This is a genomic window from Flavobacterium phragmitis (genome assembly GCF_900112575.1).
GTDB lineage: Bacteria > Bacteroidota > Bacteroidia > Flavobacteriales > Flavobacteriaceae > Flavobacterium > Flavobacterium phragmitis.
Genome location: NZ_FOMH01000001.1, coordinates 377,886 through 493,228 on the forward strand (window position 1 = coordinate 377,886; position 115,343 = coordinate 493,228).

The 115,343-nt window shown below is 33.8% G+C and carries 102 protein-coding genes and 3 tRNA genes (2 of these 105 cut by a window edge); 53 read left to right on the forward strand and 52 right to left on the reverse strand.

Annotated elements, in window-relative coordinates:
* The 3 genes from araA to BM289_RS01750 all read left to right on the forward strand — a co-directional run.
* Nucleotides 1–361: the 3' end of an L-arabinose isomerase gene (gene araA, locus BM289_RS01740; RefSeq protein WP_091490381.1), read on the forward strand. It extends 1,148 nt beyond the left edge of the window; the window shows 361 of its 1,509 coding nt (coding positions 1,149–1,509); its start codon lies off the left edge, out of view; it ends in the stop codon at nt 359–361.
* Nucleotides 362–469: 108 nt separating this feature from the next.
* The gene (locus tag BM289_RS01745) at nt 470–1,654 is read left to right on the forward strand and encodes an aldose epimerase family protein (protein ID WP_091490383.1); all 1,185 of its coding nucleotides are present in this window, start codon (nt 470–472) and stop codon (nt 1,652–1,654) included.
* Between the two features lie 306 nt (nt 1,655–1,960).
* Nucleotides 1,961–2,431, forward strand: coding sequence for an OsmC family protein (locus BM289_RS01750; protein ID WP_091490384.1), 471 nt, complete (start codon nt 1,961–1,963; stop codon nt 2,429–2,431).
* Nucleotides 2,432–2,495: 64 nt separating this feature from the next.
* Here the strand turns inward: BM289_RS01750 and BM289_RS01755 are convergent, their stop codons facing one another.
* Nucleotides 2,496–4,280, reverse strand: coding sequence for a hypothetical protein (locus tag BM289_RS01755; RefSeq protein ID WP_091490386.1), 1,785 nt, complete (start codon nt 4,278–4,280; stop codon nt 2,496–2,498).
* Nucleotides 4,281–4,390: 110 nt separating this feature from the next.
* Nucleotides 4,391–4,470: transfer RNA gene (locus tag BM289_RS01760), tRNA-Leu, on the reverse strand.
* A 287-nt stretch (nt 4,471–4,757) separates the two neighbouring features.
* On the opposite strand from BM289_RS01760, the gene BM289_RS01765 reads away from it, so the two are divergent.
* From BM289_RS01765 to BM289_RS01780, 4 genes are all read left to right on the forward strand, one after another.
* On the forward strand, nt 4,758–5,699 hold the full coding sequence (locus BM289_RS01765; RefSeq protein WP_091490388.1) for a ribose-phosphate pyrophosphokinase: 942 nt from the start codon (nt 4,758–4,760) through the stop codon (nt 5,697–5,699).
* A 97-nt stretch (nt 5,700–5,796) separates the two neighbouring features.
* Entirely contained in the window at nt 5,797–6,408 is a 612-nt protein-coding gene (locus BM289_RS01770; RefSeq protein ID WP_091490390.1) for a 50S ribosomal protein L25/general stress protein Ctc, read from the forward strand.
* A gap of 563 nt (nt 6,409–6,971) precedes the next feature.
* Nucleotides 6,972–7,601 carry an aminoacyl-tRNA hydrolase gene (gene pth, locus BM289_RS01775; RefSeq protein WP_091490392.1) on the forward strand — a complete coding sequence of 210 codons (630 nt, stop codon included), beginning with the start codon at nt 6,972–6,974 and terminating at the stop codon, nt 7,599–7,601.
* A gap of 139 nt (nt 7,602–7,740) precedes the next feature.
* On the forward strand, nt 7,741–8,352 hold the full coding sequence (locus BM289_RS01780) for a superoxide dismutase (RefSeq protein WP_091490394.1): 612 nt from the start codon (nt 7,741–7,743) through the stop codon (nt 8,350–8,352).
* Nucleotides 8,353–9,501: 1,149 nt separating this feature from the next.
* Here the strand turns inward: BM289_RS01780 and BM289_RS01785 are convergent.
* From BM289_RS01785 to BM289_RS01800, 4 genes are all read right to left on the reverse strand, one after another.
* The gene (locus BM289_RS01785; RefSeq protein WP_091490396.1) at nt 9,502–11,400 is read right to left on the reverse strand and encodes an amidophosphoribosyltransferase; all 1,899 of its coding nucleotides are present in this window, start codon (nt 11,398–11,400) and stop codon (nt 9,502–9,504) included.
* A gap of 81 nt (nt 11,401–11,481) precedes the next feature.
* A complete protein-coding gene (locus BM289_RS01790; RefSeq protein ID WP_091490398.1) occupies nt 11,482–12,405 on the reverse strand; it encodes a PfkB family carbohydrate kinase in 924 nt (307 codons plus the stop codon).
* Between the two features lie 207 nt (nt 12,406–12,612).
* Complete coding sequence (locus BM289_RS01795) at nt 12,613–13,017, reverse strand: hypothetical protein (RefSeq protein WP_091490399.1); 405 nt, start codon at nt 13,015–13,017, stop codon at nt 12,613–12,615.
* Nucleotides 13,018–13,074: 57 nt separating this feature from the next.
* A complete protein-coding gene (locus BM289_RS01800) occupies nt 13,075–13,671 on the reverse strand; it encodes an RNA polymerase sigma factor (RefSeq protein WP_091490401.1) in 597 nt (198 codons plus the stop codon).
* 289 nt (nt 13,672–13,960) lie between these two features.
* Here BM289_RS01800 and BM289_RS01805 point away from each other — a divergent pair, with 289 nt between their 5' ends.
* A complete protein-coding gene (locus tag BM289_RS01805; protein WP_091490403.1) occupies nt 13,961–14,308 on the forward strand; it encodes a DUF6249 domain-containing protein in 348 nt (115 codons plus the stop codon).
* 60 nt (nt 14,309–14,368) lie between these two features.
* Here the strand turns inward: BM289_RS01805 and rnhA are convergent, their stop codons facing one another.
* Nucleotides 14,369–14,842: a ribonuclease HI gene (gene rnhA / locus BM289_RS01810; RefSeq protein WP_091490405.1), complete on the reverse strand. Its 474-nt coding sequence runs from the start codon at nt 14,840–14,842 to the stop codon at nt 14,369–14,371.
* Between the two features lie 103 nt (nt 14,843–14,945).
* Nucleotides 14,946–15,509, reverse strand: a complete 564-nt coding sequence (gene purN / locus BM289_RS01815) for a phosphoribosylglycinamide formyltransferase (RefSeq protein WP_091490406.1) — start codon at nt 15,507–15,509, stop codon at nt 14,946–14,948.
* Nucleotides 15,510–15,684: 175 nt separating this feature from the next.
* On the opposite strand from purN, the gene BM289_RS01820 reads away from it, so the two are divergent.
* The 15 genes from BM289_RS01820 (at nt 15,685) to BM289_RS01885 (ending at nt 30,703) form a co-directional block, all read left to right on the forward strand.
* Nucleotides 15,685–15,921 carry an acyl carrier protein gene (locus tag BM289_RS01820; protein WP_007137004.1) on the forward strand — a complete coding sequence of 79 codons (237 nt, stop codon included), beginning with the start codon at nt 15,685–15,687 and terminating at the stop codon, nt 15,919–15,921.
* 235 nt (nt 15,922–16,156) lie between these two features.
* Nucleotides 16,157–17,410 carry a beta-ketoacyl-ACP synthase II gene (gene fabF / locus BM289_RS01825; protein WP_091490408.1) on the forward strand — a complete coding sequence of 418 codons (1,254 nt, stop codon included), beginning with the start codon at nt 16,157–16,159 and terminating at the stop codon, nt 17,408–17,410.
* Between the two features lie 9 nt (nt 17,411–17,419).
* Nucleotides 17,420–18,160: a ribonuclease III gene (gene rnc / locus BM289_RS01830; protein WP_091490410.1), complete on the forward strand. Its 741-nt coding sequence runs from the start codon at nt 17,420–17,422 to the stop codon at nt 18,158–18,160.
* Between the two features lie 125 nt (nt 18,161–18,285).
* A complete protein-coding gene (locus tag BM289_RS01835) occupies nt 18,286–18,774 on the forward strand; it encodes an IPExxxVDY family protein (RefSeq protein WP_091490411.1) in 489 nt (162 codons plus the stop codon).
* A 5-nt stretch (nt 18,775–18,779) separates the two neighbouring features.
* Nucleotides 18,780–20,213 (forward strand): pyruvate kinase, encoded by a 1,434-nt coding sequence (gene pyk, locus BM289_RS01840; RefSeq protein ID WP_091490413.1) that lies wholly within the window; start codon nt 18,780–18,782, stop codon nt 20,211–20,213.
* A 536-nt stretch (nt 20,214–20,749) separates the two neighbouring features.
* On the forward strand, nt 20,750–22,432 hold the full coding sequence (locus tag BM289_RS01845; RefSeq protein ID WP_091490415.1) for an arylsulfatase: 1,683 nt from the start codon (nt 20,750–20,752) through the stop codon (nt 22,430–22,432).
* Nucleotides 22,433–22,495: 63 nt separating this feature from the next.
* Entirely contained in the window at nt 22,496–23,512 is a 1,017-nt protein-coding gene (locus BM289_RS01850) for an HAD family hydrolase (protein ID WP_091490417.1), read from the forward strand.
* Nucleotides 23,513–23,574: 62 nt separating this feature from the next.
* Complete coding sequence (locus BM289_RS01855) at nt 23,575–24,378, forward strand: hypothetical protein (RefSeq protein WP_091490418.1); 804 nt, start codon at nt 23,575–23,577, stop codon at nt 24,376–24,378.
* 33 nt (nt 24,379–24,411) lie between these two features.
* The gene (locus tag BM289_RS01860; protein WP_091490420.1) at nt 24,412–25,812 is read left to right on the forward strand and encodes a DUF2252 domain-containing protein; all 1,401 of its coding nucleotides are present in this window, start codon (nt 24,412–24,414) and stop codon (nt 25,810–25,812) included.
* Nucleotides 25,813–25,836: 24 nt separating this feature from the next.
* Nucleotides 25,837–26,151: a DUF2092 domain-containing protein gene (locus BM289_RS01865; protein ID WP_091490421.1), complete on the forward strand. Its 315-nt coding sequence runs from the start codon at nt 25,837–25,839 to the stop codon at nt 26,149–26,151.
* A complete protein-coding gene (locus tag BM289_RS25590; protein WP_244165309.1) occupies nt 26,148–26,330 on the forward strand; it encodes a DUF6515 family protein in 183 nt (60 codons plus the stop codon). The genes BM289_RS01865 and BM289_RS25590 overlap by 4 nt, the downstream gene beginning before the upstream one ends.
* A 240-nt stretch (nt 26,331–26,570) precedes the next feature.
* Nucleotides 26,571–27,149 carry a DUF4136 domain-containing protein gene (locus BM289_RS01870; protein WP_091490423.1) on the forward strand — a complete coding sequence of 193 codons (579 nt, stop codon included), beginning with the start codon at nt 26,571–26,573 and terminating at the stop codon, nt 27,147–27,149.
* Between the two features lie 125 nt (nt 27,150–27,274).
* On the forward strand, nt 27,275–28,456 hold the full coding sequence (locus tag BM289_RS01875) for a helix-turn-helix domain-containing protein (RefSeq protein ID WP_091490425.1): 1,182 nt from the start codon (nt 27,275–27,277) through the stop codon (nt 28,454–28,456).
* A gap of 73 nt (nt 28,457–28,529) precedes the next feature.
* Nucleotides 28,530–29,498 (forward strand): SphA family protein, encoded by a 969-nt coding sequence (locus tag BM289_RS01880; protein WP_091490426.1) that lies wholly within the window; start codon nt 28,530–28,532, stop codon nt 29,496–29,498.
* A 44-nt stretch (nt 29,499–29,542) separates the two neighbouring features.
* Nucleotides 29,543–30,703 (forward strand): BamA/TamA family outer membrane protein, encoded by a 1,161-nt coding sequence (locus BM289_RS01885; protein WP_091490428.1) that lies wholly within the window; start codon nt 29,543–29,545, stop codon nt 30,701–30,703.
* Between the two features lie 41 nt (nt 30,704–30,744).
* On the opposite strand, the gene BM289_RS01890 is transcribed toward BM289_RS01885, so the two are convergent.
* Together BM289_RS01890 and BM289_RS01895 are read right to left on the reverse strand one after the other, a co-directional pair.
* Nucleotides 30,745–31,608 carry a CPBP family intramembrane glutamic endopeptidase gene (locus BM289_RS01890; RefSeq protein ID WP_091490429.1) on the reverse strand — a complete coding sequence of 288 codons (864 nt, stop codon included), beginning with the start codon at nt 31,606–31,608 and terminating at the stop codon, nt 30,745–30,747.
* A gap of 78 nt (nt 31,609–31,686) precedes the next feature.
* Complete coding sequence (locus BM289_RS01895; protein WP_091490431.1) at nt 31,687–32,484, reverse strand: AraC family transcriptional regulator; 798 nt, start codon at nt 32,482–32,484, stop codon at nt 31,687–31,689.
* Between the two features lie 230 nt (nt 32,485–32,714).
* On the opposite strand from BM289_RS01895, the gene BM289_RS01900 reads away from it, so the two are divergent.
* Nucleotides 32,715–33,911 (forward strand): C1 family peptidase, encoded by a 1,197-nt coding sequence (locus tag BM289_RS01900; RefSeq protein ID WP_091490432.1) that lies wholly within the window; start codon nt 32,715–32,717, stop codon nt 33,909–33,911.
* 75 nt (nt 33,912–33,986) lie between these two features.
* Here BM289_RS01900 and BM289_RS01905 read toward each other — a convergent pair whose 3' ends face one another.
* Entirely contained in the window at nt 33,987–35,066 is a 1,080-nt protein-coding gene (locus tag BM289_RS01905; RefSeq protein WP_091490434.1) for a HigA family addiction module antitoxin, read from the reverse strand.
* A gap of 540 nt (nt 35,067–35,606) precedes the next feature.
* Here BM289_RS01905 and BM289_RS01910 point away from each other — a divergent pair.
* From BM289_RS01910 to BM289_RS01920, 3 genes are read left to right on the forward strand one after another with little or no spacing between them, the layout of a single operon-like run.
* Complete coding sequence (locus tag BM289_RS01910) at nt 35,607–36,293, forward strand: multiubiquitin domain-containing protein (protein ID WP_091490435.1); 687 nt, start codon at nt 35,607–35,609, stop codon at nt 36,291–36,293.
* Nucleotides 36,268–37,449: a ThiF family adenylyltransferase gene (locus tag BM289_RS01915; RefSeq protein WP_091490437.1), complete on the forward strand. Its 1,182-nt coding sequence runs from the start codon at nt 36,268–36,270 to the stop codon at nt 37,447–37,449. Before BM289_RS01910 ends, BM289_RS01915 begins: the two co-directional genes overlap by 26 nt.
* On the forward strand, nt 37,430–37,876 hold the full coding sequence (locus BM289_RS01920; RefSeq protein ID WP_091490438.1) for a ubiquitination-like system serine protease family protein: 447 nt from the start codon (nt 37,430–37,432) through the stop codon (nt 37,874–37,876). Before BM289_RS01915 ends, BM289_RS01920 begins: the two co-directional genes overlap by 20 nt.
* Nucleotides 37,877–37,951: 75 nt before the next feature.
* Here BM289_RS01920 and BM289_RS01925 read toward each other — a convergent pair whose 3' ends face one another.
* Nucleotides 37,952–38,347: a helix-turn-helix domain-containing protein gene (locus tag BM289_RS01925; RefSeq protein ID WP_091490440.1), complete on the reverse strand. Its 396-nt coding sequence runs from the start codon at nt 38,345–38,347 to the stop codon at nt 37,952–37,954.
* A 390-nt stretch (nt 38,348–38,737) separates the two neighbouring features.
* Between BM289_RS01925 and BM289_RS01930 the strand changes: the two genes are divergently transcribed.
* Nucleotides 38,738–39,418: a hypothetical protein gene (locus BM289_RS01930; RefSeq protein ID WP_091490441.1), complete on the forward strand. Its 681-nt coding sequence runs from the start codon at nt 38,738–38,740 to the stop codon at nt 39,416–39,418.
* 443 nt (nt 39,419–39,861) lie between these two features.
* On the opposite strand, the gene BM289_RS01935 is transcribed toward BM289_RS01930, so the two are convergent.
* From BM289_RS01935 to rseP, 3 genes are all read right to left on the reverse strand, one after another.
* Nucleotides 39,862–39,935 (reverse strand) — tRNA-Asn (locus tag BM289_RS01935).
* 39 nt (nt 39,936–39,974) lie between these two features.
* Nucleotides 39,975–40,048 (reverse strand) — tRNA-Asn (locus BM289_RS01940).
* An 83-nt stretch (nt 40,049–40,131) separates the two neighbouring features.
* Nucleotides 40,132–41,475, reverse strand: a complete 1,344-nt coding sequence (rseP, locus tag BM289_RS01945; RefSeq protein WP_091490442.1) for an RIP metalloprotease RseP — start codon at nt 41,473–41,475, stop codon at nt 40,132–40,134.
* Between the two features lie 200 nt (nt 41,476–41,675).
* Here rseP and namA point away from each other — a divergent pair, with 200 nt between their 5' ends.
* The 7 genes from namA (at nt 41,676) to hflX (ending at nt 52,412) form a co-directional block, all read left to right on the forward strand.
* Nucleotides 41,676–42,746 carry an NADPH dehydrogenase NamA gene (gene namA, locus BM289_RS01950; RefSeq protein WP_091490444.1) on the forward strand — a complete coding sequence of 357 codons (1,071 nt, stop codon included), beginning with the start codon at nt 41,676–41,678 and terminating at the stop codon, nt 42,744–42,746.
* Nucleotides 42,747–42,932: 186 nt separating this feature from the next.
* Nucleotides 42,933–43,976: a Gfo/Idh/MocA family oxidoreductase gene (locus BM289_RS01955; RefSeq protein ID WP_091490705.1), complete on the forward strand. Its 1,044-nt coding sequence runs from the start codon at nt 42,933–42,935 to the stop codon at nt 43,974–43,976.
* 445 nt (nt 43,977–44,421) lie between these two features.
* A complete protein-coding gene (locus tag BM289_RS01960; RefSeq protein WP_091490445.1) occupies nt 44,422–45,642 on the forward strand; it encodes an MFS transporter in 1,221 nt (406 codons plus the stop codon).
* Nucleotides 45,643–45,836: 194 nt separating this feature from the next.
* Nucleotides 45,837–48,656, forward strand: coding sequence for a carboxypeptidase-like regulatory domain-containing protein (locus BM289_RS01965; protein ID WP_091490447.1), 2,820 nt, complete (start codon nt 45,837–45,839; stop codon nt 48,654–48,656).
* Between the two features lie 17 nt (nt 48,657–48,673).
* The gene (locus BM289_RS01970) at nt 48,674–50,023 is read left to right on the forward strand and encodes a DUF5689 domain-containing protein (protein ID WP_091490706.1); all 1,350 of its coding nucleotides are present in this window, start codon (nt 48,674–48,676) and stop codon (nt 50,021–50,023) included.
* 137 nt (nt 50,024–50,160) lie between these two features.
* Nucleotides 50,161–51,018 carry a hypothetical protein gene (locus BM289_RS01975; RefSeq protein ID WP_091490448.1) on the forward strand — a complete coding sequence of 286 codons (858 nt, stop codon included), beginning with the start codon at nt 50,161–50,163 and terminating at the stop codon, nt 51,016–51,018.
* 164 nt (nt 51,019–51,182) lie between these two features.
* Complete coding sequence (gene hflX, locus BM289_RS01980) at nt 51,183–52,412, forward strand: GTPase HflX (protein ID WP_091490449.1); 1,230 nt, start codon at nt 51,183–51,185, stop codon at nt 52,410–52,412.
* Between the two features lie 179 nt (nt 52,413–52,591).
* Here hflX and BM289_RS01985 read toward each other — a convergent pair whose 3' ends face one another.
* The 6 genes from BM289_RS01985 to BM289_RS02010 all read right to left on the reverse strand — a co-directional run bounded on the left by BM289_RS01985 (nt 52,592) and on the right by BM289_RS02010 (nt 56,696).
* Complete coding sequence (locus tag BM289_RS01985) at nt 52,592–53,542, reverse strand: DUF3078 domain-containing protein (RefSeq protein WP_091490451.1); 951 nt, start codon at nt 53,540–53,542, stop codon at nt 52,592–52,594.
* A gap of 77 nt (nt 53,543–53,619) precedes the next feature.
* Nucleotides 53,620–54,129 carry a DUF2480 family protein gene (locus tag BM289_RS01990; RefSeq protein ID WP_091490452.1) on the reverse strand — a complete coding sequence of 170 codons (510 nt, stop codon included), beginning with the start codon at nt 54,127–54,129 and terminating at the stop codon, nt 53,620–53,622.
* A gap of 74 nt (nt 54,130–54,203) precedes the next feature.
* Entirely contained in the window at nt 54,204–54,527 is a 324-nt protein-coding gene (locus BM289_RS01995) for a DUF59 domain-containing protein (RefSeq protein ID WP_091490454.1), read from the reverse strand.
* Between the two features lie 87 nt (nt 54,528–54,614).
* Nucleotides 54,615–55,040, reverse strand: a complete 426-nt coding sequence (locus BM289_RS02000; RefSeq protein ID WP_091490455.1) for a SufE family protein — start codon at nt 55,038–55,040, stop codon at nt 54,615–54,617.
* Nucleotides 55,041–55,042: 2 nt separating this feature from the next.
* Nucleotides 55,043–55,396: a hypothetical protein gene (locus tag BM289_RS02005; protein WP_244165302.1), complete on the reverse strand. Its 354-nt coding sequence runs from the start codon at nt 55,394–55,396 to the stop codon at nt 55,043–55,045.
* An 85-nt stretch (nt 55,397–55,481) separates the two neighbouring features.
* Nucleotides 55,482–56,696: an aminotransferase class V-fold PLP-dependent enzyme gene (locus BM289_RS02010; protein ID WP_091490458.1), complete on the reverse strand. Its 1,215-nt coding sequence runs from the start codon at nt 56,694–56,696 to the stop codon at nt 55,482–55,484.
* A gap of 219 nt (nt 56,697–56,915) precedes the next feature.
* On the opposite strand from BM289_RS02010, the gene BM289_RS02015 reads away from it, so the two are divergent.
* Nucleotides 56,916–58,265 carry a serine hydrolase domain-containing protein gene (locus BM289_RS02015; RefSeq protein ID WP_091490460.1) on the forward strand — a complete coding sequence of 450 codons (1,350 nt, stop codon included), beginning with the start codon at nt 56,916–56,918 and terminating at the stop codon, nt 58,263–58,265.
* A 94-nt stretch (nt 58,266–58,359) separates the two neighbouring features.
* Complete coding sequence (locus tag BM289_RS02020; RefSeq protein WP_091490462.1) at nt 58,360–59,004, forward strand: hypothetical protein; 645 nt, start codon at nt 58,360–58,362, stop codon at nt 59,002–59,004.
* A 67-nt stretch (nt 59,005–59,071) separates the two neighbouring features.
* On the opposite strand, the gene sufD is transcribed toward BM289_RS02020, so the two are convergent.
* The 6 genes from sufD to BM289_RS02050 all read right to left on the reverse strand — a co-directional run bounded on the left by sufD (nt 59,072) and on the right by BM289_RS02050 (nt 63,613).
* Complete coding sequence (gene sufD, locus BM289_RS02025; protein WP_091490464.1) at nt 59,072–60,388, reverse strand: Fe-S cluster assembly protein SufD; 1,317 nt, start codon at nt 60,386–60,388, stop codon at nt 59,072–59,074.
* Between the two features lie 66 nt (nt 60,389–60,454).
* Entirely contained in the window at nt 60,455–61,201 is a 747-nt protein-coding gene (gene sufC, locus BM289_RS02030; RefSeq protein WP_008466070.1) for a Fe-S cluster assembly ATPase SufC, read from the reverse strand.
* 167 nt (nt 61,202–61,368) lie between these two features.
* Nucleotides 61,369–61,539: a type II toxin-antitoxin system YoeB family toxin gene (locus tag BM289_RS25775; RefSeq protein ID WP_317043556.1), complete on the reverse strand. Its 171-nt coding sequence runs from the start codon at nt 61,537–61,539 to the stop codon at nt 61,369–61,371.
* Entirely contained in the window at nt 61,530–61,736 is a 207-nt protein-coding gene (locus BM289_RS02040) for a DUF2683 family protein (RefSeq protein WP_091490465.1), read from the reverse strand. The genes BM289_RS25775 and BM289_RS02040 overlap by 10 nt, the downstream gene beginning before the upstream one ends.
* A 13-nt stretch (nt 61,737–61,749) precedes the next feature.
* Nucleotides 61,750–63,198 (reverse strand): Fe-S cluster assembly protein SufB, encoded by a 1,449-nt coding sequence (sufB, locus tag BM289_RS02045; protein ID WP_091490467.1) that lies wholly within the window; start codon nt 63,196–63,198, stop codon nt 61,750–61,752.
* 85 nt (nt 63,199–63,283) lie between these two features.
* The gene (locus tag BM289_RS02050; protein ID WP_091490468.1) at nt 63,284–63,613 is read right to left on the reverse strand and encodes a HesB/IscA family protein; all 330 of its coding nucleotides are present in this window, start codon (nt 63,611–63,613) and stop codon (nt 63,284–63,286) included.
* A 333-nt stretch (nt 63,614–63,946) separates the two neighbouring features.
* Between BM289_RS02050 and BM289_RS02055 the strand changes: the two genes are divergently transcribed.
* The 4 genes from BM289_RS02055 to BM289_RS02070 all read left to right on the forward strand — a co-directional run bounded on the left by BM289_RS02055 (nt 63,947) and on the right by BM289_RS02070 (nt 69,763).
* On the forward strand, nt 63,947–64,873 hold the full coding sequence (locus BM289_RS02055; protein ID WP_091490470.1) for a hypothetical protein: 927 nt from the start codon (nt 63,947–63,949) through the stop codon (nt 64,871–64,873).
* Nucleotides 64,874–64,944: 71 nt separating this feature from the next.
* Nucleotides 64,945–65,802, forward strand: coding sequence for an MBL fold metallo-hydrolase (locus BM289_RS02060; protein ID WP_091490472.1), 858 nt, complete (start codon nt 64,945–64,947; stop codon nt 65,800–65,802).
* Nucleotides 65,803–66,181: 379 nt separating this feature from the next.
* Nucleotides 66,182–67,819 (forward strand): S8 family peptidase, encoded by a 1,638-nt coding sequence (locus BM289_RS02065; RefSeq protein ID WP_091490473.1) that lies wholly within the window; start codon nt 66,182–66,184, stop codon nt 67,817–67,819.
* Between the two features lie 63 nt (nt 67,820–67,882).
* Complete coding sequence (locus BM289_RS02070) at nt 67,883–69,763, forward strand: M1 family metallopeptidase (RefSeq protein WP_091490475.1); 1,881 nt, start codon at nt 67,883–67,885, stop codon at nt 69,761–69,763.
* A gap of 411 nt (nt 69,764–70,174) precedes the next feature.
* Here the strand turns inward: BM289_RS02070 and BM289_RS02075 are convergent, their stop codons facing one another.
* Nucleotides 70,175–71,113 carry an L-threonine 3-dehydrogenase gene (locus BM289_RS02075; RefSeq protein ID WP_091490476.1) on the reverse strand — a complete coding sequence of 313 codons (939 nt, stop codon included), beginning with the start codon at nt 71,111–71,113 and terminating at the stop codon, nt 70,175–70,177.
* Between the two features lie 466 nt (nt 71,114–71,579).
* Between BM289_RS02075 and BM289_RS02080 the strand changes: the two genes are divergently transcribed.
* From BM289_RS02080 to BM289_RS02090, 3 genes are all read left to right on the forward strand, one after another.
* Nucleotides 71,580–72,206, forward strand: a complete 627-nt coding sequence (locus BM289_RS02080; RefSeq protein WP_091490478.1) for a hypothetical protein — start codon at nt 71,580–71,582, stop codon at nt 72,204–72,206.
* Nucleotides 72,199–75,564, forward strand: coding sequence for a transcription-repair coupling factor (gene mfd / locus BM289_RS02085; RefSeq protein WP_091490479.1), 3,366 nt, complete (start codon nt 72,199–72,201; stop codon nt 75,562–75,564). Before BM289_RS02080 ends, mfd begins: the two co-directional genes overlap by 8 nt.
* Nucleotides 75,565–75,731: 167 nt before the next feature.
* Nucleotides 75,732–76,286: a DUF5683 domain-containing protein gene (locus BM289_RS02090; RefSeq protein ID WP_091490480.1), complete on the forward strand. Its 555-nt coding sequence runs from the start codon at nt 75,732–75,734 to the stop codon at nt 76,284–76,286.
* 65 nt (nt 76,287–76,351) lie between these two features.
* Here BM289_RS02090 and BM289_RS02095 read toward each other — a convergent pair whose 3' ends face one another.
* The 10 genes from BM289_RS02095 to BM289_RS02140 all read right to left on the reverse strand — a co-directional run bounded on the left by BM289_RS02095 (nt 76,352) and on the right by BM289_RS02140 (nt 90,973).
* Nucleotides 76,352–78,532, reverse strand: a complete 2,181-nt coding sequence (locus BM289_RS02095) for a glycoside hydrolase family 97 protein (RefSeq protein ID WP_244165303.1) — start codon at nt 78,530–78,532, stop codon at nt 76,352–76,354.
* 48 nt (nt 78,533–78,580) lie between these two features.
* Complete coding sequence (locus tag BM289_RS02100) at nt 78,581–79,963, reverse strand: alpha-amylase family glycosyl hydrolase (protein ID WP_091490482.1); 1,383 nt, start codon at nt 79,961–79,963, stop codon at nt 78,581–78,583.
* Nucleotides 79,964–80,067: 104 nt separating this feature from the next.
* Nucleotides 80,068–81,150 carry a SusE domain-containing protein gene (locus BM289_RS02105; protein WP_091490484.1) on the reverse strand — a complete coding sequence of 361 codons (1,083 nt, stop codon included), beginning with the start codon at nt 81,148–81,150 and terminating at the stop codon, nt 80,068–80,070.
* 14 nt (nt 81,151–81,164) lie between these two features.
* Nucleotides 81,165–82,673 (reverse strand): RagB/SusD family nutrient uptake outer membrane protein, encoded by a 1,509-nt coding sequence (locus BM289_RS02110; RefSeq protein WP_091490486.1) that lies wholly within the window; start codon nt 82,671–82,673, stop codon nt 81,165–81,167.
* A gap of 8 nt (nt 82,674–82,681) precedes the next feature.
* A complete protein-coding gene (locus tag BM289_RS02115; protein WP_244165304.1) occupies nt 82,682–85,894 on the reverse strand; it encodes a TonB-dependent receptor in 3,213 nt (1,070 codons plus the stop codon).
* A gap of 191 nt (nt 85,895–86,085) precedes the next feature.
* Entirely contained in the window at nt 86,086–87,264 is a 1,179-nt protein-coding gene (locus tag BM289_RS02120; protein WP_091490489.1) for a FecR family protein, read from the reverse strand.
* Nucleotides 87,265–87,827: 563 nt separating this feature from the next.
* Nucleotides 87,828–88,391 (reverse strand): RNA polymerase sigma factor, encoded by a 564-nt coding sequence (locus BM289_RS02125; protein ID WP_091490490.1) that lies wholly within the window; start codon nt 88,389–88,391, stop codon nt 87,828–87,830.
* A 383-nt stretch (nt 88,392–88,774) separates the two neighbouring features.
* The gene (locus tag BM289_RS02130) at nt 88,775–89,431 is read right to left on the reverse strand and encodes a hypothetical protein (protein WP_008466087.1); all 657 of its coding nucleotides are present in this window, start codon (nt 89,429–89,431) and stop codon (nt 88,775–88,777) included.
* 116 nt (nt 89,432–89,547) lie between these two features.
* Nucleotides 89,548–89,919 carry a YraN family protein gene (locus BM289_RS02135; RefSeq protein WP_091490492.1) on the reverse strand — a complete coding sequence of 124 codons (372 nt, stop codon included), beginning with the start codon at nt 89,917–89,919 and terminating at the stop codon, nt 89,548–89,550.
* 154 nt (nt 89,920–90,073) lie between these two features.
* Nucleotides 90,074–90,973 (reverse strand): S66 peptidase family protein, encoded by a 900-nt coding sequence (locus BM289_RS02140; RefSeq protein WP_091490708.1) that lies wholly within the window; start codon nt 90,971–90,973, stop codon nt 90,074–90,076.
* Between the two features lie 226 nt (nt 90,974–91,199).
* Between BM289_RS02140 and BM289_RS02145 the strand changes: the two genes are divergently transcribed.
* From BM289_RS02145 to BM289_RS02155, 3 genes are all read left to right on the forward strand, one after another.
* On the forward strand, nt 91,200–92,300 hold the full coding sequence (locus BM289_RS02145; RefSeq protein ID WP_091490494.1) for an endonuclease/exonuclease/phosphatase family protein: 1,101 nt from the start codon (nt 91,200–91,202) through the stop codon (nt 92,298–92,300).
* Between the two features lie 117 nt (nt 92,301–92,417).
* Nucleotides 92,418–92,957, forward strand: a complete 540-nt coding sequence (locus BM289_RS02150) for a 3-hydroxyanthranilate 3,4-dioxygenase (protein ID WP_091490496.1) — start codon at nt 92,418–92,420, stop codon at nt 92,955–92,957.
* A 78-nt stretch (nt 92,958–93,035) separates the two neighbouring features.
* Nucleotides 93,036–93,224: a hypothetical protein gene (locus BM289_RS02155; protein WP_091490498.1), complete on the forward strand. Its 189-nt coding sequence runs from the start codon at nt 93,036–93,038 to the stop codon at nt 93,222–93,224.
* Between the two features lie 27 nt (nt 93,225–93,251).
* Here BM289_RS02155 and BM289_RS02160 read toward each other — a convergent pair whose 3' ends face one another.
* Nucleotides 93,252–94,208 carry an MBL fold metallo-hydrolase gene (locus tag BM289_RS02160; protein ID WP_091490499.1) on the reverse strand — a complete coding sequence of 319 codons (957 nt, stop codon included), beginning with the start codon at nt 94,206–94,208 and terminating at the stop codon, nt 93,252–93,254.
* 154 nt (nt 94,209–94,362) lie between these two features.
* On the opposite strand from BM289_RS02160, the gene BM289_RS02165 reads away from it, so the two are divergent.
* The 6 genes from BM289_RS02165 (at nt 94,363) to BM289_RS02190 (ending at nt 99,560) form a co-directional block, all read left to right on the forward strand.
* Nucleotides 94,363–94,941, forward strand: a complete 579-nt coding sequence (locus BM289_RS02165; RefSeq protein WP_091490501.1) for a hypothetical protein — start codon at nt 94,363–94,365, stop codon at nt 94,939–94,941.
* 66 nt (nt 94,942–95,007) lie between these two features.
* The gene (gene amaB / locus BM289_RS02170) at nt 95,008–96,561 is read left to right on the forward strand and encodes an L-piperidine-6-carboxylate dehydrogenase (RefSeq protein ID WP_091490503.1); all 1,554 of its coding nucleotides are present in this window, start codon (nt 95,008–95,010) and stop codon (nt 96,559–96,561) included.
* Between the two features lie 153 nt (nt 96,562–96,714).
* Nucleotides 96,715–97,527, forward strand: a complete 813-nt coding sequence (locus BM289_RS02175) for a leucine-rich repeat domain-containing protein (protein ID WP_091490504.1) — start codon at nt 96,715–96,717, stop codon at nt 97,525–97,527.
* A 33-nt stretch (nt 97,528–97,560) separates the two neighbouring features.
* A complete protein-coding gene (locus BM289_RS02180) occupies nt 97,561–98,604 on the forward strand; it encodes a hypothetical protein (RefSeq protein ID WP_091490506.1) in 1,044 nt (347 codons plus the stop codon).
* 7 nt (nt 98,605–98,611) lie between these two features.
* On the forward strand, nt 98,612–99,175 hold the full coding sequence (locus tag BM289_RS02185) for a LemA family protein (protein ID WP_091490507.1): 564 nt from the start codon (nt 98,612–98,614) through the stop codon (nt 99,173–99,175).
* Nucleotides 99,159–99,560, forward strand: a complete 402-nt coding sequence (locus tag BM289_RS02190) for a hypothetical protein (protein ID WP_091490509.1) — start codon at nt 99,159–99,161, stop codon at nt 99,558–99,560. The genes BM289_RS02185 and BM289_RS02190 overlap by 17 nt, the downstream gene beginning before the upstream one ends.
* A gap of 63 nt (nt 99,561–99,623) precedes the next feature.
* Here BM289_RS02190 and BM289_RS02195 read toward each other — a convergent pair whose 3' ends face one another.
* From BM289_RS02195 to BM289_RS02255, 13 genes are all read right to left on the reverse strand, one after another.
* Nucleotides 99,624–102,368: a pectate lyase family protein gene (locus tag BM289_RS02195; protein ID WP_091490510.1), complete on the reverse strand. Its 2,745-nt coding sequence runs from the start codon at nt 102,366–102,368 to the stop codon at nt 99,624–99,626.
* Between the two features lie 454 nt (nt 102,369–102,822).
* Entirely contained in the window at nt 102,823–103,593 is a 771-nt protein-coding gene (locus tag BM289_RS02200; RefSeq protein WP_091490511.1) for a Bax inhibitor-1/YccA family protein, read from the reverse strand.
* Nucleotides 103,594–103,751: 158 nt separating this feature from the next.
* Nucleotides 103,752–105,143 carry an NADH-quinone oxidoreductase subunit N gene (locus BM289_RS02205; protein ID WP_091490513.1) on the reverse strand — a complete coding sequence of 464 codons (1,392 nt, stop codon included), beginning with the start codon at nt 105,141–105,143 and terminating at the stop codon, nt 103,752–103,754.
* Between the two features lie 65 nt (nt 105,144–105,208).
* On the reverse strand, nt 105,209–106,648 hold the full coding sequence (locus tag BM289_RS02210; RefSeq protein ID WP_091490514.1) for a complex I subunit 4 family protein: 1,440 nt from the start codon (nt 106,646–106,648) through the stop codon (nt 105,209–105,211).
* A gap of 10 nt (nt 106,649–106,658) precedes the next feature.
* Complete coding sequence (gene nuoL / locus BM289_RS02215; protein WP_091490516.1) at nt 106,659–108,542, reverse strand: NADH-quinone oxidoreductase subunit L; 1,884 nt, start codon at nt 108,540–108,542, stop codon at nt 106,659–106,661.
* A 6-nt stretch (nt 108,543–108,548) separates the two neighbouring features.
* Nucleotides 108,549–108,869, reverse strand: coding sequence for an NADH-quinone oxidoreductase subunit NuoK (gene nuoK / locus BM289_RS02220; protein WP_008466103.1), 321 nt, complete (start codon nt 108,867–108,869; stop codon nt 108,549–108,551).
* Nucleotides 108,869–109,408 carry an NADH-quinone oxidoreductase subunit J family protein gene (locus BM289_RS02225; RefSeq protein ID WP_091490517.1) on the reverse strand — a complete coding sequence of 180 codons (540 nt, stop codon included), beginning with the start codon at nt 109,406–109,408 and terminating at the stop codon, nt 108,869–108,871. Before BM289_RS02225 ends, nuoK begins: the two co-directional genes overlap by 1 nt.
* The gene (locus BM289_RS02230) at nt 109,409–109,954 is read right to left on the reverse strand and encodes a NuoI/complex I 23 kDa subunit family protein (protein ID WP_091490519.1); all 546 of its coding nucleotides are present in this window, start codon (nt 109,952–109,954) and stop codon (nt 109,409–109,411) included. It abuts the gene before it with no gap.
* Nucleotides 109,955–110,039: 85 nt separating this feature from the next.
* A complete protein-coding gene (gene nuoH, locus BM289_RS02235; RefSeq protein WP_091490521.1) occupies nt 110,040–111,092 on the reverse strand; it encodes an NADH-quinone oxidoreductase subunit NuoH in 1,053 nt (350 codons plus the stop codon).
* 6 nt (nt 111,093–111,098) lie between these two features.
* On the reverse strand, nt 111,099–112,127 hold the full coding sequence (locus tag BM289_RS02240) for an NADH-quinone oxidoreductase subunit G (RefSeq protein WP_091490522.1): 1,029 nt from the start codon (nt 112,125–112,127) through the stop codon (nt 111,099–111,101).
* A 169-nt stretch (nt 112,128–112,296) separates the two neighbouring features.
* A complete protein-coding gene (gene nuoF, locus BM289_RS02245) occupies nt 112,297–113,667 on the reverse strand; it encodes an NADH-quinone oxidoreductase subunit NuoF (RefSeq protein ID WP_091490524.1) in 1,371 nt (456 codons plus the stop codon).
* Nucleotide 113,668: 1 nt separating this feature from the next.
* A complete protein-coding gene (locus BM289_RS02250) occupies nt 113,669–114,199 on the reverse strand; it encodes a complex I 24 kDa subunit family protein (protein WP_008466111.1) in 531 nt (176 codons plus the stop codon).
* A gap of 76 nt (nt 114,200–114,275) precedes the next feature.
* On the reverse strand, nt 114,276–115,343 hold the 3' portion of the coding sequence (locus BM289_RS02255; protein WP_091490525.1) for an NADH-quinone oxidoreductase subunit D. It continues 171 nt past the right edge of the window; the window shows 1,068 of its 1,239 coding nt (coding positions 172–1,239); the start codon falls outside the window, past its right edge; it ends in the stop codon at nt 114,276–114,278.

Genomic DNA, 115,343 nt, shown 5'->3' on the forward strand with positions numbered 1-115,343 from the left:
CAATTCTCCTGCTGGTGATGCCATCAATGTTTCTTTGGTTGATATGGGAACTCGTTTCCGTTTAATTGTAAACGAAGTTGAAGCAGTTAAGCCAATGGCTGAATTACCAAAATTACCTGTTGCACGTGTTCTTTGGGATTGTAAACCAAATCTAGAAGTTGCAGCAACAGCTTGGATTTTAGCTGGTGGAGCACATCATACCGTTTATAGCCAGTCAATCACGACCGAATATATGGAAGATTTCGCTGATATTGCGGGAATAGAATTATTGGTTATTGATAAAAAAACTACTGTAAGAGAGTTTAAAGATAAAATTAATGCCAACGAAGCATATTATCATTTGTTTCAGCACGGCCTTTAAATTAGTCAAAAGTCTAATGTCATAAAGTCTTAAAGATTTAGTTACTTTGAGGAATTGACTTTAAGACTTTCGGCTTTAAGACTTTACTAACTTAAAAAACTATCATTTATGAATGTATTAAAACGTTCCCTTTTTATACTAAGCATGCTAGGTATTGCTATAGTTACAATTCAATGCAAAAGCGATAAAAAAATGGATAACACTACAGTTTCTTCAGATAAAAAAGCAGAAGTAACAATCGAAAAATCGGAATACGGAACAACAGCTAAAGGCGAAAAAGTCGAGAGCTATAAACTGAAAAACCAAAATGGGATGGAGGTTGATATCATCACTTTTGGAGGAAGAATTACAGATTTGAAAGTGCCAAATAAAGCTGGTGTTTCAGAAAATGTGGTTATCGGATTTAATTCTTTGGCACAATATGAAAAAGAAAATCCATTTTTTGGAGCTTTGATCGGAAGATTCGGAAACCGTATTGCTAAAGGAAAATTTACGTTAGACGGAAAAGAATATCAGTTAGCAATCAACAATGCACCAAATGCTTTACACGGTGGTCCACAAGGATTCTTCAATGTAGTTTGGAAAGCAGATGAGGTAAAATCTGGCGAAACCGCTTCTTTAAAATTATCTTATGTAAGTAAAGATATGGAAGAAGGTTATCCAGGAAACCTGAAAGTTTTTGTGACTTATACATTGACAAATGATAATCAGTTGGAAGTTTTATATGAAGCAACAACTGACAAGAAAACGGTTGTCAACTTGACACAGCATTCATATTTCAATTTATCTGGAGATTTCACCAAAACCATCTTAGATCACGAATTGACTTTAAATGCAGATAAATTAGTTCCAGTTGATGCTGATTTAATTCCAACAGGAAAATTAGAAGATGTTGCTGGTACGCCTTTCGATTTCAGAACGCCAAAATTAATTGGAAAAGACATCAATGCTAAAAATGACCAATTAGAAAAAGGAAAAGGTTACGATCACTGCTGGGTGTTGAACAATCCTGAAAAAGGAAAAACAATCATTGCAAAAGTATATCACGCAGCGAGTGGAAGAGTTATGGAAATGACAACAGACGAACCTGGAATTCAGTTCTATTCTGGAAATTTCCTAGACGGAACTTTACCAATGCCAAACGGAGGAACTTTTGCACACAGAACAGGATTATGTCTAGAAACAGAACATTATCCAGATTCTCCAAATCAGAAAAATTTCCCAACAACGGTTTTAAACCCAGGAGAAAATTATAAAACGAAAACGACCTTTAAGTTTTCAGTACAAAAGTAAATTTTTTAGAATTTGTTAATTAGTTTAGTTCTCTAAAAAACCTCGAAAGTATTTAGCTTTCGAGGTTTTATGTTTTTAGAAGCACCAGTTAAAATAAAGAGTTACGCTCATTTTTGTCATTTCGACTGAGGAGAAATCTTCGTAAGTAACTCCGCAACGCAAACCCAATCTTTGTCGAGCTACTCGTGGAGATTTCTCCTCAGTAGAAAAGACAATATTGCGTTTAATCTCAGCGTCTTCGCGACTTTGCGAGATTAATTGATTTTCTACATCATAAAAAACTTAACTTAGCAATTAAAAGGCAAAATGAAACATCTATTCAAAGCAGCGCTAAATTGGACTTCCCAACAAAATCAGAATAAATTATCTGAAAGGTTCTACAGTAAAACCCATCAAATAAAAATTGAAGGGAAACCAGTTTTGGATGTTTCAGCAGCAAAAGCTTTTAAAGGCGATCCATCATTATACAATCCAGAAGATTTACTGTTAAGCAGTTTAGTTTCCTGTCATATGATGTCGTATTTATATGTCTGTTCTCAAAATGGAATAGAAGTTTTAGAATATTCTGATAATGCAGAAGCCACTTTAGAAGTAAATCCAGACGGAAGTGGGCGTTTTGTTGAAGTAAGATTATATCCGAAAGTAAAAATTTCAAATCTAGATCAAATAGAATTGGCTTTAGAATTACATCAAAAAGCAAATCAATTGTGTTTTATTGCTAATTCCTGCAATTTTCCTGTTTTGCATGAAGCGAGTTGTGAGGTTCAGAAAATATAAAATAAGTAAAGAAAAAAGACCTTTTCAGTGAAGAAAAGGTCTTTCTTTATATTGATTTGTAGATTTAACAATAAGTATAAAGGTAGTTTAATGTGTTTGAGAAATAGATGATTTCGTCATGACTAAATTTTTTGTTTTCCTGAATTAATTTGCAGATGTTTTTATATTCAAAAAAGACTTCTTTGTTCTGAACAGGAAATTTTTTATCTAAATAAGAAGTAATGTTAGACATTTTTTCTTTTATAAGATTATCAAACTTGGTAGTGTTTGTAAGTTGTTTAAGTGTCATTGCCATATTAAAATCAATGAAATCATGCGCTAATACTGTGTTTTCTGGTTTTGTGTATGCAATAGTTTTGTCAACGGCAACAGATAAGACATCATTAAATGAAGTGAACTCTTCTATTTTGTGAAGGCTTAAAAGATGGTTTGTCAATTTGATTTTATATGAACTGGCTTCTTTTTTGAAATCAAAAGTAGCGTCAAATTTCTTTTTTTCTTCCTGTATTTTTTTGCAGAACAAATTAAAGTTTAGAACACTCTCGTTTGCTTCTTTAGGCAGGCTGGAATTTGATGCATTATCAGCATAAGTTGTAATGTTTATAAGCAAATCAGTTAATTTTGCGAAATTTTCTGAGCCAGGTTTGTTTTCTTTGATTAGGATACAAGCATTCTTGTAAATGTGCATGTCGTTTAGTTTAACATCAAATTTCCCTGGTTGAATAATCATAAGTTCATTAATTCTATCCGCTTTCTTGTTTAAAAAACGAGTAAGGTCTGTTTTAGCAAAACGAGGAGGAATTGGAGAGTATATAATCTCTTTTTTTTCTGCAGAAACTGCATTTCTCTTTTTATTTGAAATCAAAGCGTCAGCAATTTCATTTCTTGTATCTATAGTTTTAAGATTGTTAGCAATTTCGTCTGTTTCAGTAAAATCTCTTAAAACATTATAACATTGTAAAATATTCTCTTGAATTGCGATGTAATATTTTTTGTTCTTTTTATCTTCAAGATTGGTAATTGTTTTTGCCTCTGTTTTCCATATCTCTAGAGCCTGTCTAACTTTTGTTTCATCAATAGGATCAATACCGGTATTAATTAATTGAGACGCTTTGTTAAAATTTTCACCATTAAAATCTTTATCTTCTTTTAAGTAGTTAAATGCAAGATTAGCATATTTTCCGTGAGTATGGAATTTGTTTTGAAGAATGCTTCCTACTTTAATACGTAGTTTTAACAATTGTATTTGATCTACAGTCTTAACTTCTGTCTTTCTTGGTAAGTTTAAATTTTTCTGTTCTCTATATTGATTGGCTTCAAATTCTGAAAGATCAGACAGTAAAAGAGTAGTGTTTAAATTATTAGGATAGTCTAAATACCCTAAATTAGAGTTGTAACCTTTTGTATTTCCAACAGGATTAACCAAATCGGCATCTCCCAATTTAACTTCTTGAACATCAAAAACACCTTTCTCTGGATCAATCAAGAGTAAATTTGCATATAGATGAGAAATTACGGCAACCTGATATTTTAAATCTTTTTTGATGATGTGTAAAGTAGCCGGTTGGTATTTGTATTCCAATAATGCAACAAGTTTAGGGCATCCTAGATTGTTAGCAATAAAATTATTATGCAAAACGTCAGTATCTGCTACATAATATTGCATCGTTTGATCAGCAAAAAAATCTTGATCTGTTGAAGTGTATAAAAAGCCAACATCTAATGGGTTTTCTTTTAAAAACAGAGAAGGTTGTACTTCTCGTCTAACACTTAGATTGTCCCACCTGATTTTTTGGGCATTAGAAAGAGATGATATTAGTAAAATAAATAGTAATAAGTTGTTTTTCATTTAAGTTGGTTTAAGTTATTTTGGGCAATTCTATTAATTTGTAGTTTTTTTATTATAAATCAAAGGGCTTTTGGCATAAAAAAACCTCTTCCATTAAGAAGAGGTTTATGTACCCGGAGCCGGAGTCGAACCGGCACGGTTTCCCACAGGTGTTTGAGACCAGCGCGTCTACCAATTCCGCCATCCGGGCTTAGCAGACGAAAAAATAATCAAAAGTGATTATTTTAACGCAATAGAATGAAGTCATAAATGATGTCATTCCTTTAACACGGTGCAAATGTAAAAAATAAATTTAAACCAACTACTAAAAATACTTAATTTTTTGCTTTCAGTGTTCAATAAATTTTATAAATTTGCAGCTCGTTAAAACGAAGCACACACAACTAACTACATCCGAGATATTTATGTCGATTTTTCTTTGCTGAAAAAGATAAAGTCAAATTTTATAAGTGTAACGGAATAAAACAACACATTACAATGTCGCACCTAGAACCAGAAGCTAAAATTTTTGCTTGTTCACAAAGTGTTTATCTTGCAGAAAAAATTGCAAAAGACTACGGGATTCCGTTAGGAAAAGTAACGATGTCAACGTATAGTGATGGAGAATTTCAGCCATCTTACGAAGAATCAATCAGAGGTTTACGCGTTTTTATCGTGTGTTCAACTTTTCCAACTGCAGATAATCTGATGGAATTGTTGTTAATGATTGATGCGGCAAAACGTGCATCAGCAAGACATATTACAGCTGTTATGCCTTATTTTGGTTGGGCAAGACAGGACAGAAAAGACAAACCAAGAGTGCCGATTGGAGCTAAGTTAGTAGCAAATCTATTAACAGCTGCAGGAGCAACAAGAATCATGACAATGGATTTGCACGCAGATCAAATTCAAGGATTCTTTGAAAAACCAGTAGATCATTTATTTGCCTCTACCATCTTTTTGCCTTACGTGCAGAGCTTAAATTTAGAAAATTTAACCATTGCATCTCCAGATATGGGAGGGTCAAAAAGAGCTTATGCTTATTCTAAGTTTCTGGAATCAGATGTAGTAATCTGTTACAAACAAAGAAAAGCAGCTAACATTATCGACACTATGGAGCTAATTGGTGACGTAAAAGGTCGTAACGTAATCTTGGTAGACGACATGATCGATACAGGAGGAACTTTAGCGAAAGCGGCAGATCTTATGATAGAGAAAGGAGCGCTAAGCGTGAGAGCGATTTGTACACACCCAATATTATCTGGTGGGGCATACGAAAAAATTGAGAATTCAAAATTAACAGAGTTAATTGTTACCGATTCTATTCCGTTAAAGAAAGAATCTAAGAAAATAAAAGTGGTAAGCTGTGCGCCTTTATTTGCAGAAGTAATGCAGATGGTTCACCACAACAATTCCATCAGTGGAAAATTCATAATATAAAACAGTAAACACTTTTTATATTTAAAAAAGCTTAAAGTCCAAGGCTTTGGCTTAAAACAAAATAGAATATTTATATTAATAACTATATTTTTTTACAATGAAATCGATTACAATTAAAGGATCAGAAAGAGAAAGCGTGGGCAAAGTGTCAACTAAAGCCTTACGTAATGCTGGAGCGGTTCCTTGCGTGTTATACGGAGGAAATCAAGCAGTACACTTCTCGGCAGACGCTGCAGCGTTCAAAAACTTGGTTTACACTCCAAACGCACACACAGTTGTGATTGAGCTTGGAAAAGGAAAATCATTCAATGCAATTTTGCAAGACATCCAAGTTCACCCAGTTACTGACAAAATTTTACACATTGACTTCTTCCAATTATTTGATGACAAAGAAATCACAATGGAAGTTCCTGTAAAAATCGTTGGTACATCTAAAGGTGTTCTTGCGGGAGGTGTTTTACGTTTAAACCAACGTAAATTAAAAGTGAAAGCTTTACCATCAAATCTTCCTGATTTTGTTGAGGCTGACATTACTCCACTTGAAATGGGTAACAAATTATATGTTACTAAAGTTGGAAAACCAGAGTACAAAATTATGCACCCAGACAACACTGTTGTTTGTCAAGTAAGAATTTCTCGTGCTGCTATGAAAGCTGCTCAAGAAGCTGCGAAAGCTGCAAAAGCTCCTGCAAAAGGAAAGAAAAAATAATTTTTTTCAAACTATACAAAAAGCCTCAATCTTTCGATTGGGGCTTTTTTTTAGCCTCTAAGTTTCTAAGGTGCTGAGATGCTAAGTTTTTTTAGAAGCAGGAAATCCCGTTTTCAGAACAAGTGACCTTCCTGCCATCCGCTATATCTTTTCCCTGCTAAAGGAGCAGGAAAAAGGATGTCGCTTCTGTCAGGGCTAACTAGAATATATCTTTTTCATAAGATACTAAGTTGCTAAGTTTTTTCATCGTTGTCAGGCTGAGCGAAGTCGAAGCCCGCTCAAAGTATGGAATTTAGATTGTCGAGTTTCTTGGGTAACTTCAGCTTCTTTCAGTCTGACAACAAGAAATCAATATAAATCGGCATAATCTGCCAAATCTGCGAGAGACCTTTCTTTGCGTTCTTTGTCCATCTAGATAGAAACTCTTTCTTAGCGTCCTTTGCGTAAAACCTTTGCGCGCTTTGCGGTTAAATCGCACCAACAGACAATTGTCTAATTTGCACATTTTCAAATTATCTAATTATCCAATTGCCACATTCCCTAATTAACCTTATTTTTGTCAAATGATAAAATGGATAGCAAAACTGTTTTCATCAACACCAAAAGAAGAGAACATAGAAGACAATATGAAGAAATATTTAATCGTCGGATTAGGAAATATAGGAGCTGAGTATGTAAACACCAGACATAATATCGGATTTAAAGTGCTGGATTTTTTAGCCAAAAAAGAAGGACTTTCTTTTGAAACCGTAAAACTAGGCTCATTAGCAGAATATAAGTTTAAAGGGAGAACCTTTTTTCTGCTTAAGCCGAATACTTATATGAATCTTAGCGGTAAAGCCGTAAAATACTGGATGGACAAAGAAAACATTCCGTTAGAGAATATTTTGGTTATTACAGACGATTTAAACCTTTCATTTGGAACAATCAGAATCAAACCAAAAGGAAGCGACGGCGGTCACAATGGACTAAAGAACATCAATTTAGTTTTAAATACACAAAATTATACCCGTTATAGATTTGGTATCAGCGATCAGTTCAAAAAAGGACAACAGATTGATTATGTTTTAGGAGAATGGAATGCTGAAGAAGAAGCAAAACTTCCAGAGCGTTTAGAAACTTCGGCAGAAATTATCAAAACTTTTGGAACTGCTGGTTTAGAAAACACAATGACGACTTTCAACGGAAAATAAAGATTTCCAAGTATTTAATCTTTAAAAAATCGATTTATCAATTAATTAAATTGAATTATAACGAAATAGTATTTTCAATTCCAAAGTTAAATGTCTAAATTTGGGATAAATTATTATAAACCATAAAAATCATTATACCATGGCTTTTGAATTACCACAATTACCTTATGCATACGATGCATTAGAACCACATATTGATGCACGTACAATGGAAATCCATCATACAAAGCATCACAATGCTTATACTACAAATCTTAATGCAGCTATCGCTGGAACAGATTTAGAAGGAAAAACAATCGAAAATATCTTAATCAACTTAGATAAATCTAACGCTGCAGTTCGTAACAACGGTGGAGGTTTCTACAATCACAATTTATTCTGGACTGTAATGTCTCCAAACGGAGGAGGATTGCCAACAGGAGATTTATTAGCGGCAATCGAAGCTTCTTTTGGATCATTTGAAGAGTTTAAAGCAAAATTTGCTAAAGCTGGTGCTACACAATTTGGTTCTGGATGGGCTTGGTTAACAGTTCAAAAAGGAGGAAAATTAGAAGTTGTAGGTACTCCAAATCAAGATAATCCATTAATGCCAGAAGTTGCTGGTCACGGTGGAACTCCAATCTTAGGAATGGACGTTTGGGAGCACGCTTACTACTTAAATTACCAAAACAGAAGACCAGATTATATCGAAGCTTTCTTCAGTGTAATTAACTGGACAGAAGTTGCGAGAAGATTTGCTTTAGATAAATAAGAAAGTATAGCATAAAATATAGAAAAAAGACGAGCCATTGGTTCGTCTTTTTTTATGCCCATTTTTAAAAGTCTTTATTCTATGCTTTATTTTCTTTTCTCTAAAAAAAAGAAATAAAAAAGGCGGAATCACTTCCGCCTTTTTTGCCCCAAATCTACCATAAACTTAACCTACTAATGTTATGGTTTAGTAAAGGTATAGTAGTGATTATTTTGAAAAAAACATTTCGGATGAAAAGTAAGTATATCCGATAAATGGAATATACTTTATGACTGTGTCCTGTTAAAGGAAAAATATTTAAGATGAGAATCTGAAGAAAATAGAATAAAGAAAATAGAATAAAGAGAATAGAATAAAGATTTTAGGTTATAGAAAGAAGGGAAGCTTTTCTTTTAAAGAGACAATCTATATTCTATTTTCTTTATTCTCTTAAAAAAAAAGAAATAAAAAAGGTGGAATCGCTTCCACCTTTTTTGCCCCAAATCTACCATAAACTTAACCTACTAATGTTATGGTTTAGTAAAGGTATAGTAGTGATTATTTTGAAAAAAACATTTCGGATGAAAAGTAAGTATATCCGATAAATGGAATATACTTTATAATCTTGTCCTGTTGAAGGAAAAAATATTTAAGATTATGATTTAAGAGAAGAGAATAAAGAGAAGAGAATAAAGAGAATAGAATAAAGAGAATAGAATAAAGATTTTAGGTTATAGAAAGAAGGGAAGTTTTTCTTTTAAAGAGACAATCTATATTCTATTTTCTTTATTCTTTTTTCTAAAAAAAAAGAAATAAAAAAGGTGGAGTCACTTCCACCTTTTTTGCCCCAAATCTACCATAAACTTTACCTACTAATGTTATGGTTTAGTAAATGTATGGCGGATATATTTTTGAAGAAAATTTTTCAGATAAAAGGTAAGTATTTCCGATGAAGAGAATGTAATGGGTTGTTTTAGAAATATTTGAGTTTGTTCCAATAAAAAAGGTGGAATTGCTTCCACCCTTTTTGCCCCAAATCTACCATAAACTTAACCTACTAATGTTATGGTATCTCAAAAGTATTGTAGCTTTTCAATTTTACCAAACAAACAGGATGAACGGCAAAAAAAACCGATGAAATGCACAAATTAACCTTTTATTAATACTTTTTTAATAAGCTCGAGCGTCTTTTCCTTCGTAAAAATTCATAAAAGCACGATTTACAACTCGATTTCCACCTGGAGTTGGGTAGTCTCCCGTGAAGTACCAGTCACCTAAATTTTTAGGACACGCTTTGTGAAGATCTTCTACGGTTTGGAAAATAATTTTCACTTCGGCATTTATTTCTGGTGAGCTTAACATTTCTGCAATTTTATCTGAAATTTCTTCATCAGTAAATTGGCTGTAAATTTCTGTTACATAATTTACCACATCTTTATCTGCAAAATTTTCTTGCACTTTACATTTTGCATAGACTTCATCTACAATATGGTAAAGGTTTCTTTCTTTCAATAAAGCTAGTGCTGCTCTAAAAGCAACTAAACCTTCTAGTTTTGCCATATCAATTCCGTAACAATCAGGGTAACGGATTTGTGGAGCAGATGATACGATTACAATACGTTTTGGTTTTAAACGATCCATCATTTTAATGATACTCATTTTCAATGTAGTACCACGAACAATACTATCGTCGATAATAACCAAATTGTCTTCTGGTTTGATTACACCATACGTAACATCATAAACGTGTGCGACTAAATCATCACGGCTACTGTCTTCAGTAATAAAGGTTCTAAGTTTAGCATCTTTAATTGCTACTTTCTCTGTACGTATTTTTACAGCTAAAAGTTCCTGAAGAGTTTCGGCAGTAAGTGTATTTCTATTTTCTAGAATATGATTGTTTTTTCTCTGATTTAAGAAATCCTGAGCCGCTTCAACTAAACCATAAAATGAAGTTTCGGCTGTATTCGGGATATAAGAGAAAACCGTATTATCTGTATCGCTGTCAATTGCTTTAAGTACAGCAGGTAAGATGAATTTACCTAAGTCTTTACGCTCTTGATAGATTTCGGCATCACTTCCTCTTGAGAAATAAATTCTTTCAAACGAACATGCTTTTTTGACAGTTGGTTCCAAGATTTGATTCATGGTAACTTTTCCGTTTTTCTTGATGATTAAAGCATTTCCTGGATCAATTTCCTGAACGCTTTCAAAAGGTACATTGAATACAGTTTGAATAACAGGTCTTTCAGAAGCTACGACAACTACTTCGTCATCTTGATAAAAATAAGCTGGACGAATTCCGGCAGGATCTCTAAAAACAAATGCGTCACCATGACCTAATAAACCAGCCATTGCATAACCTCCATCTAAGTTTTTAGCTGAACGAGCTAAGATTTTAGCAATATCCAAACGTTCTGCGATTACTGGAGATGCGTCTCTTTTAGAATATCCTTCAGCTTTACAGTCTTGGTACAATTGCATAACTTCTTTGTCTAGGAAGTGACCAATTTTTTCCATTACTGTAACAGTATCAGCCATTTCTTTTGGATGCTGTCCTAATTCAACTAGATTTTCGAAAAGTTCTTTAACATTAGTCATGTTGAAGTTTCCAGCCAAAATCAAGTTACGGTGCATCCAGTTGCTTTGACGCAAAAACGGGTGAACACTTTCGATGCTGTTTTTTCCGAAAGTTCCGTAACGAACGTGACCTAAAAACAATTCTCCAACATAAGGAATGTTTGCTTTTAGTTCTTTCATGTTGTCTCCCAATTCAGGATGTGCTTTTAGTTCTTCACTAACACGCTCATTGATTTGTTTGAAAACATCTTGGATTGGCTGTGAATGATTAGAACGAACTCTGCTGATGTAGCGTTGTCCAGGTTCAACATCCAATTTAATGCTTGCAAAACCAGCACCGTCTTGTCCGCGGTTGTGCTGTTTTTCCATCATTAAATACATTTTCTGGATTCCGTAGAAAGCAGTTCCGTATTTTTCTTTATAGTATTCAAGCGGTTTAAGTAGTCTAACTAAAGCTATCCCACATTCGTGTTTTAAAGCGTCGCTCATTGTTTTTTGTTATTTGTGTGTTGTTGTAAGTTGTGTGTATTCGTAATAAAAAAAGCCCCGTTTTATCGAGGCTCTTAGGCATTATATTTCTATGTCAAACTGAGTTAACGACTTAAATTGCTGTAATCGAATCGCTACTTCGGCTTTGCTTAAATTTTCCATCCTTTCGGTACCAAATTTCTCTACGCAGAACGAAGCTAAATTTGAACCGTAAATAATTGCATTCTTCATGTTTCCAAAAGAAATGTTTTCACTCTGTGCAATAAATCCAGAGAAACCACCTGCAAAAGTATCTCCCGCTCCAGTTGGATCGAAAACTTCTTCTAATGGTAAAGCTGGTGCAAAGAATACTTCTCTATTGTGGAATAAAAGCGCTCCGTGTTCTCCTTTTTTGATCACCACATATTTTGGTCCCATATCTTGGATTTTAGCGGCCGCTTTTACTAATGAATATTCGCCAGAAAGTTGTCTTGCTTCTTCGTCATTGATTGTAATAACATCTACACGTTTGATAACGTCTAATAATTCTGGAAGAGCGCAGTCCATCCAAAAGTTCATTGTATCTAAAACAACTAATTTTGGTTTTTTCTCCATTTGATCTAAAACACTGCTTTGTACTAATGGGTGTAGGTTTCCTAACATCACAACATCAGCATCTTTGTAATTTTGAGGAACTTTTGGCTGAAAATCAGCTAAAACGTTCAACTCTGTTACAAGAGTGTCTCTAGAATTTAAATCGTTGTGGTACAAACCGCTCCAGAAAAAAGTTTTTCCTCCTTTTACAATTTCGATACCAGAGATATCAATATTTTTTGAAGTCAAAAGATCTAAATGTTCTTGAGGGAAATCGTCGCCAACTACAGAAACAATGGCCGATTGCAAGTTAAAAAATGATGCCGATAATCCGATGTAGGTTGCAGCACCACCTAATATTTTATCTGTTTTTCCGAAAGGAGTTTCAATCGCGTCGAAAGCAACTGTTCCAACAATCAATAGTTTATTCATTTTATGAATTTCGAATTAGGGTGCAAAGATACTTTATAAGTTACAATCTTGCAACGGTTTAGGTTCTCAAAATTTTCTTAAAAAAAAGAGAACAATTTCGAATTGAAATTACTGTAAATGAATGGATTAAAAAACTGTTTTTAATGAGGCTTAAGATAAATTTTTCAGAATTAATCTGCAAGTTTTTCGAAAATAATTGCGAATAATTTACAATTCATATTTCTTATCAAAATAATTCTTCAAAACCCCAACCTGAACCAAGATCATGATTGGAACTATCAAAATGGCGTACATTATATTTTTAGAAAAATGAATTCCTGAAAAAGTGTTCGAAATTTTATCAGAATATAATTTTCCAAATTTATCTATTTCCAGGCTGCTTTCTGATGATGAGAATAGAGAGATGTAAATAATCAAAGCGATTACAGCAACTCCCATAAGCATCCAAACGGTTTTAGAAATTAAGGGTTTGTAAGCTTTGAGTTTTTTCTCTTCCAATACATGCACTTCAGCCATTATTTTAGAAGTAAAATCTATTGATGGAGACTGCAGTTTATCTTCAGCCATCATTTTCTCAATAAGTTTTTCTATATTTTTATCGCTCTCTTTCATATGAAGATACTATTTGTTTTTTAAAGGAATATGTTATCGGCATTCTTCGTTTTGTTTTTATTTTGGAATCTTGCCGATTTCATAACACTCTATTATTTCAGGTTCTAACTGCTGTCTCAAAATTACAGCTAATTTTTGTCGGCTCCTAAACAATTTTACTTTAGCATTATTAGCTGAGATATTCATAATTTTTCCAATTTCTTCTAAATTCTGATCATCAAAATAAAAAAGTGTTAAAAGAAAATTTTCATCACTGGGTAATAAATTTAAACATTTCTGAATGGTTTGCTTTCGTTCTTTTTCTTCTAAAGCACTCAGCGCATTGTCCATTGTTTTAATTAAATGCGACGAAAAATCATCAATAGAAATATTTAAATCGTCTTTTTTGCTTTTCTTTAATCTATCTAGACAGGTATTATAAGCAATTTTATAAATCCAGGTCGAAAATTTAGATTCTCCTTTAAATTTATTCAGTGAACTGTAAATCTTAATAAACGTGTCCTGAGCAACTTCTTCGGCTTCTTCGCGGTTTTTAACCATTTTGAGAGCCAATGTAAAGATCATATCCTTATAACGGTCAACCAGAACAGCAAAAAAATTGGTCTCGCCCTGCAAAATTTTATCGATATAATGTTGATCAGTTAATGTGCTCATATTATATAGGACGACAGAGTTTCGTTTTAGGTTACAGAAATTTGAAAATAAATTCCAAACTTTTTAAATTCCAAATTCCAATCTTTAATATATAATAAAGTATTAGGAGTTGAACTTTGTCAAAATTTAAAACTTTGTCAAAATTTTTCACAATCAAAATTAATTGATAATCAGTTAGTTTTGTGGTTTAGAGTTTCTTTTTTGGAATTTTTTTTGCAAAAAGTTGTAACCTGATTTTAAAAAGCCTCGTCATATGAGATATATCAATCAATTAAAAACGTAAAATATCATGGACGACAAAATTTTAATTCCAATTAGCTTTTTCTTAATGATCTTCGGGATCGTTTATTTAGTTTATTCAACAAGAAACAGAGAGCGTTTGGCTCTTATCGAAAAAGGTGTTGATGCCAGTATCTTTTTGCAAGGAAAAGGAAGTGGAGTTCCTGCTTGGAAAATCTTCGTAGTAAATCTAGCCTTCTTATTAATAGGAAGTGGTGTTGGAATTTTTCTTGCGTTACTAATCACAACTTATACGTCTCTTAATGACGGAGCGGTTTATCCTTCAATTATCTTCATCATGGCGGGAATCGGACTTTTGACTGGATTTAAAACAGCAAAAGATTTAGATAAAGAATAAAAGACTTTTACTTAGTAATTCAATAACGTATCGAGAACTGGTTTCCGATACGTTATTTTTTTATTCTTTAGATCCGATGGTTTCGTAATAGACATCAACAGAAAGTTTAGGTTGTTGTGATGCCATAACGGCCAACTGATCGCAACGTTCGTTTTGCGGATGATTGTTGTGGCCTTTGATCCATTTAAAATCGACTTGATGTTTTCGGTAGGCAATTAAAAAACGTTTCCATAGATCTGGATTTTTTTTGTCTTTATATCCTTTTTTTTCCCAGCCAAAAACCCATTTCTTTTCAACAGAATCCACCACATATTTAGAATCCGAAACTACAAGGACTTTCATGTTTGGGTTTTTCAGTTTTTCTAAACCCACAATAACAGCCAAAAGTTCCATTCGGTTATTAGTTGTCAAACGAAAACCTTCATAGAATTCTTTCTTATGCGGCGTGCCAACCAATTCCATTACTACGCCGTAACCACCATTGCCGGGATTTCCTTTTGCCGCGCCATCTGTATATATATGTACTTCGTGCATTTTTTAATTGTAGATTTTAGACTTTAGATTTTAGATTGGATATCCTTTGTCTAAAATAATTGATTTTTAATATTGTAGTTGATATTGATTTTTGAATTTGATTTTATTCTTCTAGTAAGCTATGGATGATTTCAGGAAAATGTTTTTGCTCCAGTTCATGAATCTTTTCTGCGACTGTTTCGGGAGTATCTTCGTCTGTTAATGTGACATTAGCTTGGAAGATAATAGCGCCTTCATCATAGTTCTCGTTTACATAATGAATAGAGATTCCGGTTTCTTTTTCCTTGTTATTTACGATGGCTCTGTGGATGTGCATTCCGTACATCCCTTTGCCTCCATATTTAGGTAAAAGTGCTGGATGTATGTTGATTATTTTATTTGGATATTGTTCAATTATGTTTTCAGGAAATTTTAGTAAAAAACCGGCGAGAACAATCAAATCTGGGTCGATTTTTTGTATTTTTTGTAATACATTTCGCTCCAAAAGTTCGTTTTTTTCGAAGATTTCGACTGGAATTTGATGATTTTTTGCTCTGTCAATAACTTTTGCAGAAGCATTATTTGTAAAAACCGAAACGACCTTTGCAGTTTCAGTGCTCGAAAAATATTTTATAATATTTTCTGCGTTAGTTCCTGAACCTGAGGCAAAAACGATAATTTTTTTCATGATTGAATTTATTTTAAGACTGCAAAAAACGGAATAAAAATCGAAAATAAATAGCTTTCAAACGGCTTTCTTGAAATTAATTTTATAAATTAGTGTCACATTTATAAACTAAATAGTTGTTTTAAAATAAAGTTTTTTATTTTTGCCAACAAATTAAATTCTAAAATTAAAGATTATGTCAGACATTGCATCAAGAGTAAAAGCGATTATCGTAGACAAATTAGGTGTTGACGAAAACGAAGTTGTAACAGAAGCAAGCTTCACTAATGATTTAGGAGCTGACTCATTAGACACTGTTGAGCTTATTATGGAATTCGAAAAAGAATTTGATATTCAAATTCCAGACGATCAAGCAGAAAACATTGCTACTGTTGGTCAAGCTATTTCTTATATCGAAGAAGCTAAAAAATAATAATACCACACCCGATTTCTAAAAATCCCAATTTTTTGAAATTCCAAATTCCGATTGGAATTTGATTTTGAAATTTGAAATTTTTAAGGATCGGGTGTTATTATTTTTTTAAATTTAAAGTTCGATTGATATTCAATCAAAAAGATATATTTATATTGTAATTCCCATGGCTCTTAAGTAACAATAAGTTAAGAAAGCGTGGGTTTTATTCGTTTAAAGTACAAAACACATATTTATGGCATTAAGGCGAGTTGTTGTAACAGGATTAGGTGCACTTACTCCTATCGGGAATAATATCCAAGAATATTGGAATGCACTTGTGAATGGGGTTAGCGGAGCGGCTCCTATAACATATTATGATACAGAAAAGCATAAAACGAAATTTGCCTGCGAAGTGAAAAACTTCAACATTGAAGATTACATGGATCGCAAGGAATCTCGTCGATTAGATAAATTTGCACAATACGCTGTTGCTGCCAGTGATGAAGCTATTAAAGATGCTGGAATTACAAACGATAACGTAAACAAACAAAGAGTTGGTGTTATCTGGGGAGCAGGAATTGGAGGTTTAGAAACTTTCCAAGATGAAGTTATGTATTATGCAAAGGGTGACGGAACTCCAAAGTTCAATCCGTTTTTTATCCCTAAAATGATTGCTGATATTGCTCCTGCACATATTTCTATGCGTAATGGTTATATGGGACCAAATTATACTACGGTTTCTGCTTGTGCATCTTCTGCAAATGCATTAATCGATGCTTTCAATTACATTCGTTTAGGAATGTGCGATGTTATTGTTTCTGGAGGTTCTGAAGCAGCAGTTACGATTGCTGGTATGGGAGGTTTCAGCTCAATGCACGCTTTATCTACAAGAAACGAAAGTCCAGAAACAGCTTCAAGACCTTTTGATGCAACCAGAGATGGTTTCGTTTTAGGAGAAGGAGCAGGAGCTTTGATTCTTGAAGATTACGAACATGCTAAAGCCAGAGGAGCAAAAATCTATTGCGAAATTGGTGGAGGCGGAATGTCATCTGATGCTTATCACTTGACTGCACCACATCCAGAAGGAATCGGAGTTATTGCCGTAATGGAAAATACGTTAAGAGATGCTGGAATGAGTCCTGATCAAGTAGATCATATTAATACTCACGGAACTTCTACTCCACTAGGAGACGTTGCTGAGTTAAAAGCAATTAGTGCTGTTTTTGGAGATCATGCTAAAAACATCAACATCAACTCAACAAAATCAATGACAGGACATTTACTTGGTGCTGCTGGAGCTATCGAAGCTATTGCTTCTATCTTGGCGATGCAGAATGGAATTGTTCCTCCAACGATTAACCATACAGTTGTTGATGAAAATATTGATCCATCATTAAACCTTACTTTAAACAAACCTCAAAAGAGAGAAGTAAATGTTGCGATGAGTAATACATTTGGGTTTGGTGGACATAATGCTTGCGTATTGTTTAAAAAACTAGTTGACTAATTTCTGTATATGAATATTATCAAAAAAATATTTTCTAAATCCCGTTCTCTAGAAGACGGGATTTTTTTTGACACTATTCAGAAAATTCTTGGTTTTCCGCCTTCGAATGTTGATTTTTATAGAAGAGCTTTCACTCATCGTTCTTCGAATAAATTAGATTCCAATGGGCATCCTATTAATTATGAGCGATTAGAATTTTTAGGAGATGCAATGTTAAGTGCCGTAATTGCTGCACATTTATTTAACAAAGCACCAAATGGAGATGAAGGTTATTTAACCAAAATGCGTTCAAAAATTGTGAGTCGTGAACATTTGAACGAATTAGGTAAAGATTTAAATCTAGTGCAGTTTGTAGAGAGTAAAGTGCCAATTCAGCATTTTGGAGAAAATATTCATGGTAATATTTTTGAATCTCTAATAGGTGCCATTTATTTAGATAAAGGCTATTCTTTCTGCGAACGATTTATTCAAAAAAGAGTAGTTACTCCTTATGTCGATATTGCTCGACTAGAAGGAAAAGTGATAAGTTATAAAAGTCTTGTTATCGAATGGTGTCAGAAGGAAAAAAGAGTTTTTCATTATGACATTTTTGAAGATAACGGCATAGATGGACAGCGTTTATTTGGAGTCAAATTGAGTATTGATGATAAAGTTGTTGCAAGAGCGAGAGCAACTTCAAAAAAGAAAGCAGAAGAAAAAGCATCGCAAAGAGCTTATTTTGCATTTCAAGAAAAAATTGACAAGAAATAGCTGCAAAAATGTTGTAAGTATCACAATGCTATAACGTTTTCGTTTATAATTTAACAAAACAACCATGTCATAACTGTTGAAGCTCCGTTTAGAAATAGTATATTTACAACTTGATTTTTCAAGACATGGCTATTCATAAATTGGATTTAGACGAATTTGACGAAATTGATTATTATTTAATGGCAATTCATACTTCATTAGAAGATTATAGATTAGCCTATTTTATCAATAAAATCCTTCCGGTAAACTTAAGTAAGAGCAAAAACGAGATCCATGCTCAAACTAAGGAAGGGGAAGCAAATTTTTCGAGATTCTATTATTATGATGAAGAAAAAGCGGTTTCCTGGAATTTAATTCAGAATAAAAACGAAATCATTTCTGTGAGTACAAATGATTTTCAGAATTTGTTTTCTAATGAGACAAGTGAGGTTTCGACAACAATTCATTTACTTCCTGAATTCAAAAAAGTCGATTTTTTCCTGAAAATAGACAATAGCGAAGAGGCGCTTAATTTTTCAGAAATTCAACAAAAATTAAAAACAATCGAAAGTATTGCAGCAATTTATGCTGTCGATACGGACAATATAAAATCAAAAAACAATCTAATTTTTTAAAAAAAATGCTAACAAACAAGAAAACCAAAATTGTTGCTACACTTGGCCCCGCTTGTAGTACAAGAGAGATCATTAAAGATATGATCGAAGCAGGTGTTAATGTGTTTAGAATCAATTTTTCGCATGCAGATTACGAAGGAGTAAAAGAAAAAATTAATATTATCAGAGGCTTAAACGAAGAGTTTGGTTACACTACTGCAATCCTTGGAGATTTGCAAGGACCAAAACTTAGAGTTGGTGTTATGGAAGAAGGTACTGTGGTAAATGATGGTGATGAAATCACTTTTACAACTGCCGAAGATATTATCGGAACATCAAAAAGAGTGTTCATGAAATATCAAAATTTCCCAAATGATGTTAACCCGGGAGAGCGTATTTTGCTTGATGATGGTAAACTTATTTTTGAAATTGTTTCAACAGACAAAAAAACAGAAGTTGTTGCTAGAGTTATTCAAGGTGGAGAATTAAAATCTAAAAAAGGAGTTAATCTTCCAAACACTAAAATCTCTTTACCAGCTTTAACAGAAAAAGATATTGCAGATGCGATTTTTGCAATTGAGCAAAAAGTAGACTGGATCGCACTTTCGTTTGTGAAAACTCCTCGCGATTTACAAGATTTACAAGAATTAATCGCTAAACATTCAGAAGTTAAAATTCCAATCGTTGCTAAAATTGAAATGCCAGAAGCTCTTGAGAACATGGATAAAATTGTAGCGTATTGCGATGGTTTAATGGTGGCTCGTGGAGATCTTGGTGTTGAGCTTCCTGCTCACGAAGTGCCATTGGTTCAAAAAGATTTGATCCGCAGAGCAAAAACAGCTAGAATTCCAGTTATCGTTGCGACTCAAATGATGGAAACAATGATTACAAGTTTGACTCCAACAAGAGCAGAAGTAAATGACGTTGCTAACTCAGTAATGGACGGTGCAGATGCTGTAATGTTGTCTGGAGAAACTGCAACAGGAAATTACCCAGTTCAAGTAATTCAAAAAATGGCACAAATTTGCGAAGCTGTAGAAAACTCTCCGCTTATTCAAGTGCCTCAAAATACTCCACAAATTAAAACAAACCGTTTTGTAACTAAAACTGTTTGCCACCAAGCCGCTTTATTAGCAAATGAAATCGAAGCTAAAGCAATTTGTACGTTAACAAACAGCGGTTATACAGCTTTCCAAATTTCAGCTTGGAGACCTTCTACAGCTCACATTTTAGTATTTACTTCAAACAGAAGAATCTTAACACAATTGAATTTATTATGGGGAGTTAAATCTTTCTACTATGATAATGACGAAAGTACTGATGATACTGTAACAGACGTAAATCAAATTGCAGTTGAGAAAGGATATGCACAAAAAGGAGATTATTTAATCAACCTTGCAGCAATGCCAATCAAAGAAAAAGGAATGGTTAATACGATGAGAGTATCTCAAATTGACTAATTTTTTTCTATTATAATTTCAAAAAAGTCGCTTAGTAATAAGCGGCTTTTTTGTTTTTACTTCTTTTTTATTCCTACTCTCAAGTTCAGATGATAGTAAATTTCGTTTCATTTGATAAATTTTCTAGAAATTTTTATTCCATTTTTGCCATAAAATGTACCTTGAATAGTTTTTTTATACTAGTACTTGAAAAAGTAAAAGAGGTCATTTTTCGGTTCATTGAGTGTGTTTCATTTTCCTAAAATGAAACATTTTGGTGCAAATTCTTCATTTTTCTTGTTTCATTTTATAAAATGAAACAAGCTGACACCAAATAATTACAATTGTTCGTTCATTTATTACTTAATTTTGAGAAGCTTAAAAAAAAGTTAAAAAACTATTTTTCAGATTTTTAAGCAAAATTAATTTGAAGCATCTTAATTAAATACAGTATTCTTTTTCTTAAAAGCCTTTTTAAAAATTACATTTTCCCATTTATTTTTTTGGATTTACAACCTCATATATATAACAAGAATCATTAACGAATTTTTATTATCATGAAACAAATCAAATTAAAATGCGGATTTACATTTACCATAAAGGTATTTACATTACTATTTTTTGCAGGAGTTTCTGTGAGCGCTCAGAGCAAGAAGCCAAATATTTTGGTGCTTTGGGGAGATGATATCGGAACAACTAATATAAGTGCTTACAGCGATGGACTTATGGGGTACACTACTCCCAATATTGATCGTTTAGCTAACGAAGGAATGCGTTTCTTGCATTATTATGGAGAACAAAGCTGTACCGCTGGTCGTGCCGCTTTTCTAACAGGACAGCATGGTCTTAGAACAGGATTAACAAAAGTTGGTTTTCCTGGAGCACCAATGGGAATGAGTCAGTTAGATCCTTCTGTAGGAGGAATTATGAAAAGTTTAGGATATGCGACGGGACAGTTTGGTAAAAATCACGTGGGGGATCGTAACGAGAGTTTGCCAACTGTAAATGGTTTTGATGAATTTTTTGGAAACCTGTATCACTTAAATGCAGAAGAAGAACCAGAATTACCAGATTATCCAAAAGATCCTGAATATTTGAAAAAATTTGGTCCAAGAGGAGTTTTAAAATGTACCGCAACCAATGTAGATGATGCCACTACCGATCCTCGTTTTGGAAGAGTTGGAAAACAAAAAATCGAAGATACAGGAGCACTTACTAAAAAAAGAATGGAAACCGTGGATGATGAAACCTCTGCAGCAGCAATTGACTTTATTAAAAGACAGCATGCAGCAGGAAAACCATTTTTCTGCTGGTTCAATGCCACTCGTATGCACCTTCGCACACACGTAAGAGCAGAACACAGAGGACGATATACTCATGGAGACAGTGAATATATTGATGGTATGATAGAACACGATGAAACCATTGGAAGCATCCTAAAAGCATTAGATGATTTAGGAATTGCCGATAATACAATTGTGGTTTATTCAACAGATAATGGCCCTCACATGAATACATGGCCTGATGGCGCAATGACACCATTCCGCTCTGAGAAAAATACCAATTGGGAAGGAGCTTTCCGTGTACCATGTATCGTTCGCTGGCCAGGACACATTAAACCAGGAACTGTAACGACAGAATTGATGAGTCATAATGACTGGATTCCTACATTCGCTTCGATTGCAGGAGAACCAGATATCGTTAACAAACTTCTAAAAGGTTATGCTGCAAATGGAAAAACATATAAAGTGCATTTGGATGGTTTTGACCAAAGTAAATTTTTAGAAGGCAAAACTCCAAAAAGCGCCAGAGATAAATTCTTCTATACAGATGATGACGGACTTTTGGTAGGATTACGAGAAGGAGACTATAAATATGTTTTCGCAGAGCAACGTTTGGGAGGAACAATGGGAGTTTGGGCAGAGCCATTTACTAAACTTCGTTTACAGAAAATATTCAATTTATATCAGGATCCATTTGAAAGAGCAGATATTACATCCAATACTTTCTGGGACTGGCAGATGAATCATGTGCAGATGATGTATGGTGCAATTCAAGATGTTGTTGTATTTGCAGAAACATTTAAAGATTATCCACCAAGATCAATACCGCCTAGCTTCTCAGCTTACACTATCATGGAAGAAGCAATGAAGGACATCAAAGCACAAAAATATATTGAGAAAAATGTGCTTCCTAAATTAAAAGAGGAAGAAGAGACAGCTTCAAAAAAGAAAAAATAAAAACAAAAAATAGAGCTTGAATCTCCCATACTTCAGGCTCTATTAAATTAAAAAATCAATATCATGTATAAGAAAATATATGTGTTGTTTCTGTTTTTGTTTTTATTGATTTCTTGTAAAAACAAATCAGAAGACACTACTACTATTAGTCCAAAAGATAGTACGGCAGTAGTTACAAGCACTGGAGATCCTTTGCCGAGTTGGAATGATGGAACTTTAAAAAGCGACATTATTGCTTATGTTGAAAAAGTAACCAAAAAAGGAAGTCCTGAATTTATTCCAGAAGAATCTAGAATTGCCACTTTTGATAACGATGGAACTCTATGGGCAGAAAAACCTTATGTGCAAGAACTTTTTGCTTTTTATCGTGTAAAAAAAATGGTTGAAGCCAATCCTGAACTTGCCAAGAAACAGCCTTTTAAAGCTGTAGTAGAAAAAGATAAAACATTTTTTGAAAAAGGAGGTGATAAAGCACTTATAGAACTTGTAGCAGCAACACATACAGGAACAAATGAAGAGGAGTTTGAAACTTCGGTTTTAGATTTTTTTAAAGATGCCAAGTATCCTCCCAAAAATATTCCTGTAAAACAAATTCGCTACCAGCCACAATTAGAGTTGCTGAATTATTTACGTGCAAATGGTTTTAAGACCTACATCGTAACAGGTGGAACAATTGAAGTCGTAAGAGCGATAGCTCAAGATTTTTATGGAATTCCAAAAAATCAGGTTGTGGGAACTTCTTTCAAATATAAGTACGATAATGCTAAAAATGAAGTCCAACGAGAACCAGCTTTAAATCATTTTAATGATAAAGAAGGAAAACCTGTTGGGATACAATTGCATATTGGTCAACGTCCTGTTTTTGCCTGTGGTAACGAAGGCGGATCTGGAGATATTGCCATGCTAAAATATTCGCAGGGAAATAAATATCCGTCTTTTCAATTATTAGTCAATCATAATGATTCGATACGTGAGTATAGTTATCAAGAAAAAGATAATGCATCATTAAATGCGGCAGCAAAAAATAAATGGCATGTTGTGGATATGAAAAAAGACTGGAAGAAAGTTTTTGCAGATTAAACACACAATGGCTTTACAGCTGAATGTCATAGTTTCTTTTTTAATCCATTAAATAAAGTTGTATGAAACATTCTTTTCTAGTATTAATACTGATGTTGTCAGTTCATTATACAACTTCTGCACAGGAAGAAAAGCCTGGAAACAGTGCACAAGAGCTTGCTGATAAACTGGCAAACCCTGTGGCAAGTTTAATTAGTGTACCGCTTCAGAATAATTTGAATTATGGAATTGGTCCTTATAATGGCGTAAAATATACTATTAATATACAGCCCGTTATTCCCTTTAAATTAAGTGACAACTTAAACTTAATAACCCGATGGATTCTTCCTGTTGTAGATCAAAGAAATATTACAGGATTGAATACACATGAATTTGGTTTGAGTGATGCTACCGTTACGGCTTTTTTTGCTCCTAAAAGTAAAAAAATAATATACGGAATTGGACCCGCATTTTTAGTTCCTACTGCTACAGAAAAACTTTTAGGAACAGAAAAATTTGGAGTTGGACCCAGTGTATTAGTAATGCATCAAGGTAAAGGTTTGTCTGTTGGTTTTATAGCCAATCAAATTTGGTCTGTGGCAGGAGCATCGGATAGCGCTGATTTTAATAGTTTTTACACTCAAATATTTATGTCTCATAGTTATAAAAGTGGTGCAAACTGGGGAGTAAATGCAGAAATTACGCAAAACTGGGAAGCCAATACAACTTTAATTTCTTTAAATCCAATGATGGGAGGAATCACAAAATTTGGAGATCAGGTGGTTCAGTTTTCTGTACAGCCATTAATTCCAATTGTGGGACATCAAGCTATAAAACCTGATTGGGGATTGAGAGCAGTTGTTGCTTTTGTTTTTCCTGGTTCATGATTTTTTATCGTAGAAAGTGAAATAATTATTCTCATGACCCTAAAAGCAATAGCAATTACCGAGAACCTTTTTGATCCTATTGCATCAAAAGCAGAACGTTACGACAAAGGCGCAGCGATTAGAAAAACGGTGCCTCGTTCTTCTCATCAGGAATGGACGGCACCAGAAGACCGCGAAGACCCTATTGCTGTTTTGATTAAGACAAGTATCGGGCGAATTGAGGATTTACTGCCCATTAGATACAGAAGAATGATTGAATCGCCTTTTGCATTTTACAGAGGTGCGGCAGCAATCATGGCAACCGATTTAGTGAATACACCCAATACAGGAATACAGTTACAGCTCTGCGGAGATTGTCATTTAATGAATTTCGGCGGATTTGCAACTCCAGAACGTAAATTGGTTTTTGATATTAATGATTTTGATGAAACCTTTCAGGGGCCTTGGGAATGGGATGTGAAAAGACTTGCGACAAGTTTTGCTATTGCGGGGAAATGGAGAAAATTTTCTAGCAAAGAATGTAAAGAATTTGCTTGGCAAGTGGCAGATAGTTACAAAAGACATATGTTGGAATACAGTAAATTATCGGCGCTTCAAATTTGGTATGCTGATTTGGATTTGGCGGAACTTATTGAATTGGGAAAAGATGAGGAATTAAAAGAGTTTCAGCAGAAGCGGATTAAAAAAGCTGCTGAATCTACAGCTCACGAAAAAGAGTTTGCAAAAATGACGTATCTCGATGGAGTTCGAGCTAGAATTAAAGACGAGCCACCGCTGATTTATCATCCGTCAGGAACCGATGAAAATTATACATTAAAAGAAGCTAAGCTCATTCATAGACGTTATGTAGAATCGCTGCCAGAAGACAAACAGGTTTTGTTAAGCCGTTATACGATGCATGACTTTGCGATAAAAGTGGTTGGTGTAGGAAGTGTTGGAACACTTTGTGGCATTAGTTTATTAATGTCGGCAACGGGAGAACCTATCTTTTTACAATTTAAAGAAGCCAGACAAAGTGTATTGGAAGCTAATGTAAAAAACAAACCCAAATACAGTCATCAAGGCGAACGGATTGTAATGGGACAGAAATTAATGCAGTCAGCATCGGATATGTTTTTAGGATGGACTAACGATGATAGGGGAAGATATTTTTATATCCGTCAGCTTCGGGATGCCAAGATAAAACCTGTTATCGAAATAATGAAAGCTCAAAATATGGCAGATTATGCTAAAGCTTGCGGTTGGGCACTGGCACGAGCTCATGCACGGTCTGGCGACCCGTCAATGTTATCAGGTTATATTGGGAATAATGATGAATTTGCTAATGCCATTTCAAAGTTTTCTGTTTCCTATGCACATCAAAACGAACTTGATTACAATAAATTGGTAGAAGCCGTAAAAGAAGGAAGATTGCCTATTTCGGCAGAAATATAGTTTTCAGTAATTAAAAAAATAAGTATGAATAGAAAAATGATGTTCATAATCGGTTTTCTGCTTATGACAATTACAACGCAAAGTCAGGCACAGCGTATTGATTCTGCTGCGGTTTATATTTTAAATAGAACGACAGAATCATTACAATACATAAAATCACGCAGCTTTAAATCGGTCATGACGTATGATATTTTCAACGAAAGTCTAGGATTGGTTAAACATTCTGTAAATGAAAAAGTTTCAATTAAATTTCCAGATAAAATTAAAATTACATCGACTGGAGATAAAGGAAACAGGATGGAGTTGATTACTATTATTATGGAGGAACCTATTACATAAAAGATACTTCTAAATATAAAGTTGTTGCACCGACAGTTGGAGTCGTGGTACAGCATCTTCCTGAAGGAGCTGAAGAAAAAACGATTGATGGGCAAAAATATATGATTTATAATAACGTGTATTATCAGCCCATTTCAAAAGATGGACAAGACAGTTATGTAGTTATACAAGGTAAATAAACTATAAATCTTTAAGTCAATATGAAAAGAATGTAAATAGAAGTAAGATTTTATTTATTTAATAGTGTTAATTGAATAAAATCATTTATCTTTGATAATGAGCTAAATAATTGTTTTACAAACACTTATAAAAAAAAGCAATTATTTAAGATATTATACGCCTTTCCTTCCATTCATGATTTTTAGATTTTAATAAGATTCGAGTTAAACAGATTTAATTATTAATTTAAATACCACAACATGAATATCAAAAGAACAAATCTTCGTCTCATCCCATTATTATTTATGGGTTTAATTTACAGTTGCTCTCCAACTGTAAAAGTTACAACAGATTATGACCATGCCGCCAATTTTGGAGAGTACAGAACCTTTGCGGTTTATGACTTAAAAGCTCAGGAAGGTCAGGTTAATCAATTAAATGTGGATCGCGTGACAAAAGCGATTCGAAATGAAATGCTGGCCAAAGGATTTACAGAATCTGACAATCCAGATTTAAAAGTAAATGCAGTATCGATTTTAAAGAATAAAACTTCAATGAGTGCCAATACTGATTTTTATGGGTATGGGGGTATGTATCGCCCTTACGGATATTGGGGAGGCGGTGCCATGATGGGCGGTGCCAACACAACATTCAATACTTATGATTATGTAGATGGTTCGCTGGTAATTGATATTGTATCTACAAAAACACAAAAACTGATTTGGCAAGGAATTGGAAATGCCGAAATCGACAGTAAACCAGACAATCCAGAAGAATTTATCGCAAGTTCTATCAAAAAAATACTGGCTGGTTTTCCTCCTGGAACAGAGAAAAAATAAGTCTTACTTATAAAAAAAACAGATGTGCTTGGTCTAATCAGTTGCTAAGCACATTTGTTTTCCAAATTCAAGTCCCCCGTTCGAAATTCTTTTTAAGAACTATTAACAGACAAATCCGCTTAAAAATGATCGATATATTGCTTTCCCTATTCTTTTTTATTGCCACGATTGCAGGTCTTGCTACTTCGCTTATGGTTCTTTTTTCTAAAAAATATTTTTCTAAAAGTTTCTTTTTAGGAATGTTTTTATTGAGCCTTGCCGTAGTGAGTATCTATAATTTTTATCTGTCGGCAAATATGTTTAAACAGTTCCCAGATCTCTTTACCATTACAAAATCGTTTATTTTTTTAGCAGCGCCCTGCTCTTTCTTGTATGTTAGAAACATTTTGTCTCCAAACAACAAAAACAAAAAATACGATTGGGTACATTTTATACCTTTTGGAATCTATTTCGTTTTAACCCTTTTTGTTTACATTGGAAGTTTTACCGATTCAGAAACTGTTGATTATGTAGGCTCTATTATCAAAAATCCATTTTCAATCTTGACTTTGACGATTTGGCTATTTTATGTGTTTTTTCAAACCATGTTGATTTTAAACTATGATTTGAAAAAGTTCAAAGGAAACCAATTTCACAGAAGCAAAGTAATCAATTGGATTCGAGTTTATAATCTTATGATTTTGTTCTTGTTTTCGGCGCTTTTTGTGTACCATTTTTTGTTGAGAAGAATAGATGTCGTAGATATTTCATGCTATTTTCTAATTTCGACTGTTTTGTTTTTTACAGTCGGCTGGCTGTATTTCAGGCCTCAGATTTTTCATGATGAAGAAGAGACATTTGATTTTGTAAGTGATAATACACTTCTTGTAAAATCTAAAGAAATTAAAACCAATCTGCCGATTCCACACGAGCTAACTACTGATAAAAAAGAAGATTATCTGCTCAAATTGGATTATGTTTTAAATGCCCAAAAGCTGTTTTTAAAGAAAGACTTTGTAATTCGGGACTTATCTGATGAAACAGGAATTTCGGTTCATCTTTTATCCAATTTAATTAATTCAGAATTTGGACTTCATTTTCAGGATTATGTTAACCTTAAAAGAATAGAGTATTTCAAGGAAAAAATAAACGATCCAGAATGGAAAGATTTGTCCTTAGAAGGAATGGCTTGGGGATCTGGTTTTAAATCTCGCACAACCTGTTTTAGAGCCTTTATAAAACATACCGGAAAATCTCCTTCAGAATACTTTAAAACCATCAGAATAAATCCAGAACGCACTACTACAAGCACTTACTATTTCAAGTAAAACTTCTCCTCCATAAAATTTCCATCTATTAGCCGCAGTTGTAAAGTCTTAATTCATTTTAAAACATTTCAGCATGAAAGCAAAAAATACTATTTCAGGAAAAACATTGCACCTTTTCTTAATGACAATTTTTGCAATGATTTCATTTTACAGCAATGCACAATTAAAAGGCGGACATATTCTAGGGTCTTCTGGGTTGCAGTCAGGAACTCAGGCGCCAGAAAACACTTTAAGTTTATATGTGCCAGGCTATATTTATACCGCAAATTGTCTGAGAAATCCAGATGGTGATAAAATTGGAAATCCAGATCTTAATATGTTTTTGACAGGAGTAGGAGCCAATTTTGTAACCGATTTTAAAATTCTTGGAGCCAATTATGGCGCAACAGTTTTAGTGGCTTTTGCATCCAATACAATTCAGGGAAGTTATATCGATTCCAAAAGTAATTTTGCTTTTACAGATATGCTTGTACAGCCTATTCAACTGGGATGGCACCATAAAAAAGCCGATTTTGTCTTTAGCTATCAAATGTATATTCCAACAGGAAAATATGAATACGGAGGCAGCAATAATAGCGGATTGGGAATGTTTATGAATGAAATTTCGGCAGGAACCACTTTGTATTTTAATGATAAAAAAACGTTCCATTTTTCAGCTTTAGCGGCATATGAAATCAACGGTAAAAAGAAAGATACCGATATCAAAACCGGAGATATTTTAAGTATTGAAGGAGGTCTCGGAAAAACATTTTACTGCATGAATGCCGAAAAAACGGCTCCAAAAGGAATTCTAAACGCGGGATTAATTTACTATTTCCAATATAAAGTATCTGATGATAAAATTCCGGTTGGAAGCTTTTTAGTTCTAGAACCAGACAAAGATCATATAGGCGCTGTAGGAGCTGAGGTGAATTATCTTCATATTGGCTGTATGACACAGGCAGGTTTTCGATGGGTTTCGGAGTTTGGAGCAATAAATAGGTTTCAGGGAAATACTTTTTTCATCACTTTGGCACATGTTTTCAGCCTCAAGAAAAAATAATGTTTTTAGAATAAGGTAAATTTTAATTGTAATTAAAGATTCTTATGAAAAACAGAAAACGATCAAAAACAAATATCTTATTCTCGCTTTTGGTTCTATTGTCATTTAATTCTTTAAATGCACAAAAATATCATATCAGTGTAAAAGATTCTCTGGACGGTGCTTTCGATTTGAGCGATTATATCATTTATGCACATGGTTTTATTGTGGTCCCGACTATTATTACTGAACCCGCTTTAGGAAATATTGGAGGAGCATTAGTGCCAATTTTTCTAAAAAAACATGCTCCGATAATTGATGAAGATGGCAAAAAACGATTCATAAATCCGGACATAACTGGTGGAATCGGAATGTATACAGGAAACAAAAGCTGGATGGCTGGCGCTTTTCGTTCGGCAACTTTGATAAAACCCAGAATATTGTATCGAGTTGCAGCGGGTTATGGAGATGTGAATTTGTCCTTTTACGCCAACAACAGACCCAATCTGCCAGATCAGGAATTCAAGCTTAATTTTAGATCGACGATTTTTTATACACAATGGCTCAAACAATTTAAAAATGCAAAATGGAGCGCAGGACCACAGTATATGTTTTTAAACTCTAAAATAAACCTACCCGATTTTAATTTACCGCCACCATTTGTAAAACCTGGCGATATAAAAAGTACGGTAAGTCAGTTGGGAGGAGCAATTCAATTTGATAATAGGGACAATATATTTACACCAGATAAAGGAATCCGTATTCAATCTGATTTCTTTTGGTCAGATAACGCAATAGGAAGCGATTACGATGCCTGGCGCGTTAATTTATCGGCAATAGGATATCATCCATTAGCTAAAACATTAATTGGCGGACTAAGGGTAGAAGGAGAGCAGGCGTTTGGGAGTCCGCCTTTTTATTTAAGGCCAGGAATTAACCTGAGAGGAATCCCCGCAGCGCGTTATCAAGGTAAAACCAGCATTGTAACCGAAGCCGAATTAAGATGGGACGTTTACAAAAGATGGAGCATCATGGGTTTTGGCGGATTGGCAAGTGCTTTTGACGATTGGGATAAGGCTTTTGCCAAACCCGTTGTATACAGTTATGGAACAGGTTTTCGATATTTAATGGCCCGAAAATTTAAACTCCGAATGGGAGTCGATGTGGCGAAAGGAAATGAAGATTGGGCGTACTATATCGTTTTTGGAAGTAATTGGATGAGGTAGTTTTTTAGTTTCAGTCTCAGTCTTACAGAGTTGCATCAATATTATTTTCTTTTCCAGTATGGCGCAACGATTTTGTGTTTCTTATGACATAAAACTAGTAATAAGATTGTTGCAGCAGTACAAAAAAGAACAGCTTGGAGGCTTCCTTCTGGACCAAAAGCTCCTCCTGTGATTAATTCTGGACCTTGTATTTTAGCTTCAAATAGACTGTTTGTTTTTTCGTTTCCAGACGTGATAGCTCCAAAAATACCAGATTGGGTAAAGTTCCACGCAAAATGTATCGCGATTGGTAGCCATAAGTTACGGCTGTACATAAAAGCCACACCAAATAAAAGTCCTGCCATAGTAATACACAATAAAGAAAGGAAATTACTATGCGGATTTATTAAATGTAAACCTCCAAAAATAAGAGCAGAAATAATCAGGGAAATATAACTTCCCAATTTTTCTTCGATAATTCGGAACACAATTCCTCGTACCAAAACTTCTTCAATAATAGCAACGGTAAACATTAGTGCAAATGGAATCAGGATTAACCTAATTGGATTTACTGCAATAACGCTGTAATTTCCGTTAAGGTAAATTACTAAAATAGTAAGCGTCTGCAAGACAAAACCAATTGCAATTCCGATGGTAACATTGCTAAAAAATCCTTTTGCAGCAAATTCTGTTATATCTCTTTTATCATATTTTTTAAAGAAGAGAATATAACTCAAAATACATGATACCGAAACGAAAAGTCCTTTTAAAAGATTTCGGTAATCTTTTTCCAGAGGAGTTAAATCCAGCAATTTTACAGCAATCTGCTGTCCGATAATAACGACTGCCATAAAAGTAAGCAGAGCAAGGATAATTTTGGTTATAGGAGAATTAAATGTTTTTTGTTTTAAGGTAAGCGTTTCCATTTGGTTTAGTTTAATGATTTATGATGAAGCAAAAGTAGCCCGCATCAAAATCAAAAAATAGAATGAAATTTGCCTTCTTTATAATTTTTGAAATTGTTTAGGTAAAAATCCAGTCTGGTTTTTAAAAGTTCGGATAAAATGACTTTGATCGGCAAAACCGCATTGAAAACTAATTTCCGTTAGATTCGCTTCGTTGGATTGTATTAGCGGAAGCGCACGATTAATTTTGATTCGGCGCATATATTCTCCCAAAGTACAGCCAAAATATTTAGGGAAATGTTTGGAGATTGTAATGGGATTTAAATTTAAAACCTTTGCTAAATCCTGTAGGTTTGGCGTTTCGTTCCAACTGTCGTTTAATAATTCATGTAGACTTTTTACCCAAAAAGGACTTTTTTCATATTTATCCAAATAATTAGAAGCTTGGGAAAGCTGCGAAAACAACATTTTGATACTATCGTTCGAAAAAGTATCAGCATTCTGAGTTTCTTTAAAAATCTTTAGAATTAAAAATTTAGTAACAGTGCTGTTTTGAATTGATTTCTCTATTATTGCTTCATTAATTTGAAGCTCTTTTAATAAATTGTCTTCAATTTCGATATTAATATTTCGGGAAGGAAAAAGAGTATTTTGGTTCAAATGCAGTTCGTCACTGTGATAAAACAATAAAGAACCAGAACCAACAGTTTCGCTGAAATTTTTTCGTTTTTCTGTTGTGCCTCCTTTTAAGAAAAGGGTTATATGTGCATTATTATGAGAATGCCAACCTTCGTAAACGGTATTCTGATATTCTGTTTCTACAATAGCAATTCCCTCATTAGTATTGAAAATGTTTTTGGTGCTGCCTAGATATTTCTCTTTTTCCAGTTCGTACATTCGGGTTTGCTTTTCGGAATTGCTGCAACCAAATTACTTCATATTTGTTTAGATCCAAACTTTAATTACAAGTGATTGAAAGTTTTGCATAATTTGTAATCTTATACATCAAAATAAAAAGATTGTGAAAAAATTAACCGCAGAATAGCAATAAATTACAAAAAAATTAATTGTTTTGTAACAAATTAGAAACATTAGAGACTAATTTTGTTAAATCTTAAACATAAATTATGAATACATTTTCATTCAAATCAGTGTTTGCGGCATCAGTATTTTTAGCTGGAACAGCAGGCTGTTTTGCGCAAGACGTGTTAGTAAATTCACTAAAACTAAACGCTAGCGACAAAAGTAAAGAGAACTTCAAATTTACAGAAGTAATTAACTTAGGAACAACATCAGTAAAATCTCAAGGGTCGTCTGGAACTTGCTGGAGCTACTCAACAAACTCATTCTTAGAGTCAGAAATGATTCGTTTAGGAAAACAGCCTGTTGAGTTGTCTCAAATTTATTCAGCAAGAAATGTGTATGTAGAAAAAGGAATTAACTATGTTCGTATGCACGGTGCAATTACACTTGGAGACGGAGGTGCTTTGCATGATGTAATTAACATGTATAAAAAATACGGAACTGTACCAAGAGAAGTTTACACTGGATTGAATTACGGAACGGATAAAAATAAATTTGCTGAAATGGCTGCGCTTATTGAAGGTGTTTTGGCTGCAGTAGTTAAAAATCCTAACGGAGAATTGACACCAAACTGGCAAAAAGCTTATGCTGCTGTTATTGATTCTTACTTAGGAAAAGTGCCGGATAACTTTACTTACAAAGGAAAAAACTATACACCGCAATCTTTTGCTAAAGAAGTAGTGGGAATTAACCCAGATGAATACGTAGAATTATCATCTTTCACAAACACACCATACTACCAAAAAACAACGATGATGGTGCCAGACAACTGGTCATTGGATCAAGTTTACAACGTAAAATTGAACGATATGACAGATGTTATCGACAATGCACTTAAAAAAGGATACACTGTAGCTTGGGCAACAGATGTTAGCGAAAAAACGTTCAGCTGGAAAAATGGTGTGGCTTATGTAGCAACTAAAAAATTCGACGATATGACTGCTGAAGAAAAAGCAGACTTATTTAATGGACCAAAAGCAGAACCAGAAATTACTCCAGAAATGCGTCAGGCTGCGTTTGATAACTACACTACAACAGACGACCACGGAATGCACATTATTGGTTTAGCAAAAGACCAAACTGGAAAAGAATACTATATCGTAAAAAATTCTTGGGGAGAAACAAACGACTACAAAGGTTTCTTGTTTGTAACTAAGAACTTCGTAAAATATAAAACTACTGCATTACTAGTAAACAAAGGAGGAATTCCTGGTGAACTTGCTAAGAAATTAGGGGTTTAATTAGACTTAGAGTTTTAAAGAAAATAGGAAAGCGCCGTAATCTTTGGATTGCGGCGCTTTTTTTTTAAGGGAAATTTATTCTAATGTGTTTAAAGCTGTAATAATAGTTCTTTTGCGATAATATTCTGGATTTTCAAAACAAACTCTTCCTCTTATTATACCTGGATGCACTTTAACTTTTTTAGAAAATTTTAAAATTGAATCGTCATCGAATTCGTCATGAGTTAAGATAAACTCGTACCAATCATCCTGATCAATTAAATTGTTTCTAGCAAATTCATCCGCTTCAAATTCCTCTTTTTCTATATTAGGCGCATTAGTGAAAAAATTCACATTTTTATACTTTTCATTTGTTAAATGTCTGTATACGTGACCGAGCTCATGCATTACATTATAAGCGAAATTGTCTAATCTACTATATTTTAAACTTAAAGCAATCGCAGGATTATCTCCAGAAATAAAGGATTTTCCATCTACTGGTGTCTGTGAAGGTCTGTCTAATGTCAAAAATTTTATTCCGTACTTTTTTAATATAGATTTGGTTTTTGATATAGTGTCATTGTTTTTATAAAAACACTTTCTTAGCTCCTCAACTAATTCATTTTCTTTTGTAGGATCAAATTCATTAACTCTTTCAAGTTTTGCCTTAAATTCTGCAAGATGAGACCAAGCAATGACATTATTCTTGTTTTCTTTAAACTTAGATGATTTTCTATAATTATTAAAAGAATAACTGTTTATATTGTTTTCTAACGTATTTAAATCTGACGCGCCATACATTTTGAAAATCAAATTAATATTTTCTTCAAAATCAGTTTTTAAGATATTAAATTTTTTAAAATAAGAAATGGGAATTAAATTTTCTATTTGATTCCATGTTTTAATAATTTCTTGCTTTTTAATAATTTCTTTATCATTTTTAGCAAGATTGAGCTCGTATTCCATTTGTTTTGTGAGCCAAAAATTAGCTTTATCAAAATCAATAGCTTCAAGAGACATAGCAAGTTTCATATTTATAGGTCTATTGCCATTTAATATATTGCTAAGTAAAGAATGAGCAATATCAAGTCTTGAAGCTAATTCTCTTTGACTCAAACCCTTTTTATCCAGCATATTGCTTAAAAATACGCCAGGATGTAGAATTTGTTCTGCCATAAATAAATGATTGTAAGGTTGTTGTTATGTATATATAAAGATAATAATAAAACGCAATAATACAATATTTTTTGTTAATAACTTGTTCTGATTGTTGAAAAGACTGAATTGATGTTTGTGTTTATTTTATTTACCTTTGAATGTATTTGAATCATAACATAAAAATGAATAAAAATAATTGTATTATGAAAAATAAAGTTTACAAATTTGATAACATTTTTAATAGTTTGATTAAATAAAAAAAGCCAGGAGAAAATCGCCTGACTTGTAAAATCTTTTTGAAGTGAACAGTAGTCTGCTAAGCTTCTGAAGTTATTTTTCTATGTGACAATTCAAAAGTAACTTCTTCAAAAATATTATACAAGTTTTTTAAGTTAATTTCGACGAAATACATCTTAATATTGTGTTTTTCCTGTTTTGTATAATTTAAAAAAATAGAATAGCAATTACAATTGTTTAGATTACTGATTTTTAAATCATTATCGCTGAAATGATAAGCGGTCTAATATTCTTATTTTAAAAATTTAAAACCATATAGACATGGAAAATAATAGAGGAGCAGATGCTCCAAAATCAAAGCAACCTCTTGAATTTATAATAGAAGGGGAAAAATTCGAAACATTCGATCAATATAAAACAGGAGCTGAATTAAAACAATTAAAAGGTATTCCTCTAGAAACTGAACTATATCTTTCTATTGCAAAACCATACGACGATGAGCTTATAGAAAATGATAAATCTGTAAATCTTGCAAGACCTGATAAGGAATATTTTTTTGTTAAGAAGAAATTGCATTTCACAATTAACAAAGAGCCTTTTGTTTGGTATAAACAGTTTATAAGAGGTATACAGGTAAGAGAACTTGGGAAAATTAATCCAAATGATGATTTGTATTTGGATTTACCAGAAGGTTATGAAGATGATTTTATAACTGATGATGAAATTATTGATTTGGCAAGACCGGGTAAGGAGAATTTCTTTTCAAAGAAGCCGGATATTTTCATTATTATAGTTAACGGAAGAGATAAGTCTTGGGAGAAAAGAACAATAACTTTTGAAGAAGTTGTTGCATTAGCTGGCGGAAATTCAAATGATGGAAATAAAGCTTATACAGTGACCTATTTTAAAGGGCCGAAGCAAAATCCAAAAGGAGAAATGGCAAAAGGAGATTATGTGTATGTAACCAATAAAATGATTTTCAATGCTACAGCCACAGATAAATCTTAGTTTAGACTTAAAAAAACTCAGAGATGAGGGGTATGAATTAGAAATAAATGGTGGGTACGTATGTGCCCACCACATACCTTATGTGAATGAAAAAAAAGAGATAGGGTTTGGGGTTTTAATTTGTCCCTTAAATCTTGCTTCAGAATTTCAAACTTCAAGACCGCCTGATCATACGATGTTTTTTATGGGTGAGGTGCCGTGTCATAAAGATGGTAAACGAATGGATGAAATTCTTAATAGTAGTCCAAACCAAATGCTTTTGGAAGGGATTGTGGGTAATCATTTGTTTTCGAGTAAGCCTTCCAAGGGTAACTATGATGACTACTATGAAAAGTTTACGAAATATGTTCAGATAATTTCTGTTCCAGCAAAATCGTTAGATTCTTCAGTGACTGCAACTACTTTTAAGCCTTTTGTTGGTAATCAGACTACAAGTGTTTTTAATTATTTTGACACTAATTCTAGTAGAGCTAATATCATGAAACTAAATGAGAAGTTTGGAGGTCAAAAGATTGCTATAATAGGATTAGGAGGAACAGGATCATATATTTTGGATCAAGTTGCTAAAAACCATGTTGACGAAATCCATCTTTTTGATGCTGATGATTTTTCTCAGCATAATGCCTTTCGTTCACCCGGTGCACCTTCGTTAGATGAGCTTAATGACATGAAGAAAAAAGCGGTTTACTTTAGTGAAATATATTCAAAAATGCACAAAGGAATTGTTCCGCACATTGAGTATGTTACAAGGGATAATATTCATCTCTTGGAAGAAATGTCCTTTGTGTTTATTTGTATTGATAATAATTCTGCTAAAAAACTAATAGTAAAAGAATTGACTAAATTAAAAATCTCTTTTATTGATGTTGGTTTAGGTGTGCAATTAGTTGATGATAAGTTAATTGGGATTGTTAGAACGACTGTCGGTACGGCTGGTAAAAATGATCATTTGCTAAAAAGAATTCCTTTTGAAGAGGCAGTTGTAAATGAGTACGTTACTAATATACAAATTGCAGATTTAAATGCTTTAAATGCGATTTTAGCAGTTATAAAATGGAAAAAAATATCGGGATTTTATCAAGATCTTGTTGAGGAATTTCATAGCACTTATTCTATAAATGTAGCTGAATTGACTAATGGAGACTATCAAATATAAATTCGTTACATCAATTCCTGATGTACTTGAAGATTGTGTGTTGTATATTTCTATGGAGTATGGAACAGCTATTCATAAATGTGTTTGTGGTTGTGGTAATGAAGTTGTGACTCCATTTTCGCCTACAGATTGGGATATCAATTACGATGGTGAATCTGTTTCTTTGAATCCTTCAATTGGTAATTGGGGTTTTGAATGCCAATCTCATTATTGGATTATTAGAAATAAAATTATACATTCTCCAAAATGGGATAAGGAAGAAATTGAGTATAATAGAGGTCAAGATAAGAAACTTAAAGCGAGATTTTATGAAAAACAGATTCTTGAAAATGATAATCGAGAAAAAGAATTTGTTTCAAAAAACGAATCTGAAAAGTTGATTCCTTGGTGGAAAAAGCTGGTTAAGTATGTTAAGGGAATATTTTGATGTTTTGTGAATAAAAAAAGAGGCTTTTAATAGAGCCTCTTTTTAATTATTTATTTTTTCAAAAATGAGAATTCCCTACTTCTCCTTCATCAACCTCTCCAAATACTCCACTTTATCCTTTTCAGCCTGAACCAAACGCTCATAAAGTTCCACAACTTTATCAAGAGGATTAAATGAGCAATTGTGGTTTACAGTTGGACCACTATGAACAACAGAGCCTTCGTAATTGTTTTGGATATTGTTTAGAATTGCTTCTTCAGAAAAATTCTTAATTCCTTCTACAGACACTCCAAGAGCTTCGGCAATAGCCTTAAGTTTTTCTTCGTCTATGGTTTCGCTGTTTTCAATAGCAGAAATAGCTTGCTGGTTGGTGCCTAAAGCCTGCGCCAAAGCTTCCTGCTTCATATCGCGAAGTTCACGAATACGGCTTATTTTTCGCCCAATATGGTTTGGTTTTGTAAGTGTGCTCATACTTCAAAGATATTTAAAATTCCTGAAAAATTTATTTGTGCTGTAAAATACAAATCGCTTTTGTATGATATAGGGTTATTGCGTTTTGATACAAAAGAATCTATTGTGTAATTCGCCGGAACAAAAATAGAACTTTTCGTACAATTAAAACAAGTACTATGAAAACAGAAAACAACATCATAAATCAGTAAAAAAGTTCGTGAAAAACTTTAGAACCATTTTCATAGAAGTAAACAAAGGAAGCTTTTTCCCTAATCAGGAAGCCTTAAAGTAAAAATAGCATTTAAACGGTTTTTCGGGTTTTTTACAGAGATTTTAAAGGTGTAACTCGCTGAATTAGATATATTTAATAAAATTTTAAGACAAAACGTTAATTTTATTGCATTATCTATGAAAAAGCTCGTGGCGTTTCTAAGCGCATTCCTAATACTTATTTCTCTTAACTGTTTTGGTCAACTTAAAGACAATGCGCCTGCTTCTTCGGTTAAAGGAAAAACGATAATATTGACAGATAATCTGGCGTCCAACAGCGATTATGTAATTAAATCATATTATGTGGAGGAAAGAATCAACAAACTTTTTGGCGGTAGAATCACAACCTACGAAGTGACAAAGCTGGATATGGTTTACACCAACGATTTAGGACCAAACAACACCAGAACTGTGATTCCGAGATATGTCAAGAAAAAACAAAAAGGAACAGCAAGTTTAACGCATCCCGAAACTTCTGCAGAAAACGTTGCTGTTTCTCCAGAGCCGGTTAAAGTTGCCGTTCAGGCACCTGAAGTACCTGAAAACTATGTAAAAGTAGATGTAACCAATACCTATCAAAAAGTTCTGGAAAAAGGCTATAAAACCCCAGAAATGCTCCAAAAAGTAGCAGACCGACTTTACTTTGAAGGAAACTTCAATACTGCAGCCGGTTATTATGAACAGTTGTTTATTTTGGTCAAAGATCCAGATGTTATTTATTACTACAGATATGCTCAGTCTTTAAAAGCAATCAATCAACTGGAAAAATCAGATCTTTTGATGAAAAGGTTTAAGAGTGAGACTTTGGTGGTGAAGTAAGAGGTTTTAGCCGCAAAGACACAAAGACATAAAGCTTTTTTATTTTAAAGATATAGTTTTGTCATTTTGACTCAAAGGAGAAATCACACACGTAAATCGACACAGATTGGTAATACGCTTTGTGGAGTTTTTTAACAGCAAAGGCACAAAAGAAAAGCGCAAAGGGCGCAAAGTTTATAAAGTATAGCCCGTGGTTTCAACCACGGGAACACAATCATAAGCATAATACGTATGCATCACAGTATTTGAAACGATGGTTGTGATTGAATATTATAATTTAAATAAACGTACAGTTTTGTCATTTTAGCAGAAGGGAGAAATTGCATACGGAAATCGACACGAATTATAGATATGCTTTGTAGAGTTTCTTGTGTGATTTCTCTTTTCAGTCGAAATGACAAGATTGTAAAAAAAAAGACTATCATTTCTGATAGTCTTTTTTGCTCCCCCTCTTGGGCTCGAACCAAGGACCCTCTGATTAACAGTCAGATGCTCTAACCAACTGAGCTAAGGAGGAATCACCTTAAAAGGTTTGTATGTTTGCTAAAAAAAGTTGCTCCCCCTCTTGGGCTCGAACCAAGGACCCTCTGATTAACAGTCAGATGCTCTAACCAACTGAGCTAAGGAGGAAAGTATTGCTCTTTTTAGCGAGTGCAAATATAAAACTATTTTTAGTTTCTCAAAAACATTTTCACTCTTTTTTTGACTTTTTTTTACTTGCCTACAATGGCTTTGTAAATGTCGTTTCCGTTAGCAAATAGTAACAGTGAAATAAGTAAAACAAAACCAACCATTTGCGCATTCTCTAGGAATTTATCGCTCGGTTTTTTGCCACTAATTATTTCATATAATAAAAACATCACATGACCACCATCAAGAGCAGGAATTGGCAATAAATTCATAACTCCAAGCATAATTGACAATAAAGCAGTGATGGACCAGAAAACTTCCCAACTCCAAGAACTTGGAAAAATGTTGTAAATAGCCGCAAAACCACCTACTTGTTTGTACGCTTTAGTTTCCGGATTAAAAATCATTTTCAATTGTTTTCCGTAACCTACTAACTGATCTTTTCCTTTTTCAAGACCAACCGGAATAGATTCAAAGAAACCATATTCTTTTTTACTGATTTTGTAATAACCTAGTTTTTCCAATGATTTCATATCTAAACCACCAGAAACAACACCCAATTTACCGTCATTAGTAACCTTTAAAGTAATTGGAGTTTCTTTTAAGTCACGTAAAACAACAGCAGAAATTTGTTTTCCTTTGTTTACATCTAAAACAGCCTTAGCTTCATCAAAATATTTAATTTTTTGTCCGTTAAGAGAAAGAATCAAATCTTTTGGTTTTAAATTTTGATTTGGAGAATCTTCAGAAACCTGACTAATTGCAAAAGGTCTACGAATTCCAACAAGAAGTCCTTTTTCTGTTTTGGAAAGTTGATCAATGAAATCGGTAGGCATTGTAAGCGTTTGTTGTTTTCCGTCTCTTTCAATTAAAACATGTTTTGCCATAATGATATTTATGTTCATGTCTTTGTCAAAATTCTCTACTGTTTTTCCATCAATCGAAATAATTTTGTCACCTGTTTTAAAACCAGCTTTAATCATAGCAGGATTTTCGATAGCCACACCATCTTTCAAATCAGCATTAGCAATATAAGTATCGCCGTAAGCGAAAGCCATTCCTATATAAATAATAAAAGCCAGAATAAAGTTTACCGTAACACCGCCAAGCATAATAATTAAACGCTGCCAAGCTGGTTTAGTACGAAATTCCCATGGCTGTGGTTCTTGAGCCATCTGCTCTTTGTCCATACTTTCGTCAATCATTCCAGAAATTTTCACATAACCCCCAAGCGGAAGCCATCCGATACCATATTCTGTTTCTCCGATTTTCTTTTTGAAAAGTGAATATTTAACATCAAAAAACAAATAAAATTTTTCGACTCTTGTTTTAAACAATTTAGCAGGGATAAAATGCCCTAATTCATGAAGAATAATAAGTAAAGATAAACTCAATAGAAATTGAGAGAGTTTGATAACTATATCCATTTTTTATTTTTAGTTCGTATTTAACGCACAAAAGTAGCGTTTTATAATTTAATTTAAGACCGCAAGATAATGTTTAAGATTTTAAATGTTTGTTAATTAATAAACATTTCAATATCTCGTTTTAACAAGATGCCGTAACTTTACTTTTTAAACATTTACCTTATTTAATAGGTATTACAAATTCAGTAAAAGTTACAATTATGGCTTCACAATTATTTTCTCCTTTAACGATAAAAAACATTACCCTAAAAAATAGAATTGTCATTTCGCCCATGTGTCAATATTCTGCCGAAGACGGTTTTGCAAACAATTGGCATTTGGTTCATTTAGGAAGTCGTGCCAGTGGTGGTGCGGGTTTGATTATTCAGGAAGCAACTGCCGTTTCTCCTGAAGCCAGAATTTCGCCTTCTGATCTTGGAATCTGGAAAGATGAACATATCGAAAAACTAAGAGAAATCAATCAGTTTATTGTCTCTCAAAATTCGATTCCCGGAATTCAATTGGCGCATGCTGGACGAAAAGCCAGTGTTTCGGCTCCTTGGCTGGGCAATAAAAAATTAGATTTCGCTCAAGGCGGATGGCAGACGGTTGCCCCAAGTGCGATTCCGTATCACGACAACGAACCTTTTCTTCCCGAAGCTTTAGATAAAAACGGAATTGAAAAAGTTATTTCCGATTTCAAATCAGCAACCAAAAGAGTAGTTGAAGCGGGTTATCAGGTTTTAGAAATTCATGCCGCGCACGGTTATTTATTACACCAATTTTTATCGCCTTTAACGAATGTAAGAACAGATGAATACGGCGGAAGTTTTGAAAACCGAATTCGTTTTACATTAGAAATTGTAGAAGCCGTTCAAACCGAATGGCCTTCTAATTTACCTTTGATTGTTAGAATCTCAGCAACAGACTGGGCAGAAGGCGGATGGAATCCAGAAGAATCTGTAATACTTTCTAAAATATTAAAAGAAAAAGGAGTAGATTTAATTGATGTTTCGTCAGGCGGATTGGTTTCGCATCAAAAAATTACACTTGGGCCAGGATACCAAGTTCCTTTTGCTGAAAAAGTAAAGAAAGAAGCCAATATCGCAACAGGAGCAGTTGGTTTAATTACAGAAGCGAAACAAGCCGAAGAAATCTTAAATAACGGTCAGGCCGATTTGATTTTATTCGCCAGAGAATCATTAAGAAATCCGAATCTGCCTTTGGATTTTGCAAAAGAATTAGAAAGCGATATTCAATGGCCAAAACAATACGAAAGAGCTAAAATTTAATATTTTATAAGCCACAGATTGCACATATTAAAATGATTTTTTATTTTTTTCCGCCACGAATCACACAAATTTTCACGAATTATTTAAGTTTTAAGGCGCAACGATTTGTGTAAATTCGTGCAATTAGTGGCAAAAAGAAATCCTTTTTAATCACATTAATCTGTGGCTGAAAAAAAACATAACAACATGCAAAAATTAAAAACAGCATTATTATCGTACGGAATGTCGGGGAAAGTTTTTCACGCTCCGTTTTTAGATATTCACCAAGGATTTGAATTATTAGGTTCTTGGGAAAGAAGTAAAAAATTAATTCAGGATGATTATCCATACGTAAAAAGTTATGCCACTCTGGACGAACTTTTGGCAGACGATGTCGATTTGGTAATTGTGAACACGCCAGTAGGAACACATTATGAATATGCCAAAAAAGTACTCTTAGCAGGAAAACATGCTGTTGTAGAAAAAGCTTTTACCACAACGGTTGCGGAAGCAAAAGAATTGGCAAAAATTGCAAAAGACAAAGGATTGAAATTAGCCGTTTTTCAAAACAGAAGATGGGACAGTGATTTCAAAACCGTAAAAAAGATTATCGCCGATGGTGTTTTAGGAGATTTAGTGGAAGCTGAATTTCATTTTGACAGATACAATCCGTTGTTGAGTCCGAAAGCGCATAAAGAAACAGCGAATGATGGTGCTGGAGTTCTGAAAGATTTAGGCCCGCATATCATCGATCAGGCAGTGAGTTTATTTGGTTGTCCGAAATCGGTATTTGGAGATATTCGTGTAACGAGAGAAAACTCTGTAGTTGATGATTGGATCGATTTGACATTATTCTATTCTAATTTCAGAGTGAGAATTAAAGCAGGTTTTTTTGTAAGAGAAGCCAATCCGGCGTATACGCTTCATGGAAAAAAAGGATCGTTTTTAAAACCTCGCGGAGACGTACAGGAAGACGATTTGAAAGTGGGTAAAAAGCCAAATTTAGATTCTTGGGGAACAGAAGATGAAAGTTTACAGGGACTTTTACATACTGAAATAGATGGTAAAATTGTGAGAGAAAAAGTCCCAACACTTCAAGGAAATTATTTCAGTTTCTTTGACGGTGTTTACGATTCTATTGCCAACAATAAACCAGAACCTGTTACCGCAGATGAAGGCGTAAAAGTAATGCAGATTATAGAAGCTGCAATTGCAAGTAATGCACAGCAAAAAGTAATTAGTATATCATAAATAAAGGATTGCTTTTTTTTTGTAAGCTTCGGAGAAGCGCAATATTTATAGCAGAGAATTAATCCTTACAAAATACAGCTCCAGCGGAGCGACATGTTTTTATAATCTGAAATGTATGTCGCTCCGCTGGAGCTTTTTTAATTAGGTATATTGAATTTCTATAAATATTTTACTCCGCTGGGGTTTTGCTAATATTTTTTTTAAATATTACATCTCATCAAAGATGATTTCTTTTTGATGCGACTTCATTTTTTTGTTTCAAATTAAAAAATGAAACAAATTATAATTCGACTAAACCCGAAAAATTGTAATTTTAATAAGAAGAATTCAATCAATAACCTTCGAATTTATAAACAATAACGTTGTAAATTGTGCATAACCCTACGTTCTATGCACTTTGCCAGACGTTTTTAGTATTTTTGACAATATCCAATAAAAATTCAATATGCTGATAAACTTCAATCCATTAGCGCTTTTTCAAACCAAAGGGAAAATCAAGAAGGTATTTAGAGAAGCAAAAGCTTCTTATTTAAACCGAATTCGATTTGCCGTTGGGATGTTTTATTTCGGAATGGGATTAAGTTTTGCTACTTGGGCGAGTAGGATTCCAGATATTAAAACTGCCTTACATTTAACCGAAGGTGATTTAGGTTCTATCCTTTTTGCGCTTCCGGTTGGGCAGTTGACAATTATGCCATTTTCAGGAAAAATGGTAACGAAGTTTGGAAGCCATCGCATTTTGATTTTCTCCCTTATAATGTATGTTTTCTGTCTTATTAATTTAGGATTGGCAACAACGGCATTGCAGTTATCTCTCGGATTATTTTTGTTTGGATTATTCGGAAATCTAGCCAATATTGCTGTAAACACACAAGGCGTTTATACCGAAGTTTTATTCAAAAAAACAATCATGTCATCGTTTCACGGAATGTGGAGTTTTGCAGGATTCACGGGTGCATTGGTAGGTTTAGGAATGCTGGCTTTAAAATTAAACCCTTTGCATCATTTCTTAATTGTAGGAGGAATTGTTTTGCTGATGGTCGCTTTTAACTTCAAATTTTTGGTTAGGGCCAAAGAAAAAAAGAAAGTGAAAGAAGAAGGAAAAAAACTATTTGTAAAACCCGATTCGGCTTTGCTTTGGTTGGGCGTTATCGGATTCTGTAGTATGGCGAGTGAAGGTGTAATGTTCGATTGGAGCGGTGTTTATTTTAAAGATATTGTAAAAGCGCCAGGACCTTTGGTGGTTTTAGGTTATACTTCTTTTATGATTATGATGGCCAGCGGAAGATTCCTTGGAGACGGATTAATCAATAAATTTGGCCGTGAACGTGTTATGCAGATTAGCGGTGTTATGATTTCAGCCGGACTTTTTACAGCTGTTTTTCTTCCTTATATTGTTCCTTGTACCATTGCTTTTATGTTTGTTGGTTTGGGTGTTGCAACTATAGTTCCTACTGTTTATAGTATTGCAGGTAAAAATCCAACAGTTCCGCCTGGAGAAGCTTTAACGATTGTTTCGAGTGTGAGTTTCCTTGGTTTCTTAATGGGGCCGCCAGTAATTGGACATATCGCTCAAAGTTTTGGATTGCAGTTCTCTTTTGCCTTTATCGGAATTTTTGGAGTGCTGATTGCCTTTATGGTTTCTAAAATTAGAACGACAGCTTAATTCAATATAAAGCTTTTATTAAAAATTATAAAATCCTAAATAAATTTGTAAGAATTTATTTAGGATTAAATATTTTGTTTATATTTGAATGATAAGCGTCTTGCTTAAAATTGAAATTTTTCCAAAAACCAATTTTATCTTTTGAATAAAGGATTAGAATCCTAAAGTAATTTTCAAAGTAAATTGGATTTTTAATGGGAAAAAAATACGCAGTCTTCCTCATTTTATTGGTTTTTAATCTTGCTGATGCTCAGCAGGAAATAACAGTTACAGGAATTGTAATCGATGCCCGAACACAAAATCCGTTGGAAAATGTAGTGGTGACAATACAGAATACAGCTGTAATGCAACTCACTTCGAGAACAGGAAAATTTGAACTTCATATATTTCCAACAAAGGAACAATTGCTTTTGTTGAGAAGCCAAGGCTACAAAGATTCCCTTATAAAATTGCAATATACTTCAGGACAAAATATCAATCTTGGAATTTTACCATTAGAAGATACTTATTCAGATGAAGTTCCTGCCGCCTTAATCACATTGTCTGACAATGATTTGTCTGAAGATAATGGTTCTTCTGAAATGACATCCGGGCTTTTGCAGTCTTCGAGAGATGCTTTTATGCAGGCATCGGCTTTTAATTGGGGACAAGCCAGATTTAGAGTTCGCGGTTTGGACAGCGAAAATGCCACAACAATGCTCAATGGTATGACGATGAATAAAATATACGATGGCAGACCGCAATGGAGTAATTGGGGAGGATTGAATAATGTCCTTCGAAATCAAGAATTTTCAGTTGGAACTACCATGTCCAGTTATACTTTTGGCGGAATTTTAGGCACACAGCAAATTGCAACAAGAGCTTCATTATACCGAAAAGGAAGTTCACTTACCTTTTCTGGAAGCAATGGAGCTTATACTTGGCGTGGAATTGCAACAGAAGCTTCAGGAATGAATTCTTCGGGCTGGGCGTATGTAATTTCTGCTGGAAAACGATGGGCTCAAGAAGGTTATTTTGGAGGAACCAATTTTGATGCGGATTCCTTTTTTCTTAGTGTTGAAAAGAAATTAAATGCTAAACACGCTCTAAATTTTACAGGATTTTATACTCCAAATTCACGTGGTAAAAATTCTCCGAATACCGCAGAGGTTACCGATTTAATGGGAGAAAAGTATAATTCGTATTGGGGATTTCAAAATGGTAAAAAGAGAAATGCGAGAGTAAAAACAGTCGAAGAACCTTTGTTTATGCTCAATCATTATTTTAAAATTAATGAGAAAACAAACCTTAATTCAGCTGTTATGTATCAATTTGGAAAAGTTGGAAACAGCAATATTGATTATCAAAATGCCGATAGTCCAGATCCAGTTTATTACCGAAAAATGCCAAGTTATTTTAGTTCGCTTTATGCGAAAGATCACGGCGAGTTTTCAGGAGAATTTACACCAGATTATGAAAATGCAGAAAAAAGTAAAATCACATTTTTAGAAAACGCTCAAATAGACTGGAATGCAATGTATCTCTCCAATCAAAAGCCAACAGCTAATGGTTATGAACCCTCAAAAAGTCATTATGTTTTGTACGAAGACAGAACCGACGACAAAACTTACGCAATCAATTCAAATCTAAATTCTCAGTTAGCGTCCAATATTTCTTTTGATGGAGGATTTACTTTCAGAAAATTGAAATCTCATAATTTTCAGTATTTGATAGATCTTTTAGGCGGAGAATATTTTGATGATATTGATCCGTTTTACAAAGGAAACCTTTCGCAATCTGATTTGCTTCATCCAGACAGAAAGGTAAAACAGGGAGATATTTATGGCTATAATTATAATTTTTTAGCCAATACTTTAGATGTTTTTACGCAATTTAAGTTTACTTATAACAAGACAGAATTTTATTTAGCACAATCCTATTCGATTTCCAATTATCAAAGAGAAGGATTGTATCAAAACGGAATTTACCCAACGACTTCTCTCGGAAAAAGTGAGAAAATAAATTTTGAAAATTTTGGTTTTAAAGGCGGATTCACTTATAAAATTTCAGGAAAACAGTCGTTGTTTTTTAATGCAGCTCATTTGACAAGAGCACCTTTGCTTCGGAATACTTTTTCCAATTCAAGATTGAATAATTCTGTAATAGATGGAATTGAAAGTGAAACTATTTCTAGTGCTGAAGCCAATTATATCTATCGTTCGCCAAAATTGAAATTACGCGCAACGGCATATTACACTCTAATTAAAAATAGCTCCAAAACATCTTTCTTTTATGCCGAAGGAATTTTTGATGATGGCGCAGGTTATGATGCTACGGATGCTTTCGTCAGTCAGACTTTAACACATTTGGATAAGAAAAACATGGGAGCAGAATTGAGTTTTGAATATCAGGTTTCTTCAACAATAAAGACGACTTTAGCAGCCGCTTTTGGAAATTATATTTACAGTAGTAATCCAAACGTAACGATTACAAATGATGCTAATGCCGCAGTAGAAGGCAAACAGAAAACTTTTGATTTTGGAGAAACTTACCTTAAAAATTATAAGCAGCCAGGAAATCCGCAGCAGGCTTATTCGTTTGGATTAGAATACCGCGATCCAAAATTCTGGTGGATTGGCGCTAATGTCAATTATTTGGCAGAAAACTATATTGATGTTTCGCCCATTTCGAGAACATCTCAATTCTATATTAATTCCGCAAATGGTTTTCCTTTTCCTGAAGCAACTTCTGAAAGAGGAAACGAACTTTTGAAACAGGAACGATTTAATCCCATAACATTATTAAATATTAATGGTGGGAAATCCTGGCGTATCCATAAAAAATATATTGGACTTTTTGCAAGTGTCAATAATGTCCTGAATACAATTTATAAAACCGGCGGATTCGAACAGGCAAGAAATGCCAATTTTAGAGCTTTAAATCAAGATGTCTCCAGCGGAACACCCTCTTTTGGTCCAAAATATTATTACGGTTATGGAAGAACTTATTTTTTAAATCTCACAATTGGTTTGTAAATCAAAAATTAATGGTTATGAAGCACCTATTTTTAAAAGCAATTTTAAGTATTGTATTAGTCGCAATCGGCAGTTGTACTAATGAAACAGAAACACCACAATTGGTTTGTACACAGCCAGATTTAACAGTAAATAAAACAGTAGAAAAAGTATATGAACTCTCAGCAAATACCGCCAAACAATATTTGTATGATGATATAATTGAGGCTTATGTAGTTTCTAGTGATGAAGAGGGAAATTTTTTCAAAACAATTTATCTGCAGACAAAGGCAACGGACAAACTTCCAGCAATAGGATTTAGTGTTCCCGTTGATGCATCCAATACTTATATCGATTATAGACTTGGTAATAAAGTGTACGTGAAACTTAAAAATCAGTTTACAGATTTATATTATGGTGGCTTAAGAATTGGAAGTTTATATGTGAGTAATTCCGGTGATCCAACAATTGGAAGAATTTCTCAGAATGAATATAAAAATGTATTAAATGCTTCGTGTACTTTAATTGATGAAAATGGATTAGTTGAATCACTTTCTATCGAAGAAGCACTCAATGACAGCAAATTGAATACCTTAATAGAACTGAATGATGTTGAGTTTACAGAAGCAGCTTTAGGACGTCATTATTTCGAAGAATCTAATAATGTTGGCGGTTCTACAAATTGGAATTTAAGAGACAAAACGGGAAACCAAATTATTTTGAGAACCAGTAGTTATGCAAAATTTGCACCTCATTTTATCCCTGAAGGAAGTGGAAAAGTTAGAGGAATTCTAACAAAATTCGGCTCTGATTATCAGTTGATGATTCGTTCAGAAAATGATGTTGAGATGAATGGAAAACGTAACACACCTTTTTTTGCAGAAGATTTTCAGTCGGTTAAAAATAATGTCAATTTTGCATTGCCGGGCTGGAGCAATATTGTAGAAAAAGCAACTAAACTATGGAAAAGTATGGTCTATTCAGGAAATGGCTATGCCGAATTTAACACTACAAGCACAACAGCCGCCGAAAATGTTGCTTGGCTGATTACTCCAAAAATAAACTTAACAGGTTATAAAAATGCCGTTTTATCCTTTAGAAGCGCACAACACGATTTAAAAGTAGATTCACCTTTAAATACATTGGAAGTGTATGTTTCAACCAATTTTGATGGTGCGAGTGTTACCAAAGCCAAATGGACAAAATTGGAAGCTAAAGTTCCTTCACTTTTAAATCCTTCCCGTGAATTTATGAGTTCAGGAGGAATTGATCTTTCAGCTTATACTGGAAATATCTATATCGGTTTTAAATACATTGGTTCAGGAAAAGATAAAACGTTAAACGGTGCTTTTATGGTCGATGACGTTAAGATATTTGGAGAAAAATAAGACATGATTTTTATTTTGATAAATAATGGGTTGGTTTTTAGGTTTTTATTGAAAAGTTTGTAGTTTTTGTATTTCAAATTCTTGAAATCTAATTGAATTTTGTATTTTGGTCATCCCAAATCAATACAAAAACAAATATGAAAACCTACTTTGCTGCCATCTTATTGATGGTGTTTCCATTTTTGATGCATAGTCAAGATGATGTTAAACTAAAGCAGATTAACATTGTAAAAACAAATTACCAGAACTCTAAAGACGGTGAAATTGTAAATAAAACAATGGTCTTTAAAGACGGGAAACTTCAGACAATTACCACTTCAGATGTCGTACAGCATTTCTATTACAATAAAAACGGATTATTGGATATGACCGTTAAGGATAAAATAGGAAGTGACTGGAAAGAAGTAATCAATTATACTTACAACGCTGATAATAATATTACCAAATTTGTAAAAAAATATCAGGAAGGACCAAATTACATTACCAAAACAGTTTCGTTTGTTTATGAAGGAGCAAGGATAAAAGTAACTACTAAGAGCAGTACTAATCATCAAAATTTATTGGATGATATTGAATATTTGGTTGAAAACGGAATCATTGTAAGACGTACTTCTCGTGATAGAAATAAAGCTATTATTGGAAAATTAGAATATGTTTATGTAAACGATAATGTTTCTAAACACAAAGGTTTAGTTGGAGATAAAATCTCTAAAACGTATACTTATGACGATAAAAAATCGGTAGATCAATTGATTGTTCAGAATCTTTTTGGAGATAATTATAAAGTGATTGTGCCAATGATCTCTTACCACGAGGAGGAATTTCCTTTTGAATCGATTTCATACAATAACGAAATGAATTTCAGTCCGTCATCTACGGCATTAGTTGCGGTAAGCAGAAAATACAAATACAACAAATTAAACTTTCCAATTTCTTGTTCTCAAATTGAAGAGAATGGAATTGTAAAAACCGAAAAAACGTTTATTTACGAGTAAACGTTTCATACTGAGAGACCAATTCAGATAAATGGAATTTTGTTGAGGTAAAACTTGACGAGGTTCCATTTTTTATTGTCTACAAGCACTATATAAATTTAAAAACGAAATTGTATAATTGATTGTAGCTTACAAATCATTAAATTTGCAGCTTATTCAAGACTATGTTAGAAAAAGAAGTTATAAATTTTGAGAGAACCGTAATTGTCGGTATTGTGACTCAAAATCAAAGTGAAGAGAAACTAAATGAATATTTAGACGAATTGGAGTTTTTGACTTTTACCGCTGGAGGTGAAGTGATTAAACGCTTTTCGCAAAAAATGGAGCGCCCAAATCCAAAGACTTTTGTGGGTACAGGAAAAATTGATGACATTAATCTTTTTGTGAAAGAGAACAAAATATCGACTGTAATTTTTGATGATGAGCTTACGCCTTCTCAACAAAAAAATATTTCTAGAATTATTGATTGTAAAATTCTGGATAGAACCAATTTGATTCTAGATATTTTTGCACAGAGAGCCGAAACTTCATACGCAAGAACGCAGGTAGAATTGGCGCAATGCCAATATTTATTACCAAGACTTTCTGGTTTATGGACCCACCTTGAGCGTCAAAAAGGAGGGATTGGTATGCGTGGACCTGGAGAGACAGAGATTGAAACGGATAGACGTATTGTTCGTGACCGAATTTCACTTTTGAAAGATAAAATCAAAACGATTGATAAACAAATGAGTATTCAGAGAAGCAATCGTGGTGCAATGGTTCGTGTGGCTTTGGTTGGTTACACAAACGTTGGAAAATCGACTTTGATGAATGCAATTGGAAAAAGCGATGTTTTTGTTGAAAATAAATTGTTTGCAACTTTAGATACAACGGTTAGAAAAGTGGTGATTAAAAACCTGCCGTTTTTACTTTCGGATACGGTTGGTTTTATTCGAAAACTGCCAACTCAATTGGTAGATTCTTTTAAAAGTACATTGGATGAGGTTCGTGAAGCCGATTTACTTTTGCATGTGGTAGATATTTCGCATCCTGATTTTGAAGATCATATCGAATCTGTAAACAAGACGCTTCAGGAAATTAAAAGTAATGATAAGCCAACGATTATGGTTTTCAATAAAATTGATGCTTACAAACACCTGACCATTGATGAAGATGATTTGATTACTGAAAAAACCAGAAAACATTGGACACTTGAGGAGTGGAAACAAACTTGGATGAGTAATGTAGGAGAAGATAATGCCTTATTTATTTCAGCCAGAAATAAAGAGAATTTCGAAGAATTTAGAGAGGTAGTATACGAAGCGGTTCGCCAGATTCATATTACTCGTTTTCCTTACAATAAATTCTTGTATCCGGATTATAAAGATGCAATTGAAAAAGAAGAAGAATAAAATATAAACGGCTTTTGATAATTTTCAAAAGCCGTTTTTTTATGTTTAAAAGAAGCCTATTGTTTGAATTTAGCCCCGATGGAGGCGGTATCCTTGCTGGCCCGACGTCGGGCAAGTAAGATAAAGCCGAGAGCGGGAACTATGTTTATTAAAAAAACCTATTGTTTGGCTTCTAATTATTAAAATCCAAAATTAACGCCTAAACCAAATACTTGTCTGGTTTGAAGTCCTCTAAAAGCATTGTCATCATATATCGCTTGGAAAGCAAAATTGGCAGACAAGAATTTGTTGATTTTCATAATGATATTCAAAGAATAATTAATATCTACATTTTGAGGATCTTCTAGATAATTAGAATATAAATTAAGTGTGTTTTCTGCCGTTACATTCGTCATAATGGCTAGTTTGTAATAAACGGATGCATAAAAACCCAGTTCATAACGCATGGTTTTGCCTTCGTCAACACCAAAATAATCGCCATCAACATAAGGCAAACCGGTAAATCTATCGATACCGCTTGTATAAGCATTGTCTACAAACGTAAATTTTGAAGTTAAAGGAGCAAAATTTATTTTCAGATTTTCATCTTTTGACCAGTAAATACCAGGTCCAACAGTCAGATATCCAGGGGACATAAATTTAGTTTGTTCTGTTCTAATTTCTTTTCCATTGGCATCCTGTCCGTAAATATATCCTGTGGTAAATTGAGTCCTAAAATTTAAGAAGAAAGAGTAATACCATTCGCCAAAAGCTCTTTTTCCTACGATTGAATTGAACTCTAAACGATCATCTGTTTTTTTGCTGAAATCAGTGTTTTTGGTTTGCAATATACCATAAGAAGCCAAGACTTTGTTATCCCAAGTTACATCGTCTTTTTTATAATTGAAATCATAATTGATGCCTAAAGTTCCAGAAAAGCTATCTTCACCACCGGCAATCCAATTGTTAAAGCTGGATTGATTTAATAAAAGGGATACAGTGCCTTTTGCTTTCCAGCCTTCTTTTTCAATTGTGTCATTGAGTTTTTTTACGGCTTTTTCGGTATTTTGTGCTAATTCCTTTTCAGTATTTTGAGCTTGAACAAAAGTAAGGTTTGCTAAAACGAAGAGTAATAAAAAAATCTTTCTCATGGTATTTAGTTTAAGTGTGTTATCAAATATACTAAAAACCAATCGAAAGATAAAGGTTGACCAGCGGTTATTGCAGGTTATTTCTTAGATTGTTTGTATAAAGGTACTGCAGAACAAGCTTCCCCATACATGATGCTTCTTGCAAATTGCTGCAGATTATTTGCTGCCAAAATATAAGCACGCATTGGAACTGGTTTTCTAGAACAACCTTTTACGATTACAGGTTTGTCTGCATAAGCAGAGTAATCTATTTTACTTAGGATTTCTTCGTAAAGGCTTGCATCAAGATCTTCTATGGTTCCGTTTACAACTTTTTTAGCAAAAGGCGCTAAATGGACTCCAACTAAAATTAAAGCCCAAGCAGGAATAATAGCATCTGTACTGCAATGTACAGCAACATATTGATCTTGATATTGTGACCAATCGTGATTTTTGAGGTGTTCTCTAAAGTCTTTTTCTTTCAATAGAAATCCTTCCAAAAGCCATTGTGAAATGTCAATTTGAGTACGGATTCCTTTTGGATAATAATCCTCTAAATCAAAAACTTCTAAAGCACTATTGGCAACTTTATTGATGATTTCTTCCATTTCTTTTTAGTTTTCAGTCACAGTTTTCAGTCGCAGTTGAATACTGGGACTGAAAACTGAAAACTGTATACTTTTTAAAGCATTCCTAATTCTAATTTTGCTTCTTCGCTCATTAAATCTTTGCTCCAAGGCGGGTCGAAAGTAATTTCAACATCTACATCTTTGATGTTTTCGATTGATTTTACTTTTTCTTCTACTTCTCTTGGCAAGCTTTCTGCAACTGGACAGTTTGGTGAAGTCAGCGTCATAAGGATTTTTACTTCGTAATCTGTGTTTACCATCACGTCGTAAATTAATCCTAATTCGTAAATATCTACAGGAATCTCAGGATCGTAAATTCCTTTTAAGATTCTTACGATTGATTCTCCTAATTCGTTTGTGTCTATTTCTTGTTCCATTTTGTTATTTGTTTTTTCGCCACGAATTTCACAAATTTCCCGAATTTAAAATTAGTGCCAATTCGTGAAATTCGTGGCAAAAGAAATTTAATTTTTGTTTTTTGCATCAAAAGCCAAAGCGTACATTTTGATGTTTTTTATCATTGATACCAAACCGTTTGCACGTGTTGCTGATAAATGTTCTTTTAAACCAATTTCGTCTATAAAATCGGTATCCGCTTCCAAGATATCTTTTGCTTTTTGATTAGAAAAAGCACGAATTAAAATCGCGATTATTCCTTTGGTCAAAATAGCATCACTATCTGCTGTAAAAACAATTTTATCATTTTGTTCTTCACCTTGTAGCCAAACTTTAGACTGACAACCTTTGATTAAATTATCGTCTGTTTTATACTCTTCTTTGATTAACGGAAGTGTTTTTCCTAGTTCGATGATGTACTCATAACGTTGCATCCAATCGTCGAACATTGAAAATTCGTCTATTATTTCGTCTTGAATTTCTTTTATCGTCATAATTATTCTTTAGCAAAATCAACTAATAAATTTACTAGTTTTTCGATTTCTTTTGGCGGAAAACCATTGTCGAAACCTGCAGTTTCGTATGTTTTTCCATCTTTAGTTATTTTTAAATTTCCTATGGCTGCACCATCATAAGTTCGTTTGTCTGTTGGTGCTTTTAAGGTAGAAAGACTTTCTAAATTTACTTTTGAATATACAGAAACAATCTCGCTCCATTTTGCATCATCAATCTTGCTTTGAACAGCTTCACCGTTACGTTCTTTAACAACAGAAACAGATTTGTCATGTACTACAATACTCTTGTAATAACCTCTGGACATTGCAGAATATTCAATTTGGGTTGATGTCATATCTGCTTTTTTTTGACTGCAACATCCCGTAACAATAAAAAGTGTCAGGAGCAATAATGATACTATTCGCATATAATTTGTTTTTTTAGCTTAACATAGTTTGTGCTTTCTTAACTGCATCAACCATTGCGTCAATTTCTTCTTTTGTATTGTAAAATGAAAATGAAGCACGAATTGTTCCCGGAATACAGAAGAAATTCATAATTGGCTGTGCACAATGATGTCCAGTTCTAACTGCAATTCCTAATTTATCTATAATAGAACCAATATCGTATGGGTGGATTCCATCAATATTAAACGAAACTACAGAAGCTTTATTTTTGGTGTTTCCGTAAATTCGGATGCCTTCAATCTCGTTAAGACGTTTTGTAGCATGTTCTAACAATTCATTTTCATATTCATGGATTTTATCAAAACCAATCTCGTTTAAATAATCAATTGCAGTTCCTAAAACAATTCCACCTGCAATATTTGGCGTTCCAGCTTCAAATTTATGAGGCAGATCGGCGTAAGTTGTTTTTTCAAACGTAACTTCTTTAATCATTTCGCCACCACCCTGATAAGGAGGAAGTTTGTTCAGCCAAGTTTCTTTTCCGTAAAGAATTCCAGTTCCCGTTGGGCCGCACATTTTATGTCCTGAAAAAGCATAAAAATCGCAATCTAATTCCTGAACATCTGGTTTTAAATGCGGAACCGCCTGTGCGCCGTCAATTAAAACTGCAGCGCCAACAGCATGTGCTCTGTCGATAATATATTGGATTGGATTAATTACGCCCAATGCATTTGAAATATGATTTACAGTAACGATTTTCGTTTTATCCGAAAGTAAAGCATCGAATTCTGAAATAATTAATTCACCATTTTCATCAATTGGAATTACCTTCAAAACAGCACCAGTTTTTTCGCATAACATCTGCCAAGGCACAATGTTACTATGATGTTCCAAAGAAGAAACAACCACTTCATCACCAGGTTTTAAAATAGAAGCAAAACCATTTGCTACTAAATTGATTCCGTGTGTTGTTCCTGAAGTAAAAAGGACTTCGTGAGCAAATTTTGCGTTGATATGATCTTTTACTTTTCCGCGCGCAACCTCGTAAGCATCAGTTGCTAATTGGCTTAAAGTGTGAACGCCACGATGAATATTGGCATTGATTTCGTTATAATATTTTACTTCTGCATCAATTACAACTTGTGGTTTTTGTGAAGTAGCTCCGTTGTCGAAATATACTAATGGTTTTCCGTTTACAGTTTGTGAAAGTATTGGGAAATCAGCTCTTATTTTTTGAATATCTAGCATGTCTTATTTAGAAAAAATCTATCTACAAAAGTACTAAAACTAAATTTGTTTATACAGGAATTCTATAATTTCCTTTTATGATGCGATTGTCAGATGTTGTAAATGCTGATTTGGTAAAAATCGATTCTATTTTCTGAATTATCTCAAACAGATTTGTTATTTCGGTTCTAAAATCGTGAACATAAATTATTTATATTGCAATAAAAATACTAACATATCATGAAAAAATTTCTCAAACTATTCCTGCTTGTAGTGGTTCTCGCTTTTTTGTATTTCGGATTTACGACCTATCCAAAGCTTGATTTGATTTCGGGCTTCTCTGCCAAAAGTGTTGCATCTGGACATTTTATAGACAATCGTCCGCTAGATTTAATTGAAAAAACCGACAATGATATCGATATGATTGATTTGGCTAAAAATTCAATCGATGATGCTGGAAAATTTGCCATTTCTTCTGTTTACGGATTGAAAGAAAGAAAAGCGATTTACAGAGAAGGTTTAGGCGCTTTATTGATTAATGATGATTATGATGTTTCAAAACCGTACTTGCTTCCAAAGAGAACAAAATTGGTTAATGATCTTCCTTTTCCGTATGGAAATAATGAACCAAAAGATACCGCTTTCGCGAATGTGGATTACGCAAAATTAAAAAAGGCAATTGATGATTCATTCGATAAAAATGGGGGAAAAGCAAAACGCACACGTGCCGTTGTCGTTTTATACAAAGACAAATTAATCGGCGAGAAATATGATACTGGATTTAATAAAGACAGTAAAATTTTGGGTTGGTCAATGACAAAAAGTATTACGAGTTCGGCTTTTGGAGTTTTGGCAAAACAAGGGAAAATTGATATTTACAAACCTGCTCCAATCAAAGAATGGCAAAATGACGAACGCAAAAATATTACCATAAACGATTTGCTTCACATGAATTCCGGTTTAGAATGGGAAGAGAATTACAGTACAATCTGCGATGCTACACAAATGCTTTTCCAGGCTGAAGATATGGGAAAAGTACAAATGGATAAACCAGCGAAATACAAACCAAACACACATTGGTATTATTCATCAGGGACGACAAATTTATTATCACGAATTTTAAGAGGCCAATTTAAAACACAACAAGAATACCTAGATTTTTGGTACAGCGCCGTAATCGACAAAATCGGAATGAACTCAATGATTGTCGAGCAGGACATGTCGGGAACTTTCGTAGGTTCATCTTATGGATGGGCAACACCACGCGATTGGTCAAAATTTGGATTATTATACTTAAGAAAAGGAAATTGGAAAGGGGAACAGATTTTGGATGAAAGTTGGGTAAAATACACAGCAACACCAACAAATACTTCTGATGGAAAATATGGAGCGCAGTTCTGGCTAAACGCAGGAGGAAAATTCCCAGATGTTCCTCGTGATATGTTTTATTGTAGTGGATATCAAGGTCAAATGGTGGCGATTATTCCATCAAAAGATATGGTAATCGTGAGAATGGGAGTGAGAGAAGAAGAACCTGGATTTGATTTTAATGGGTTTTTGAAGGGGATAATTTCTTCTGTAAAAAAATAAAATTTAACCGCAAAGACGCTAAGTAAAAATCGCAAAGTTCGCAAAGTTTTGTAATAAACCTTTGCGAACTATAACTAAAAATAAGATTCAACTAATGAAAAAAATAATTGATGGAAAAATAAATCCTGCTGAATATGGTAATGCATCATGTAAAATTCTATGGATTTTAAAAGAAGCAAACATTTCCGCTGAAGATAAAGAAAAGGAAATTGATGTATGTGAAGGATTTCGTAATGATTGGCATAAAAAAAATGCTTTATCGACTCCAACATTTCGAAAAATAATTTATGCGACATATGGTATTTTAAATCCAAATGTTGAATGGGAAAATGTACCATATGCAAATCAAGAAGCTTATGAAGTGATTAAAAAAATTGCATATATAAACATCAATAAGTTTCCTGCTAATGCTTCCTCAAATGATTGGGAAATTAAAAAAGCATACGATGAAGGAAAGGATGAGCTTTTAAAACAAATTGAAGATTTGAATCCCAATGTGATAATATTTGGCAACACATTAAAGTATTTTGAAGAAGAAGATTTAGCAAGAATAAATTGGGATATTACAAATACAGAAAAAAAATACGCTGATAACAATACTAATAATACAGCTTTTTATATAATCTCTTCAGATAAATTATGTATTAATGCATATCATCCCTCGTATCCTATGATAGTAGATAAAACATATTGGCATGAAATTAGGAACGCATATAAAATTTGGAAATTAAATAAGTAAATAAAAAAATTCAAAAACCGATAAACTTTTAAAGCTTATCGGTTTTTGAATTTTATAATAGAATTTATTACAAATCAAATCCTAAATTCACGCCCAACTTCATAGCAATGATTTTAGTTATTCTTTGTTTTAATTCTGGTATTTTAATGCTTTCGATAACGGCATTTGAGAATGCGTACATCAATAAAGCTTTAGCTTCTTTTTTCGGGATTCCGCGTGACTGCATGTAGAACATTGCTGTTTCATCAAGCTGTCCAACAGTACATCCGTGAGAACATTTTACGTCATCAGCAAAAATTTCCAATTGAGGTTTTGCATTGATAGTCGCTTTGTCACTCAATAAAATGTTGTTGCTTTTTTGGAAAGCATTTGTTTTCTGAGCTTCTTTCTCAACCAAAACTTTTCCGTTGAAAACTCCAGTCGAACGATCAGAGAAAATACCTTTATAATCTTGGAAACTCTCGCAGTTTGGCTGTGCGTGGTTTACCAAAGTATAATGATCAACGTGTTGTTTGTCATTCAAGATAGAAATTCCGTTAAGCGTGCTCGTTAATCTTTCTCCGAAATGGTAAAAGTTTAAGTTGTTGCGAGTTAAATTTCCTCCAAATGAGAAAGTATGAACAGAAGCATGACTTTCTTGCTGTTGAGATACATAAGTATTGTCAACTAAGTTTGCTTCGCTGTTGTCATTTTGAATTTTGTAATAATCAACAATCGCACGTTTTTGAGCAAAAATCTCTGTAACTGAATTGGTTAAAACCGGATTTTCATTCAAACTTTGGTGACGCTCAATAATTTGAACATGTGAATTTTCACCCACAATAACCAAATTTCTTGGCTGAACCATTAAAGCCGATTCGTTTCCAGTTGAGAAATACATGATCTCGATTGGTTTGTCAGCTACTTTTTTCTTTGGGATATTGATAAACGCACCTTCAATTGCAAAAGCAGTATTCAATGAAGTCAAACTGTCATCTTTACTTGCAATTTGATTAAAGTACGTATCAATAACCATTTTATATTTTGGTTTGGTCAATGCCGATGACATTAAGCAAACATCGATTCCGTCATGCGTTGTAGAAGACAAATGCGAACTGAAAACGCCATCAATAAATACTAATTTGTATGTATCAATTTCGTGTAAAAAGTATTTTTTTACCTGATTAAATTCGATTGCATTTTCCTGCTTTGGAAAAACCGTAAAGTCATTTTTTAAGATGGCATTTAGCGATGTATATTTCCAAGCTTCTTCTTTTTTGGTTGGGAAACCTTTATTTTCGAAGTTTTTTAAAGCATTTGTGCGTATGTCATGTAAATCTGAATGTACATCGACACGCTCTTCAAAAGCCATAAAAGACGATACTAATTTTTCTTTTAAATCCATTTCTTTAGTTGTAAGTTATGAGTTATGAGTTATGAGTTTTTGCAAACTGTAAACTGTAACTGTAAACTAGTTTTCTGCTTTGATCCAATCGTATCCTTTTTCTTCTAATTCGTAAGCTAATTCTTTTCCACCAGATTTTACGATTCTACCGTTATAAAGAACGTGAACGAAATCAGGAACGATATAGTCTAATAAACGTTGATAGTGTGTAATTACGATAATAGCGTTTTTGTCGCTTTTTAATTTGTTTACACCATTTGCAACGATTCTTAAAGCATCGATATCAAGACCAGAATCGGTTTCGTCAAGGATAGCTAATTTTGGCTCTAACATTGCCATTTGGAAAATCTCGTTTCTTTTTTTCTCTCCTCCAGAAAAACCTTCATTAAGAGAACGAGAAAGAAATTTACGGTCGATTTCTAACAATTCCGATTTCTCACGAATTACTTTCAACATTTCGTTAGCTGGCATTTCTTCTTGTCCGTTTGCTTTACGAGTTTCGTTGATAGCCGTTTTCATGAAATTAGTAACGCTAACTCCAGGAATTTCTACCGGATATTGAAAAGAAAGGAAAACACCTTTATGTGCTCTCTCTTCAGGAGCTAAATCAGCAAGATCTTCTCCGTCAAGGATAACTTCACCATCTGTTACTTCATAGTTTTCGTTTCCTGCAATAACAGCAGAAAGCGTACTTTTTCCAGAACCGTTTGGTCCCATGATAGCGTGAACTTCTCCAGCTTTAACTTCTATATTAATTCCTTTAAGGATTTCTTTATCACCAATCGCGGCGTGAAGGTTTTTTATTGATAACATCTTATTTATTTGAAAATTTAGATAATTTGAAATTCGAAAATTTCAAGATTGCTATTTTTTTATTTTTATTCGTAATGTCCTTTTAATGAAAGGATATTTAATATTTCTATTGTGTCTTCGTCAATAATCTCGTAAATTAATCTATGCTCTCTGTCAATTCTTCTGGATCATACTCCCGATAAATTATACTTCAATTGTTCTGGTTTTCCAATTCCATCGAAAGGATGAAGTTGAATATCTTCGACTAAAGCATTAATTTTTCTTAAGATGTTTTTATTTCCAGATTTGACCCAAAAATCTAAATCTTTTTTGGCTTTTGGAGTAAAAATTACTTGCATAAATCCCGTAATTCTTCCATTGTCATTTTTATGCCCCTACCTTCCTTTATATCTTTTTGCCCTTGTAAAATCTCTTTTACAAACTCAGGATTGTATGGTTTTTCATTTTCTTCGACAATTTCGAAACCAAGAGATTTTGCCAGTGATTGAAAAACTGGAAAATCTTTTTTCTTTACATTTTTTAAGATTAGATCCATACTATTATTTTTATTATCCTACAGAACCTTCTAAAGAAATCTCTAATAATTTTTGAGCCTCAACAGCAAATTCCATTGGAAGTTTGTTCAAGACATCTTTACTGAAACCATTTACAATTAAGGCAATCGCTTTTTCAGTCGGAATACCTCTTTGGTTGCAATAGAAAACCTGATCTTCTCCAATTTTACTTGTAGTTGCTTCGTGCTCGATTTTTGCAGATGGATTTTTACTTTCGATGTATGGGAAAGTATGAGCTCCACAGTTATTACCCATTAATAAAGAATCACACTGAGAAAAGTTTCTAGCGTTCTCAGCTCTTGGAGAAATCTGCACTAAACCACGGTAACTGTTTTGTGATTTTCCAGCCGAAATACCTTTAGAAATAATAGTCGATTTAGTATTTTTTCCTAAATGGATCATTTTTGTTCCAGTATCCGCTTGTTGAAAATTATTGGTAACAGCAATCGAATAAAATTCTCCTACTGAATTATCTCCTTTTAATACACAAGAAGGATATTTCCAAGTTACAGCAGAACCAGTTTCAACTTGTGTCCATGAAATTTTAGCGTTTGTTTCGCATAAACCTCTTTTGGTTACAAAGTTGTAAACCCCACCTTTTCCTTCTTTATTTCCAGGGAACCAGTTTTGAACTGTAGAATATTTAATTTCAGCATCATCCAAAGCGATTAATTCAACCACAGCAGCGTGTAATTGGTTTTCATCACGGCTTGGAGCTGTACATCCTTCAAGGTATGAAACGTAGCTTCCTTCATCAGCAATAACTAGCGTTCTTTCAAATTGTCCGGTTCCTGCTTGATTAATTCTGAAATAAGTTGAAAGTTCCATTGGGCATTTAACGCCTTTTGGAATATAACAGAAACTTCCGTCAGAGAAAACTGCTGAGTTTAATGCTGCGTAGAAGTTGTCTTTTTGAGGTACAACGGTTCCTAAATATTTTTTTACTAATTCAGGATGTTCTTTGATAGCTTCAGAAATCGGGCAGAAAATAATTCCTTTTTCAGCCAAAGTTTTTTTGAAAGTTGTTGCTACCGAAACAGAATCGACAACAATATCCATTGCGATATTGTTCATCTTTTTTTGTTCGTCGATAGAAATTCCCAGTTTTTTGTACATCTCTAATAACTCTGGATCAACATCATCTAAAGTTTTATTAGGATCTACTTGTTTTGGAGCAGAATAGTAAGAGATAGCCTGAAAGTCTGGTTTTTCGTATTGTACGTTTGCCCATTCTGGTTCAATCATTTCTTTCCAAGCGCGGAAAGCCTCGATGCGCCATTCGGTCATCCATTCAGGTTCTTCTTTTTTAAGAGAAATAGCTCTTACAATCTCTTCGTTTAAGCCAATAGGGAAAGTTTCAGATTCTATATTGGTATAAAATCCGTATTCATATTCTTTAGTTTCCAGTTCGATTTTTAAATCGTCTTCGGTGTATTTGCTCATTATTTTGTTTATTGTCTAAAGTTTTGAAGTCTAAAATTAAAAAGTCAATTCAAGTCGTTATGACTTTATAACTTTCAGCTTTTGACTAAAGAGAGAATGACTCTCCACATCCGCAAGTTCTGCTTGCATTTGGATTATTGAAAACAAATCCTTTTCCGTTTAATCCGCCAGAGAATTCTAAAATTGTTCCAGCTAGATAAAGAAAAGATTTTTTTTCGACAGCAATAGATATATCGTTGTCTACGAATACTTTATCGTCTTCGTTTTTGGTTTTATCAAATTTTAATTCATATGATAAACCAGAGCATCCGCCGCTTTTAACACCAACTCTTACGTAGTCGTGCGCAGCATCAAAACCGTCGTCTTTCATTAAGTCGATGATTTTCTTTTTGGCAGTATCAGAAACTTTTATCATTGTTCTTAGATGTTTATTTTTTAATGAGCATTTTGCAGCTGTAATGAATTTAGTACAGATTTAAAACGCTAATTTTCAATGTTAAATAGAAATTGTCTGCAAAGATACGACTTAAAAACCTTTTTCCATAACGGTTCACATTATTATAACAAATGTTAAAATAGATATTACTTATTTTGGCAAAATCCAGTCTCTAAAAAACGTCTAAAATTAGAATTCGGCAATTTTTTTATTTTAAGCTGCAAATATCGTTTGTAAATGTTAAAAAACAAGTATTTATACTCATTACAAGGAAAATTTAATTGGTACTTTTGCAAAAAATTGTGAATAATTATGAAAAAACAAAATAAAATTGCTTGGTACAAACCTTTATTCATATTAATTTTTGTTTTGGGATTGGGAGCATGCGTATTAGTTTTTAGTAATGAGGCTGAGTATAACGAAAATCTATCTAGAGAAACTGGCGTAGTAGAAGAATTCTTATATGAAAATAAAGAAACAAAGGAACAAAAGAATATTTTAGATTCGTTAATTACATTAAAAGCGGCTTATGATATTGCAATCCAAGAAAAAACGGCTTTATCTGAGCAATTAGAATTGGAACGAAGAAATGTAGAGAATTTAATGGAAATCATTAAAACGTCTCAAAATCCTTCATCAGCACAGCTTAAAGTATTTCGATCACAACTTTCAGATTCGAAATTGGCATTAGAAAATAAGATAGTAGAGATTAAAAAACTGAAATCTCAGAATAAAAATTTGTTGACAGAAATTGAAAGCCAAAATGTTGTCATGTACAAGCAAAAGGCTGAAAATGATACTTTAATTTTAAAACAAAAGAAACTGGAATCGACATTGAAAGATGCATCGAAACTTTCTTTGAGTGCTTTTAAAGTTATTGCGCTTCGTGAAAAAAACTCTGGCGCAGAATTGGAAACAAATAAAGCTAAAAACACGAAAAAACTAAAAGCTAGTTTTACGGTTAACGGAAATGCAGTGGCCAAAACGGGTAGAAAAGTTTTTTATATTCAGGTTTTAGACCAAAAAAATACAGTTTTAGGAGACAATAAATTGATTGAGTTCGGAAATGATAAGGCTTTGGTTTATAGTTTTATTGTTAGTACAGACTTTCAAGGTAAGTCGGTTAATGTGTACGGCGTTCTAAATGCAAATGAAATTCCGTTTAAAAAAGGAACTTATTTTGTCAATTTCTTTGACAAGCAGGAAATAATGGGAAGTGCTTCAATCACATTAGAGTAATAGTTTTAATACTTATTTGTAGTAAAAGGAGTTTGTATTTCCTAGCTTTGTTCTTTTAGAAAATCTTACTCATGAAACTTTACCCAATCGAATCTGGAAATTTTAAATTAGACGGAGGTGCTATGTTTGGTGTGGTTCCGAAAACCATTTGGAATAAAACAAATCCTGCCGATGCTAATAATTTAATTGATATTGCTGCACGCTGTTTATTAATTGAAGATGGAAATCGTTTAATTTTAATTGATACCGGAATGGGCGATAAACAATCGGAGAAATTCTTCGGGTATTATTCGCTTTGGGGATCACATACCTTAGATAAATCGTTGGCAAAACATGGTTTTCATCGCGACGATATTACAGATGTTTTTATGACACACCTGCATTTTGATCATTGCGGAGGAAGTGTACAATGGAATGCTGATAAAACTGGTTATGAACCTGCTTTTAAAAATGCAAAATTCTGGACAAATGAAAACCATTGGGAATGGGCAACAAAACCTAATGCTCGTGAAAAAGCTTCTTTTTTGTCTGAAAATATTCTGCCAATGCAGGAAAGCGGACAGCTCAATTTTATTGCAAGACCAGAATCTGATTTTGGGTTTTCGGCAGCATTGGGTTTTGACATCTATTACGTTGATGGTCATACCGAAAAGCAAATGATTCCGTATATTAAGTATCAGGATAAAACGATTGTCTTTTGTGCCGATTTATTGGCTACAGCTGGACATATTCCGCTTCCTTATGTTATGGGATATGATACAAGACCTTTGCTGACAATGCCAGAAAAATCAAAATTTTTGAATTTGGCTGCAGATCAAAATCATTATTTGTTTTTAGAACATGATGCGCACAATCAAATCATTACAGTTGAACATACTGAAAAAGGCGTTCGATTGAAAGAAGTTTTTACCTGCGAAGAAATCCTTTAAATAGAAAATAAAAAATCCCATTTTCAACTTAATGAAAATGGGATTTTTAGTTTAACAAATTATAATTATTCTAAAATTATTTTTTTTTCGCAGAAGTGGCATCTCCATTGATTAAATGTATATAGTAAATTCCTTTTTATGAACATGCAAAGATTTATTGGTTATTTTTTATACACTTTGTAATGTTGAAATTCTTTTCAAAAAAGTTCTTCCATTTAGATTTTTAACTGTTTAATTGTTTGTTTTTTAGTTATTTGTGTTGTAGTGATTTGATTATAATTTCATCAAAATTTCATAACACATTGTTAATGGTTAGCTTTTTGTAACAAAAAAGCATAATTTAGACCCATCTTTTAACTTTACAATTATTTATAAATAGATGAGTCATATAAAACCTATTAAATTATCTGCTTTTGCATTACTTGTATTAGCAGGCTGTAGTGCAAGTTTGCAAGCACAAAAATCAGCGCCAAAACAACCAATCGTTGCTCCTTTGGCAGTGGTGAAAAAAGCACCAGTTAGTGAAAATGAATTAAAAAGATGGAGTCATTTAGATTTAGTAAAAGATTCTATTCCGGGAATGAGTGTTGACAGAGCTTGGGCTGAATTACTTCAAGGTAAAAAAGGACAGAAAGTTATTGTAGGTATTGTAGATTCTGGGGTAGATATTGAGCACGAAGATCTTCAGGGGATGATCTGGACTAATACTAAAGAAATTCCTGGCAATGGAATCGATGACGATAAAAACGGATTTATCGATGATATCCACGGATGGAACTTTCTTGGAAACGCGGTTAACGAAAATCTGGAAATGACTCGTATCGTTAAAAAAGGCGATGACGGTTCTGCTCAGTATAAAGCAGCTTTAGCACAATATAATGAAAAATACGAAGAGGCGTTGAAGGATAAAGAACAAGTAGATTTTTTACTTGATGTTCATAATACAATCAAAAAAGAACTGAATAAAGCAGACTATAAATCAGAAGATTTAAGTAAAATTACTTCAGCAGATCCAAAAGTTTTAGAATGTAAAAGAATCATGACTCAGATTTTCACAAATGCTGGGCCAACTTTTGATCCAGAAGCTGATTTTGGAGAATATAAAGAGCAAGTTTACGATCAATTAAACTATAACTTAAACAAAGAGTTTGACGGAAGAAAAATCGTAGGTGATAATCCGGAAGACATTAAAGATGCTCATTACGGAAACAATATCGTTTTTGGTCCAGATAAAGAAAAAGCGCTTCACGGAACTCACGTTGCTGGAATTATTGCGCAAATTCGCGGGAATAATTTAGGTGGAGACGGAGTAGCTTCGCCAAATGTAGAAATCCTGACAGTTAGAGCTGTGCCGGATGGGGATGAGTATGATAAAGATATTGCTTTAGCAATTCGTTATGCAGTAGATAATGGGGCGAAAGTAATCAACGGAAGTTTTGGAAAAAGCTTTTCTCCGCACAAACAATGGGTTTACGATGCTATTAAATATGCAGCTAAAAAAGACGTTTTAATTGTTCATGCTGCAGGAAACGATGGTTATAATATTGATGAAGCAAAAAACATCAATTATCCAAACGACTCTGAAGACAACGTAAAAGAATTTGCAGACAATTTAATTACTATTGGAGCAATTAATAAAGAATATGGAGAAAATGTAATCGCACCATTTTCAAACTTCGGAAAAATAAATGTAGACGTTTTTGCCCCAGGAGAAGAAATCTATGCAACAGTTCCAAACAACAAATACAAATATTTGCAAGGAACTTCAATGGCATCTCCAAACGCGGCAGGTGTAGCGGCGTTAATTCGTTCTTACTATCCAAAATTAAAAGCGGCTCAAGTTAAAAAGATTTTAATGGATTCTGGTGTGGCACTTCCTTCTAAAGTTGTTTTAGGAAAAAGTGAAAATCCGGGAGAAAAACCAGCAGCTGTTTCCTCTGTAGAATCATCAAAAACTGCGAAGATGGTAAACGCTTATAATGCTTTATTAATGGCAGAAAAAATGTCTAAAAAGTAAACATAAATACACTATTAATTTAATGGAAGAGTTCGCACTCTTCCATTTTCTATACATATCAATATGCGAAAAATTATTTTACTTTCTTTTCTAAGCTTTAGTTTAAACGCAGCTTTTGCTCAAAGCACTTCCTATTGGCAACAACATGCCGATTATAAAATGGAGGTTTCAATGGATGTAAAAAACTATCAGTACAAAGGGAAACAAGAATTGGTTTACACCAACAATTCTCCTGATACGCTGAAAAAAGTATTCTATCATTTATATCCAAATGCTTTTCAGCCGGGAAGCGAAATGGATGCACGTCTTCATTTCATTAAAGATCCAGACGGAAGAATGGTAAATAAAACAAAAGATGCCAGCGGAAAGGATATAAAACAAAGCAGAATTGAGACTTTAAAGCCAAATGAAATTGGATATTTAAAAATCACAAACTTCAAACAAGATGGTGCTGTTGCTCAAACGAGAGTTTCGGGAACTATTTTGGAAGTGACTTTGGCTAAACCAATTTTACCAAATTCTAAAACTACTTTTACATTAGATTTTGACGGACAAGTTCCGGTTCAGATTCGTCGTTCGGGAAGAAACAATTCTGAAGGAATCGAACTTTCTATGTCTCAATGGTATCCAAAATTAGCCGAATTTGATTTCGAAGGATGGCACGCAGATCCATATATTGCAAGAGAATTTCACGGAGTTTGGGGTAATTTTGATGTAAAAATTACAATTGACAAAGAATACACAATTGGAGGGTCAGGATACTTGCAAGATAAAAATTCGATTGGACATGGTTATGAAGATGCTGGTGTAACGGTGGTTTATCCTAAAAAAGCAAAAACATTAACATGGCATTTTATTGCACCAAATGTTCACGATTTTACTTGGGCGGCCGACAAAGATTATGCACATGATATTGTAAAAGGACCAAACGATGTCGATTTGCATTTCTTCTACAAAAACACTCCAAAAGTAGCCGAAAACTGGAAACAGCTTGAGCCTTTAATGGTAAAAGTTATGGATTATTATAACAGCAGAGTGGGACAATATCCATACAAACAATACTCCTTTATTCAAGGTGGAGATGGCGGAATGGAGTATGCAATGTGTACTTTGATGTTAGGAAACGGAACGCTGGAAGGAATTCTGGGAACTGCAACACACGAGTTAGGACATTCTTGGTTCCAGCATATTTTAGCTTCAAATGAATCAAAACACCCTTGGATGGATGAAGGTTTTACCACTTACATCGAAGACAGTGCTTTGAATGAATTAAAAGGAGATAAAAAAGAAGTAAATCCGTTTAAAGGAAATTACAATGCTTATTACAATCTAGTAAATTCTGGTAAAGAGCAACCGCAAACTACTCACGGAGATCGTTATGACGAAAACCGTCCATACAGTATTTCATCTTATATTAAAGGAAGTATTTTCCTTTCACAGCTAGAATATGTTATTGGAAAAGAGAATGTTGATGCAACTTTGAAAAGATATTTTAACGATTTCAAATTCAAGCATCCAACTCCAAATGATATCAAAAGAACAGCCGAAAGAGTTTCTGGAGCTGAGTTAGACTGGTATTTAACAGACTGGGCACAGACAACCAATACAATTGATTATGGAATTAAAGATGTTGCTGACAACGCAGGAAAAACAACAATTTCTCTAGAAAGAATTGGAAGAATGCCAATGCCAATCGACCTAAAAGTAGATTATACTGACGGAACTTCTGAAACATTCTACATTCCTTTAAGAATGATGAATTTCATTAAACCGAATCCAAATCCAAATCAAAAAAGAACTGTCTTAGAAGACTGGGCTTGGGCACAGCAAAACTATAGTTTTACAATCGACAAAAACAAAACAGCAATCAAAAAAATCACTATCGATCCAAGCGGATTAATGGCTGATGTAAAACAAGCAAATAATGTTTTTGAAGTGAAGTAATTCTTCAAACAAGAATAAAAAAGTCCCGTTTGATTAATTTAAACGGGATTTTTTAGTTTCAGAAGCATCACAAAAGGCATTTTAATAAACAGGATTTCCCGCTCTCGGCTATATCTCGCTGTTGCCCGACGTCGGGCCAGCAAGGATAACGCCTCCATCGGGGCTAAATACAAACAATTGGCTTCTTTTAAAGATTTAGTTTGGGGGCTGTTTCTCATTTTTGTCATTTCGACTGAAAGGAGAAATCACACATGGAACTCGACAAAGATTGGCGATTTTGCATGCGGAATTGCTTGTGTGATTTCTCCTTTCAGTCGAAATGACAAACTAATAAAAAAACTCCAGCTTTAGCTGGAGGCAATTGAGATTTTTGATTTTATAATGATAGTAAACAAATTGCGCTGAAAAAATTTAACTCAAATGCTCAATCATATCTTTTGTCATCGATTCCAAATCAAATTTATGATTCCAGTTCCAGTCTTCTCTCGCAGCAGAATCATCGATACTTGCCGGCCAGCTGTCCGCAATTTTCTGACGGAAATCAGGATTGTAAGTAATCTCAAATTCCGGAATATGTTTTTTGATTTCGGCAGCAATTTCAGTTGGAGTAAAACTCATCGCAGCTAAATTATAAGACGAATGTATTTTGATTTCCTCAACAGGAGCTTTCATGATGTTGATTGTTGCATCGATTGCATCATCCATATACATCATAGGCATTTTGGTTTCAGAAGATAAAAAGCATTCGTATTTTTTATCGGCAATAGCCTTATAAAAAATATCTACTGCATAATCTGTCGTTCCACCGCCCGGAGGAGTCGACCAGCTGATTAAGCCAGGATAACGAATACTGCGAACATCTACACCATATATATTATGATAGTATTCGCACCATCTTTCTCCTGCTTGTTTACTAATACCGTAAACAGTAGAAGGTTCCATTACGGTATATTGGGGTGTGTTTTCTTTTGGAGTTGTCGGCCCAAAAACAGCGATACTGGATGGCCAGAAAATCTTCTGAATCTTTTTGGCTTTCGCTAAATTTAAAACATGAAAAAGAGAATTCATATTTAAATCCCAGGCAAAAGCAGGATTTTTTTCAGCTGTTGCTGATAAAAGAGCCGCCATCAAATAAACATCGGTAATTTGGTGTACTTCTACCAAATGTTCAATCTGATTAAAATCTAAAGCATTGACAACTTCAAAAGGCCCTGAATTAACAACATCAGTATTTAATTTTCGAATATCAGAAGCGATTACATTTTCGGTTCCGTATAATTTACGCAGTTTTTGCGTCAGCTCAGTTCCAATCTGACCGCAGGCACCAATGATCAATATTTTAGGATTCATTTTCAAAGATTTTTAGAGAGACAAATATAACGTTTTCGCAATTACTTGCGCTTTTTAGAATCATAAATTATTAATTCGATAATTAAAAAGTTTGTTTGTTGGATTATTCTTCGTTGATAGTGCGTAGTTATTTACCGCAAAGAACGCAAATATTTTTTACAGAGTGTTATACAGTGAGAATAGTAAGTTCGCAAAGCTTTGTGTTGATATAGCTTTGCGAACTTTATGTTTGTAAATATATTCCTTAAAAAAAACTTTGCGAATTTTGCGCTAACCTTTGCGGTCTTTGCGGTTAAATTTTTCATGTTCAAATTTTAAAAACAAAGAGTGATTTGTTAAGATTTAATATATTTAGAATATAAATTCTGCAGTAAAAAAATAACCTTGATTTATGGATTCTTTAGCAAAAAACAGAATTCGTAATTGTAAATTTACTTTGTAACTTTGCACCCTAACATTTTATGAAATGAAATATAGAATAGCGCTGTTTTTACTTTTGATTTTTGTACTGCAATCTTGTCAAAATGAGAATGAAAAGCGTCTTGCTGAAAATGCAAAAGAAGCTAAGAAAAAAGAAAAAATCTTTAATAATATTAATAAGGGCTGGACTTTTATAGATGAACCTATCAATGAGGTTTCGGAAGAGAATATAAAAAACTGGGCAGAATGGCGTGATTTCTTAAAAGAAATAGGAGATAAACCTAGAAAAACGATTGGCGCATTTCAGAAAAAATCGGCGGCTATTTCTAAAAAGGCAATGGCTTTGAACAATAATATTCCGGCGCAGTTCAATCAGCCTCAAATTAAAAGCCGTATTTCGATTTTAATTACTAAAATAAAAATGCTGGATTTGTTTATTCATTTAAACACTATTCCCGATGATAAAGTAGTTTTTCTGGTTCAGGAAATCAATAAAGAATTGATTTCTTTGGAAAGACAAATGGACAAAATTGTCGAAAAAGCTAAGATACCAAAAGAACAAGGAGAAGAAGATTTCTTGAGAATGTTAGATACAACGCGCGCGATTCCGAATTCGAGTGCTCCTCAGGTTCCGATACAGCCAATAGATCAAAACGCACCAAAAGTTGAGTAAAAACGCCTTATATACAATTTATGACAATCTGCCCAAAGCGGAGCAGATTGCTAAAAGTTTACTGGAAGGAAATCAGGTCAAAATGAACCTTAATGGTTTGTTGGGATCTTCTGTTTCCTTTATAATCCGTTCCGTTTTTAAGAAAACAGAACTGCCTTTTTTAATTGTTTTAGACAACAAGGAAGAAGCGGCCTATTACCTAAACGATTTAGAGCAAATGATTGGAGAGCAGGATGTTTTGTTTTATCCCGCATCTTTCCGTCGTCCGTATCAGGTCGATGAAACAGATAATGCCAATGTTTTACTTCGTGCTGAGGTTTTAAACAGAATCAATTCCCGTAAAAAACCAGCTGTAATTGTTACCTATCCGGAAGCACTTTTTGAGAAGGTAGTAACACGTCAGCAGTTAGATAAAAACACTTTAAAAGTTGCTTTAAACGATAAAATTTCGATTGATTTTATCAATGAAGTTTTATTTGAATATGAGTTTAAAAGAGTCGATTTTATTACAGAACCAGGAGAATTTTCGGTTCGTGGAGGAATTGTTGATGTCTTTTCTTTCTCCAACGATCATCCGTATCGAATTGAGTTTTTTGGAAATGAAGTAGACAGTATCAGAAGTTTTGATGTCGAAACTCAGTTATCTGTCGAAACACACAAGAAAATTACCATTATTCCAAATGTTGAGAACAAGGTATTTCAGGAAAATCGTGAAAGCTTTCTTGATTATATTGCTGAAAAAACAGTTCTTTTTATCCAAAATACTGACGGACTTTTTAGTCAGTTAGACAAACAATTTGCAAGAGCAGAAGAAGCTTTTGAGAAATTATCTAAAGAAATAAAACACGCAACGCCGGAACAATTAGTCCTGAATCAGGCGGCGTTTATCAAGAGAGCTTTGGATTTTTCGATTGTAGAATTGGCTTCAAAACCCATTTTTAAAACGACAAAAAAATACGATTTTCATATTCAGCCTCAGCCGTCATTCAATAAACAATTTGATTTACTGCTGAATAATCTGAGCGATAATCATTTTAATGGATACAAAAATTATTTGTTCTGTTCGAATGAAACACAGGCAAAACGTTTTCACGATATTTTTGAATCTTTAGACGAAGCCAATTCAGAGAATATCCGTAAACAATATAATACAATTGTATTGCCTATATACCAAGGTTTTATTGATGAAGAAAATCAGATAACGGCTTATACAGATCATCAGATTTTTGAGCGTTATCATAGATTCAATATCAAAAACGGTTATTCTAAAAAACAGAATATTACGCTTAAAGAATTAACGGCACTTTCTGTAGGCGATTATGTAACGCATATCGATCACGGAATTGGGAAATTTGGTGGATTGCAGAAAATTCAGGTGGAGGGCAAAACGCAGGAAGCCATTAAACTGGTTTATGCTGATAATGATATTGTGTATGTGAGTATTCACTCGCTTCATAAAATTTCGAAATACAACGGAAAAGACGGTGCACCACCAAAAATCTACAAATTAGGTTCGAATGCATGGAAGGTTTTAAAGCAAAAAACAAAAGCACGTGTCAAACATATTGCATTCAATTTGATTCAATTGTATGCCAAACGCCGTTTAGAAAAAGGTTTCCAATTTGCGCCTGATAGTTATCTTCAAAACGAATTGGAAAGCTCGTTTATCTACGAAGATACGCCAGACCAAATGAAATCGACACAGGAAGTAAAAGCCGATATGGAAAGCGACCGCCCAATGGATCGTTTGGTTTGCGGGGATGTTGGTTTTGGAAAAACGGAAGTTGCTATACGTGCTGCTTTTAAAGCGGTTGACAATAGTAAACAAGTGGCTGTTTTGGTTCCGACTACGATTTTGGCGTATCAGCATTACAGAACTTTTTCAGAACGTTTGAAAGATATGCCAGTTTCTATTGGATATTTAAACCGATTTAGAACAGCCAAACAAAAAACACAGACTCTAAAAGATTTAGCAGAAGGAAAACTGGATATTGTTATTGGAACACACCAATTAGTAAATAAAAATGTAGTTTTCAAAGACTTAGGTTTATTGATTGTCGATGAGGAACAAAAGTTCGGAGTTAATGTAAAAGACAAATTAAAAACAATTGCAGCAAACGTTGATACCTTGACATTAACGGCAACACCAATTCCGAGAACGCTTCAGTTTTCGTTAATGGCAGCACGAGATTTATCGGTAATCACAACGCCTCCGCCAAATCGTTATCCGATTGAAACGAATGTGGTTGGTTTTAATGAAGAAATTATTCGTGATGCGATTTCGTATGAAATTCAAAGAAACGGACAGGTTTTCTTTATCAATAACCGAATCGAAAATATAAAAGAAATTGCTGGAATGATTCAGCGTTTGGTTCCAAATGCCAGAGTTGGAATTGGTCACGGACAAATGGACGGTGCCAAACTCGAAGAATTGATGTTAGGTTTCATGAATGGAGATTTTGATGTTTTGGTAGCCACAACAATCATCGAAAGCGGATTGGACGTTCCAAATGCCAATACGATTTTCATCAACAACGCCAATAATTTTGGATTATCAGATTTACATCAAATGCGTGGACGTGTTGGGCGAAGCAATAAAAAAGCATTCTGTTATTTCATCTGTCCTCCTTATTCATCAATGACTGAAGATGCGAGAAAACGTATTCAGGCATTGGAACAGTTCAGCGAATTGGGAAGTGGTTTCAACATTGCCATGAAAGATCTTGAAATTCGTGGTGCTGGAGATTTATTAGGCGGAGAACAAAGTGGTTTCATTAATGAAATTGGTTTTGATACGTACCAAAAAATCATGAATGAAGCGATTGAAGAATTAAAGGAAAACGAATTCAAAGATTTATATCCGGAAGAAAATGATATTGACACCAAAGAATACGTAAAAGATATTCAAATTGATGCCGATTTCGAATTGTTATTCCCAGACGAGTATATCAATAATGTTTCAGAGCGTCTGATTTTGTACAACGAATTAAGTACGATAAAAGACGAAGCAGGCTTAAAAGAATTTGAAGGAAAGCTGATAGACCGTTTTGGCCCATTACCAAAACAAGCGACTGCATTACTAAACAGCATCAGAATAAAATGGATTGCAACAAAAGTCGGAATCGAGAAATTGGTTTTGAAACAAGGCAAAATGATTGGTTATTTCGTTTCAGATCAGCAATCCGATTATTACCAGTCGGCGAAGTTTAGGAATGTTTTGAATTTTGTTCAGAAGCATAGTAATCTTTGCAAAATGAAAGAAAAACAAACCGTAAACGGCTTACGTTTGTTATTGACTTTTGAAAATGTGAAGTCTATAAAACGTGCTTTGGAGTTGATGGAGTTGTTTGAGGAGTAAATAAATTTTGCCACGAATTGCACAAATTAACACGAATTAAATTTGTGGGGATTAGTGTAATTCGTGGCTAACAATATAAAAAAATTAAGTTTTCTTTATCTTTTATTTAAGAAAAATCTTAGAACTAAAAAGTTTTCTTTGACTCCAATTTTCAAAGACAACTTTATATGCAGAATCAACATATTCTCCTATTTTTATTTTTAGGATTGACTACAATCTTCGCTCAGGAAAAAAATAAAACTATTTCAAATAATTCTTTAAAATCAGAAACGATTGATCCGCTTCGTCCTGCAGAAGCAGCATTTTATTCAGCCGTTTTACCAGGTTTGGGACAAATTTACAACAAGAAATATTGGAAGCTTCCTTTAGTGTACGGAGCAATTGGTACAAGTGCTTATTTGTATGTTGATAATAAGAAGAAGTATAATTTGTATCGAGACGAATATAAAAGCAGACTGGAAGGAACGAAAAGTAATTCCGAATCTTTGTCTGGTTTAACAGAAAGTCAATTAATTACTATACAGAAAGGGTATCAGAGAAACCGTGACTTATCTGCTTTATTTATGGTTGGATTTTATATCATCAATATTATAGACGCTAATGTCGATGCCGCTTTATCGCAATTTAATGTAGACGAAAATCTAGCCTTTAAACCTGCTGTAATCAAAAATGAGATTACACTAAAGAGTGATTTTGGGCTTGCTCTTAATTATTCTTTTTAAAAAGATAGCCACAAATTCACGAATTTTAGTTTAGCTTAATTCGTGAATTCGTGGCAAAAAACATTTTATAATTTTTTCAATCCCTTTAATTCTGAAGCAGTTCCTTCTTTGATGCTGATGGCAAAACCACCGCCTGGAGCTAAATATTGTTTCAATTTGGTTTTTGCGTTTACGATAACTTTAGTAACCGTATATTTCTGTGGATTTTGATTCCAATTGGCATCTTTAGCATCGGCGTAAATAGTGGCAATGAAATTTTTTCCCTCAGGTAAATAATCAAATGAAATGTTGGATGTTCTGGCATTTTCATCTGTAATACCACCAATAAACCATTCGTTTCTTCCTTTTGCTTTACGGGCAATTGTAATATAATCTCCAGGTTCAGCTTCCAGAATATAACTGTTATCCCAATCAACAGCTACATCTTTTATGAATTGAAATGCATCTGGAAATCTCTCGTAATTTCCTGGAATATCAGCAGCCATTTGCAACGGACTGTACATGGTAACATAATAAGCCAGTTGTTTTACTAAAGTCGTATTAACTCGTTGTGTACTTCCTGTTCCATAATACGATAAATCAGTTTGGAAAATTCCCGGTGTATAATCCATTGGACCTCCCATTAATCTTGTAAAAGGTAAAATTGTAGTATGATCTGGAGCTAATCCTCCCATAGATTCAAACTCTGTTCCACGAGCAGATTCCTGAGCAATCCAGTTTGGAAAAGTACGGTTTAATCCCGTAGGACGAACTGCTTCATGGCTGTTAATCATGATTTTATAATCGGCTGCACGTTTGGCAACATTGATGTAATGATTTACCATCCATTGTCCGTCATGATGTTCGCCACGTGGAATAATTTTTCCAACGTAACCCGTTTTTACAGCATCATAACCATTATCATTCATAAATTGAAAAGCACGATCTAAACGACGTTCGTAATTGGTTGCAGATCCTGAAGTTTCATGGTGCATGATAATTTTTACACCTTTTGAAGCTGCATAAGCATGAACCGCTTTTACGTCAAAATCAGGATAAGCCGTTACAAAATCAAAAACCTCTTCTTTCCAATTTCCAATCCAGTCTTCCCAGCCAATATTCCATCCTTCAATAAGAATCGCATCGAAACCGTTTTTAGCAGCAAAGTCAATGTATTCTTTGGCGCGTTCTGTAGTAGCTCCGTGTTTTCTGTTTGGAGTAAGTTTGGTAAAATCGTCTGTTATTTTCACATTGTTTTCTTTTCCAAAAGCCCATGTGCTTCTTCCTGCAACGAAATATTCCCACCAAATTCCTATATATTTCACTGGTTTAATCCAAGAAACATCTTTATAACTGGTTGGTTCATTAAGGTTTAAAATCAATTTAGAAGCTAAAATATCAGTGGCCTTATCACTTACCACAATCGTTCTCCAAGGAGTTTGTGCATCAGTTTGCATATAGCCTTTTGCACCAAGGACATCTGGTGCCAAATGACTGATCATTTTATTGTTCACCGAATCAACTTCAAGATACATCGCAGGATAATTGATTAATCCGGCTTCGTGAATGTTGATGTATAAACCATCGTCTGATTTCATCATGGATGGAGTTTGTACAGACAATGCTGCGATTGGCTGCTGGGCATTGATTTCGATTGTTGCTTTTTTCATCAACGAAGGAATCTCTGAAATTTTGGATGTGGTATAGGCATATTCGTTGGTGTCATAATCTCCCGGAATCCAGAAAATTTTATGATTTCCATTCAGATTAAATTCAGAACGTTCTTCTTTAATTACAAAATAACTTAACTCGTTTTGTTTTGGAAATTCATATCTAAATCCCAATCCGTCATTGAATAAACGGAAACGAATGCGGATATATCGGTTATTGTTTTTCGCCTGCGCTAAGGTGATAACCAATTCATTGTAATGATTACGAATTGTTTTTTCTTCTCCTAAAACCGGATTCCAGTTTTCATCAACAGAAGATTGAGCAGTATTTGTAATAGAAAAACCATCCATAAACGAAGTTCCGTTTTGAATTTCCAAACCTAACGAACTTGGTTTTATAACAGGTTTTTGTTTATATGATAATTGATAGGAAGGAATACCACCTTCTTTTAATTCAAATTTTAAAGAAAGATTTTTGTCTGGCGAAGTTATTTCTTGTGCCTGAAGTGAAAACACACTTAGAAATACAAAAAATAAGACCGCAATTTTTCTGTCCAAACGAATTTGGAACAGGATTTTTTGGGATTGAAAATTCATGTTTATTTAATTTTGTGCAAATTTAGGTTTTAAAGTTGCTTTAGAATATTAATTTTTCAATACTAAATATTGAAAAGGTTGCAGCGTTACATCCGTTCCAAGTGTTACGGAAGAACCTGTAAAAGCATCTTTCCATGTTCCTTTTAGTGTAGTTGGAATTAGTTGTTTTACGGTTGAATTGGTTAAATTAGAAAGGACGAATACTTTTTCAGCATCTTTTATCATAGTGAAAGCGCTAACGGCATCACTGCTGTAACCTGTAAATTCTCCTGTTTTAAGAGCATTACTGGTGTTTCTGAAAGCGATGATTTTTTTGTATTCAGACAGCATTTCAGTATCTGCAGCAGACCAGTCAATTGGTGTTTTGGCAAAATAGTTTAATCTTTTATCGTATCCAATTTCTTGTCCGTTATAAATCATTGGAATTGATTTTAAATATGCTGCGACTACAAAAGTTGCAATAGAGCCTTTTTTACCTCCAAAAAGTTCAAGTGGTGTTCCGTCAGAAAGGTTTACGTCATGATTGCTGGTGTATCGAACCACTTTATTTGCTGGATCATAAACATTAGCATATTCTGTAGCATTGGAATTCTGAATCGTTGTTGCCGATTTATTTTCTTTGAATAATTGCTCAATAGTATAAAAGAAATTAAAGCCAAAAGTATAATCAAAACCAGAAGCAAAATGATTGTATTTTGAACCTTCAGCGAGCATTAAAATAGTTTGATTCTTTTTAATTTTTCGAAGTTTTGTTATGGCATCTGCCCAGAAATTGTTCGGAACAAAATCGGCGTAATCGCATCTGAAACCATCAATATTCGCATTGTAAACCCAGTAGGACATCGCATCTATCATGGCCTCTTTCATTTCTGTATTGTTGAAGTTCAGCTGTGCTACATCATTATAATTGGTTCCTGGCGGAATAATAATATTACCGCTCGGATCCTGCTGATACCAATCTTTGTGCTGTGTAATCCAAGTATTGTCCCATGCGGTATGATTCGCAACCCAGTCTAAAACTACGGCCATATTTTTCTTGTGTGCTTCTTCAACTAATGTTTGAAGATCTTGTAAAGTTCCGAAATCAGGATTAACGGCTTTATAATCTTTAACAGCATAAGGAGAACCCAATTCACCAGTTGCTTTTTCTTTTCCAACAGGATAAATAGGCATTAAATAAATCACATTTGCCCCCAATTCCTGAATCTGGGTTAATCTGTCCTGAACACCTTTTAAGTTTCCAGCCTGACTAAAAGCACGAATATTCACCTGATAAATTACAGCATCTTCTTTTTTAGGCATTTTATCAAAAGGAGCTCCATATTGAGTGTAAGGAGATTCGGGAGTTTTGTTACTGTCATCAGAAGAACTGCAGGAAATAAAGGCTAAGGCCAGCAGAAATGTATAAACTATTTTTATGTTTGATTTCATGTTTCTTTGAATTTTGTTGTAATAGTCAAGAGTTTAAGATAGCCTGCCTTTCGCTCAAAAAAGGCAGGTATCACTCAAACTAATCTAGCTTATTACATGTTAGATTATTTTTTAACTATCGTACAAGTTGCGGTTTTTGGGTAACCATTACTTACAGGATCTACTTCATCAATTTTAAAAGTCACTTCATAAACTCCCGCTTCAGGGATGTCATAAGCACCTCCATTATCTAAATTGATTGTGTTTGTTGAAGGATCTGCTGGCCCATAATTGATAGTCCAACTATTGTTTAGTCTAAATTTTAACGCTCCTGTTACTAAATTAGCGGTAATTTTCCATGTTTTTGTTTGATAATCGTAGTTCATAGGAGTGCTGTTGTCCCATCCTCCAGCTTGAGAGGTTCCAACAATTCCCCAAGAATAAGGCGTTGCAGACCATTTTAAAGTATTCAAGTTTACTTTGACTTGGAAAGATCCTTCGCCAGGAAGTGCAAAATCTTTAGTGCTCATATTTACCATATCTGAGTTTGTGGCACCAGCTCCGTAAAATTGTGCCCAGTTTCTTTCCGTATTTAATTTAAATACTGGTCCATAACCCGGCAATACCGTAACGTAACCTTGATAAACTCCTTTTGCAATAGCAGGTAAAGAATTGGCGATGTCTACATTCCATTCTCCTTGGTATGCTCCTGGCATATAAATTTCGCCAAAAACGACACTTTTTTCGTAAGGAGTTACAGTCAAAGTAATAGGATTGGAAAAGACTTTGCGATCCATAGCCGCTTCCACACGTACGACTAATTTGCCTTCAACATCTATTGGAAGTCCCAAATCGACTGCAATTTTATTTAATTCCTGACCAATTAGAGTTTTGCTTAAAACAGCTGTACCAACTTCAATTCGTTTCGCTTTCAACCAAGCATTGGCGCCACTGGTATCTCCAACTAAGTCAAATTGTAAAGCATAAGTCACGGGAGCATCAATTGGAAAAGTAACTTCGGGCCATGAAACGAGTAAAACTTGATCATCTGCAGTGTCTTCTGTTAAAACAATTTTTGTAGACGAAACAGTTATTTCCGATGGGAAACTAACAGATTTCAATGTTGTTAATTCGGCGTCGTTTTCGCAGGAAGAACCCAAAAAAAGCAAACTGCCAAGTATGAATAATTTATTAATATATTTTTTCATGATCGTTTTTGTTTTTAGTAACCAGGGTTTTGTTTTAATCCGCGATTAGCATCTAAAGCTGAAGTAGGAATTGGGAACAACTTTCTGAAAGCAGGAGATGCAGGTCTAAATTCATTTGCTAATAAAAATTTGTCAAAGCGAATCATATCTTGTCTTCTGTGCCCTTCCCAGTTAAGTTCAAATCCTCTTTCGTTGTAAATGTCATCAAGAGTAGGGTTGTGGTCTAATGCATTTAATCCTGCACGTACTCTAATTTGATCAATAAAAGGTTTTGCAGCTGCTGCATTTCCTAATCGAGCATGACATTCGGCCATCATTAAAATAACATCGGCATATCTGAAAATAGGGAAGTCATTAGAAGCCCCGCCACCAGTTCTTGGAGCTACAGGATAAAATTTTACATTGCGAACTCCTGCTTGTGGATCTGCTCCCGGATTGTCTAATGAAGCAACATCCAATGTATAATTGAAACCGCCTGGTTGTTCTCCAAACAAAAACTGTTTTCTACGAATATCATTTGCATCATATTTTAGGAAAAAAGCTTTAGGAACAATTGTACCATTCCAACCACTGAAACCAAATAAAGCTTGAGCATGAGCACCGTACAAACTGCGGAATGCATAAACGTTACGAGATACAATATCTAAAGTTGCATAGATTGGAAGAATAGTTTCGTCCTCAGGAAGTACGTCTCCAAACAATTCATAATACTTGCTTCCCAAAGGATTTGAAGCATCTGCAGCTCCTGAATGAAGTGTAAATCCTCCGTCAGCGACTTTATTGCAAGCTGCTAAAGCTTCATTCCATTTTGGAGTTCCTGTATACACTTCTGCATTTAGATAGACTTTTGCCAGCAAAGTATATCCAGCCCATTTATTGAATCTTCCATAGTAATTTCCTCCTCTTGTACCTGACAATAATTCAACGTTTTCCGTTAATTCTTTTACTATAAAATCATAAACTTCCTTACGGCTTGACTGTGGAATTTTATCAACAGTAATATTATTATCAGTGAAGAAAGGGACATCACCATAATCATCAATCAATAAATAATAAAAGAAAGCTCTTAATGTTTTAGCCTCAGCAATTTTTGAAGCCTCAGCATTTGATTTTTCTAATAAACTAACCGCCAGATTAGCACTGAAAATTGATTTATAAAGCCAGTTCCAAGTATTGTTGATAATGAAGTCTGTAGGTAGCCATTCATGTTTATGCAGACGCGCAAAGTCCATTTGCCAGTCGCCTGTATTTCTGTGCGGAATAACTTGCTCGTCTGAAGACATACAGTTCATGTCGTACCATCCGTTATCTGCGCCAGCATAACCAACGCCAGAAGCGTTGTCTCTCATAAATTCGCCAGGAATTTGAGCATATACACTTGCCAATGCAATATCAGCTCCTTCAGGAGTTCCGTAAAAATCTTCTGCAGGATATTTATCGTACACATTTTCGTCTATATCTGTACAGCTAAAAAGAGTCAGGAAACACAAGCTTCCTGTTATCAATATATTTTTAATTTTCATGTTTTTTACTATTTAAATTTTACAGTCAAACCAAACGCCACGCTTCTTGTACGAGGATAAATTCCTCTGTCGCCTCCAAAGTTATCTTCAGGTCTGCCACTTCCGCTTACGTTCAATTCTGGATCAATACCTGAATAATCCGTGATTAGGAATAAGTTGTTTCCTGTAAGTGAAAGTCTAATAGTATCAATGTATTTATCTGTAAATCGGAAAGTATATCCCGCTGTAAGATTTTCTAAACGAATGAAAGAACCGTCTTCTAACCATAAATCAGAACCATAAGGAGAAGTGTAAATTCCTTGATCAACAGCACTTGCCAAAACATTCGATTTACCTATGTTTTCCAATCGGCTTAAGTTTGAGCGTAATCCGTTGTAGATTTTATTTCCTCCAGAACCTCTTAGCAATAAAGAAGCATCAAAGTTTTTATATCTGTAAGATGGATTAAAAGCAAAAGTATAAGTTGGTAAAGCAGAACCAGCATAGTAACGATCCGGACTTTTTACGCCTTGATCAATTACACCATTCCCGTCACGATCCAAAACAGTTTCAACATTATTTTCATTTTTTCCAGTATGTTCCAAAATGTAAAAAGCACCAATTGGTTTTCCTTTCACTAAATAAGAGTTTGCAGCTCCCCAAGGAACATAATCAGTATTTAAAGGAACACCATTAATACTTCCATTTAGATTAAGAACTTCATTTTTCATAAAGGAAACATTTCCTCCAAGAGTAAGTGTGCTGTTGTCTGATTTAATTACATCATAAGCAAGTGATACCTCAATACCTTTATTGGAAATACTTCCAACATTTGCTTTGATAGTAGGATATGGATATGGAGGTTGGGGTACTGTGTAATCAAACAAAAGGTTTTCTGTTTTAGAAGTGTAAACATCAACAGTTCCTCTTAATCTATTGTTTAATAAAGCGAAATCAATACCTAAATTGGTTTGTTTTTTAGTTTCCCATTTTAGATCGGCATTCGCATTTTGTGTAATTACATAGTTTGTAATTGGATTTCCTCCAAAATAAGTGGTACCGCTGCTGCCAACTAAAGACAAAGAGTTTTGAGGGTAAAGTCCTTGCTGATTACCTGTTTCTCCATAACCAGCGCGAAGTTTTAACTCATCAAACAAGTTTTGGTTTTGCATGAAAGTCTCTTTGTGGATTTGCCATGCCACAGATGCAGATGGGAAATTCCCCCATTTATTATTTACTCCAAATACCGAAGAACCATCACGACGAATACTCACTGTAACTAAATAACGGTCTAGCAAAGAATAATTTAATCTTCCTAAAAACGAAACTAAAGTTCTGTCATTTTTATAAGATTCAATATCTCCGGGACGAATTTTAGATAAATCTCCCAATTGCAAAGCATTATAAGTTGTTTTATCATTTATAAAACCTCTTGCTTGTGCATAATTACCCTGATAAGTCTGGTTTTGCCATTCGTACAATCCTAAAACATTGATATTGTGTATGCCAAATGTTTTCTTGTAGTTAAGACTTAAATTAGTTAATTTTTCATTCTGTCTTTCATTTTTGATGTTAGCAAAACCGTTTTGGTCAATTGCAACAGCCGCGGTTGATTCTACAGGCTGAAAATAACCATACGTAACATTTGTTTTTCTCCAGCTCCCGAACCAACTTGCTGTTAAACCTTTTGCTAAATCCAAATCAGCTTTTAGACTTCCAAATAAATTGTCATTTTGGGCTTCATTTGTAGTAGTTTGAGCCGCCGCGTAAGGATTTAAATATTGGAACACATTTGAATCTGTAAAATAAGTCCCGTCAGTATTGAAAACAGGATCTGTTGGTCTAACTAAATAAGCATTTGTAATTAGATTTGAGGAATAAGCAGCAGTTCCAATATTTTGGATAATACTGGTTGTATTGTTGATTCCTGTATTTAAATTGAAAGTCAATTTTAATTTATCATTCAAAGCCAATTGAGTAGCCTGAATACGTCCGATGTATTTTTGATTACTAGAATTAATTACAACTCCGTCTTGCAATATCGCCGTTAAAGAAGCTCTGTAATTAAATTTATCAGTTCCTCCACCAAAAGACAAAGTATGTGTTTGTGTAAGTCCGGTTTGAGTCAAAAGACCGTACCAATCTGTATTAGAACCGTGATTTGCAGATGCTGGAGCGCCCACGCTTTTAGCTGCTGCCCACCATTCGTCAGCATTCAACATATCTAATTTTTTCGGAATAAAATCTAAGGAAGTAGAACCTGTATATTCCATTGTAGTTCTTCCTGCTTTATTCTTTTTAGTTGTCACAATGATTACACCAGGCGCACCGCGAGAACCATAAATTGCAGTCGCAGAAGCATCTTTTAGAATATCATAACTTTCAATTTCGCTTGGCGGAACCTGATTCAGTAAATCCATATTTCCCTGAATTCCGTCTACCACTACCAAAGGATCACTTCCGCCAATTAAAGATGAAATTCCACGAATACGAACGCTCGGCCCTTGACCAGGCTCGCTTCCTAATTGGGTAATATTAACACCTGCCGCTTTTCCAGCAATTAACTGTAACGGATTTACAATAGCACCTTGATTCATATCTTTAGCCACAATAGAAGAAACAGCTCCAGTAACATCTCTTTTTGATGCTGTACCGTAACCTATAACCACAATTTCCTGTAAATCGGTTGCATCTGGAAGAAGCTGAATATTGATTACACTTTGATTGGCCACTACTTTTTTCTCTTTGTATCCAACAAAAGAAACGACAATTACAGACTGACTGCTTTCGACAGTAAGTTTGTATTTTCCATCAAAATCGGTTACGATTCCATTTTTAGTTCCTTCTTCAATAACCGATGCTCCAGGAAGAGGCAGGCCGTTTTCATCTGTAATTATTCCAGAAACAGTCTGCTTTTGAAATTCGATTCTTTCTGTTTTGAGTTCGGGTTTTTTAAGGATAATCTGGGTATCACGAATTTTAAATTCGGTTGGAGTTCCTTTGAAGAGTTTGTCTAAAACCACATATATAGACTGATCTTTTACAGAAATTGAAACGGTGCGATCCAAGTCGATGTCATTCAATTTGTAAATAAATCTGAAGTCGGTTTTTTGCTCAATGGTCTCAATAACCTTTTCGATTGTTGAATTGTTTAATTCAAGAGTGACTTTTGTTTTTTGGGCATAAGTACTTGCTTTGATATTAAACATGGCGACCAAAATAAGTAGAGTAGTTAGTTTCAATTTTAGGTCTTTTTGGAACAATGAGTATAGGAACCCATTATTCTTAGATTTTTTTTTCATAATTTTGTTAATTGATTGTAGTTAATTCGTTATATTCAATCACTTAGTTAATCGGAAATTGTTCGCAGCTCTTTCCGATTTTTTTATTCCCGCAATGTTATTTCATCATATTTTTTATTGGTTTTAAGAGGTTAGTTAATTAGTATTTGATTGTTTTTGATAGTATAGTTAATGCCGTGAATGTCGTTGAAATAGCTCATGACATTTTCGATTGATTCTTCTTTAAAACTGGCATTAAATTTCTCGTTGGCCAGTTTTTCATTTTTATTGATAATCGTCACATTGTAACGTCTTTCCAGTTTGGTAATAATGTTTTTGAAAGTCATGTTTCTAAATGTCAGTCCGCCATCAATCCATGAAGTGTAGATTTCTGTAATAACTGGTTTAGTAAAGATTGAAGCATTTTCTTTATTGAAACTTCCTTTATAACCAGGCTTTAAAATCGTATTTTTAGTAGCATCAAATTCTTCGTTAGAACGATACATTCCAACAGAACCTTCGACCAAAACAACATCGGTAAGGTTATCTTCTGGATAATTAGAAACATTAAAATTAGTTCCTAAAACGCGGACATTCAGTTCGTCAGCATTCACTATAAAAGGATGTTTTTTATCTTTGGCAACATCAAAAAAGGCTTCTCCATTCAAATAAACCTGACGATTTTCTCCAGCGATAAACTTAACAGGATATCTCAAAGAGGTTCCAGAATTTAAATGAACCATAGTTCCATCAGACAATTCTAAACGGAATTTTTTACCATACGGAATTTTAAGTGTGTTATAAACTAATTTATCAGAATCTGTTTCTTTTTCATAAACCAATTTATCGCCGTTTTGATTTCCAATAACATTTCCGTTTTTATCCTGAACCTGAACTTTACCATTTTCAGAAATAATCTGAACCGTTCCGTCTTCCATTTGTAAAACAATATCAGTGCTTTTAAAATCGAAAGGAACTTCAACGGCTTTATTCAAAAAAACTTGTTTGTACGCAAAGCCAATTCCAAGAAGCACTAAAAGTGATGCGGCAATTGAAATATACTTTCTGCGATTCGATTTTTTAGGTTGCAGTTCGATTACAGTTTCTTGTTCTTTAGCAGTGGCCAGAATATTGTCAAAAATAGAATCCGCTTTTTGAGCTTCCATTTTTGGCATTTCGTTTAGAAGTTTTTGCACTTCTTCTACTGTTGGGAAATCGTCTGTCAATTTGTTATCACGGCAATAAGCAATTACCTGCTCAGTTTCTTTGGCAGTACATTGGTTGAGAATAAACTTTTCTAAAAGCGTTTTTATTTCAGAATTTGAATTCATTAAAGAATGTTTTTTAGGTTCTGTGTTTCTATAATACAGTTGAGTGAAAGGGGAGTACTACTCAAACGTTGTAAAATTTTTAAATTTTAACATTTTGAAAAATTTATAACATTGATTTTTAGTGTTTTGAAGAAAAGTATTTCTTTAAAAAATAATAATTAAACGCAATTTTACCCTTCTGAGAAACGAAGGATTACACAAGAAATCTCTCAACTTGAATATAAAAATGATTTTTTGGGCGAGCCAGCATTATAAAAAGGGGCCAATCATCTTTGTCTTTATTCGCCCCTCTTTATAATGCTGTCGGGCTGTCCGCGCTACTTCGGTAGCTTGCTCCCATCCCTCTCGCAAATCGACGTTTTCAAGAGAACTTTTACCTATTCTTGTCATCCTGAGGAACGAAGGATCGCACTAGAAACTCCACATGCAAAATCGCCAATCTTTGTCGATTCCCGAGTGTGATCCTTCGTTCCTCAGGATGACAAGATGGAGTGGAGTTTAAAAATCAATCAAAAAAAAATCACTCCGAAGAGTGATTTTAATGGTCATTATTGTGGTTTTGGTTAGATAATTTCATCGTGAAGTTGAAAAAAACCGCGCATCGATTCGAGCGCTTTACTCATTTGATTCCGGACTGTATTTATCGATATTCCGAGTTCATTACTTATTTCTTCATAGCTCATTCCTTTTTTCCGCGACATCTTAAAAATCTGCCGTCGTTTAGGAGGAAGCTGTTTTATAGCCTGTTTTTGGAGTTTCTTACAATCGGCTTCGCGAATTGTGTAATCTCCGTATTCATGTGTTTTCTGACTTTCGTAGAAAACGGCTTCTTTCAATATAATTTCGTTTGCGGCTTTGTTCAAAACATTAAAAGCCTGGTTTCGTGCAATGGTAAAAATATAAGCCTTAAACGACTGTTCTATATTTAAACTTTCGCGGTTGAGCCAAACTTTCATAAAAACATCCTGAACATTCTCTTCTGCTGCCTCTTTTGATTTTAGAAGACTGATACTGTAACCATAAATATCTTGGTGGTATAGATCAAAAAGTTGGCGAAAAGCTTTTTCGTTGCCGTTTTTGAGTTCACTTACCAATAATTTTTCACTATGGTTGACAGCTTCTAACAATTTAATCTCGTTTATTTAATTCTAATGGTATTAAACTATCAAAATGCGAGGTCTGATGTCTGACTTCTTCGCAAATATATAAAAATATTATTCGCAACAAATTATATATAAAAAAACTTATTTCGGATTTTTTGTTAGTTTTTTAGAGAAAGATGTAAAATGTCGTGTAAAGTGGCTTTATTACAAGTAAGTGTCATATTGACGCTTTTGTAAAACAAAGTTTATTTCAGAATTTGACTTTTGAGAATATTCTTATTTGAGAAAAATGAAATTTGGGAGGAAGTACTGTATTTACTCAAAAAAAATCCTTTCATCTTTCATTAAAAAGATAAAAGGATTGTATGAAGAGGAATCAAAATGGATTCTCTAATAGGAATTCTGAACTAGTTTTTCAAGTCTTTGATAACTTTAAAAGCAACATCAACCTGATCTTCTCCAACAAGAATTGTAAACTCGTTTGAAGTCGAAATTACTTCATTAATAATAATTCCTTCCCAGGCCAAACGCTGGAAAATGAAGTAATAAATACCAGGAACTACGATATTTTCTTTTGGCAACTTTACCGTAATGGAAGCCAAATTATCTAATTTCTGAATTAGTTTTTCTCTCATAAAGTGTTTTTCAACTAAATGATTAACACTGCTGCTGACCACGATGTTGGTTTCGTTTACACCACGAGATGAGGTATAAAAAATATCAGATAAAGCATTAATATCAGAAATTAAATCTGCCTGTTTGTTTAAAACAGTTTCAGAAGCAGCAAAAGTGTAATCTGTAAGCTCAGATCGAACTGTAATCTCGCCAATATTTTTAATTACTTTATTGATTTTGTGGTTCAATTTAAAATCCAGTTCTTCTGTAAGTCGTTTTAAAGACATTACTACAGCGCCTTGTTTTACTTCTTTACCAAACTCGCTTTCTAATTCGGTCATAATATTTCGCGAAAGTGATGTCAGGTTAATAATTCCGAGCGAGAGGGCATTCAATAAAAATGGTTTTGTTTTAATGTAGTTTTCTACAATAGAAGAAACAGTTTTCATAATCTTTTTTTTTTTTTGTATTCGGTTGGTTGTTAATTTAACATTGCGATGTTATAAATCTCTGCAAATATAAATAAAAAAACAAATTGTTACAATTATAACAATAAAAAATTATGTTAAAAGTGATAAAAAGCGTCGGTAAGATGTTCAATTGCAAATGATTCGCCCTTTTTATGGATTGCAATGATGTCAAAACGGACTTCTAAATCTTCAGGAAAATCCTTTTCCCTATCGTTTATGTAGGCATTTACTGCTTTAATGAGTAATTGAATTTTTTTGGACTTCACAAAATCCTGTGGGGCACCAAAATCTAAACTCGAACGAGTCTTAACTTCTACAATTGCTAAAACAGCATCTTTTTGAGCAATTATATCTATTTCGGCTTTCTGAATAACAAAGTTTCGCTCTAGAATGGCATATCCATTTTCTTCTAGATGCGCCGCAGCAAGATCTTCTCCTAATTTTCCAAGTTCATTATGTTTTGCCATTATTTTTTTGTTACGAGTTTAAAGTTTCAAGGTGGAGGTTTTTTTGCACGCAAAGACGCGAAGTCGCAAAGTTTATTTAAATCTTTGCGACTTCGCGTCTTTGCGAGATTTTATGTGGTATTTTAAGCTCCTTAAATTAAGGATTTTTGCAATATTACTTTTTAAATGTCAATGTGCTTCCTGTTGCTGTAACTTCCATTGTAACTATATTTCCCATAACTAAAGCTCTGTTGTCTCTAATATGTCCTGCCGGGAAATTGAAAATTACGGGAATGTTATATTTTTTGGTCACATCGTCAATAATTTCAAGTGCATTTTTACCCCAAGGCACTTCATTGTCTTTCATGCTGGTCATACCGCCAATAATAATTCCTTTTAAGTTTTCGATGCATCCATTTCGTCTTAAATTCATCATCATACGGTCAATATGATAAAGATATTCATCCAAATCTTCAATAAATAAAATTTTATCCCTGCAGTCAATTGCAGAAGGAGATCCTAATAAGCTATATAAAATAGATAAATTACCGCCCACTAATTCTCCAGTTGCGCTTCCCAAACGATTCATTGGAGTTGGGCTAATAGAATACGAAATAGGCTCACCAAACAAACTTGCTTTTAAGGAACTCACAGCATCTGGAGTTGCTCTTGGAACGGTTACCGGCATAACTCCGTGAATAGATTTGTAGCCCATTGTATTTAAATGGTTGTGCAGAACCGTAACGTCGCTAAAACCAATAACCCATTTTGGATGCTGTTTGAATTTGGTAAAATCTAATAAATCCAGCATTCTAACCGTTCCGTATCCTCCTCGCACGCACCAAATCGCTTTAATATTTGGATTGTCCATTTGCTTTTGAAAATCGGCAGCTCTTTGTTCATCTGTTCCTGCCAACTGATGATAATCTAAACCAATGGTACTTCCAACAACGGCTTCTAAGCCCCAGCTGTGCAATAAATCTATAGTTGGTTTTAAGTTATCGTCGATATTTTTTCTAGCTGTTGCTAAAAGTGCGACAGTATCTCCTTTTTGTAAATAAGGTGGTGTTATCATGTTTTGTTGAGATTGACAAGTGAATGATTGAAAAGCAAAAATAAGAAATGCAGCTCTATAAAGGATAAAGTGTTTTTTATTGAACAAAAGGGTTTTCATTTTCATAATTTATCTGCTTTTTCATTTGTGTAGAAAACAAATATAGAAATTTTAGAATTTAAATTCATTTGAATTTTCTTACAATTAAATAATATGCTTAAATTGAACTTTTTAAAAAGTTAAATTTATGAAGTTTATTAGAATTAGTTTTTACATAATTGTACTTGGAATATTTCAGGGTTATTCGCAACCTAAAAAATACAAAATACATACCGTTGCATTTTACAATTTTGAGAATTTATATGACACTGTAGATGATGATTTTACAAATGATGATGAATGGACTCCAAATGGCACACAGCATTGGACAAAACAAAAATATGAGCAAAAGTTGAAAAACTTAGCAAGAGTAATTTCTGAAATTGGAACACCAGAAAATTCAAATGCCCCAGTTTTACTAGGATGTGCTGAAGTAGAAAATAGAGATGTTTTAGAGGACTTAATCAAAGAACCAAAATTACAGCAATTCGATTTCGGAATCATTCATTTTGATTCGCCCGATAAACGAGGAATTGATGTGGCTTTGCTTTATCAGAAAAAATATTTTCGCCCGACTTCTTTTTCTAATATTCCATTAATCATTTACAAAAAGAATAGTCTCAAAAAAGAAGAACAATCAGAAATTGAAGATGATGAGCTTGAAATTAAAAAAGAAAATAACAATCGTGTTTTTACAAGAGATCAGCTGTTGGTTTCGGGGTTTTTAGAAAATGAAGAAATACATATAATAGTCAATCACTGGCCATCAAGATCTGGAGGTGAAAAAGCCACAACTTTATTTCGAGAAGCCGCAGGAAAGTTGAACCGAAAAATTATCGATTCTTTACAGCAGATAAACCCACAAGCAAAAGTGATGACCATGGGAGATTTTAATGACGGACCAATTAATAATAGTATAAAAACAGCTTTGGGAGCAAAAGGAAAGAAGTCAGAAGTTTTAGAATTTGGTGTTTTTAATCCGTTTGAAGAATTAGTAAATAAAGGACTAGGTACAATTGCTTTTCGGGATTCCTGGAATATTTTTGATCAAATTATGATGACAGCATCTTTAACTAAATCAGATTTTGCAACTTTTAGTTTTTGGAAAGCAGGGATTTTCACCAGACCTTATCTTATTCAGAATTCGGGACAGTATAAAGGTTATCCGTTGCGAAATACATTAACAGAAGCAGGTTTTAGTGATCATTTTCCGGTTTATATATATTTGATAAAAGAAATTCGACAGTAGAGACGCACCGCAGTGCGTCTAACCTTTTTTTGAAATGAAATTAGAAACCTAAAGACGCACTGCGGTGCGTCTCTACAATTTCACTACCTTAGCTTTTCACAATTTAGAATTAAAAAAATGGCTATAGCAAAACCTTTCAACTTAACTAAATGGATTGACGAAAACCGTCATTTATTAAAACCGCCAGTTGGAAATAAAAATCTTTACGTAGATTCTGGCGATTATATCGTAATGATTGTGGCGGGACCAAATGCAAGAAAAGATTATCATTATAACGAAACAGAAGAACTTTTTTACCAATTAGAAGGCAGTATAAAAGTAGTAATTCAGGAAGATGGAGAACGAAAGGAAATGGAGTTAAATGCAGGCGATATGTATTTACATCCGGCAAAAGTTCCTCATTCTCCCGTTCGTTCTGCAGGTTCTATCGGATTGGTAATTGAACGTAAACGAGCTGGACAAGGTTTTACCGATGGTTTGCTTTGGCATTGTGACAATTGCAATCATAAACTTTATGAAGTGTATTTTGAACTACACAATATCGAGAAAGATTTCTTACCTCATTTTGAACATTTTTATAATTCAGAAGAATTGAGAACCTGCGAAAAATGTGGAACAGTAATGGAAACTGATCCAAGATTTGTGGCTAAGAAATAAATTGAATTTAATTTTAGATATCAAACCCGACAGGTTTTTAAAACCTGTCGGGTTTATTATCACAATAATATATGCAGAATGGATATTAAAAAGAATGATGAGATTTTAAAAGCTCAATTAAATGATGAAGAAAAATTTATTTTAGAATTAAAAGCTGATATTAGACAGGGTAAAGAAGACCTTCGGACAGGTAATTTCATTACACATGAAGAAATGCTTGCTAAATTAGAGAAAAGAGGATTGATTGAGAAAAGAAGAAAATCATAATCCTTAAAATCTGTCGCTAAATAAAAACTACAACACAAACTTTTTCCCCTGTTCAGGATAAATAAGCTTCAGTCCTAAATCGTTTTGATTTTTTAACTGCTCTTTAATTTTGGCAATATTTTTTGCAGGAGGTTTTAAATGTGTAATGATAATTTTGAAATTATTCAATGAACCTTTTCCTGCCATTTCTTCTAAAACATGAAGTTCTTTCAATAAATAGTTAGGAGTTAAATGACCAAATAAAAATTTATCTGGCTGTTCGTTAGGAAAAGAAACTTCGATAAAAATACCTTTCAATTGTTTGTTTTGAACTAAAGGAGCAACTGCCGTCCATAATGTTTTTAACTTATCGCTTTTTTCGACTGCATCTGGGCCAGTGTCACCTAAATATAAAACATATTCATTCTCGTTTTTAACTAAAAAAGCAGTGCTTTCAAATGGATTTACGTGGCTTAACGGAAAAGCCTTAACCGTCATTTTAGTATTTGAAATTGGCGTTTCTTCACCAATATTTAGAGTTTGAAAGTGATATTTTTTCAATGGAAAACCAGGGCCTTTGTCTCCAAAATTTGCCCAGGTCTGATCATTAAAATAATGATTTTCCATCATTTCCATACATTTCTCTGTTGCATAAACCGTTTTAGAAGAATCAGCAGGAGAATTGATGATTAAACCAGAGACATGATCTAAGTGGGCATGTGATATTAAATAACCTTTTATGTATTTTTTTAAAACCGTACTGGTCGAAACTTTAAAAGTTTTCTTTTCGATGGCTTTTTCAATTCCGGCATTTATAGTTCCGGCATCGAGACAGATATAATCGTTTGTGTTAATTGGAGCAAGCAAATAAGCTGAAAGGTTTTTTTCGTCAATTCCGCCTTTTATTCCTAAAGGAACTACCTGAAAAGAAGATTTTTCTTTTTGAGAAAAAACATTCGATGAAATTAAAAGGAAACAAAGAAAAAAACGGCTGAAATTATTCATAATCTAAAAAATTGGTGTTGCAAATTTCATCAATAAAATAGAAAGAAAGCACTCAATTATGGAAAAAATCATTGTAATTAATCATAAATTTACATTTATCTAAAAATATTAAATCATGATTAGAAACATAGTTTTTGTATTGTTTTTTATTTTAATGTCTTCAAAAGTATATTGCTGTGATTGCTCTGGAAAACCATCAATAGAGAAAAATTGGGAACTAGCTAGCGAGGTTTTTGTTGGGGAAATAGTAAAAATAGATAGCTTGTTATATGGAAGTTATGGACAAAAGGTCTATGTGTTTTCAGTAAAAATAAAAAAGTCATATAAAGGGAATTTTTTTCCTGGTTATGAATTTAGAGATTTGTTGGCTACTGATTCTGGGTCTTGCGACTTCTTTTTTGACATCGGAAAAGAATATCTGATTTATGCTAAGAATAATAGTTATGCTTTGTATAGCTCGATTTGCTCGAGAACTGATTTATTAAAAAATATCGATTCAACAGAATTAGTTTTGTTAGATAAATTGAACAAGGATTTTTTGAATGATAAAAAAGTTAAAATTTCAAGATTTCAAGATAATATTGAATATCAAATCGAATTAGTAAAAAATTCTTTTGAGGAAAAATTGAAGAGAAAAGAAATTATTATTTATGGTTTGTCTACATTGAGTTTTATTCTCTTTTTGATCATTTTGCTTTTAGGAAGCAAGAAAGCTTTTAAAAGGAATATTTAATTGAAATTCAATTTGAAATAATATCTTTACATTAATAATATAACAATTTTAACTAAAAAAGTTACAATGACAACAATAGCATCGCAATTTGGAATGAAGGAAGCTCTGGAAAAATTGGGCATTAAAACCCTAAATGAAGGAACATCGACGGGAATAAATAATTTTTCATCAGGAGAGATTTTAGAAAGTTATTCACCAGTTGATGGAAAATTAATTGCTTCGGTAAAAATGTCAACATCTGATGATTACGAAAAAGTAATTCAGACGGCAGCAGAAGCTTTTAAAACGTTTAGACTAATTCCTGCACCGCAACGTGGTGAGATTGTTCGTCAGTTTGGAGAAAAATTGAGACAAAATAAAGAAGCCCTTGGTAAATTGGTTTCTTACGAAATGGGAAAATCATTGCAGGAAGGCTTTGGAGAAGTTCAGGAAATGATCGATATCTGCGATTTTGCCGTTGGTTTATCTCGTCAGCTTCATGGATTAACCATGCATTCTGAAAGACCAGGACACAGAATGTACGAACAATATCATCCCCTTGGAATTGTAGGAATTATTTCGGCGTTTAATTTCCCGGTTGCAGTTTGGTCATGGAATACGGCGCTGGCATGGATTTCTGGAGATGTCTGTGTTTGGAAACCTTCAGAAAAGACACCGTTATGCGGTATTGCCTGTCAAAATATAATTGCTCAGGTTATTAAAGAAAATAATCTGCCAGAGGGAATTTCCTGTTTGATAAACGGTGATTACAAAATAGGAGAATTAATGACAGCGGATACTCGCATTCCGCTTGTTTCGGCAACAGGTTCTACCAGAATGGGAAAAATTGTAGCCCAAAAAGTGGCGGGCAGATTAGGAAAATCATTATTAGAATTAGGAGGAAATAATGCGATTATCGTGACGCCAGATGCTGATATAAAAATGACGGTTATTGGAGCTGTTTTTGGAGCAGTTGGAACAGCCGGCCAGCGTTGTACATCAACAAGAAGATTGATCATTCACGAAAGTATTTATGATAAAGTAAAAGATGCATTAGTTGCCGCTTACAAACAATTACGAATTGGAAATCCGCTTGACGAAAACAATCATGTTGGACCACTGATTGATGTTCATGCTGTAGAAATGTATGCATCAGCCTTAAATAAAGTAGTGGCCGAAGGTGGAAAAATTTTGGTCGAAGGAGGAGTACTTTCAGGAGAAGGTTACGAAAGTGGCTGTTACGTAAAACCAGCAATTGCAGAAGCAGAAAATTCATTTGAAATTGTACAACACGAAACTTTTGCTCCAGTTTTATATTTGATTAAATATTCTGGAGAAGTGGATAATGCAATCGAAATTCAAAATGGTGTTGCGCAAGGTTTATCATCGGCAATTATGACTAATAATTTAAGAGAAGCCGAAAGATTTTTATCTGTAACAGGTTCTGATTGTGGCATTGCAAACGTAAATATTGGAACTTCGGGAGCAGAAATTGGCGGTGCTTTTGGAGGTGAAAAAGAAACTGGCGGAGGACGCGAATCAGGTTCTGATGCCTGGAAAATCTATATGAGACGTCAGACTAATACAATAAATTATACGACAAATCTTCCGTTGGCCCAAGGAATTAAATTTGACTTGTAAAACGAAGTAAGAAAATAAATAAAAACCGCTTTTTTCATTAATTGAAGAAGCGGTTTTTTTAATGCCGAAATTTGTAGTATTTTTATTTTAATTTGTATTCGCCTTTATTGCCGCGACATCATTTATTGATGTTTAATTTATAAGAAAATAAAAATGACTTTGATTTTTTTGGCTGGACTTACTCCTTTTGGATATGCATTTATTGGTGTTATTCTGTTATCTTTTTTATTGGCCTATTTATGGCTGAAATCATCCCATACAAAACAAAAGGCAGGTTGTTTGTCTGTTGGTTTTACAGCACTGTTAATTGGATTTGTTTTAATGTTTCCTGTTTTATTTTCGTTTGCCATTATCCAGAACGGGAGTGAAATTGGAATAATAGGAGTTGCTGTTTTTTGGGTTTTAGTTTTGGGTTTAATGGTGTACTTTTTAACTGCAAAGAATACCACCGCGGTAAAAAAAGTTATCTTTTCTATTCTGAAATATTGTCTTTATTTAATAGTTTTTGGACTGTTTCTTACACTTGTTCTTGGAATGGCTTATTACATTTACGTTCGTCTTTTTACAACAGAAAAAAGGGATGATCCAATTTGGACAGCGTTTTTGTGTATCTTTTTTTTAGCGTCTTTGATCTTAGCGGGATTTGGTCTTTTAAACAGAAATAAAGAAGAGAAGAAAAAAGAAAAAACAACTTTTTACAGTTTAGATCAAGCAAAATTAAAATCAGAACTGGTAATCGAACTGGACTTGTCTAAACAACAATTGAAAACATTTCCAGAAGAGATTCTACATTTTAAAAATTTAAAGTTTCTGATTTTAAGTCATAATGAAATTAGCGATATTCCAAACGAAATCAATAAATTACAGAAGCTTGTAGGTTTGGATTTGAGTAACAATCCTATTTCAGATTTGGAAAGGAGCAGGATTAGAAAATTACTGTCTAAAGAAGTCGAAATTGTATTTTAAGCCTTAAAAAGTATAACTATTTGCCCTTTTATTATGAATGATTTTTTTGAATTTTTAACTCAAAATAGAGTAGATGCTGCGGAGGTTATTTTTTTAATGCTTTTTAGTTTAGGAATTGCCTTATTTCAGACTTTAATCTTTTCAGGACTTTTTAATTTGAAATTTCCTAATTGGCTTTTTTTTGTTTTATCTCCAGCTATTGTTGGGATTAGTTTTTTAATAGATGCTACTTTTCCTTTGGCTGCCGTATTGTTCTTATTTATTTCTCTTTTCTTTTTTGCGATTATTGGAATGATTTACGCAGGAATTCAGAGCAGTAAAGAGGAAAAAATAGAACGAGAAAAATTTAATAAAAAACATAATATTCCTAAAACAACATTTGGTCAAAAGGTTCTGGGAGTTTTGATTATAGCAGGTCTTTTTGGAACTTTTATTTTATTGGCCGAGACCGAAAATTTAAAACTTCTTTTTTTAATTATTCCAGGTTTTATTATTCTAAAGAATATCTTTTTTCCCAGTAATAAAAGCAAATTTATGCGTCTGCAATCCATTCTTCCCACTTCAAAAATGGATTCAATTGCAATGGGAATGGTGGAAGTTGAAGGAGATCTTGAAGAAATTGAGCCCATTATTTCTCCTTATTTTAATAAACCTTGTATTGGATATTATTATAAAATAGAAAAAGAAAGCAAACCTGATGATGATGGCAGAACGACCTATTCGACTATTTTTAGTGAAGTTAAAACAGGCAAATTTAAAATTAAAGACGAAACAGGTTCTGTCACTGTTGATGGCGAAGGAATGGAGTACTTTTTTGATAGAGTTGACAATCAGCAAGGAGGTAAGACCAGATATTCTGAAACGTATCTAAGACATAACGATTACATGTTTCTGATAGGTTATGCCGCTTCAGATAATGGAAAAACAATTATAAAAAAGGGAGATTCAGATAATGTATTTGGGATTGCAATTCCAAGAAGTATTTCATTTAGAAATAAATACAAACCCTTGTTAGATTCCTTTTTAATAACCTTATTTTTTATTTCGCTTCTAATTATTTATATCATTTTAAACTAAAACAACTATGACTGTTCAAAATATTGCTTTAATTGCTGGAATAATTCTGCTTTTCGTGTTCTTTAACTTTTTTATCAGAATTTATAACAAGCTGGTTATGCTTAAAAATAATTATGAAAAAGCGTTTAGGAATATTGATGTGATTCTTATGCAAAGAGCAGAAGAAGTTCCAGAGTTGGTAAAAGTGGCTTCCAAATTTATGGAACATGAGACTGAATTATTAACGAATTTAACTAAATTAAGAACCGATTTTCTGAACTCCAAATCAGTTGGAGAGAAAATTGAAAATGCAAATGAGTTTTCAAAAACGATGAAAAACCTATTTGCTGTTTCTGAAAATTATCCAACACTAGCATCAAACAGTAATTTTTTGGAACTACAGAAAAGAGTGTCTCAGATGGAAGATAAAATTGCCGATAGAAGAGAGTTTTTTAATGATAGTATCAATCTGTATAATGTGGGAATTGAAGAGTTTCCTAACTTTATTTTAGCCAAAATTATGGGGTATAAATCCCAAAGTTTATTTGATGTAACACCAGAACAAAAGAAGTACGATGGAATTCAATTTTAATACCTTTTTTGGATACGAAGAACAGATAAACAATCAGCCTGATATCGTTATGATTTATAGTTTCGCAGGTATAGTTTTTGGAATAATGGCATTGCTTTTTTTAGCAATTATCATTAGAAAAATTGGACTTAATAGTATAAACAGTTTTATCATAAATCCGTTAATGCTGGCATTAGGACTGACATTTATAGTATCGATTCTGCCAACAGTCATTTTTTACGTAGCTACATCAGATATTTCTTTTGTAAAGATTGTTTACAGCTGGATTGTAATTTTTATTGGGATGTTATTTTTCGTTGGGATTAATCTAGAAACGATTAAAAAATGTTTGAATGAATTTGGAAAAATAACGGAACAACAAGAGTTTCGAAATCGAAAAAGATAGAAATTAAATGCAAAAAGGTTTCCAAATCAGGAAACCTTTTACGATTATAAAATGTTCAAATGTTTATTTTTTAATAATAGTTTGATTGATTGAACCTTCGGTTGTTGAAATTTTAGCAAAATAACTTCCTGATGCCAAATTACTCATATCGATATTTTCATTTCCTTTTGGAACAGTTTTTACAAGGATTCCGTTCACATTATAAATTAATATATTTTCCACTTTCTGTGTTGGATCTGATACGTATAGAATGTTTGTAACCGGATTTGGATATAAATATATTTTTGTGTCGGTGGCTAATTCTGGCTGTGCCATTTTTAATGTTCCAGTATTGTAAACCGTGCTCATATAAAATAAGTTTGAAGTATCTTTTTTGGTTATAGTATGACTTCCCGCTGTTAATGATACTGTTACAATTCCGTTTGTTGCTACTTTATCTACATTATCTACTTTAATAGTTGCGGCCGCTTCTACAAAGACTAAAGTTAAAGTACTTGCTTGAGTAGTTGTAAACGAAATGTTGGTAGAAGATTCGATTTTTAAACATTGCGTTAACGTTAAACCATTATAGGTAACAGTTCCTTTTGTTGTAGAAAGGTTTCCTGTTATAGTGTAGAAATCGCTGTCTTTTCCAGATACAGTAAAATTATGTATTTCATCTCCAGAAGGATTACTAGTTGTAACTGTTATAGTCCCGGAAGCTGTTGCGGCGGTTCCTGTTCCTGTAGTTGTTACTGTATACGATACATTTGCAGTTGGTGTTCCTGTAATCGTAATGGTTTTGGCAGAGCTGTTTTTTGTAAAGCTGATACCTGAAGCAGGTAATCCAGTTACAGTTACATCTGTTGCAGTTCCTCCCCAAGTAAATACAATTGAGCTTATTGCAGTGCCACTGGCAACAGTCTGGCTGTTATTGTTTGTAGATGTTAAAGTCTGAGTTCCTGCAGCGTTAACCGTAATCGTTCCTGATCCAGTTGCTGGATTCCCTGCTGAACCTGTTGTCGCGATTGAATAAGTTACTGTAGTGGTTGGATTTCCAGTAATCGTGATTGTTTTTGCTGTAACATTTTTTACGAATGATAATCCAGAAGCAGGTAAACCAGTTACAGTCGCGTCAGTCGCATCACCTCCCCATGTAAAGACGATAGTTTCAATCGCTGTTCCGCTAGTTACGGTTTGATTGGTGTTTGAAGTTGAAGTCAAAGTTTGATTTCCACTCGTTCCGCCTTGTACAGCAACTAAACCAGTCTGATAAGAGTTTAATGCATCTCTTAAACCAATATTTACACCGTCGGCAGTATCATCAACGGCATTGTTGAATGTCCATTGAAAATCACCTCCTGAAACACGTCCTGCATATTGCATAACAGTAGTTCTGGCATTTTCTGGTGTTTCAGGTGTGTAAGCATACATGACACTTGAATTGGTATCGAAATTATTATAAGTTTTAGCTCCTTTTTTTGATTTAATACTGCTGCTGATGGTTTCATTTCTAGTCGCTGCAACATATGCATCAAATTCTACGGGATATGTTGTAGCATTGTATCCAACAAAACGAGTTTGCCCACTCATAGTGTTGTTAAATGCTTTAATTGTGCCACCATCTTCACTTGAAAAAGTTCCTCCAGTACCATAAAAAATATCTGTTCCCTGCATAGAAGTCAGCATAGGGTATTTACAATTTCTGAAGAAATTAGCTTCAACAAAAACAGAAGAACCTAAAGTTGACCCAACACCATATTTAGAATTTCCATCATAATAATTATTATAAACGTGAGCAGAATAATAACGGATTCTTGGATGACGAGAATCAGAATGATCATACCAGTTGTGGTGATAGGTTATGTATAAACCTTCTGTAGTTCCTTCGCTTAAGCCTAATAAATTGCTTTTTCCATTATCCCAAAAATGGTTGTATGAAAAGGTTACATAAGTCGATTTTTTGCAATCCAAAGCTCCGTCACCTTTTATTTGATCTGCGTCGCCACCAGGTTTTCCATAAAAGAAATCACAATTATGTACCCAGACATAATCGTTGTCTTGCTGTAAACCAATGTTATCACCTTCACCGCTATCCACATTCATAATTCCAATATTTCGAATTTCTATGTTTGAAGCATTTTTGACTCTGATTCCCCAGCCATCTGCTGTAGCATCGTTTCCAATTCCTTCCAGAGTGATGTAGCTAGCCGCATTATTGTTGTTTTCAATAACTAAATCACCATTCATCATATAAGTTAAATCAGTGATTTGACCAATCATACGAATGATTAAAGGTCTTGTGTCTTTCCCTTTTTTATATCCGTCCAGAATCGTTTGAAGTCCAACACACGGATTAACTGATGCTCCTGTTACATTTAGTGAAATTGTGTTTTTGGTCTGTTGTGTGATGTAAAGGATTACTGCATTGCTTTTTGGAGTTCCGTCTGCATTATAAGCACCAGGAACTCTGGAGTTTGAAAATGCAAATCCGGATCTGTCATGAGCTTTAACGGTTAATGAAGTGGTTGTGGTTCCAGTTCCTTCAACACCAGAAATAACCGGTTTGATTTTTACCGTGTAAGATCCGGCTTTTAATCCTGGAATGTCGGCTCTAAAAAAAGTTCCGTAGCTTCTGATAAGCTCATTATCAATCTTTTGATCTACAAGTCCTCCACCTGTATAATATACATTGTAAGTTTGGGCATTGCTCACGGGCTGCCATTTCACGAAGACGGATTCGAGCCAGCCGCTTGCTTCTGTGATTTGTTGTGACCATGTTTGGAGGGTAATTAAAAAGAAGGTCATAAAAAGTAGATTTTTTTTCATAATTGCGTGGTTTAAATTTGTTAATAAGTAAGTGGTTTTACTATCGATAATTAGTGGTTTAATTGTAATCGATTACACTAAATTATATATTAATTTTTAATTATATAATTTTTTATATGTTAAAAAGAGAATAATTAAAATATTTTTATTTTTAAATGATAAAAATGTAATTAATTGCATGAATTGTAATTAATTACATATTAACTTGATTTGAAGAGACTCGGATTTTATTGGTCTTTTGAGAAGTTCTTTTCTAAAGGTGTAAAATTTTAATAAAAATGTATTTTTTTAAATGCAATAAATTACATTTTACATATTTGTAAGAAATTAGCTTTTTTGTTTTGATTTCATCTGAGAATATCTAAAAAAAATACTTCAAAGGGAATAATGGAAAATAAAAAAAGCCTTTTTGATTTTACTCAAAAAGGCTTCAATATTATTAAAAGAAACTTTATTAGTCTTTACTAGATAGTTTTGAAAGTAATCTTAGGAATTCAATGTACAACCAAACCAATGTAATCATTAATCCCATTGCGCCATACCATTCCATAAATTTTGGCATTCTTTCTTTCGCACCTTTTTCAATTAAATCAAAATCTAAGAAAAGGTTTAGAGCTGCTATGATGATAACAAAAACGCTGATACCAATACTCATCATCGAATTTCCGTAATGAACAGGTGTCCAACTTGAGAACATTGATATAACCCAAGAAATTAAATAATAAGTTGCAATAGCCAATGTTGCTGCCACAACTACAGATTTAAATTGTTCTGTAACTTTGACGATTTTGAATTTGTATAAACCAAGGCATACTAAGAAAGTAACCAAAGTTGCTCCAACGGCATTAATTACAATACCTGGAAATCTTAATTCGAATATGGCAGAAATTCCTCCAATAAACAAACCTTCAAATAATGCATATCCTGGAGCTAGGTAAGGAGATGCTTGAGGTCTAAAAGAAGAAATTAAGACCAAAACAAAGCCAACAATTGCTCCACCGATAGTTGGAAGCATCGGATTCATTCCATTAAATGCCATCCACCAAGTAACCATAGAGGCACCGCATAAGATTAAAAACAGGATTGCTGTTTTATTAATTGTTCCAGACACGGTCATTTCTTGATTGTAATCAATAATCTGAGCTTGGTGTACTTCAGTTCTTGGTTCAGCATCAGACGAAAAACGCTTGCTGTTTAAAAATGGATTTTTTGAATTAAAGTTCATAATTTATACATTTAATTGAACTCAAAGATATGGAGTTTTTTTGAAGTGCAATTGAATGGACGGAATTTTTAACATGAATTTCTCTTCTTTATTTGTCATAAAAAAATCCATCAAAATGGAGTTTGATGGATTTCTTTATATGATAGTATGTCTTTATCTTATTGCAATAAATCTAAAACTAATGAAGGGAATAGACCTAAAATAATGTTTAATGCAATTGATACTACTGCTGCAGCATAAATAAGGAATGGTCTTCCTGTTCTTTCCTGATTAGGCTCTTTAGAATACATCGCAATGATTAATTTGAAATAGTAACCCACACTGATAATAGAGTTAATTACTGCCACAATTACTAAACCAATATATCCTGCTTGAATAGTCTGATTGAATAAAAACAATTTAGCAAAGAATCCAGAGAAAATTGGAATTCCGGCCATAGACAATAAAGAAGCTGTTAGGATAGCCGCTAATAAAGGATTTGTTTTTCCTAATCCGTGGAAGTTAGTAATGTCTTCATTGTCTTGATCTCTGCATACATATAAAATAACACTGAAAGCAGCGATTCCTGACAAAGCATAAGCAGCAGTATAATATAATAAAACACCAGCTGAAGCAGAAACAGTCAATAATGTCATTAACATGAAACCGGCATGAGAGATTCCTGAGAAAGCAAGCATACGTTTTACGTTTACTTGTCTTAATGCCATAATATTACCAACAGACATTGAAGCGATAGAGATAATAACTACAATAACTTCAAACGTATGTAAAAGATCTTGGTTTTCTAAAGAAGAAATCACATTCATTCCAGAAATCAACTTAAATAGAGTTGCAATTGCTACTACTTTTGCCAATGTACTCATTAAAGCAGTGGTTAACGCGGGAGAACCTTCGTAAACGTCTGGAGCCCAAAAGTGGAAAGGAACGGCAGCAACTTTAAATAACATTCCAATAATCATTAAAATCAGTCCAATTGGGAACCAAATTGGTAATTCTGCAGATAATGCACTTTCGTGAATTTCGCTGATATCAAAACTTCCCATTGCTCCATAGATCAAACAGATTCCGAATAAGATAATACCAGAAGCGAAAGATCCCATTAAGAAATATTTCATACCTGCTTCGTTGCTTTTAATGTTCAAACGGTCACTTGCAGCGAGAACATATAAAGCGATAGATAAGATTTCGATTCCTAAAAAGAACATAGCTAAGTTTCCAAAAGAAACCATAGCAACAGCTCCAGCCAATAAGAATACCTTAATGGCAACGTAATCTGAAATTTTTGTTGGGTGATTTTGGTAAAAATTATGACTTAACGCTACAAGGAAAATGGTCAAAACGATAAACAATGATGAAAAAGCTGTAGAAAACTTTGACACCGCAACCATGTTGTTGTAATAACTTTGTTCCGTTCCAAATTCATAGAAATTAAGTGCCAATACACCTATTAAACCCAAAATGGTAATAGGAATGATGGCCTTTCTTAAATTAAGAATTTCAAACAATAGGCAGAAAATACCCAATCCTGTTATAGCTATTAATGTATTCATTTTTGTCTTTTTGAGTTAGGATTACAATTTGAAGTGTAATCCTAATTTATTTTTTGTTTAAAATATTAGTTCTTATTGATAACTTGTAAAATAGTTTCCAAGCTTGGTGTAATCAAATCTGTAATTGGTTTTGGATAGAAACCAAAGAATAATAAAACTGCAATGATTACAGCAAATGAAATTCCTTCGTTAAGCGTAACATCAGCAAAAGTTTTCGAATTTGTTTCGCCCAACATTACATGTTGGAACATTCTCAACATATAGTAAGCTCCTAAAATAATAGTAGTTCCACCAAGAATTGCAAACCAAATATTTACTTGAGATAAACTGTATAATACTGTAAATTCTCCAACAAAGTTAAATGTGCTTGGCAATGCAACAGAAGCTAAAACTAAGATTAAAAACATTGAAGTAAATTTTGGAGATTGCGTACGAATACCGCCCATTGCTTCAATTTCTCTAGTTTCAAATCTTCTGAAAATTACTTCAGCAGCAAAGAATAATCCCACTACCACAAAACCGTGAGCAATCATTTGCATAACAGCACCTCTTAAACCATCAAGAGTCAAAGTATAAGAACCAGCCGCAATTAATCCAACGTGGGCAAGTGAAGAATAAGCTAATAATTTTTTAAGATCTTTTTGTCTCAATGCAACAATTGATCCGTATATAACACCTGCAATTCCTAACACAATGAAAATATCCATGTATTCTTTCGCAGCCAATGGTGCAATTGGCAATTGCCAACGAATTACACTGTATAATCCCATTTTCAGCATGATACCAGATAAAAGCATTGTTCCAACTGTTGGCGCTTTTTGGTACACATTTGCCTGCCAAGTATGGAAAGGAATAATTGGAATTTTAATAGCATAAGCTAAGAAGAAAGCCAAGAAAATCCATAATTGTTCGCAAGCAGATAAATCTAATTTGTATAAATCTTCAATTAAGAAAGAACCTGCTTTTTGGTATAAATAGATAAAAGCAGTTAACATGAATAACGAACCAGCAAGTGTGTAAATAAAGAATTTAACTACTGCTTTTCTGCGTTCTTCCGCATCGCCGTTACCCCAGATCAAAGCAATGAAGTAAATTGGAATAAGCGCTAACTCCCAGAAAATATAGTATAAAAGACCATCAGAAGCTAAGAAAGTTCCTGTCATAGCAAAAGACATGAACAAGATTAGGCCGTAAAAAGCTTTAGCATTTTTGTATTCATTTCCGAAAGAAGAAAATATAATAATCGGAGTCAAAGCTGCGGTTAATAAAACCATTGCAAGTCCAAGTCCGTCTGCATTTAAAGCAAAAGAAATTTTTGGCTGAGTAATCCAGCTGTTGATTACGCTGATATTTTCGCCAGTCGAATAATTATTCAATAATACAATTGAACATCCTAAAGCAACTAAACTAAAAAGTAAAGCAACTTTTGAAGCTAGTTTGTCACCAGAAAAATAAGTGGCAAATGCACCAATTAAAAGTATAATTAATATAGTAGAAACGTTCATAGTAATAATATTATTGAGCTAAAAATATATAGGAAACAATTGCACAAAGTCCTAAAACAAAAACAAATAGATATAATCCTATACTTCCGGTTTGTAATTTTTTTCCTTGGAAAGCAATTTCGTTTGCTATTTTACCTAATCCAAATACAAGAGCTGATAATCCTGTTTCGATATAATCTCTAAAGAATTTAGATAAGCTGTTAACTGGTGCTACAAATACAGCATCGTAAACTTCATCAACATAATATTTGTTGTATAACACTTTGCTTAAACCAGTAATGTTTTCATCAGCTTCAGGAACATTATCTTGTTTAAAGTATTTTATGTAAGCAATTAAAATTCCTAATAATCCACCTAGAACTGCAACACCCATTAAAGTGTATTCAGTTGTACCTAAATGGTGCTCGCCTTCTGTTGCTTTTGCAAAAAGAGGAGCTAGGTATTCATTTAACCAGCTATTTCCAGGTAAACTAATTAATCCTCCAAAAGTGGCTAAAATAGCTAAGATGATAAGCGGAATTGTAATTAATGCACCACTTTCGTGTAAATGATGTTTTTGTTCTTCTGTTCCTCTAAATTCTTTGAAGAAAGTCAGGAACATTAAACGGAACATATAGAAAGCCGTCATAATTGATGCAACAGATCCAACAACATATAATGGAATACTGTGGTGGAAAGCGGTCAATAAAATTTCATCTTTTGAGAAGAAACCTGAGAAAAACGGAACTCCAGAAATTGCTAATGAAGAAATCAACATGGTCCAGAACGTGATTGGCATCGCTTTACGCAAACCTCCCATGTTACGCATATCTTGCTCTCCGTGTAATCCGTGAATTACAGATCCAGATCCTAAGAATAAACATGCTTTGAAGAAAGCGTGAGTGATTACGTGGAAAACCGCTACTTCATAAGCTCCAAATCCTAATGCCAAGAACATTAAACCTAATTGAGAAACTGTAGAGTAAGCCAATACTTTTTTAATATCGTTTTGAACTAATCCAATTGTAGCCGCAACTAATGAAGTAATAGCTCCAATAACTGCAATTACAGTTTGAACGTCTGTTGCAAGGTCAAAAACAAAGTTTAATCTTGTTACCATAAAGATACCAGCAGTAACCATTGTAGCTGCGTGGATCAATGCAGAAACTGGAGTTGGTCCAGCCATCGCATCAGGTAACCAAGTGTATAACGGAATTTGAGCAGATTTACCGCAAGCTCCAATAAACAAACATAAAGCAGCTAAAGAAAGTAATGGTAAATTTAAGTTAGTAGCTCCAGCAATTACAGTTTTTAAAGTTGCATAATCTAATGTCGAGAACATCGTTCCGATGATAAACATTCCGATTAATAAACCTAAATCTCCAATTCTGTTCATGATGAAAGCTTTTTTTGCAGCATCATTGTAATCCTGGTTTTTATGCCAGAATCCAATTAATAGGTAAGAACAAAGTCCAACACCTTCCCATCCGATGAAAAGAACTAATAAGTTACTTCCAATTACAAGCGTAATCATAAAGAAAACGAATAGATTTAAATACGCAAAAAACTTGTGCATATTCTCATCATCATGCATGTAACTGATAGAGTATAAGTGAATCAAAGATCCAATTCCAGTTACAAAAAGTAACCAAAGAACTGACAATTGATCTAATAAAAATCCAAGATTGATTTTTAAGTTGCTGATTTGAATCCAATCAAATAAAGTAACCTCAATTCCTTTTCCAGTTGAAGTTATTTGATTAAAAAGTAAAAGAGAAACTACAAAAGAAATCGCTACAGCAACAGTCCCGATTGCACCAGAAACTGTTTTCCCTAAGCTCTTTCCAAAAAAGACATTTACTAGAAAACCTAGTAAAGGAGTTAAAACTAAAATTAAAGCTAAATTGGTATCCATTTCTGATTATCCTTTTAAATTTTTTAAATTATCGATACTGATTGATCCAATATTTCTAAAGATAGAAACTAAAATGGCCAATCCTACCGCAACTTCGGCTGCAGCAACCGCCATCGAGAAGAACACAAAAACTTGTCCTTGTGCATCTTGATGATAAGTTGAAAAAGCAACAAATAAAAGGTTCACCGCATTCAACATAATTTCGATAGACATGAAAACGATAATAGCATTTCGTCTGTACAATACACCAAAAATACCAATACAGAAAAGTACAACACTCAAAAAGATGTAGTTTTCAATACCTATTTGATTTAATATATTACCCATTATTTATTTAATTTTTCTTTTTTAGACAATAGAACTGTTCCAATCATGGCAACCAGAAGTAAAACCGAAGCAAATTCGAATGGAACCATATATTCATCCAATAAAATTTTTCCTAAAACTTTAATAGACTGGAAATCTTCTCCTGTAGAATCGTATTCTCCAACAATTGGTTTAGAGTTAATGAAGATTGTGATTAAAACAATCAAGATTAAGCAGAAAGAAACAATTGCTCCTAAACGTGTAATTCTAGGACGGTGAACTTCTCGCTGTTCGTTTAGGTTCATCAACATGATTGTAAACAGGAACAGAATCATAATAGCACCAGAGTAGACTATGATATGAACTACTGCCAAAAACTGAGAATTTAATAATAAATAATGACCGGCAATCGAGAAGAAACAAATCACTAAGTAAATAGCTGAGTGAATTGGATTTCTGCTGAAAATAGTCAGGAAAGCAGTAATAACGGTAATAAACGCTAAAAAGCAAAAGATAACTTGGACAGTTGTTGCGTGTGCAAAATCAGGAATATGTATCATTTAGTTAGCGTTTTTAAGTTGAGCGTTTTTCAAAGCCATTTCTAAAGGCATTACTAATTTATCTTTCCCGAAAATGAAATCTTCTCTGTTGTAGTTAGCAGGCACTAAAACTTTAGATTCTGTCAAATAGATAGCATCTTTAGGGCAAGCTTCTTCACATAAACCACAGAAAATACAACGAAGCATGTTGATTTCATAGATCTCAGCATATTTCTCTTCTCTGTATAAGTGTTTTTCATCTGCTTTACGTTCAGCTGCTTTCATAGTGATTGCTTCTGCTGGGCAAGATAAAGCACATAATCCGCAAGCTGTACAGTTTTCACGACCTTGCTCATCGCGTTTCAGCATGTGCTGACCACGATAAACGGGGCTCATTTCACGAACCTGCTCCGGATAATGAATGGTAACTTTTTTTCTAAAAAGGTGTTTCACCGTAATAAACAAACCTTTTACAATCGCCACAAGATACAATCGTTCAATAAAAGTCATGTCCTTATTTGACACCACCTTCTTTCTACCCGATAATGATATAGTTTCTATTGACATTTTTACTAGTATAGTTTATGATTCAAAAATTGAATATTCAGATTTGAATCTATTTTTGTTTTTTATTTGTGAATTAGTACGGTTCTTAGAATCCTAAGAAAGCTGCAATATCGTGTCTTAATATTACAATACCGGTAATCATGATATTAACGATCGAAAGCGGAATCAAAATTCTCCAGCCTAAGTGCATTAATTGGTCATATCTAAATCTTGGAATGGTCCAACGAACCCACATGTAAAAGAATATGAAGAAACATATCTTAGCAAATAGTACCGCGATTCCTAATAAGTTAGCTGTATTTACACCAACATTTTCTACCATCCATTGCATTCCAGGATAGTTGTATCCTCCAAAAAATAAAACAGAAATAATAGTAGAAGAAATAAACATACTAGCATATTCAGCAAACAAATAGAATCCCATTTTCATGGACGAATATTCTGTATGGTAACCTCCAATTAACTCGTTCTCACATTCTGCTAAATCGAAAGGTGTTCTATTAGTTTCAGCAAAAGAACAGATTAAGAAAATTAAAAAGGATAATGGCTGATATAATACATTCCAGTGCCATTCTGACTGCTGTAATGAAATTTCTTTTAAACTCATTGTTCCAGTCATCATCAGTAAAGCAATCATCGATAATCCCATGGCAACTTCATAAGAAACCATTTGAGATGCCGCACGAATTGCTCCCATCAAAGAGAATTTATTGTTTGAAGCCCATCCACCAATCATGATTCCATAAACTCCAACAGAAAGAACTCCAAAAATGTATAATAAAGCGATATTGATATCTGTAGCCTGAAGAATAATATCTCTTCCGAAAAGGTGAAGTCTGTCTCCCCACGGAATTACAGCACTTGTCATTAACGCTGTACTCATCGCAATTGCAGGACCTACAACGAATAAAAATTTATTTGGTGTGTTTGGAAAAAACTCTTCTTTAGAGAATAATTTCATACCATCTGCAAGTGGCTGTAATAAACCTCCCCATCCAGCACGGTTTGGTCCAACACGGTCTTGCAAGAAAGCAGCAACTTTACGTTCTGCCCAAGTAGAATACATCGCCATAATCATTGTTACCGCAAAAACGACAACAATAACAACACTTTTTTCTATAATAAATGCACTTTCCATTTCTTACTATTTTTGATCTTTATCCGTTAATGGAATTGCAGCCATACTAATCTTTTTACGGTCGATATCTCTACCTAAAAGAATGTTCTTTTCAGTATCGATGGTAACTTTCTCTAATTTCTGAGTATAGTTATTTTGGTTGATAACAGAATCTTTTTCAAATTCTCTTGGCCCTTCAATAACCCAGTCATTCACATCTTTGTGATCAAAACGACAGCTGTTGCAGATGAATTCTTCTACTTCGTGGTACTCGTCTTTACGACCCGTTACACGTTGAATTTCTCCACCAAACATCCAAACGGTAGTTTTGCCACAACATCCCGGAGTAGTACATTCTCTGTGTGCGTTGTAAGGTTTGTTAAACCAAACTCTTGATTTAAAGCGGAAAGTTTTATCTGTTAAAGCTCCAACTGGACAAACGTCAATCATGTTTCCAGAGAATTCATTGTCGATTGCTTTAGAAATTCCAGTTGAAATATTAGCGTGGTCACCACGATCTAATACTCCGTGAACTCTGTTGTCTGTCAATTGATCTGCAACTTGTACACATCTTTGGCATAAGATACAGCGGTTCATATGCAGTTGAATATTTGGACCAATATCTTCTGGTTCAAATGTTCTTTTCTCTTCAATATAACGTGATTTTGGGTTTCCGTGTTCAAAACTTAAATTTTGAAGATCACATTCTCCCGCCTGATCACAAATTGGACAGTCTAATGGATGGTTGATCAATAAAAATTCTGTTACAGATTTACGCGCTTCGGTAACTCTGGCAGAAGATTTACTGTTTACTTCCATTCCGTCCATACATCCTGTTACACAAGATGCCATTAATTTTGGCATTGGTCTTGGATCAGCTTCACTACCTTTAGAAACTTCAACTAAACAACAACGACATTTTCCGCCGCTGCCTTTTAATTTTGAGTAATAGCACATGGCTGGCGGTACCAAATCTCCACCAATCATACGTGCAGCCTGCAGGATCGTTGTTCCTGGTTCTACGTCTATACTTTGACCGTCTATGGTTACTTTCATCTCTTTATTTGTTTTTTTAGTTTCAGGTTTCAGGTTTCACGTTTTCACTTGAAACTAAAAAAACTTGAAACTTTAAACTATTTTAAACTTTTTTGTTGAAAGTCGGAATATTGAAAAGAATTGCTGTCCTTTTTAACATTATGAACTTTATAACTTTCTGCTTTTATTTTTATACGATTGCTTTACCGCCAACTAAATGCTTCACTTGTGAAAAAGGTTCAGCGACAAAGTGATCTCTATTTTTGATTTTTTCAGGGAAACGAACATGATATTCGAATTCATCTCTAAAGTGACGAATTGCAGCCGCTACTGGCCAAGAAGCTGCGTCTCCTAGAGGACAGATTGTGTTTCCTTCAATTTTACTTTGAATGCTCCACAATAATTCGATATCTTCTTCACGGCCTTGACCGTTTTCAATTCTCCATAAGATTTTTTCCAACCATCCAGTTCCTTCACGGCAAGGTGTACATTGTCCGCAAGATTCATGGTGGTAAAAACGAGCAAAGTTCCAAGTGTTTCTAACGATACAAGCAGTATCGTTGTAAACAATAAATCCTCCAGAACCTAACATAGATCCGGTAGCAAAACCGCCATCACTTAAAGATTCGTAAGTCATTAAACGATCTTCACCGTTTGCTGTTTTGAAAATCAATTCAGCTGGTAAGATTGGCACAGAAGAACCTCCAGGAACAAAAGCTTTCAAAGGTCGACTTGAAGACATTCCTCCTAGATATTCATCAGAATTCATGAATTCGTCAACACTTAAACCTAATTCAATTTCGTAAACACCAGGGTTTTTGATGTGTCCTGAAGCAGAAATTAATTTAGTACCAGTTGAACGGCCGATACCAATTTTTGCATAATCGTCACCAGAATTGTTTACAATCCATGGCACTGTCGCAATAGTTTCAACATTGTTTACTACCGTTGGATTTGCCCAAAGACCAGAAACAGCTGGGAAAGGTGGTTTAATACGAGGATTTCCTCTTTTACCTTCCAATGATTCGATTAATGCTGTTTCTTCTCCACAGATATAAGCTCCAGCTCCACAGTGAACGTGAAGTTCAAGATCATAACCTGTTCCTAATATATTTTTTCCTAACCATCCGGCAGCTTTTGCTTCGGCGATTGCTCTTTCTAAGATTTTGAAAACCCACATATATTCTCCACGAATGTAGATATAAGATAAGTTAGCACCCAAAGCGTAGCTAGAAGTAATCATTCCCTCGATCAATAAGTGAGGAATGTATTCCATCAAAAATCGATCTTTGAATGTTCCAGGCTCAGACTCGTCGGCGTTACACACTAAGTGTCTTGGTCTTCCTGATTTTTTGTCAATAAAGCTCCATTTCATTCCGGCAGGGAAACCCGCACCACCACGACCACGTAATCCTGATTTTTTTACTTCTTCAGTTACTTCGTCTGGAGTTAATGTTTTTAAAGCTTTTTCTACAGAAGCGTAACCACCGTTTTGGCGATAAACTTCGTAGGTTTTAATTCCAGGAATATTGATTTTATCTAATAATATTTTTTGTGACATCTTATTTATCGTGTAATATTATTTTATCCTCTCTACAATCAGCAATGATCTGATCGATTTTTTCTTCTGTCAGTTTCTCTTTGTAGAAATCTCCCAACTGCATCATCGGAGCGTATCCGCAAGCACCTAAACATTCTACACCAGCAATGGTAAACATTCCGTCTGGAGTCGTTTCGCCCATTTTAATGCCTAATTTTTCAGAAGTATAATCCATTAAATCTTCTGCACCTCTTAAACAGCAACAAGAAGTCTGGCAGAACTCAAACATGTACTTACCAATTGGCTTTTGGTTGAACATCGTATAGAAAGTAACCACTTCATAAACCTCAATTGGTTTTATCTGAAGAATCTCGGCAACTTTATCTTGAAGTTCAATACTAAGCCAGTTGTTATGTGCATCCTGAACTTCGTGCAAAACAGGCAATAAAGCCGATTTTTGTTTGCCCTCAGGATAATGACTGATCAATTCATTGATGCGGTTCATCAATGCCTCAGTCATATTTATTTCTTGTTTGTAATGTTTTCTTTCCATTTTATTCTTGTTTTGCCACAAAGGCGCAAAGGCACAAATTTTTTAATTTAAATTCTATTATCTAAAATCTAAATTTTTAGGCGTCCAATTCTCCTGCAATTACGTTCAAACTTGAAAGGATGATAATTGCATCAGAAAGCATGGCACCTTTAATCATTTCTGGGAATGCTTGATAATAAATAAAGCATGGTCTTCTGAAATGTAATCTATATGGAGTTCTACTTCCGTCTGTTACTAAATAGAAACCGATTTCTCCATTTCCTCCTTCTACTGGGTGATAGATTTCTGCAACTGGTACAGGAACTTCTCCCATTACAATCTTAAAGTGATAAATTAAAGATTCCATAGAAGTATAAACATCTTCTTTTGGAGGAAGGTAGTAATCTGGAACTTCAGCGTGATATTCGTTTCCTGGAGGCATTTTTTCTAAAGCCTGACGAATAATGCTTAAACTTTCCCAAACTTCAGCATTACGAACACAGAAACGATCATAAGTGTCTCCTGATTTTCCAACAGGAACAATAAAATCAAAATCTTCGTAAGATGAATAAGGTTGTGCAACACGTACATCATAATCAACGCCTGCAGCACGTAAGTTTGGACCTGTAAATCCGTAAGCCATTGCTTTTTCAGCAGTGATTCCACCTACGTTTACAGTTCTGTCAAGGAAAATTCTGTTTCTCTCGAATAGGTTTTGGAATTCCTGCCATACTGGAGGGAATTCTTCTAGGAATTTATCTAGTTTTTTGAAAACTTCTGGAGACCAGTCTCTTTCAAAACCACCGATTCTTCCCATATTGGTAGTCAAACGAGCTCCACAAATTTCTTCGTAGATTTCGTAGATTTTCTCTCTAAATTGAAAAACGTATAAGAAACCAGTATACGCACCAGTATCTACACCTAAAATCCCGTTACAGATAATGTGATCCGTAATACGAGCCAGCTCCATAACGATAACTCTTAAGTACTGCGCTCTTTTAGGAACTTCAATACCCAATAGTTTTTCTACTGTCATCCACCATCCCATATTATTAATAGGAGAAGAGCAGTAGTTCATTCGGTCTGTAAGAGGTGTAATTTGATAAAAAGGACGATTTTCGGCAATTTTTTCGAAGGCTCTGTGGATGTAGCCAATAGTTGGCTC

Excerpts from the sequence above, each read along its gene's own strand:
- BM289_RS01745 (WP_091490383.1), top strand. The coding sequence starts at position 470 with ATGAATGTATTAAAACGTTCCCTTTTTATACTAAGCATGCTAGGTATT.
- BM289_RS01750 (WP_091490384.1), top strand. The coding sequence starts at position 1,961 with ATGAAACATCTATTCAAAGCAGCGCTAAATTGGACTTCCCAACAAAAT.
- BM289_RS01755 (WP_091490386.1), bottom strand. The coding sequence starts at position 4,280 with ATGAAAAACAACTTATTACTATTTATTTTACTAATATCATCTCTTTCT.
- BM289_RS01765 (WP_091490388.1), top strand. The coding sequence starts at position 4,758 with ATGTCGCACCTAGAACCAGAAGCTAAAATTTTTGCTTGTTCACAAAGT.
- BM289_RS01770 (WP_091490390.1), top strand. The coding sequence starts at position 5,797 with ATGAAATCGATTACAATTAAAGGATCAGAAAGAGAAAGCGTGGGCAAA.
- pth (WP_091490392.1), top strand. The coding sequence starts at position 6,972 with ATGATAAAATGGATAGCAAAACTGTTTTCATCAACACCAAAAGAAGAG.
- BM289_RS01780 (WP_091490394.1), top strand. The coding sequence starts at position 7,741 with ATGGCTTTTGAATTACCACAATTACCTTATGCATACGATGCATTAGAA.
- BM289_RS01785 (WP_091490396.1), bottom strand. The coding sequence starts at position 11,400 with ATGAGCGACGCTTTAAAACACGAATGTGGGATAGCTTTAGTTAGACTA.
- BM289_RS01790 (WP_091490398.1), bottom strand. The coding sequence starts at position 12,405 with ATGAATAAACTATTGATTGTTGGAACAGTTGCTTTCGACGCGATTGAA.
- BM289_RS01795 (WP_091490399.1), bottom strand. The coding sequence starts at position 13,017 with ATGAAAGAGAGCGATAAAAATATAGAAAAACTTATTGAGAAAATGATG.
- BM289_RS01800 (WP_091490401.1), bottom strand. The coding sequence starts at position 13,671 with ATGAGCACATTAACTGATCAACATTATATCGATAAAATTTTGCAGGGC.
- BM289_RS01805 (WP_091490403.1), top strand. The coding sequence starts at position 13,961 with ATGGACGACAAAATTTTAATTCCAATTAGCTTTTTCTTAATGATCTTC.
- rnhA (WP_091490405.1), bottom strand. The coding sequence starts at position 14,842 with ATGCACGAAGTACATATATATACAGATGGCGCGGCAAAAGGAAATCCC.
- purN (WP_091490406.1), bottom strand. The coding sequence starts at position 15,509 with ATGAAAAAAATTATCGTTTTTGCCTCAGGTTCAGGAACTAACGCAGAA.
- BM289_RS01820 (WP_007137004.1), top strand. The coding sequence starts at position 15,685 with ATGTCAGACATTGCATCAAGAGTAAAAGCGATTATCGTAGACAAATTA.
- fabF (WP_091490408.1), top strand. The coding sequence starts at position 16,157 with ATGGCATTAAGGCGAGTTGTTGTAACAGGATTAGGTGCACTTACTCCT.
- rnc (WP_091490410.1), top strand. The coding sequence starts at position 17,420 with ATGAATATTATCAAAAAAATATTTTCTAAATCCCGTTCTCTAGAAGAC.
- BM289_RS01835 (WP_091490411.1), top strand. The coding sequence starts at position 18,286 with ATGGCTATTCATAAATTGGATTTAGACGAATTTGACGAAATTGATTAT.
- pyk (WP_091490413.1), top strand. The coding sequence starts at position 18,780 with ATGCTAACAAACAAGAAAACCAAAATTGTTGCTACACTTGGCCCCGCT.
- BM289_RS01845 (WP_091490415.1), top strand. The coding sequence starts at position 20,750 with ATGAAACAAATCAAATTAAAATGCGGATTTACATTTACCATAAAGGTA.
- BM289_RS01850 (WP_091490417.1), top strand. The coding sequence starts at position 22,496 with ATGTATAAGAAAATATATGTGTTGTTTCTGTTTTTGTTTTTATTGATT.
- BM289_RS01855 (WP_091490418.1), top strand. The coding sequence starts at position 23,575 with ATGAAACATTCTTTTCTAGTATTAATACTGATGTTGTCAGTTCATTAT.
- BM289_RS01860 (WP_091490420.1), top strand. The coding sequence starts at position 24,412 with ATGACCCTAAAAGCAATAGCAATTACCGAGAACCTTTTTGATCCTATT.
- BM289_RS01865 (WP_091490421.1), top strand. The coding sequence starts at position 25,837 with ATGAATAGAAAAATGATGTTCATAATCGGTTTTCTGCTTATGACAATT.
- BM289_RS01870 (WP_091490423.1), top strand. The coding sequence starts at position 26,571 with ATGAATATCAAAAGAACAAATCTTCGTCTCATCCCATTATTATTTATG.
- BM289_RS01875 (WP_091490425.1), top strand. The coding sequence starts at position 27,275 with ATGATCGATATATTGCTTTCCCTATTCTTTTTTATTGCCACGATTGCA.
- BM289_RS01880 (WP_091490426.1), top strand. The coding sequence starts at position 28,530 with ATGAAAGCAAAAAATACTATTTCAGGAAAAACATTGCACCTTTTCTTA.
- BM289_RS01885 (WP_091490428.1), top strand. The coding sequence starts at position 29,543 with ATGAAAAACAGAAAACGATCAAAAACAAATATCTTATTCTCGCTTTTG.
- BM289_RS01890 (WP_091490429.1), bottom strand. The coding sequence starts at position 31,608 with ATGGAAACGCTTACCTTAAAACAAAAAACATTTAATTCTCCTATAACC.
- BM289_RS01895 (WP_091490431.1), bottom strand. The coding sequence starts at position 32,484 with ATGTACGAACTGGAAAAAGAGAAATATCTAGGCAGCACCAAAAACATT.
- BM289_RS01900 (WP_091490432.1), top strand. The coding sequence starts at position 32,715 with ATGAATACATTTTCATTCAAATCAGTGTTTGCGGCATCAGTATTTTTA.
- BM289_RS01905 (WP_091490434.1), bottom strand. The coding sequence starts at position 35,066 with ATGGCAGAACAAATTCTACATCCTGGCGTATTTTTAAGCAATATGCTG.
- BM289_RS01910 (WP_091490435.1), top strand. The coding sequence starts at position 35,607 with ATGGAAAATAATAGAGGAGCAGATGCTCCAAAATCAAAGCAACCTCTT.
- BM289_RS01915 (WP_091490437.1), top strand. The coding sequence starts at position 36,268 with ATGCTACAGCCACAGATAAATCTTAGTTTAGACTTAAAAAAACTCAGA.
- BM289_RS01920 (WP_091490438.1), top strand. The coding sequence starts at position 37,430 with ATGGAGACTATCAAATATAAATTCGTTACATCAATTCCTGATGTACTT.
- BM289_RS01925 (WP_091490440.1), bottom strand. The coding sequence starts at position 38,347 with ATGAGCACACTTACAAAACCAAACCATATTGGGCGAAAAATAAGCCGT.
- BM289_RS01930 (WP_091490441.1), top strand. The coding sequence starts at position 38,738 with ATGAAAAAGCTCGTGGCGTTTCTAAGCGCATTCCTAATACTTATTTCT.
- rseP (WP_091490442.1), bottom strand. The coding sequence starts at position 41,475 with ATGGATATAGTTATCAAACTCTCTCAATTTCTATTGAGTTTATCTTTA.
- namA (WP_091490444.1), top strand. The coding sequence starts at position 41,676 with ATGGCTTCACAATTATTTTCTCCTTTAACGATAAAAAACATTACCCTA.
- BM289_RS01955 (WP_091490705.1), top strand. The coding sequence starts at position 42,933 with ATGCAAAAATTAAAAACAGCATTATTATCGTACGGAATGTCGGGGAAA.
- BM289_RS01960 (WP_091490445.1), top strand. The coding sequence starts at position 44,422 with ATGCTGATAAACTTCAATCCATTAGCGCTTTTTCAAACCAAAGGGAAA.
- BM289_RS01965 (WP_091490447.1), top strand. The coding sequence starts at position 45,837 with ATGGGAAAAAAATACGCAGTCTTCCTCATTTTATTGGTTTTTAATCTT.
- BM289_RS01970 (WP_091490706.1), top strand. The coding sequence starts at position 48,674 with ATGAAGCACCTATTTTTAAAAGCAATTTTAAGTATTGTATTAGTCGCA.
- BM289_RS01975 (WP_091490448.1), top strand. The coding sequence starts at position 50,161 with ATGAAAACCTACTTTGCTGCCATCTTATTGATGGTGTTTCCATTTTTG.
- hflX (WP_091490449.1), top strand. The coding sequence starts at position 51,183 with ATGTTAGAAAAAGAAGTTATAAATTTTGAGAGAACCGTAATTGTCGGT.
- BM289_RS01985 (WP_091490451.1), bottom strand. The coding sequence starts at position 53,542 with ATGAGAAAGATTTTTTTATTACTCTTCGTTTTAGCAAACCTTACTTTT.
- BM289_RS01990 (WP_091490452.1), bottom strand. The coding sequence starts at position 54,129 with ATGGAAGAAATCATCAATAAAGTTGCCAATAGTGCTTTAGAAGTTTTT.
- BM289_RS01995 (WP_091490454.1), bottom strand. The coding sequence starts at position 54,527 with ATGGAACAAGAAATAGACACAAACGAATTAGGAGAATCAATCGTAAGA.
- BM289_RS02000 (WP_091490455.1), bottom strand. The coding sequence starts at position 55,040 with ATGACGATAAAAGAAATTCAAGACGAAATAATAGACGAATTTTCAATG.
- BM289_RS02005 (WP_244165302.1), bottom strand. The coding sequence starts at position 55,396 with ATGACATCAACCCAAATTGAATATTCTGCAATGTCCAGAGGTTATTAC.
- BM289_RS02010 (WP_091490458.1), bottom strand. The coding sequence starts at position 56,696 with ATGCTAGATATTCAAAAAATAAGAGCTGATTTCCCAATACTTTCACAA.
- BM289_RS02015 (WP_091490460.1), top strand. The coding sequence starts at position 56,916 with ATGAAAAAATTTCTCAAACTATTCCTGCTTGTAGTGGTTCTCGCTTTT.
- BM289_RS02020 (WP_091490462.1), top strand. The coding sequence starts at position 58,360 with ATGAAAAAAATAATTGATGGAAAAATAAATCCTGCTGAATATGGTAAT.
- sufD (WP_091490464.1), bottom strand. The coding sequence starts at position 60,388 with ATGGATTTAAAAGAAAAATTAGTATCGTCTTTTATGGCTTTTGAAGAG.
- sufC (WP_008466070.1), bottom strand. The coding sequence starts at position 61,201 with ATGTTATCAATAAAAAACCTTCACGCCGCGATTGGTGATAAAGAAATC.
- BM289_RS25775 (WP_317043556.1), bottom strand. The coding sequence starts at position 61,539 with ATGCAAGTAATTTTTACTCCAAAAGCCAAAAAAGATTTAGATTTTTGG.
- BM289_RS02040 (WP_091490465.1), bottom strand. The coding sequence starts at position 61,736 with ATGGATCTAATCTTAAAAAATGTAAAGAAAAAAGATTTTCCAGTTTTT.
- sufB (WP_091490467.1), bottom strand. The coding sequence starts at position 63,198 with ATGAGCAAATACACCGAAGACGATTTAAAAATCGAACTGGAAACTAAA.
- BM289_RS02050 (WP_091490468.1), bottom strand. The coding sequence starts at position 63,613 with ATGATAAAAGTTTCTGATACTGCCAAAAAGAAAATCATCGACTTAATG.
- BM289_RS02055 (WP_091490470.1), top strand. The coding sequence starts at position 63,947 with ATGAAAAAACAAAATAAAATTGCTTGGTACAAACCTTTATTCATATTA.
- BM289_RS02060 (WP_091490472.1), top strand. The coding sequence starts at position 64,945 with ATGAAACTTTACCCAATCGAATCTGGAAATTTTAAATTAGACGGAGGT.
- BM289_RS02065 (WP_091490473.1), top strand. The coding sequence starts at position 66,182 with ATGAGTCATATAAAACCTATTAAATTATCTGCTTTTGCATTACTTGTA.
- BM289_RS02070 (WP_091490475.1), top strand. The coding sequence starts at position 67,883 with ATGCGAAAAATTATTTTACTTTCTTTTCTAAGCTTTAGTTTAAACGCA.
- BM289_RS02075 (WP_091490476.1), bottom strand. The coding sequence starts at position 71,113 with ATGAATCCTAAAATATTGATCATTGGTGCCTGCGGTCAGATTGGAACT.
- BM289_RS02080 (WP_091490478.1), top strand. The coding sequence starts at position 71,580 with ATGAAATATAGAATAGCGCTGTTTTTACTTTTGATTTTTGTACTGCAA.
- BM289_RS02090 (WP_091490480.1), top strand. The coding sequence starts at position 75,732 with ATGCAGAATCAACATATTCTCCTATTTTTATTTTTAGGATTGACTACA.
- BM289_RS02095 (WP_244165303.1), bottom strand. The coding sequence starts at position 78,532 with ATGAATTTTCAATCCCAAAAAATCCTGTTCCAAATTCGTTTGGACAGA.
- BM289_RS02100 (WP_091490482.1), bottom strand. The coding sequence starts at position 79,963 with ATGAAATCAAACATAAAAATAGTTTATACATTTCTGCTGGCCTTAGCC.
- BM289_RS02105 (WP_091490484.1), bottom strand. The coding sequence starts at position 81,150 with ATGAAAAAATATATTAATAAATTATTCATACTTGGCAGTTTGCTTTTT.
- BM289_RS02110 (WP_091490486.1), bottom strand. The coding sequence starts at position 82,673 with ATGAAAATTAAAAATATATTGATAACAGGAAGCTTGTGTTTCCTGACT.
- BM289_RS02120 (WP_091490489.1), bottom strand. The coding sequence starts at position 87,264 with ATGAATTCAAATTCTGAAATAAAAACGCTTTTAGAAAAGTTTATTCTC.
- BM289_RS02130 (WP_008466087.1), bottom strand. The coding sequence starts at position 89,431 with ATGAAAACTGTTTCTTCTATTGTAGAAAACTACATTAAAACAAAACCA.
- BM289_RS02135 (WP_091490492.1), bottom strand. The coding sequence starts at position 89,919 with ATGGCAAAACATAATGAACTTGGAAAATTAGGAGAAGATCTTGCTGCG.
- BM289_RS02140 (WP_091490708.1), bottom strand. The coding sequence starts at position 90,973 with ATGATAACACCACCTTATTTACAAAAAGGAGATACTGTCGCACTTTTA.
- BM289_RS02145 (WP_091490494.1), top strand. The coding sequence starts at position 91,200 with ATGAAGTTTATTAGAATTAGTTTTTACATAATTGTACTTGGAATATTT.
- BM289_RS02150 (WP_091490496.1), top strand. The coding sequence starts at position 92,418 with ATGGCTATAGCAAAACCTTTCAACTTAACTAAATGGATTGACGAAAAC.
- BM289_RS02155 (WP_091490498.1), top strand. The coding sequence starts at position 93,036 with ATGGATATTAAAAAGAATGATGAGATTTTAAAAGCTCAATTAAATGAT.
- BM289_RS02160 (WP_091490499.1), bottom strand. The coding sequence starts at position 94,208 with ATGAATAATTTCAGCCGTTTTTTTCTTTGTTTCCTTTTAATTTCATCG.
- BM289_RS02165 (WP_091490501.1), top strand. The coding sequence starts at position 94,363 with ATGTCTTCAAAAGTATATTGCTGTGATTGCTCTGGAAAACCATCAATA.
- amaB (WP_091490503.1), top strand. The coding sequence starts at position 95,008 with ATGACAACAATAGCATCGCAATTTGGAATGAAGGAAGCTCTGGAAAAA.
- BM289_RS02175 (WP_091490504.1), top strand. The coding sequence starts at position 96,715 with ATGACTTTGATTTTTTTGGCTGGACTTACTCCTTTTGGATATGCATTT.
- BM289_RS02180 (WP_091490506.1), top strand. The coding sequence starts at position 97,561 with ATGAATGATTTTTTTGAATTTTTAACTCAAAATAGAGTAGATGCTGCG.
- BM289_RS02185 (WP_091490507.1), top strand. The coding sequence starts at position 98,612 with ATGACTGTTCAAAATATTGCTTTAATTGCTGGAATAATTCTGCTTTTC.
- BM289_RS02190 (WP_091490509.1), top strand. The coding sequence starts at position 99,159 with ATGGAATTCAATTTTAATACCTTTTTTGGATACGAAGAACAGATAAAC.
- BM289_RS02195 (WP_091490510.1), bottom strand. The coding sequence starts at position 102,368 with ATGAAAAAAAATCTACTTTTTATGACCTTCTTTTTAATTACCCTCCAA.
- BM289_RS02200 (WP_091490511.1), bottom strand. The coding sequence starts at position 103,593 with ATGAACTTTAATTCAAAAAATCCATTTTTAAACAGCAAGCGTTTTTCG.
- BM289_RS02205 (WP_091490513.1), bottom strand. The coding sequence starts at position 105,143 with ATGAATACATTAATAGCTATAACAGGATTGGGTATTTTCTGCCTATTG.
- BM289_RS02210 (WP_091490514.1), bottom strand. The coding sequence starts at position 106,648 with ATGAACGTTTCTACTATATTAATTATACTTTTAATTGGTGCATTTGCC.
- nuoL (WP_091490516.1), bottom strand. The coding sequence starts at position 108,542 with ATGGATACCAATTTAGCTTTAATTTTAGTTTTAACTCCTTTACTAGGT.
- nuoK (WP_008466103.1), bottom strand. The coding sequence starts at position 108,869 with ATGGGTAATATATTAAATCAAATAGGTATTGAAAACTACATCTTTTTG.
- BM289_RS02225 (WP_091490517.1), bottom strand. The coding sequence starts at position 109,408 with ATGATACATATTCCTGATTTTGCACACGCAACAACTGTCCAAGTTATC.
- BM289_RS02230 (WP_091490519.1), bottom strand. The coding sequence starts at position 109,954 with ATGTCAATAGAAACTATATCATTATCGGGTAGAAAGAAGGTGGTGTCA.
- nuoH (WP_091490521.1), bottom strand. The coding sequence starts at position 111,092 with ATGGAAAGTGCATTTATTATAGAAAAAAGTGTTGTTATTGTTGTCGTT.
- BM289_RS02240 (WP_091490522.1), bottom strand. The coding sequence starts at position 112,127 with ATGAAAGTAACCATAGACGGTCAAAGTATAGACGTAGAACCAGGAACA.
- nuoF (WP_091490524.1), bottom strand. The coding sequence starts at position 113,667 with ATGTCACAAAAAATATTATTAGATAAAATCAATATTCCTGGAATTAAA.
- BM289_RS02250 (WP_008466111.1), bottom strand. The coding sequence starts at position 114,199 with ATGGAAAGAAAACATTACAAACAAGAAATAAATATGACTGAGGCATTG.